Annotated in this window: 103 protein-coding genes and 1 pseudogene (2 of these 104 only partly in view); 21 read left to right on the top strand and 83 right to left on the bottom strand. The window is 42.6% G+C overall.

Going from position 1 to position 115,343, the window contains the following annotated elements:
* Together AC0YOD_RS10270 and AC0YOD_RS10265 are read right to left on the bottom strand one after the other, a co-directional pair.
* On the bottom strand, positions 1-950 hold the 5' portion of the coding sequence (locus AC0YOD_RS10270; protein ID WP_475799167.1) for a ribonuclease H-like domain-containing protein. The gene continues 391 nt to the left of window position 1, outside the view; the window shows 950 of its 1,341 coding nt (coding positions 1-950); it begins with the start codon at positions 948-950; its stop codon lies off the left edge, out of view.
* A gap of 57 nt (positions 951-1,007) precedes the next feature.
* A complete protein-coding gene (locus tag AC0YOD_RS10265; RefSeq protein WP_475799166.1) occupies positions 1,008-3,257 on the bottom strand; it encodes a DEAD/DEAH box helicase in 2,250 nt (749 codons plus the stop codon).
* Positions 3,258-3,488: 231 nt separating this feature from the next.
* Here AC0YOD_RS10265 and AC0YOD_RS10260 point away from each other — a divergent pair, with 231 nt between their 5' ends.
* Complete coding sequence (locus AC0YOD_RS10260; RefSeq protein WP_475799165.1) at positions 3,489-4,100, top strand: SdpI family protein; 612 nt, start codon at positions 3,489-3,491, stop codon at positions 4,098-4,100.
* A gap of 42 nt (positions 4,101-4,142) precedes the next feature.
* Here the strand turns inward: AC0YOD_RS10260 and rnz are convergent, their stop codons facing one another.
* Together rnz and metH are read right to left on the bottom strand one after the other, a co-directional pair.
* The gene (rnz, locus tag AC0YOD_RS10255) at positions 4,143-5,072 is read right to left on the bottom strand and encodes a ribonuclease Z (RefSeq protein WP_475799164.1); all 930 of its coding nucleotides are present in this window, start codon (positions 5,070-5,072) and stop codon (positions 4,143-4,145) included.
* 121 nt (positions 5,073-5,193) lie between these two features.
* Positions 5,194-8,574, bottom strand: coding sequence for a methionine synthase (gene metH / locus AC0YOD_RS10250; protein ID WP_475799344.1), 3,381 nt, complete (start codon positions 8,572-8,574; stop codon positions 5,194-5,196).
* Between the two features lie 206 nt (positions 8,575-8,780).
* Here metH and AC0YOD_RS10245 point away from each other — a divergent pair, with 206 nt between their 5' ends.
* The gene (locus tag AC0YOD_RS10245; protein WP_475799163.1) at positions 8,781-9,329 is read left to right on the top strand and encodes a 1,2-dihydroxy-3-keto-5-methylthiopentene dioxygenase; all 549 of its coding nucleotides are present in this window, start codon (positions 8,781-8,783) and stop codon (positions 9,327-9,329) included.
* Positions 9,330-9,436: 107 nt separating this feature from the next.
* On the opposite strand, the gene AC0YOD_RS10240 is transcribed toward AC0YOD_RS10245, so the two are convergent.
* From AC0YOD_RS10240 to yneA, 8 genes are all read right to left on the bottom strand, one after another.
* Positions 9,437-10,225: an HAD family hydrolase gene (locus AC0YOD_RS10240; RefSeq protein WP_475799162.1), complete on the bottom strand. Its 789-nt coding sequence runs from the start codon at positions 10,223-10,225 to the stop codon at positions 9,437-9,439.
* Between the two features lie 23 nt (positions 10,226-10,248).
* Positions 10,249-10,755, bottom strand: coding sequence for a hypothetical protein (locus tag AC0YOD_RS10235; RefSeq protein ID WP_475799161.1), 507 nt, complete (start codon positions 10,753-10,755; stop codon positions 10,249-10,251).
* A gap of 27 nt (positions 10,756-10,782) precedes the next feature.
* The gene (locus AC0YOD_RS10230; RefSeq protein ID WP_475799160.1) at positions 10,783-11,772 is read right to left on the bottom strand and encodes an aldo/keto reductase; all 990 of its coding nucleotides are present in this window, start codon (positions 11,770-11,772) and stop codon (positions 10,783-10,785) included.
* A gap of 46 nt (positions 11,773-11,818) precedes the next feature.
* Positions 11,819-12,010: a DUF896 domain-containing protein gene (locus AC0YOD_RS10225; RefSeq protein WP_475799159.1), complete on the bottom strand. Its 192-nt coding sequence runs from the start codon at positions 12,008-12,010 to the stop codon at positions 11,819-11,821.
* 118 nt (positions 12,011-12,128) lie between these two features.
* Positions 12,129-13,211 (bottom strand): efflux RND transporter periplasmic adaptor subunit, encoded by a 1,083-nt coding sequence (locus AC0YOD_RS10220; RefSeq protein ID WP_475799158.1) that lies wholly within the window; start codon positions 13,209-13,211, stop codon positions 12,129-12,131.
* A gap of 26 nt (positions 13,212-13,237) precedes the next feature.
* Positions 13,238-14,593, bottom strand: coding sequence for an ABC transporter permease (locus AC0YOD_RS10215; protein ID WP_475799157.1), 1,356 nt, complete (start codon positions 14,591-14,593; stop codon positions 13,238-13,240).
* Positions 14,583-15,302, bottom strand: a complete 720-nt coding sequence (locus AC0YOD_RS10210; protein WP_475799156.1) for an ABC transporter ATP-binding protein — start codon at positions 15,300-15,302, stop codon at positions 14,583-14,585. The genes AC0YOD_RS10215 and AC0YOD_RS10210 overlap by 11 nt, the downstream gene beginning before the upstream one ends.
* 166 nt (positions 15,303-15,468) lie before the next feature.
* Positions 15,469-15,846: a cell division suppressor protein YneA gene (gene yneA, locus AC0YOD_RS10205; protein ID WP_475799155.1), complete on the bottom strand. Its 378-nt coding sequence runs from the start codon at positions 15,844-15,846 to the stop codon at positions 15,469-15,471.
* 157 nt (positions 15,847-16,003) lie between these two features.
* On the opposite strand from yneA, the gene lexA reads away from it, so the two are divergent.
* Positions 16,004-16,615, top strand: a complete 612-nt coding sequence (gene lexA, locus AC0YOD_RS10200) for a transcriptional repressor LexA (protein WP_475799154.1) — start codon at positions 16,004-16,006, stop codon at positions 16,613-16,615.
* 760 nt (positions 16,616-17,375) lie between these two features.
* Here the strand turns inward: lexA and AC0YOD_RS10195 are convergent.
* Positions 17,376-22,286 carry an endo-1,4-beta-xylanase gene (locus tag AC0YOD_RS10195; protein ID WP_475799153.1) on the bottom strand — a complete coding sequence of 1,637 codons (4,911 nt, stop codon included), beginning with the start codon at positions 22,284-22,286 and terminating at the stop codon, positions 17,376-17,378.
* A 612-nt stretch (positions 22,287-22,898) separates the two neighbouring features.
* On the opposite strand from AC0YOD_RS10195, the gene AC0YOD_RS10190 reads away from it, so the two are divergent.
* Positions 22,899-23,006, top strand: a complete 108-nt coding sequence (locus tag AC0YOD_RS10190; protein ID WP_475799152.1) for a YjcZ family sporulation protein — start codon at positions 22,899-22,901, stop codon at positions 23,004-23,006.
* 161 nt (positions 23,007-23,167) lie between these two features.
* The gene (locus AC0YOD_RS10185) at positions 23,168-23,422 is read left to right on the top strand and encodes a hypothetical protein (RefSeq protein WP_475799151.1); all 255 of its coding nucleotides are present in this window, start codon (positions 23,168-23,170) and stop codon (positions 23,420-23,422) included.
* 72 nt (positions 23,423-23,494) lie between these two features.
* On the opposite strand, the gene AC0YOD_RS10180 is transcribed toward AC0YOD_RS10185, so the two are convergent.
* From AC0YOD_RS10180 to AC0YOD_RS10170, 3 genes are all read right to left on the bottom strand, one after another.
* Entirely contained in the window at positions 23,495-23,902 is a 408-nt protein-coding gene (locus AC0YOD_RS10180) for a hypothetical protein (RefSeq protein ID WP_475799150.1), read from the bottom strand.
* A gap of 13 nt (positions 23,903-23,915) precedes the next feature.
* Positions 23,916-24,146: a hypothetical protein gene (locus AC0YOD_RS10175; protein ID WP_475799149.1), complete on the bottom strand. Its 231-nt coding sequence runs from the start codon at positions 24,144-24,146 to the stop codon at positions 23,916-23,918.
* 166 nt (positions 24,147-24,312) lie between these two features.
* A complete protein-coding gene (locus AC0YOD_RS10170; RefSeq protein WP_475799148.1) occupies positions 24,313-25,497 on the bottom strand; it encodes an MFS transporter in 1,185 nt (394 codons plus the stop codon).
* 129 nt (positions 25,498-25,626) lie between these two features.
* On the opposite strand from AC0YOD_RS10170, the gene AC0YOD_RS10165 reads away from it, so the two are divergent.
* Positions 25,627-26,502, top strand: coding sequence for a LysR family transcriptional regulator (locus AC0YOD_RS10165; protein WP_475799147.1), 876 nt, complete (start codon positions 25,627-25,629; stop codon positions 26,500-26,502).
* A gap of 1,538 nt (positions 26,503-28,040) precedes the next feature.
* On the opposite strand, the gene AC0YOD_RS10160 is transcribed toward AC0YOD_RS10165, so the two are convergent.
* From AC0YOD_RS10160 to AC0YOD_RS10050, 23 genes are all read right to left on the bottom strand, one after another.
* Complete coding sequence (locus AC0YOD_RS10160; RefSeq protein ID WP_475799146.1) at positions 28,041-28,238, bottom strand: YjcZ family sporulation protein; 198 nt, start codon at positions 28,236-28,238, stop codon at positions 28,041-28,043.
* A 139-nt stretch (positions 28,239-28,377) separates the two neighbouring features.
* On the bottom strand, positions 28,378-29,706 hold the full coding sequence (glnA, locus tag AC0YOD_RS10155) for a type I glutamate--ammonia ligase (RefSeq protein WP_475799145.1): 1,329 nt from the start codon (positions 29,704-29,706) through the stop codon (positions 28,378-28,380).
* Positions 29,707-29,751: 45 nt separating this feature from the next.
* Entirely contained in the window at positions 29,752-30,162 is a 411-nt protein-coding gene (locus AC0YOD_RS10150; protein WP_076334621.1) for a MerR family transcriptional regulator, read from the bottom strand.
* Positions 30,163-30,230: 68 nt separating this feature from the next.
* Positions 30,231-31,523, bottom strand: a complete 1,293-nt coding sequence (locus AC0YOD_RS10145; RefSeq protein WP_475799144.1) for a methionine gamma-lyase family protein — start codon at positions 31,521-31,523, stop codon at positions 30,231-30,233.
* Positions 31,524-31,641: 118 nt separating this feature from the next.
* Complete coding sequence (gene hflX / locus AC0YOD_RS10140; RefSeq protein ID WP_475799143.1) at positions 31,642-32,934, bottom strand: GTPase HflX; 1,293 nt, start codon at positions 32,932-32,934, stop codon at positions 31,642-31,644.
* Between the two features lie 28 nt (positions 32,935-32,962).
* On the bottom strand, positions 32,963-33,955 hold the full coding sequence (locus tag AC0YOD_RS10135) for an AAA family ATPase (protein ID WP_475799142.1): 993 nt from the start codon (positions 33,953-33,955) through the stop codon (positions 32,963-32,965).
* Positions 33,956-34,053: 98 nt separating this feature from the next.
* Complete coding sequence (locus AC0YOD_RS10130; protein ID WP_475799141.1) at positions 34,054-34,722, bottom strand: YdcF family protein; 669 nt, start codon at positions 34,720-34,722, stop codon at positions 34,054-34,056.
* On the bottom strand, positions 34,719-35,276 hold the full coding sequence (locus tag AC0YOD_RS10125) for a ribonuclease FAU-1 family protein (protein ID WP_475799140.1): 558 nt from the start codon (positions 35,274-35,276) through the stop codon (positions 34,719-34,721). The genes AC0YOD_RS10130 and AC0YOD_RS10125 overlap by 4 nt, the downstream gene beginning before the upstream one ends.
* 225 nt (positions 35,277-35,501) lie before the next feature.
* Positions 35,502-36,149 (bottom strand): peptidylprolyl isomerase, encoded by a 648-nt coding sequence (locus AC0YOD_RS10120; RefSeq protein ID WP_475799139.1) that lies wholly within the window; start codon positions 36,147-36,149, stop codon positions 35,502-35,504.
* 17 nt (positions 36,150-36,166) lie between these two features.
* Complete coding sequence (locus tag AC0YOD_RS10115; protein WP_475799138.1) at positions 36,167-38,650, bottom strand: transglycosylase domain-containing protein; 2,484 nt, start codon at positions 38,648-38,650, stop codon at positions 36,167-36,169.
* A 148-nt stretch (positions 38,651-38,798) separates the two neighbouring features.
* A complete protein-coding gene (hfq, locus tag AC0YOD_RS10110; RefSeq protein ID WP_475799137.1) occupies positions 38,799-39,044 on the bottom strand; it encodes an RNA chaperone Hfq in 246 nt (81 codons plus the stop codon).
* 17 nt (positions 39,045-39,061) lie between these two features.
* Positions 39,062-40,075: a tRNA (adenosine(37)-N6)-dimethylallyltransferase MiaA gene (gene miaA / locus AC0YOD_RS10105; RefSeq protein WP_475799136.1), complete on the bottom strand. Its 1,014-nt coding sequence runs from the start codon at positions 40,073-40,075 to the stop codon at positions 39,062-39,064.
* A complete protein-coding gene (locus AC0YOD_RS10100; protein ID WP_475799135.1) occupies positions 40,072-40,848 on the bottom strand; it encodes a class I SAM-dependent methyltransferase in 777 nt (258 codons plus the stop codon). Before AC0YOD_RS10100 ends, miaA begins: the two co-directional genes overlap by 4 nt.
* Complete coding sequence (gene mutL / locus AC0YOD_RS10095) at positions 40,845-42,971, bottom strand: DNA mismatch repair endonuclease MutL (RefSeq protein ID WP_475799134.1); 2,127 nt, start codon at positions 42,969-42,971, stop codon at positions 40,845-40,847. The genes AC0YOD_RS10100 and mutL overlap by 4 nt, the downstream gene beginning before the upstream one ends.
* 26 nt (positions 42,972-42,997) lie before the next feature.
* Complete coding sequence (gene mutS / locus AC0YOD_RS10090; RefSeq protein WP_475799133.1) at positions 42,998-45,619, bottom strand: DNA mismatch repair protein MutS; 2,622 nt, start codon at positions 45,617-45,619, stop codon at positions 42,998-43,000.
* A gap of 217 nt (positions 45,620-45,836) precedes the next feature.
* The gene (locus AC0YOD_RS10085; RefSeq protein WP_475799132.1) at positions 45,837-47,279 is read right to left on the bottom strand and encodes a putative amidoligase domain-containing protein; all 1,443 of its coding nucleotides are present in this window, start codon (positions 47,277-47,279) and stop codon (positions 45,837-45,839) included.
* A 124-nt stretch (positions 47,280-47,403) separates the two neighbouring features.
* Entirely contained in the window at positions 47,404-47,967 is a 564-nt protein-coding gene (locus AC0YOD_RS10080; protein ID WP_475799131.1) for an outer spore coat protein CotE, read from the bottom strand.
* A 493-nt stretch (positions 47,968-48,460) separates the two neighbouring features.
* Complete coding sequence (locus AC0YOD_RS10075; protein WP_475799130.1) at positions 48,461-49,258, bottom strand: manganese efflux pump; 798 nt, start codon at positions 49,256-49,258, stop codon at positions 48,461-48,463.
* 258 nt (positions 49,259-49,516) lie between these two features.
* Positions 49,517-50,479, bottom strand: a complete 963-nt coding sequence (locus AC0YOD_RS10070) for an aromatic acid exporter family protein (protein WP_475799129.1) — start codon at positions 50,477-50,479, stop codon at positions 49,517-49,519.
* A 38-nt stretch (positions 50,480-50,517) separates the two neighbouring features.
* A complete protein-coding gene (locus AC0YOD_RS10065) occupies positions 50,518-51,315 on the bottom strand; it encodes an ABC transporter permease (protein WP_475799343.1) in 798 nt (265 codons plus the stop codon).
* 106 nt (positions 51,316-51,421) lie between these two features.
* Positions 51,422-52,219: an ABC transporter ATP-binding protein gene (locus tag AC0YOD_RS10060; RefSeq protein ID WP_475799128.1), complete on the bottom strand. Its 798-nt coding sequence runs from the start codon at positions 52,217-52,219 to the stop codon at positions 51,422-51,424.
* A gap of 28 nt (positions 52,220-52,247) precedes the next feature.
* Complete coding sequence (locus AC0YOD_RS10055; protein ID WP_475799127.1) at positions 52,248-53,258, bottom strand: ABC transporter substrate-binding protein; 1,011 nt, start codon at positions 53,256-53,258, stop codon at positions 52,248-52,250.
* A gap of 173 nt (positions 53,259-53,431) precedes the next feature.
* Positions 53,432-54,946, bottom strand: a complete 1,515-nt coding sequence (locus AC0YOD_RS10050) for a carboxypeptidase M32 (RefSeq protein WP_475799126.1) — start codon at positions 54,944-54,946, stop codon at positions 53,432-53,434.
* A 135-nt stretch (positions 54,947-55,081) separates the two neighbouring features.
* Between AC0YOD_RS10050 and AC0YOD_RS10045 the strand changes: the two genes are divergently transcribed.
* Together AC0YOD_RS10045 and AC0YOD_RS10040 are read left to right on the top strand one after the other, a co-directional pair.
* Positions 55,082-55,399, top strand: coding sequence for an iron-sulfur cluster biosynthesis family protein (locus tag AC0YOD_RS10045; RefSeq protein ID WP_475799125.1), 318 nt, complete (start codon positions 55,082-55,084; stop codon positions 55,397-55,399).
* 160 nt (positions 55,400-55,559) lie between these two features.
* Positions 55,560-56,120 carry a beta-class carbonic anhydrase gene (locus tag AC0YOD_RS10040; protein WP_475799124.1) on the top strand — a complete coding sequence of 187 codons (561 nt, stop codon included), beginning with the start codon at positions 55,560-55,562 and terminating at the stop codon, positions 56,118-56,120.
* 37 nt (positions 56,121-56,157) lie between these two features.
* Here the strand turns inward: AC0YOD_RS10040 and AC0YOD_RS10035 are convergent, their stop codons facing one another.
* The gene (locus tag AC0YOD_RS10035; protein ID WP_475799123.1) at positions 56,158-56,661 is read right to left on the bottom strand and encodes a DUF309 domain-containing protein; all 504 of its coding nucleotides are present in this window, start codon (positions 56,659-56,661) and stop codon (positions 56,158-56,160) included.
* A gap of 250 nt (positions 56,662-56,911) precedes the next feature.
* On the opposite strand from AC0YOD_RS10035, the gene AC0YOD_RS10030 reads away from it, so the two are divergent.
* The 6 genes from AC0YOD_RS10030 (at position 56,912) to AC0YOD_RS10005 (ending at position 62,664) form a co-directional block, all read left to right on the top strand.
* Positions 56,912-57,328 carry a hypothetical protein gene (locus AC0YOD_RS10030; RefSeq protein ID WP_475799122.1) on the top strand — a complete coding sequence of 139 codons (417 nt, stop codon included), beginning with the start codon at positions 56,912-56,914 and terminating at the stop codon, positions 57,326-57,328.
* Between the two features lie 2 nt (positions 57,329-57,330).
* Complete coding sequence (locus tag AC0YOD_RS10025; protein WP_475799121.1) at positions 57,331-57,609, top strand: YxcD family protein; 279 nt, start codon at positions 57,331-57,333, stop codon at positions 57,607-57,609.
* A gap of 198 nt (positions 57,610-57,807) precedes the next feature.
* Positions 57,808-59,730 (top strand): glycosyl hydrolase family 18 protein, encoded by a 1,923-nt coding sequence (locus AC0YOD_RS10020; RefSeq protein WP_475799120.1) that lies wholly within the window; start codon positions 57,808-57,810, stop codon positions 59,728-59,730.
* A 335-nt stretch (positions 59,731-60,065) separates the two neighbouring features.
* A complete protein-coding gene (locus AC0YOD_RS10015; RefSeq protein WP_475799342.1) occupies positions 60,066-60,884 on the top strand; it encodes a DeoR/GlpR family DNA-binding transcription regulator in 819 nt (272 codons plus the stop codon).
* Position 60,885: 1 nt separating this feature from the next.
* The gene (gene nagA, locus AC0YOD_RS10010; protein WP_475799119.1) at positions 60,886-62,034 is read left to right on the top strand and encodes an N-acetylglucosamine-6-phosphate deacetylase; all 1,149 of its coding nucleotides are present in this window, start codon (positions 60,886-60,888) and stop codon (positions 62,032-62,034) included.
* 201 nt (positions 62,035-62,235) lie between these two features.
* Positions 62,236-62,664 carry an organic hydroperoxide resistance protein gene (locus AC0YOD_RS10005; protein ID WP_475799118.1) on the top strand — a complete coding sequence of 143 codons (429 nt, stop codon included), beginning with the start codon at positions 62,236-62,238 and terminating at the stop codon, positions 62,662-62,664.
* Between the two features lie 119 nt (positions 62,665-62,783).
* Here the strand turns inward: AC0YOD_RS10005 and AC0YOD_RS10000 are convergent, their stop codons facing one another.
* From AC0YOD_RS10000 to AC0YOD_RS09880, 25 genes are all read right to left on the bottom strand, one after another.
* On the bottom strand, positions 62,784-63,746 hold the full coding sequence (locus AC0YOD_RS10000) for an NAD(P)H-dependent flavin oxidoreductase (protein WP_475799117.1): 963 nt from the start codon (positions 63,744-63,746) through the stop codon (positions 62,784-62,786).
* 5 nt (positions 63,747-63,751) lie between these two features.
* On the bottom strand, positions 63,752-64,087 hold the full coding sequence (locus AC0YOD_RS09995; RefSeq protein ID WP_475799116.1) for a CHY zinc finger protein: 336 nt from the start codon (positions 64,085-64,087) through the stop codon (positions 63,752-63,754).
* A complete protein-coding gene (locus AC0YOD_RS09990; RefSeq protein ID WP_475799115.1) occupies positions 64,088-64,891 on the bottom strand; it encodes an energy-coupling factor transporter transmembrane component T family protein in 804 nt (267 codons plus the stop codon).
* The gene (locus AC0YOD_RS09985) at positions 64,892-65,740 is read right to left on the bottom strand and encodes an ATP-binding cassette domain-containing protein (RefSeq protein WP_475799114.1); all 849 of its coding nucleotides are present in this window, start codon (positions 65,738-65,740) and stop codon (positions 64,892-64,894) included.
* Positions 65,725-66,525 (bottom strand): energy-coupling factor transporter ATPase, encoded by an 801-nt coding sequence (locus tag AC0YOD_RS09980; protein WP_475799113.1) that lies wholly within the window; start codon positions 66,523-66,525, stop codon positions 65,725-65,727. The genes AC0YOD_RS09985 and AC0YOD_RS09980 overlap by 16 nt, the downstream gene beginning before the upstream one ends.
* Entirely contained in the window at positions 66,522-67,346 is an 825-nt protein-coding gene (locus AC0YOD_RS09975) for an SDR family NAD(P)-dependent oxidoreductase (protein WP_475799112.1), read from the bottom strand. The genes AC0YOD_RS09980 and AC0YOD_RS09975 overlap by 4 nt, the downstream gene beginning before the upstream one ends.
* Positions 67,343-67,687: a MaoC family dehydratase gene (locus AC0YOD_RS09970; protein WP_475799111.1), complete on the bottom strand. Its 345-nt coding sequence runs from the start codon at positions 67,685-67,687 to the stop codon at positions 67,343-67,345. The genes AC0YOD_RS09975 and AC0YOD_RS09970 overlap by 4 nt, the downstream gene beginning before the upstream one ends.
* Positions 67,684-68,064, bottom strand: coding sequence for an FAS1-like dehydratase domain-containing protein (locus tag AC0YOD_RS09965; protein ID WP_475799110.1), 381 nt, complete (start codon positions 68,062-68,064; stop codon positions 67,684-67,686). Before AC0YOD_RS09965 ends, AC0YOD_RS09970 begins: the two co-directional genes overlap by 4 nt.
* Positions 68,061-69,212 (bottom strand): thiolase family protein, encoded by a 1,152-nt coding sequence (locus AC0YOD_RS09960; protein ID WP_475799109.1) that lies wholly within the window; start codon positions 69,210-69,212, stop codon positions 68,061-68,063. Before AC0YOD_RS09960 ends, AC0YOD_RS09965 begins: the two co-directional genes overlap by 4 nt.
* Positions 69,209-70,690: an AMP-binding protein gene (locus AC0YOD_RS09955; protein ID WP_475799108.1), complete on the bottom strand. Its 1,482-nt coding sequence runs from the start codon at positions 70,688-70,690 to the stop codon at positions 69,209-69,211. The genes AC0YOD_RS09960 and AC0YOD_RS09955 overlap by 4 nt, the downstream gene beginning before the upstream one ends.
* A 32-nt stretch (positions 70,691-70,722) precedes the next feature.
* Positions 70,723-71,277: a biotin transporter BioY gene (locus AC0YOD_RS09950; RefSeq protein WP_475799107.1), complete on the bottom strand. Its 555-nt coding sequence runs from the start codon at positions 71,275-71,277 to the stop codon at positions 70,723-70,725.
* 282 nt (positions 71,278-71,559) lie between these two features.
* A complete protein-coding gene (locus tag AC0YOD_RS09945; RefSeq protein WP_475799106.1) occupies positions 71,560-72,096 on the bottom strand; it encodes an MgtC/SapB family protein in 537 nt (178 codons plus the stop codon).
* A 216-nt stretch (positions 72,097-72,312) separates the two neighbouring features.
* A complete protein-coding gene (locus tag AC0YOD_RS09940; protein ID WP_475799105.1) occupies positions 72,313-75,972 on the bottom strand; it encodes a phosphodiester glycosidase family protein in 3,660 nt (1,219 codons plus the stop codon).
* Between the two features lie 191 nt (positions 75,973-76,163).
* A complete protein-coding gene (locus AC0YOD_RS09935) occupies positions 76,164-78,098 on the bottom strand; it encodes a CehA/McbA family metallohydrolase (protein WP_475799104.1) in 1,935 nt (644 codons plus the stop codon).
* Positions 78,099-78,126: 28 nt separating this feature from the next.
* Positions 78,127-79,023, bottom strand: coding sequence for a carbohydrate ABC transporter permease (locus tag AC0YOD_RS09930; protein WP_475799103.1), 897 nt, complete (start codon positions 79,021-79,023; stop codon positions 78,127-78,129).
* Between the two features lie 16 nt (positions 79,024-79,039).
* Positions 79,040-79,975 carry an ABC transporter permease gene (locus tag AC0YOD_RS09925; RefSeq protein WP_475799102.1) on the bottom strand — a complete coding sequence of 312 codons (936 nt, stop codon included), beginning with the start codon at positions 79,973-79,975 and terminating at the stop codon, positions 79,040-79,042.
* Positions 79,976-80,122: 147 nt separating this feature from the next.
* Positions 80,123-81,775, bottom strand: a complete 1,653-nt coding sequence (locus AC0YOD_RS09920; protein WP_475799101.1) for an extracellular solute-binding protein — start codon at positions 81,773-81,775, stop codon at positions 80,123-80,125.
* A gap of 236 nt (positions 81,776-82,011) precedes the next feature.
* Positions 82,012-82,785, bottom strand: a complete 774-nt coding sequence (locus AC0YOD_RS09915) for a GntR family transcriptional regulator (protein WP_475799100.1) — start codon at positions 82,783-82,785, stop codon at positions 82,012-82,014.
* A 272-nt stretch (positions 82,786-83,057) separates the two neighbouring features.
* The gene (rbsB, locus tag AC0YOD_RS09910) at positions 83,058-83,975 is read right to left on the bottom strand and encodes a ribose ABC transporter substrate-binding protein RbsB (RefSeq protein ID WP_475799099.1); all 918 of its coding nucleotides are present in this window, start codon (positions 83,973-83,975) and stop codon (positions 83,058-83,060) included.
* 15 nt (positions 83,976-83,990) lie between these two features.
* Positions 83,991-84,959 carry an ABC transporter permease subunit gene (locus tag AC0YOD_RS09905; protein WP_475799098.1) on the bottom strand — a complete coding sequence of 323 codons (969 nt, stop codon included), beginning with the start codon at positions 84,957-84,959 and terminating at the stop codon, positions 83,991-83,993.
* A 2-nt stretch (positions 84,960-84,961) separates the two neighbouring features.
* Positions 84,962-86,443, bottom strand: coding sequence for a sugar ABC transporter ATP-binding protein (locus tag AC0YOD_RS09900; RefSeq protein WP_475799097.1), 1,482 nt, complete (start codon positions 86,441-86,443; stop codon positions 84,962-84,964).
* A 14-nt stretch (positions 86,444-86,457) separates the two neighbouring features.
* Positions 86,458-86,859, bottom strand: a complete 402-nt coding sequence (gene rbsD / locus AC0YOD_RS09895; RefSeq protein WP_475799096.1) for a D-ribose pyranase — start codon at positions 86,857-86,859, stop codon at positions 86,458-86,460.
* Positions 86,860-86,861: 2 nt separating this feature from the next.
* Complete coding sequence (gene rbsK / locus AC0YOD_RS09890; RefSeq protein ID WP_475799341.1) at positions 86,862-87,746, bottom strand: ribokinase; 885 nt, start codon at positions 87,744-87,746, stop codon at positions 86,862-86,864.
* A 27-nt stretch (positions 87,747-87,773) separates the two neighbouring features.
* Positions 87,774-88,754: a LacI family DNA-binding transcriptional regulator gene (locus AC0YOD_RS09885; protein WP_475799095.1), complete on the bottom strand. Its 981-nt coding sequence runs from the start codon at positions 88,752-88,754 to the stop codon at positions 87,774-87,776.
* Between the two features lie 302 nt (positions 88,755-89,056).
* Positions 89,057-90,469, bottom strand: coding sequence for an aminotransferase-like domain-containing protein (locus AC0YOD_RS09880; protein ID WP_475799094.1), 1,413 nt, complete (start codon positions 90,467-90,469; stop codon positions 89,057-89,059).
* 137 nt (positions 90,470-90,606) lie between these two features.
* Between AC0YOD_RS09880 and AC0YOD_RS09875 the strand changes: the two genes are divergently transcribed.
* On the top strand, positions 90,607-91,530 hold the full coding sequence (locus tag AC0YOD_RS09875; protein ID WP_475799093.1) for a DMT family transporter: 924 nt from the start codon (positions 90,607-90,609) through the stop codon (positions 91,528-91,530).
* A 77-nt stretch (positions 91,531-91,607) separates the two neighbouring features.
* Here AC0YOD_RS09875 and AC0YOD_RS09870 read toward each other — a convergent pair whose 3' ends face one another.
* Both AC0YOD_RS09870 and AC0YOD_RS09865 read right to left on the bottom strand, forming a co-directional pair.
* Positions 91,608-91,949 carry a hypothetical protein gene (locus AC0YOD_RS09870; protein WP_475799092.1) on the bottom strand — a complete coding sequence of 114 codons (342 nt, stop codon included), beginning with the start codon at positions 91,947-91,949 and terminating at the stop codon, positions 91,608-91,610.
* 316 nt (positions 91,950-92,265) lie between these two features.
* The gene (locus AC0YOD_RS09865) at positions 92,266-92,808 is read right to left on the bottom strand and encodes an isochorismatase family protein (RefSeq protein ID WP_475799340.1); all 543 of its coding nucleotides are present in this window, start codon (positions 92,806-92,808) and stop codon (positions 92,266-92,268) included.
* Positions 92,809-92,986: 178 nt separating this feature from the next.
* Here AC0YOD_RS09865 and AC0YOD_RS09860 point away from each other — a divergent pair, with 178 nt between their 5' ends.
* A complete protein-coding gene (locus AC0YOD_RS09860; RefSeq protein ID WP_475799091.1) occupies positions 92,987-94,420 on the top strand; it encodes an ATP-binding protein in 1,434 nt (477 codons plus the stop codon).
* Positions 94,421-94,534: 114 nt separating this feature from the next.
* Here the strand turns inward: AC0YOD_RS09860 and AC0YOD_RS09855 are convergent, their stop codons facing one another.
* Positions 94,535-94,849, bottom strand: a complete 315-nt coding sequence (locus AC0YOD_RS09855; RefSeq protein ID WP_475799090.1) for a MazG nucleotide pyrophosphohydrolase domain-containing protein — start codon at positions 94,847-94,849, stop codon at positions 94,535-94,537.
* A gap of 88 nt (positions 94,850-94,937) precedes the next feature.
* Here AC0YOD_RS09855 and AC0YOD_RS09850 point away from each other — a divergent pair, with 88 nt between their 5' ends.
* Both AC0YOD_RS09850 and AC0YOD_RS09845 read left to right on the top strand, forming a co-directional pair.
* Positions 94,938-95,507 (top strand): LOG family protein, encoded by a 570-nt coding sequence (locus AC0YOD_RS09850; RefSeq protein WP_475799089.1) that lies wholly within the window; start codon positions 94,938-94,940, stop codon positions 95,505-95,507.
* A gap of 151 nt (positions 95,508-95,658) precedes the next feature.
* The gene (locus tag AC0YOD_RS09845; RefSeq protein ID WP_475799088.1) at positions 95,659-96,933 is read left to right on the top strand and encodes an alkaline phosphatase; all 1,275 of its coding nucleotides are present in this window, start codon (positions 95,659-95,661) and stop codon (positions 96,931-96,933) included.
* A gap of 102 nt (positions 96,934-97,035) precedes the next feature.
* Here the strand turns inward: AC0YOD_RS09845 and AC0YOD_RS09840 are convergent, their stop codons facing one another.
* The 3 genes and pseudogenes from AC0YOD_RS09840 to AC0YOD_RS09830 form a co-directional block, all read right to left on the bottom strand.
* Entirely contained in the window at positions 97,036-97,458 is a 423-nt protein-coding gene (locus tag AC0YOD_RS09840; RefSeq protein WP_475799087.1) for a hypothetical protein, read from the bottom strand.
* 179 nt (positions 97,459-97,637) lie between these two features.
* A pseudogene (locus AC0YOD_RS09835) lies at positions 97,638-98,036 on the bottom strand (HAD hydrolase-like protein); the annotation flags it as partial.
* Positions 98,037-98,245: 209 nt separating this feature from the next.
* Positions 98,246-99,682, bottom strand: a complete 1,437-nt coding sequence (locus AC0YOD_RS09830; protein WP_475799339.1) for a DHA2 family efflux MFS transporter permease subunit — start codon at positions 99,680-99,682, stop codon at positions 98,246-98,248.
* Positions 99,683-99,960: 278 nt separating this feature from the next.
* Between AC0YOD_RS09830 and AC0YOD_RS09825 the strand changes: the two genes are divergently transcribed.
* Together AC0YOD_RS09825 and AC0YOD_RS09820 are read left to right on the top strand one after the other, a co-directional pair.
* On the top strand, positions 99,961-100,533 hold the full coding sequence (locus tag AC0YOD_RS09825; RefSeq protein WP_475799086.1) for a TetR/AcrR family transcriptional regulator: 573 nt from the start codon (positions 99,961-99,963) through the stop codon (positions 100,531-100,533).
* 220 nt (positions 100,534-100,753) lie between these two features.
* Positions 100,754-101,083: a hypothetical protein gene (locus AC0YOD_RS09820; protein WP_475799085.1), complete on the top strand. Its 330-nt coding sequence runs from the start codon at positions 100,754-100,756 to the stop codon at positions 101,081-101,083.
* 218 nt (positions 101,084-101,301) lie between these two features.
* Here AC0YOD_RS09820 and AC0YOD_RS09815 read toward each other — a convergent pair whose 3' ends face one another.
* Positions 101,302-101,961, bottom strand: a complete 660-nt coding sequence (locus AC0YOD_RS09815) for a FusB/FusC family EF-G-binding protein (RefSeq protein ID WP_475799084.1) — start codon at positions 101,959-101,961, stop codon at positions 101,302-101,304.
* A 974-nt stretch (positions 101,962-102,935) separates the two neighbouring features.
* On the opposite strand from AC0YOD_RS09815, the gene AC0YOD_RS09810 reads away from it, so the two are divergent.
* Positions 102,936-106,073 carry an amidase family protein gene (locus AC0YOD_RS09810; RefSeq protein ID WP_475799083.1) on the top strand — a complete coding sequence of 1,046 codons (3,138 nt, stop codon included), beginning with the start codon at positions 102,936-102,938 and terminating at the stop codon, positions 106,071-106,073.
* 117 nt (positions 106,074-106,190) lie between these two features.
* Here AC0YOD_RS09810 and AC0YOD_RS09805 read toward each other — a convergent pair whose 3' ends face one another.
* The 11 genes from AC0YOD_RS09805 to AC0YOD_RS09755 form a co-directional block, all read right to left on the bottom strand.
* Complete coding sequence (locus AC0YOD_RS09805; protein ID WP_475799082.1) at positions 106,191-106,400, bottom strand: hypothetical protein; 210 nt, start codon at positions 106,398-106,400, stop codon at positions 106,191-106,193.
* Between the two features lie 342 nt (positions 106,401-106,742).
* Entirely contained in the window at positions 106,743-107,657 is a 915-nt protein-coding gene (locus tag AC0YOD_RS09800; RefSeq protein ID WP_475799081.1) for a phosphotransferase, read from the bottom strand.
* A 312-nt stretch (positions 107,658-107,969) separates the two neighbouring features.
* Positions 107,970-108,455: a P-loop nucleotide/nucleoside kinase family protein gene (locus AC0YOD_RS09795; protein ID WP_475799080.1), complete on the bottom strand. Its 486-nt coding sequence runs from the start codon at positions 108,453-108,455 to the stop codon at positions 107,970-107,972.
* 341 nt (positions 108,456-108,796) lie between these two features.
* Positions 108,797-109,471 (bottom strand): stalk domain-containing protein, encoded by a 675-nt coding sequence (locus AC0YOD_RS09790; protein ID WP_475799079.1) that lies wholly within the window; start codon positions 109,469-109,471, stop codon positions 108,797-108,799.
* A 1,076-nt stretch (positions 109,472-110,547) separates the two neighbouring features.
* Positions 110,548-110,952, bottom strand: a complete 405-nt coding sequence (locus AC0YOD_RS09785; protein ID WP_475799078.1) for a VOC family protein — start codon at positions 110,950-110,952, stop codon at positions 110,548-110,550.
* Positions 110,953-111,156: 204 nt separating this feature from the next.
* Positions 111,157-112,104, bottom strand: a complete 948-nt coding sequence (locus AC0YOD_RS09780; RefSeq protein WP_475799077.1) for a helix-turn-helix transcriptional regulator — start codon at positions 112,102-112,104, stop codon at positions 111,157-111,159.
* A 228-nt stretch (positions 112,105-112,332) separates the two neighbouring features.
* Positions 112,333-113,268 (bottom strand): VanZ family protein, encoded by a 936-nt coding sequence (locus tag AC0YOD_RS09775; protein ID WP_475799076.1) that lies wholly within the window; start codon positions 113,266-113,268, stop codon positions 112,333-112,335.
* Positions 113,269-113,583: 315 nt separating this feature from the next.
* Positions 113,584-113,853 (bottom strand): inositol monophosphatase family protein, encoded by a 270-nt coding sequence (locus AC0YOD_RS09770; RefSeq protein WP_475799075.1) that lies wholly within the window; start codon positions 113,851-113,853, stop codon positions 113,584-113,586.
* Positions 113,840-114,064 carry an inositol monophosphatase family protein gene (locus AC0YOD_RS09765; RefSeq protein WP_475799074.1) on the bottom strand — a complete coding sequence of 75 codons (225 nt, stop codon included), beginning with the start codon at positions 114,062-114,064 and terminating at the stop codon, positions 113,840-113,842. Before AC0YOD_RS09765 ends, AC0YOD_RS09770 begins: the two co-directional genes overlap by 14 nt.
* A 229-nt stretch (positions 114,065-114,293) precedes the next feature.
* Positions 114,294-114,485: a hypothetical protein gene (locus AC0YOD_RS09760; protein ID WP_475799073.1), complete on the bottom strand. Its 192-nt coding sequence runs from the start codon at positions 114,483-114,485 to the stop codon at positions 114,294-114,296.
* Positions 114,486-114,759: 274 nt separating this feature from the next.
* On the bottom strand, positions 114,760-115,343 hold the 3' portion of the coding sequence (locus AC0YOD_RS09755; protein ID WP_475799072.1) for an RNA polymerase sigma-70 factor. It continues 280 nt past the right edge of the window; only the last 584 of its 864 coding nucleotides appear in the window; the start codon falls outside the window, past its right edge — the gene reads right to left on this strand; the stop codon is at positions 114,760-114,762.

The following is a 115,343-nucleotide window of genomic DNA, read 5'->3' as shown; positions in this document are numbered from 1 at the left end:
TCAAGCCATAGTCCAGTACGCACCATTTCTTCCGGCTCATCCGGCAGTGGAATGTAATCACGTATGTTCCCATTTAGTAAATGACCAAACCGAATGGATAAGCAAGCAAGCGACAGCATATCCGTCTCATTATGCTGAAATACACCTTCAAGCGGAGCTGGATCACCATTCGCCAAATATTGAAAATAGAGCTGTGGAGCTAATGATCCTGGAACATCCTCATGTCGTTGGATACCAAGCCTCTCCTCTTCAACATGGCTAAGCTTGCATGAGACCAATGTGTTTTTCCATATTGATCGGGAAGGGTGTAGAAAATCGAGGTGCTTCGGCTCCCAAATTTCACGTCCAAACCCATTCATAATGAATCGACTCTTTACGAGAGGCCAATCGAAAGTCTTTCCATTGTAAGTGGCAAGATAAGTAAAATGCTGAAGCTTTTCAGATAAATAGGTCAGCATTGCCCTCTCTTCGGCAGGATGCCTAATCAAGGTTTGCTCGATTACAAATTGTTGATTTGACATATAGCCTATGCCGACCATGAACGGAATGTTCCCTGCTCCTACACCTAAACCTGTTGTTTCCAAATCCAAAAAGAGTACCTCTTCCGCTGCAGAAGTCTGATCAGGGTGAAACGAAGTTAAGCCTGGTGCTGCAGGATAAAGCTCTTCAAGCGAATGGTGTCCATGTTGGAAGTTGCTTGGATAAATGATTTTACGAAGTAAAAAGCTTCCAATCTCGTTCGTATGAAGCTTAACGCCAAATGTATCCCAGACAGGTGACAACTCTTCCTTATCTTCTAGATCATCACTTGCATTATTGGAATCTTTCTCGTCCGTTTCAACTGTTAGTACTTCTTCAATATCGCTTGCGGGATTTATAGGAAGCACCGTCTGATCCTTTTCATTGCTTATCCCACGCAAACGATTCATTCGATCTCGTAATCCGCTCATCCTATACTCCTTCCCCTGCTTTCAGAAGCACAAGAGCTTGTCCCTTGCCGCCGTGTATCATAAATCCTCCAATAACTGAACGCTTTTTTGCTTCGCATTGATTCCTTCAATTTCCGTACCTATACAGGAAGGACAACCATCTTCACATGGGCACTTTCGTATGAGGTTTTTGGCTGCAGCTATGACTTCATCAAACCTTTTGAAAACATCTTCAGCTAATCCAATCCCGCCGGGATAATGATCATACATAAAAATAGTCGGCAATTGCGTATGAGCTGCTCTAATTTGAGATACGACATGAATATCATTTCTATCACACATCACATGAATAGGGACGATATGTCTCAGTACATTAGCAATGCCTAATAACAATTGTTCTAACGTCTTTGTCTCTATGTCTGAATGAACATCCCTCAACTCAATCCAAGTTGCACTCGTGTGCAGTTCTTCTTCGGGCAAAAAGATCTGACCATAGCCTACATTTTCAAATGTAGTAAGCTTTATTTTCTTAAAAATCGTAGGCAGCATATTTACGGCAACGTCACCGAAATTTACAGCTGTTGTTCTTCTGTTAATTGTCTTGTCTATTACCATGACCTTAAGTTGAACGGCAAGGTTAGCGTCAGTATAATATTCTACATCCACTTGTCTAACATAAGCTTTCTTATGTTCCCAATCTAGTTTTTCGACTTGAAATTGTACCCCTTCATGCAAATATATCGCTTCATCATGCAGGAGAGTCATAGCACTGAACCGATCCATCTCACCTATAATCCTAACGTTTGCAACATCTGATTGGTCAACAATTACAACGTTTTCTTGTGAAGCCGAACGAAGGCTTATATTGCTAGCCGGAAATGATTGATGTGCCCAATAGAACGTATTCTCATGTTGATGCAAAACTTTTTCTTCCACTAAGTATTCCATTATATCCATGACATCCAGCGGACCAAATTCCTCACCCCTTTGAAAAGGAATTTCATAAGCTGCACATCTTAGATGATCGACTAGTATTAACAGGTTTTCTGGATTAATACGGGCGGATTCGGGTGAACGATCGAAAAAGTACTCTGGATTTTGAACGATATATTGGTCAATTGGTGTTGAACTGGCAACCATTAGCACAAGCGCCTCGCCATGACGTCTTCCAGCACGACCGGCTTGCTGCCATGTACTTGCAACACTGCCGGGATACCCTGTCATCACACAGACTTGTAATTGTCCAATGTCTACACCTAGCTCTAGAGCATTTGTGCTGACTACACCCATGATCTCGCCATCTCGAAGCCCCTTCTCGATTTCTCTGCGTTGTTTTGGAAGATAGCCTCCACGATAGCCTCTTATGGAATTCGACCCAATTTCTTTCTTCACGAGACCCTGCAGATGGCTCAATATGATCTCCACTCTAACCCGGCTTCGAGCAAATACAATGGTTTGAATTTTGTTTTTCAAAAACTCCATCGCTAAGTTATTTACTTCGACAGTTGCGCTTTTCCGAATATTTAGCGGTTTATTTACAATAGGAGGGTTGTAAAATACAAAATGCTTTCTTCCTCGCGGCGCCCCATTATCGTTAATTAATCGCATAGGATTGCCTGTTAGCTGCTCTGCCAATTCTTTCGGGTTCGCAATAGTAGCAGAAGTGCAAATAAATATCGGATTGCTGCCATAAAATTTACATATCCTCTTCAACCGCCTGATCACATTTGCTACATGACTGCCAAAAACACCCCGATAGGTATGTAATTCATCGATTACAATATATTTGAGATTACCAAAAAGGCTAACCCACTTTGTATGATGCGGAAGTATGGCGGAATGAAGCATATCTGGATTCGTGATGACGATATGTCCTGCTTTCTGAACAACTTGTCTAATCGCAGGGGCTGTATCCCCGTCATAGGTAAAACTTTTAATATCAATTCCCATTTCATTAATAATTTCGTTCAGTTCACTTTTTTGGTCTTGAGCCAAAGCCTTTGTAGGAAAGAGATAAAGAGCGCGGCAAGAATCATCTGCAGCTATCGCTTGTAAGACGGGCAAATTGTAGCATAGCGTTTTTCCAGAAGCTGTTGGGGTTACGGCTACTATGTTCTCACCTTTTTGCAACGTTTCATAAGCTGAATATTGGTGTGTATATAACTCAGTTATTCCTCTTTTATTTAAAGCCGATGTGATTCTAGAATCTACACTATCAGGGATCGGCTTCGTTTTGGCATCTTGCGGTTCGATTTCATGCCAATTGATTATATTTTCATTGACTCTTAATTGGTCTATTAATTCGGAAAGTGATTTCTTTTTAAACATAACCTTTCACCTCTCTGTAGGCTATATTTTAGCGAATATTTGTTCGCTTTACTAGTCTTTCCTTCTGGTCTTATTTTACATAAATAAAACGTCATTTCATAGCAGGATCATCGTTTGATATGAGTTGTGTTCTATGCAGCATTTTCTCCCTTTGACAGCATGATGGGTATGCGTTAAAGTGAATTGGATGATTTCCTTTCAGCAAGTCAAATCCGAAGGGTATGGAGCGGAATGAAACGAAGTATTTTATCCTGGCTCATCATCGTTGGCTCTATCACAGCAAGCATAGTCGTCTATCCTGATATGCCTGAAATGATGCCGATTCACTGGGATATTAACCATGAGGCTAATGATCAAGCGAGCAAAGCATTCGCCTTATTCCTTCTCCCAGGTATAATGACGCTCTTAACGATGATTCTTCCTCGAAAACAAAACTATCAAAATTTCAAATCAAGCATTCTAATCGTTCAAAATGTACTCATGCTCGGCCTGCTCGTTCTGCACGGTGTCATTATCGCCTCTGGCTATGGATTAGACGTTGATATGTCAAAAATTGTCCTCCCCATGGTTGGGATCCTTTTTATAACAATTGCTAATTATATGTCACGTATTCCACCTAACAGTGATATCGGAATTAAGACCGTGCACACACTAGCAAATGAATCCGTATGGATTAAGACGCATAGAGCTGCAGCAAGAATAGCTGGCATATGCGGTCTCTTGATGATTGGTACCGCATTTATACCATCTCCTTTTCAAATGATTCTATTTCTTACCATCGTTGTCGTACCTGTTCTCAGCTCTGTATATCTCTCTTACTACTTCTCAAAGCAAGAGAATTAAAACGAACAAAAAAACGCGGGACAATGCTCCCGCGTTTTTTTGTCATGCTCTCTTTATCGGAATCATTAGCAAATCACGTGCAGCAGTAACGTTTTCAAAGTCCTGCTTTGCCTCTATCTCCAAATCACTCAAATCATCATTGCTGTACCGTCCGCTAAAATGCGTCATAACCAGCTGCTTCACTTTTGCTAACCGTGCCGTTTCGGCAGCTTCCGCTGTTGTGCTGTGCCCGAACTCATGTGCCTTCTCTTCCATTCCCTTGGCAAAGGTTGCCTCGTGTACAAGCAAATCAGCTCCTTCAGCAAGCTTTAATGCATTGCTGCAGGGCTTTGTATCTCCAAGCACGGTAATCACTCTTCCCTTTTGGACTGGATCGGTTACATCCTCCGTATGAATGACATTGCCGTCTGGCGCAGTAACGGGTTGTCCTTGCTTTAGCTTACCGTATAAGGGACCTTCTACAATACCTAGTTCCTTCAGCTTATGAACGAGCAGCTTGCCCGGTTGATCCAATTCTACGACACGATAACCGAAGCAGAGCACACGATGCTCCAGCTTGCCTACCTCTACCTTAAAACGAGGATCTTCATAAATAATCCCTTCGTCGCCAGTTACCTCATGAATGACTAGCTCATAATCAAGCTGCGTACCGCTTAAAGCAAATACCGTGTCAATATATTGCTTCAGACCAGGCGGACCAATAAGCTGAACCGGTGTTATACCGCCATCAAAGGAACGGCTGCTTAACAAACCAGGTAAACCGTAAATATGGTCACCATGCAAATGTGTAATAAAAACGGCTTCCAGCTTATTTAGCTTTAGCGGTGTATGCATAAGCTGATGCTGCGTTGCTTCACCAGCATCAAACAACCACCAGCCATTTCTCGGCTCCGGCAGTTGAAGCACAATACTTGTCACATTACGATGCTTGTTCGGTCTTCCCGCACCTGTTCCCAAAAACCATATTTTCATATTTCAGTCACCTCGCTCTCTTGCAGTTTGCCCGACGTTGACCAGAATGAAACGAAGAGCCCTCTCTAGCTCGGCAAACCGAAGGCTGGAGGGCTCATCTTCTTCGTACTTCCTTATAATGCTAAAGCTTTTCTACGTTAAAATATTGTGCTTCCGGATGAGCAAATACCATCGCAGAAACAGATGCTTCCGGCTCCATCATACAGCCTTCTGTCAATTCAACGCCGATATCTTGCGGACGCATGAGGTGGAATAACGGCTCTTGATCCTCTAGATTAGGGCATGCAGGGTATCCGAAGGATACTCGAATACCTTGGTAGCGCGCGCCATGACGCTGCTTCATTGTCATTTCTGCTGGATCCGGATAACCGCAAATATCCCTCATCATATGGTGGACACGTTCTGCCATTCCTTCAGCAACTTCAAGCGCAACAGATTGCAGCGCATGTGAGCGAAGATAATCACCATTATCCTTCCATTCATTAGCCAATTCACGTATGCCATGGCCTGCTGTTACAACAAGGAAACCTACATAATCCATTACACCGCTCTCGACCGACTTCAAGAAATCAGCTAAGCATAGATAAGGCTCAACCTGCTGACGCGGGAATGTGAATCGCTTGATTTCCTGTTTCGGATCAACAGGATTATAGATAATAACATCATTGCCTGAAGATTGAGCCGGGAAGAACCGGTACATTCCGTGTGCTTTAACAATGCCTTCGGTAGCGCCTTTGTGAAGGATCTCATCAACCGTTGCCTTAAGCTGAACAGCCTTCTCATTTCCTTCTTTTAGAAGCGAATCTACGTTGCCTTTCAATCCGAGATGATGACCAAGCAGCATCTGCATGTTCACATAAGGAATGATATGAGGAATAGGAACATCACGAAGCACATGACGATCCAAATCCGGCGGTGCAAACACTGGCGCATCAGGCGATATTTTGGAACGAACAGCACGGGTTAGTGTAGGTAAAGGTTTTTTCTCTTCTACATCCATCCCGCCCGATGCTTTGAAAGCAGCCATTTCGTCTTCCATTATTGTGCGCTGAGTAGGGTCCATAAGCTTGTTCGCGATATCAAGACCGTCCATAGCATCCTTCGCATACAGAACGAGTCCGTCATATTCAGGACCGATTCTTGTTTTCGTGAACTTACGTGTGAGCGCTGCTCCGCCTACTAGGATTGGTGCGTCAATTCCAGCTGTCCGTAAATCCTGCGCGGTAATAACCATCTGTTGCGCCGATTTAACGAGTAGACCTGACAATCCAATAGCATCAACCTTCTCATTACGGTAGGCCTCAATGAGCTTTTCAGGCGGTACTTTAATGCCTAAGTTAATTATTTTGTAACCGTTGTTTGATAAAATAATTTCAACTAGGTTTTTACCGATGTCATGCACATCGCCTTTTACAGTAGCTAAAATAATTTTACCTTTAACGGAGGATTCGTTCTTCTCCATAAACTGTTCCAAATAAGTAACAGATGCTTTCATAACCTCTGCACTTTGCAGAACCTCCGCAACGATAAGCTCATTACCGTTGAATAAACGGCCAACCTCTTCCATCCCGCGCATAAGCGGTCCGTTGATAACATCCATAGCCGAATATTTCTTAAGCGCCTCATCCAAATCTGGAATAAGCCCTTCCTTCGTGCCTTCAACCACATAGGAGCCAAGTCGTTCCTCAAGCGTTAGATTTGAAATCTTTTCTTTCTTCTCTACTTTCTTGTCGCGGAATGCAGCAACAAAAGCAGCAAGAGTCTCATCCGTTGTCGTATAAATAAGCGCTTCAGCCAGCTTACGCTCATGATCAGGAATTGAAGCATAACGCTCCAGCTTCTCTGTGTTCACAATCGCATAATCGAGACCAGCCTTCGTCGCATGATACAAATAGACGGAGTTCAACACTTCACGTCCTGCATCAGGCAAACCGAATGAGATGTTGCTGAGTCCAAGGATTGTTTTGGCAAGCGGGAATTTTTCTTTAATCATCCGAATACCCTCTAGTGTCTCCACTGCTGAGCCAATGTATTGCGGATCACCTGAACCAACTGGGAACATATTGGGATCAAAAATAATATCCTCAGGGTTCATCTTGTACTTCTCAGTAAGAAGCTTATAAGAACGCTCCGCCACTTCCATCTTCGCTTCACGCGTTACTGCTTGGCCGCGCTCATCGATCAGAATCATAACAACTGCAGCGCCGTAACGGTGTATAAGCGGCAATATTTGCTCAAACTTAGACTCGCCATCCTCCAAGTTAATGGAGTTAATAATCGCTTTACCTTGCGAGTATTTAAGGCCAAGCTCAATAATATGATCATATGTGGAATCCAGCATTAAAGGTGCTTTGATCTTCTTCACAACCTGCGGTAGGAACTGATGAACGGCATAAGCCTCATCAATATCCGTATCTTGAAGGTTGATATCGATGACATGAGCTCCGCCTTTAACCTGTGCTCTTGCGATTTCAGATGCTTCATCGAATTTTTCTTCTTTTAGAAGCCGTTTGAACTTACGTGAACCTGAAATATTCGTACGTTCACCGATCATAATGGGACGATTTTCCGGCTCAATAAACACTGTATCTATACCCGATACGGCATTGGGATGTTCACCCATCTTCGTACGCGGTGCATAAGTTGCCATTGTCTCCGCTAAAGCTCGTATATGGTCAGGAGTCGTTCCACAGCAGCCGCCAGCAATGTTCAGCCAGCCTTGCTCAGCGAATGCTGAAATTTTCTTCGCCAGCGATTCTGGGGATTCATGATAATGACCATTCTCATCCGGCAGTCCAGCATTCGGATAACAGCTTATTGCAGCATTAGCAATTTCACTCAGTGTCCGAAGGTGATCACGCATAAATTCAGGTCCCGTCGCACAGTTCAGACCGATAGAAATCGGCTTCAAATGCTCCAGAGAGATGTAGAAGGATTCGATCGTTTGACCAGCTAGCGTTGTGCCCATTGGCTCAATCGTGCCGGAAATCATTAATGGCAGTTCCTTGCCTAACTCGTCAAAAGCGTTGCGAATACCAATGCTTCCCGCTTTAACGTTGAGCGTGTCTTGGGATGTCTCGAGCAGCAAAGCATCTACACCTGCTTCAATAAGTGCAAGCGCTTGCTCATAGTAGCTCTCTACAAGCTCGTCGAAAGTGACGCCGCCGGTAACGGATAATGTTTTCGTAGTGGGTCCTAGTGCTCCAGCAACATAACGCGGTTTTTCTGGTGTGCTGTATTTCGCACAAGCGTTAATTGCTAGTTTGGCTGCAGCTAGGTTAAGCTCTCTCGCTTTTTCAGGAATATCATAATCGGCTAATACGACACTCGTTGCGCCAAACGTATTCGTTTCCAAAATGTCTGCGCCAGCTTCAAGGTATTGCTCATGAATCGATTGTATAACATCAGGACGAGTAAGAACGAGCATTTCATTACAGCCGTCCAGCTCTGGTCCTCCAAAATCATCTTCATTTAAGTTAGCTTGCTGAATCATCGTACCCATTGCACCGTCCAAAATGAGTATACGTTCCTTCAGCACTTGTTGTATGGTTGGTTTCGACAAGTTTCCTACACCCTTCCCCGAAAAATCATTAACATATAGTTTATCAGAATGCCTGATGTGTGAAAAGGGATATCCATCGACAATCCATTTTATTTGATTTATAATAATTATATCATTTAATTTCTATAGGAAAAGAGGGAATGTTCATGGCAGAGATAAGAATTCGCAATACAGAAGAACGAATTACAGGTGAAGAGAATGTCCGTGCATTTCTAGATAAGCAAGAAGTCCTTTATGAGCACTGGAATCCAAGCAAGCTATCCGAAGGTCTTCAACAAAAGTTTACCCTCACCGATGAAGAGAAACAAGAAATTCTAGCAACTTTTGACGAAGAAATTCAAGATCTTGCAGCACGTCGCGGCTATAAAACATGGGATATCATTGCATTGTCCGATGCTACGCCTAACCTAGATGAGCTTCTCAAAAAATTTGAGAACGTTCATACCCATACAGAAGATGAAGTACGCGCCATTACTGCAGGCCGCGGTATTTTCATCATCAAGGGAACGGATGATGTTGGTTATTTCGATGTTGAGCTTGAAGCTGGCGATGTTATTTCTGTTCCAGAATACAAGCCGCATTTCTTCACTCTAATGGACAATCGTGAAATCGTAGCTGTGCGTCTCTTCATTGAGACTGAAGGCTGGATTGCACATCCATTTGCAGATGAGAAGTTCGCTTCCAAACAGTCTTAATATCATTTTTAAAATAATGCAAGCCCCTCGTCTGGCAGCTTATGCTGCCTATGAGGGGCTTATTTATGTGCAAGGACGGCGTTATCCGTCTTTGCATCTGCATTTTTTTACGCTTCAAGCAGCTGTAACAGCTCTTCTAAATGTTTAATTTCATGGGTCGGAATAATCTCATCGTTACGGACGGCACCATGGCGGTTAATCCATACCGATGTCATTCCGATCGTATTCGCTCCAAGGATATCCGTCGTTAGCTTATCCCCTACCATGATCCCATGATCACATTCTACGCCAAGACGTTCAAGCGCGTGCTTGAATATGGAAGCAGCCGGTTTTCCTTCACCAAACTCACCAGAAATAATAATATGATCGAAATATGGCGTTAACTGAGGTACTCCTGCAAGCTTCTCTCTTTGCAAATCAGGTGATCCGTTTGTTAGAAGCAGCAATTTGTATTTGCCCTTTAGCGCATCTAGAACACGGAATGTTTCTTCGTAAACGATTGGACGAGCACGTCTCTCGGCAGGAAACTGTTCAGCAAGCTTCGCTCCCAGCTCCTCGTTGTCAATGCCAAGCGCTTTGAGTCCTTGTGTCCAAGCCGCTTTTCGATAGCCTGGCGCTAGTTTCTCCAGCTTGCGGAATTCCTCTTGCTCCCCTTCAAGGAAAGGAGCCCAGAGGCCTTCAAAAGGATTGATACCGATCATTTTTGTGAATGGAAATGTCTCATACGATTCATATAAAGCTCTCGCTTCACGGCGAACCGATTCCTCAAGCTCCAATGGATCAATGCCTGTTACGGCTGCTGCCGCTTGACAGGTTGCATCGAAAGCTTCCTTTACACTGCGGTCATCCCACAGTAATGTATCATCTAAATCAAATAATACCGCTTTTTTCACCATTGTCGTCGTAACTCTCCTGCCTATTATTTTTCCTGATATGTGATTCCGTTTGTTTGTGCAAAATGTTTAAGCTTAACAGCAATTTCATCAGTTGGGAAACGATTAGTCAACTTAGAGAAAACCCAATTTCCACCTTTATGCTGTTCGACTACCACATGACCCTTATGAACACTAATTCCTTTGATTGCATCAACTGTAATTCTTTTATCACCTGTCATACGACGTGTTTGAAGAAAGTCTTTGCCGATTGTAATGTAAGGTTTCCGTAGAAAGAATACAGATGCCAGCAAAATATAACAGCCTACTGTAATCCAAAACATAGTATCCGTCTTAAAGCCTGGCGAACCTTGCATAAGTAGTACATACAAGCCGATAAATAAAATCAATAGAATTGGAGCAATAAAATTACGTCCAACGATTTTATCCGACTTCTCAGCATTTAAAACAATTTGACCATTGCCTTGCTTCTTGCGTTTTTTATTGACCGTTTCCATATTTTTGCGCACTTTGCGCTCCCAAGAACGTGACAATCTAATCTCTCCTCCTAATTGAAAACCCTATTGGAACGGTCTGCGAAATTTATCGATGAACCGATTCGGATAATCATCTGGCAAAGCACTAATCTTATCCAGCGTATTCCAAACCTCGATTGGCATTTCCCAGCCCAGTGCACCCATGTTGTCCTCGAACTGATCTAATTTACTTGCTCCAAATATAGGGGAGGTAATACCCTCACGCTGCAATAGCCATCTAAGAGCGATCTGAGCAGGTGATTTCCCAAGCGCTTTCGCAGCTTCCAGCAACGCATCTAAAATATCAAAATTTTGATCAAGTGCGCGATTGACCCATGCACTCTCTCCAACTTTAGAGGTTAGTCGACCCTCTTGCGGTATACTTCGGTCATAGCGCCCCGTTAAGAAGCCTCCACCAAGCGGAGCCCAAGGAATAATCCCAACTTTCTCTTCCAAACAAAGAGAAAGCATTTCTCTATCCATTTGTCTGCTTACAAGACTATACTGGGGTTGAATGGATACAAACCGGACATATCTTGCTGCATCGCTGTAAGCAAGAGACTTCATCAACTGCCATGCATAAAAATTAGAACAACCTATGTAACGCACTTTTCCTGATGTAACGAGATCATCCAGCGTACGGAGCGTTTCCTCAATAGGCGTGGCATGATCCCATACATGCACTTGGTACAAATCAATATAATCCGTCTGAAGCCTTCTTAAGCTAGCCTCAACGCCATCCATGATATGCTTTCGGGACAGCCCGACTCCATTAATGTCATCGGAGGTTTTCATACGAACCTTCGTAGCCAAAACGATATCAGAACGATTCTTCTTGATTGCTTTTCCGACAATTTCCTCTGAACGGCCATTTACATATACATTTGCTGTGTCCAGAAAATTTCCTCCGCGATCAACAAAACGATGAATCATTTCAATAGAATCCTCTTCGCTTGTCGTATTGCCAAAGGTCATCGTTCCCAAACACAGCTCAGATACAGCCAGTCCACTTTTACCCAGAAGCTTGTATTTCATCTAATCACCCTTTCATTCTATATGAAATGAGGACCTTTAACGAAAGTTAGTGCTTCGTCTTTTCTTCACCTTCAACAATTGTAATATTATCTAGCTGTTGGCGAAAGTTGCCTTTGAAAATTTTCAAGTATTGGCTTCTTAACTCGGCTCTTTCCGTGATTTCTTCATCCGATAAGCCCGTTGCTTTATTTTTACGAGAAAGCTCGTTAATTCGCGCTATGATTTTATCCATCTCCATGACTTCAGTCCACCCCTCTCATGCTGAAAAATACTCTACTCACTACTTTGACATTTCAACCAATAGGTTGTCAAGGCAAAGACTGGCGGAGAAAGAATGCAATAATGAACTTTATTTATTAGTCCAAGACTACTTGATCCCCTTCCTTTAATCCATCCAGTACTTCTGTAAGCTCCGGTGTTTCTAAACCAATCTTAATTTCTCTTCGCTCAAATTGTCCGTTTCCTTGATCGAAATTGACAAAATATTTGTCCTTCTCACGCATAATCGCGAGGGTAGGCACTACCGTTGTCATTTCTCTTCTTTCCGTTTCAATAGCTCCGTTCAAGCTAAGTCCCGCAATCAGATATTGGTTCGGTTCCAATGATATGACAACCTCGAATTGCGCTGCCTGGTCTATACTATTTTGATCCGTGCCTGTTTTGGCAAATTTCGATACCTTCATGACTTTACCTTTTAACTTCTCCTGCTTCATTGCGTTCATCTTCACATCAACAGGCATGCCTTCTTTAATTCGGAATACATCCTGCTCCCCAACAAGCGCAATGAATTGAAGCTTATTTAGATCGACTACCTTTCCTACATACTCATTGTCTCCGAGCGCCATTGGCTTTTTATTAGGATTATCGAACAGAAAAATCCCAGTCGCAGGTGCTAGAAAAGTAGCTTCATTAAGCATCTTCTTCTTCTGTTGAAGGTCCTTTGATTGAATCGAACCTGTTACTTCATTAAGTTCATTTGTAATCCGAGCCATTTCTTTCTCAGCAAATGCTTTTTTTCGATCATCCTCTGTTGTTTCAAGGGGTTTCACATCAGTGGATATTTGGTTCAAATAATCGTTAAGCTCCGACTCTAGTTTAGCTTTCTTCATAGTTGCTTCCATTTGAACAATTTCATTCTTCACTGACGTTTGGTCCAGCTTAAATAAGATGTCACCCTTCTTGACCTGCTGACCATCTGCTACCAGCCACTGTGTTACTTCCGAGCCGTACGGCGAGTATACTAACGTTTCTTGTTCGTATAATGATTTTCCTTTTACTTCAATTGTATTCATTAGCGTTTCTTTCGTAACCTGAAAGGTAATCGGCTGCACGTCTGTCATCATATCCGATGGACGAGAGGGATTTCCAAACTTGTATAAACCAAAGCTTATGCCTATAAGTATAAGACCGATAATGCCCCACTTTATTTTCTTCTTCATTGTTATGCTCCCTTTTGTTTACTTATTTAGTCTCGACGAATTGCGGTCAAAGCATCTGTACGTGAAGCGCTAATAGCCGGATAGATACCGGATAACACGCCCGTAGCCAGTGCGAACAGCATGCCAACTGGAATGGTCATGAACGGAATGAAAATAATAACCGCATCCCTCTCATCGGAAAAAGCACCTATTAACCCATTAATGCCCCATACAATCCAATAGGAGAACAATACACCGAGCAAACCGCCAAGAAAGCCAAGCAGCGCAGCTTCAACAATAAACATATTTCGAATCTGAGCAAGGTTTGCGCCCAACACCTTCATAATTCCGATTTGGCGTCTTCTTTGGTAGGTAGACATCGTCATCGCTACGACAATAGAAATAGAAGCAATGATAAGTATAAATACGCCAATGCCAAGTGCCGCAGCTTTTATGACCTTAAATTCATTACTGAGCCGTTCCTTCTGATAGAGATTCGTTTGAGTTGTTACGACTAGCTTTTGAAGCTGTTTTTCAACACCTTCAATATTTTTCTGGTTATCTACTTTTACAACTATGGAGTTGTAATTTTGATCCTCGCTATTGACCATTTTCAGCTCTTTTTTGAGCATCTCAGCTGTTTCAATCGAAACGTAAGCTTTCTTGTTGTACATCAAGCTGTCTTCGTTGGCGCCTTCCGGCTTCTTCAGTACACCGATCACTCGCAATGGACTGGTTAATTTTTCACCATTTTGTGTATAGAAACGTAATTGTATTTGCTTTTGATATAATGCTGCTGGCTGCTTATTCAGATTGTTATACTTGTCCATCAACACTTCATCATAAGGATTTGCATCTATTTGTTTAATCAAGCTCGTCCTTGTTTCCTCGTCAATCATTCCTAATGTCGCTCCATAATCTAGAATGATCGTTCCAGTCAAATCAGAAGGCGCTCCTTGTGAGAATTTGTTTCCAAAAGCAGTCAGCATTTCTAAATCTGTACCTATAATCTGCGTTTGATACTGTGAGCTCATATTATCAATCGTCGACATATTCATGTAATCTAACGTTTGATACGGTGCGGCAGCCGCAACATGCTGGATTTGACGCATTAAATTTAACTTCTGTTCCGTTAATTTCCCTTGATTGCGAGATTCTGAAGCTTCTGCTCCTACTGATCCACCACCTTGCGAGGGGCCGCTATTTTCAGTCACCGTTATTTCATCCATATTTAAGTAGCTGTTCATTTGATTCTCTATGTAAAGCTGAGCAGATTCACCAATACTCATCGCAACAATAATTGCAGCACATCCTATAGAAATGCCCGCTGCGCATAATGCCGTTACGACCTTCCTTCTTTTCACCTGATCCCATGACAGCCTTGTAATATCACTAATTCTCACGCTTTGTTCCCCCTGTGAGCATAGGTTCTGCTTTTGATTCCTGATCCGTCACAAGAAAACCGTCGCGAAGCGATATAATTTTCTTTGTTTGCGCGGCAACTTCACGTTCATGTGTAACGATAATAAAAGTAGTATCCATCGTCTGATTCAATCGTTTCAAAATCATAATAATCTCTTCTTCTGTCTTCGTATCCAGGTTCCCTGTCGGCTCATCTGCGAATATGACTGATGGCTCAGTGATCAGAGATCTTGCAATACTGACACGCTGCTGCTGTCCACCTGACAACTGAGACGGATATAATTCCGCTTTGTCTGGTATGCCCACTTGTTCTAGCAAAGCAAGTGCTTTCTTTTTCCGCAGCGTTGGTTGCATCGACTGGAATACTAGTGGCAGCTCAACATTTTCACGTACAGTCAAATTCGCGATGAGTTCATAAGCTTGAAAAATAAAACCAATATGCTTACGCCTAAACTCGGCTAATTGATTCTCATTCATCGTCACGATATTATGATCCGCTATAAAAATATTGCCTTCTGTTGGCTTCATCAAGCCTGCCATCAGATTAAGAAGCGTTGACTTACCAGAGCCAGAGCTCCCTAGCAAGGCAATCATCTCCCCTTTATGTACGTGAAAACCAATCTTCTGCAATACAACTGTCGTTTCGTTCCCATTTTTAAAGGAATGGGACAAATCTTCTACACGTAACAATATAGTCTCTCCTCTCAGTTCCCTATTAATAGACGTCAAAACTATTGCTTCCCCCTGCAGTTCAAACAAAAAAACTTTCTGAATGAGATAGATTCTATTGATCTATCACTCAGAAAGCTCTATTTGTTGTTATAACTTGTCTATTATATTGTATTATTGGATAAATTTAAATGACAGGTATAATAATCTTTTGTCCTGGTTTCAAATCAACGGTTTGCAAACCGTTTCTATCTTTAATCATATGTATGATAAATCTAATGTCATCGGAACCATCAGAATAGCTCTTAGCAATTCCCCAAAGCGTGTCGCCTGAAGATACCGTTACAACTTGCTCATCCGCTGTTGCTTCCATAGGATGACTAACTGATGCAACAGAATCCATAATTAGAAAACTAGTGAATAATAGAATAAACACCGCAAAGCTCACTACAATCTTAACCATATTTCTCTTAACAAATCTCAGACTATTGCGCTTTAAGAGCATTAATGAATTGCGCTCTTCTGCCTTATGAATGGATTTATAAAAACTTGGACTCGTTATCATCTCTCAGCACCCCAAACGTTTGTTCTGTTTTAAGATTACACGAACAGACGTTTGGTGTCAACAAAAAATACGAACTTCTGTACCTAAGAACTTATGTTTGTACGAACTCCGGTTCTATGTTATAATTTTCTACAAATCTACTAATGGAGTGATTGCAGTGTCGAAGATTTCTAACCGACAACATTCAATTCTTGAATTCATTAAGAATGAAGTCCGGGAGAAAGGCTATCCACCCTCCGTTCGAGAAATCGGCGAGGCTGTAGGATTATTATCCAGCTCAACCGTTCATGGTCATTTAGACCGATTGGAAAAGAAGGGCCTTATTCGCCGGGATCCAACCAAACCACGTGCAATCGAAATTTTAGACGGCGACGGAATCGCAACTCCGTCTGTAGCCAATGTGCCAATTGTTGGTAAGGTAACTGCCGGTGTACCAATCACTGCAACAGAAAATATTGAAGAATATTTCCCGCTTCCCGCCCATATGGTCGGTGACAGCAGCGTCTTCATTCTAAATGTTATGGGCGAAAGTATGATTGATGCAGGCATCCACGATGGCGACTACGTGATCGTACGTCAGCAACAAACCGCTAATAATGGAGAAATCGTTGTTGCTATGACCGAGGATGATGAAGCGACGGTAAAAACCTTCTACAAGGAAAAAAACCATATTCGCTTGCAACCGGAGAACACCTCCATGCAACCGATCTTGCTCCAAAACGTTACGATTCTAGGCAAAGTCATCGGACTTTTCCGCGATATTCACTAATGAATTATACACGTATACATAAAGAACAGGCTGAATCCGCGATGCTCACGCATGGATTCAGCCTGTTCTTTGTTTTGGACAAGTATTCTTTTCCCATGAACGAATACTAGCGGCAGGTTAGTATTCATTGATTGAGTCAACATTAAGTAAGTTTCAGATATTATTGAGCGGATTTTAGTTAATTTGGCGGGAATAGAGCTAGTTTTCAGCATTATTCACTTGGGGTATGGTCAATGAGACTAGTTTACGTTAAAAGAGGCTAATTAGAGCTAATTTCTAGCTCTAATTAACCGTTTTTGGTTAGTTTTTGGAGAATAGAGCTAATTTCTAGCTCTATTTCTTTGCGATTTGCCCATTCATGACTGGATTGTGGTAAATGTGGCTCAATAGAGCTAATTTCTAGCTCTAATTAACCGTTTTTGGTTAGTTTTTGGAGAATAGAGCTAGTTTCTAGCTCTATTTCTTTGCGATTTGCCCATACATGACTGGTTTGTGGTAAATGTGGCTCAATAGAGCTAATTTCTAGCTCTAATTAACCGTTTTTGGTTAGTTTTTGAAGAATAGAGCTAATTTCTAGCTCTATTTCTTAGCGATTTGCCCATTCATGACTGGATTGTGGTGAATGTGGCTCAATAGAGCTAGTTTCTAGCTCAATTCATTCGCAAACGTAAATACCCAGCCAGATATTAATTTTAATGAGTTAAGTTACATTGTAATAATCGTGCTTCGCGTCCCCCAACCACTATTCTTCACTCCTTCCTTAAAGTGAATCAATAAAATGAATCTCAGTAAGCAAATTCTTCAATACCGTTACGGCTTGCGCGCGGGTTGCTGAAGCTTGAGGAGCAAATTGAACTTCACTTAACCCTTTCATCAATCCGGCTCCGATTACATCTTGAATAGGTGTAACCGCCCATCCGCTGATAGCCGATGCATCTTCAAAATGATTCAGCGTTGCTGAGGGCCCATCCTTCCATTCACCAACAAAGTGAACAGCTCTCATGATCATAACCGCCATCTGTTCTCGTGTTATCGATTCATTTGGCTGGAAGGTTCCGTCACTGAAGCCTTCAATTAATTTAGCAGAAGCAGCAGTCTGAACGGCGCTGGCATACCATTCTGACCCTTTTAGATCTTTAAAGGGACTGCTTACATTTGTACTAACTGATGTTAAGCCTAAGCCTCTTACAAGTATAGCGGCAAATTCAGCTCTAGTAATAATTCCGTCAGGGTTAAAGCTTGTATCGGTTACACCCCTTACAATCAACTTAGAAGCCATAAGTTCGACATCTTTTTTCCCCCAGTGTGATTCGATATCACTGAATGATTTACTAAATCTCGCAATTGTGTAAATGCTGTTTCCATTTCGTTTGATTTGTGCGATCGTTTCACCGTTCATCTTGGTGAATTGAGCTGGTACGAATGTAAATTCGTCAAGGCTTGGATCATATAGAACTGCTGTCAACTCCGCAGTATCATTGGTTTGACCAAGCGTAATAGAACGATTCACATAGGACGAACCAAGCGGCACGTCAATCGATTTACCGTCAGCTTGCACAGACAAGACATAATCATAGGCGTCACCGATCAGCTCAAATCCTCTTACCTCTGCAGCTTTACTCAATTTTGCTCCAAGTTCTTTACCGATCTCTGAAATCGATACCTTGACCGTAATATCTTTCATCTCTGCGCCGATAGCAGCAGCTAGTGCGTTTTTAATTATAGACACTGGCAGTTGATAAGACGCATTCCCTGATACGATCATAAACTCCAACTCACTTGCCGTGTTCGCAGCTTTGCTTAAGGATATAGCTGGTATTGTAACACTTAAACGAGAAGCGGCTTCATCAGCGCGTATAATAATTTGTCTAGGCGATGGCTGATTGATAACCAATTGCAGCGCTTTTTCAACATATTCATTACTAACCGTTATATCCATTATTGGCTCTTCACCTGCAACAGAGGTTTTTACAATGGTTAGTGGTGGAAGTGATGGTGCGACGGTCACTGGTGGCTGAACGGGATTCTGGGGGTCCACTGGATCTATCGATAAATCCTCCACTAACTGCAATAAACCAAATCTTGACGTATTTTGATATGAATTACCGCTCGTGTCATTCCAAATTGCTACGGAGCTTCTGCTTCCACTGCCCAACTCATCATTGTTGACCTGAATGTCGAAGCCTATGAGAGCATTCTTTGCTGGTTGAATTTTATTAAGTGCAATGCGCGTCTCTACAATGTACCCGCCTTCTACAAGTTTTGTTTTCGTAGTGAAATTGCTTGCGGTAGCTGCACCGCCATAGCTTTGTTCGTTGTCAAAGTTTACACGATACTGCCCGTCATCCCCTCCGTAATCGGATGATTTTTCATTTTTTTGATCAAGGAATATTTCAACAGAGTCCTGTTCATAAGCATTTGATGACTTTTTGCTTAATAGGCTGTCACTTACTTCTGCATAAACGTAAAGGTATTCTAAATCCCAAAGTGTTCTTACTTTTGCAGTTGAACCACTTGTACCTTGCACCCAACGGTCCGTTGTGATTTCTGGAGCTGAATTCCATATTTCATCCTTGTCACCGTCAATAACAGCAGTTCCATAAAGCGCTTTAGCTACTTTTAACTCCTCAATAAGCGTTAATACGCCATAATGATCTGCTGATAGATGCTGGCTGTTCGTTCTGTCGCTCCATGATGTAATCATGTTAGTATCGGCATCTTTTACACGAGAATCAAATCTGAGCTCACCCTTTAAGGAAATTGTATGCTCTAATTCAATTATCGCCTCAACCATGTACCCTCCTGCAATTTCCTTAACTTTATAGACGAATCCTGTGGTCGGCTTACCGTCACGTGTTAAAATATAATGCTTATTCGTACCATCTTGGACGAACAACTCTAGGGTATCCAGGTTATTAAAACTTGTATCTTTGACAATTGTCTGTACATAGAGATGCTGAGAGTCCCAAAGTGCTTTAAATAATCCACTAAGCTCTTCGCTGGTCCTCAAGCTTAACGGTTTGATCACATCCCAAGCTTGCTGCGAATCTTCAAGGAGCTTAGGAGTACCTTCCGTAATCTCTGCTTTGCTATTCAAAATAGGCAGTTTGGATGGATCGACAATCGCCCAATAAGCAAGCTTTGCTTGGAATTCCTTATCAAATACAAAAGGCGCGTTCTGGCGGCCGCTCCCGCTCGGTCGATCATTCAGCCAAGTATGATCATCGGCAATACCCCAGAAGGTTACATTGCTAATATATTGGCTAATGCTTTTCAGTCCATCAAACAGATCCTTATAACGATAAGCAAGCTCTGTCAAAACAGAATCTGGAATGACATCGTATTTCTCGGTGTCATTGGTATAAATATTGATATCGAGCTCCGTAATTTGGTTATCAAACCCGCTTTCGCCAAACTTAACAATGGAATCAAGAATCGAGCTCATCGATGGTGTACTTATATTAATGTGCGTTTGATGCCCTACACCGTCGATTGGAATACCCTTCTTATCACGAAGATCAGTAACCAATTTATAGAGCGCATCACGTTTTGCCGGATTATCTGTATTGTAATCATTAATATAAAGCTTCGCATCCGGATCGATCTCACGTACCTTCAAGAAAGCGCGTTCGATATATTCCGTACCTGTCACTTGATACCATACACTGTTGCGCATGCCATCTGGCTGACTGGCATCAATGACTTCGTTCACCACATCCCATGCAGATACACGGTCTTTGTAACGATTCACGATTTGCTCAATATGATTTTCCATTCGACTGAGAAGCAGCCCTTTATTAGCCTCTCGTTTGACTGGATCGGTCTCGTTGATCATTTGATTACCATTCAGATCGAGAAACATCCACTCAGCAGCTTGAGAATGCCATACAAGGGTATGGAATCGCATCTCCATATCATGATCCTCGGCATATTTAAATAGGGCGTCAGCAGCTGACCAGTTAAATTGTCCCTCTGACGGCTGAATTAAGCCGGGCTTCATGACATTTTCAGCAACGATTACATTATAGTGTTTATTTAATAATTCATGGTGCGTGCCAATCGTTTGCTGCGGCTCGATGGCTGCTCCAATTGTAAAGTCATTTTGGAAAACATCCTTTAGAGACGGAATGTCTTTTTGAATGGAAAGTGGAGGCTTTAGCAGCATGCTAAAATCATCGATATAGAAATTCGCAGGACTATTTGCTGTTTCCACATAAATGGCTAGACTATCAGCAACAGTTGTCAGGGCATATTGACCGCTAAATTGTACCCACTCGCTGTCGTTTACCGTCTTATTTCCCACTAGCGTAATATAGTTATTGACGCCTTGATAAGTAGTCTGCAAGCTCAAACGAAGCTCTGTTGCCGTTTGTCCAGATTGAAGCTTAGCCCAAACCGAAAAGTCATAACTGCTGTCCTTATGCATTTTTCCAGTTACATCTAGCTTAGGTCCTTGATTTTGAGCTGATGCTTCTGTTAGCAGACTGTATTGCCCGCTCTTGGCATCGGTAGTAACTGCCCTTACCGAATCATTGCCATTGCGCGCAAGCCATCCCTGCGATGAACCATCCTCAAAGCCCGCAGTAATGCCAGACTGATCGAGCGGCGGTGCCTCAGTCATTTTGATAACAAAATCATCAATGACAAGGATATCCTCTACAAGAGAGCTTTCAACATAGAGTGTTAGATCATCCATCTCCTCTGTATATTTAAAAGATCCCCTCAGCTCTGTCCAATCTCTAGTGGTTATTTGCTGTGATGCTATTGTTTTCCACGCTGTTACACCACCAGACGGTTTCTGCTGCATAGATAGTTTAACTATGCTTTCTGAGGCTGCCTTTTCCGGCAATTTAACTTGACCTGAAATTTCATAGGTCGCATTTTTTTTCAATATGCCCTTAACATCTAGGCTTGGACCATTCCATGATGATGTTCTGCCGCTGGATTTCAATGCATTTGGAGCTGATTTAACTGGATCAGTAATCAGCTCGACCTTACCCGCGCCTCGCTGTGTCCAACCCTGCACTGTTCCATCGTCAAAAGGATAGACATATATGCCGGCTACAGGTTCTGGCGGTGTTGGAGCAACCATTGTGAGCTTGAAATCATCCACATAATAGGACGATGTTGCATCATTGTTTAGTTGAACATAGACGATAATTTCTCGATGACCCGGATTGACTGTGTATTGTCCAGATAGCTTGACCCATTTCGTATCCGTAATATCATCAGTCATTAATTGAACCTCTTCTACCCCGACATTATCGGATACTCTGCCCAATACGAACATTGTCGCCGTCGTTGGAGCTGTTCCAGCAGCAAGTTTCATATATACTTCGATCTCGTATTTTGCACCAGATTCCCATAAGCTATTGTTGTATAACCGTGCCATATGACCAATCGAAGACCTTCCTGACATTTCCAGACTTTGTGTGCCGCTATTCGCTTCTTTCGATGACAGCGTTGTTGATCCATTACCGCCCCTAGCTGCCCAACCTACAGGTATGACATTTTGTTCAAAATCGTGATAGGCAATGACTTGAGGTGTATTCTGATCTACATCACTCTCTTCCGCAGCAGCCGGATTTGCAAACAAACCTGTAGGCAATAGTAAACTAATTGTCAAAATGACAGCCGAAAGCATACGAAGTTGTTTCTTAGATTTCATCATACTCGAGAATTTCCTCCTCTAATTGGGTTGCCAATCCTTTTTCCCGCTTCAAACAGAATGAAACCGTTTACAATTTGGGTCGGAATTAATAATCCCTGCAAGTCCTCCCTTCCAAGTTATATCTTACAGGACAAGAAGAAGAGTCTACACCCAAGGAAATATACAACTTACTGTACAAACTATAGTTAAATATTTCGTACTGCTTCAAATGAGACTTAACTCGATAGCAAACGTATTTTATGTATATAATTTTTTAAGGAGCTGTTACAGATGAAATTTAGAGCAGGAAACTCGCCAATCATTTGTCCGTGTTGTCAGAACAATACCTTTACCAAAGATTTTCGGCAGTTGAATTCAAGAGGAGCTACCTTTTTCGGCATGGATTGGGCAAACAGAAATGCAACTATTCTTGTTTGTCAAAATTGCACTTATATCTCATGGTTCATGAACGAGCCTCAAATGGACAATTAATTCGTATACATAGCAAAAACAGCTTATCTCACACATTCCTATCGCGCCTAACTATTTGAAAACAAGACAAACACCCAATCAGGATGGATGAATGGCGCATAATCTACACAGTATTCAAATCGTAAGGAGGTGCATTGAAAAATGTCCGGTTACGGTGGAGCTTTTAACAACACAGGTACGATCCTGGTGCTCTTTATTCTGTTGGTCATTATCGCTTGTAGTTGCGGTATCTTTGGCGGCGGCTACTAATCCAATCTAAAAAATGTATATTCGTATACACGCAAGTGTTAAGCAAGTAAATAAATCACACAGAAAAAGACCCTTAAAATGGGTCTTTTTCTTGTTTCTCAATAACTCATCTTCCCTATCTCATACTAGAGAATAAATTCGAAGCATATGAATGTATGAGAATGGATTGGCCGAAAGGAGATGATTGGATGACCATAAGAAAAATCATTCGCAGCCTTTCCTTTGGATTTATAATGGGCATTTTGGCAATTGGACTGCTGCCGTTTATTATTATTTTTAATTGGGCCGAAATGCTATCCCTTACTGAACTTGAAGCCACTCCGTTATTTTTAGTTGCCAATAAATTTATTAACGGTTCTTGGGTGAGAAAAAGAAGCCGACACCCTAAAGAGGGTTTAGAAAAAGATGAGGAATAACGCATAAATGCGTCCAAAAAAATTATATAGAACCATTTAAAAATCGGGAACCGTCAAGGTCCCCGATTTTTGTTATGGCTCCATTTCAAATAGCTCCTTCAATCGGCTTATCAAATCTTCATTATTCAAATAATAACGCCCATCGCTCGCGCTGTTTGATGTGAACCCAAAAATTATTTTATTGTTTTCGTACAGAGATACGCTATAAAGGTAACCATCCCGCATCTCCTGATTTGGGTCGAGATCAAAGCTCAGATTACGAACTTTCTTAATCCAATCCTGTATATACGCCGCATTTTCAAAAGATTTGCGTTCACCTGTAGACCCATTCACAATCTCGATAAAATCAACTTTCTCTATTTCGCCTGGATACAGCTCATAGAGTTTTTTGGACTGAGCTGCTATTTCCGTTTTACTGCAACCTGTAATCATAAGCAAAGCAATAAATAGCAGAAAAATAGATGTGTAAGCTGTCTTCATGGATTCATCTCGCTCATTCGATCGACGTGAAGCTTTTAAATACCATTACATAAGTTGCCATAATGACAAGAAAAACGATAACGTTAAGCAACAATGCAAAAACCGCTTTTTTGCTCTTTAACGTAATCACTCCAATTAAACCAGTTATGATGCCAACTATAGAGCATGTAGCACCCAGTATGCCAGAAATGATGAAAGTTAATAAGGATACAATTGCTAATATATATGAAACTCGTACGATCAAATTCTATTCCCCCTTTGTATCTTCCTCCCTTAATAACGTACCAGAGCCGATTAAAGTTACAATATAAGCCATTTTTAACAAAGAACGATAAAGGTCATTTAAAAGTTCAAAAAGCCGATATCGATTTAATATCGACACCAGCTTTCATTCGCTTGTACAAGCATTATTAATTGGTTTTTGTAACTTCCTGAATAGTTGCTTCCTTCTTGTTTCCGATAATAAATTGAATCACAATTTGCAGGATGATGATGATTGCAAGGGCGTAAAAGGCTTTAATGAAGCTGTCTGAGAAATCATGAATCATACCAATTAAGATCGGACCTATTGCACCTAAAATATAACCTCCAGACTGAACCATAGCAGACCAAGTGTTAGCCTCCATCCCATTACGTGTTTCATCGATTGGAAGCATCAACGCAATAGGGAATAATCCCCCCGTTCCAATGCCAAGCGCTATCGCTGCAAGCCAAGGACTAACAGACATATTAAGCATAAACACACCTGCGAGCTCCATTATCGAACAGCCAATCAGCCACCATAACCGCTTCTTGAAACGTTGAACCCCAATCGGTATTAAAAGTGTAGCTGGCAATGAAATCAAAGTTAACATGGTTTGCATCGTTCCTGCTGTTTCCTTCGAATAGCCCATGCTTTGTACTGCAGGTGCGAACCACGTGGTTACAGAGTAAAAAATGGCAGACATTAATCCAAAAGACAATGTCAATACCCACGCTCTTCTGTTTTTCAAAGGAATACGAACGACGTTTTCAGATATTTGGAGCTTTGTATCTTCCTTCTTTATTTTTGAAGCCAATCTCAGCCAGACAGGCAAGGCGATGACTGCAAAGAGCGCCCATACGCTCAATGACACATTCCACTCGCCATTAAAAGCCTTCTGTAGGGGTACGGATAACCAGACGCTGAGTACGGCACCTACCACCATAGCCGTTGAATAAATTCCTACCATAGTAGACGCACGTTTTGGGAAATAACGTTTAATAAAACCGGACAACAGCGGTCCAATGATAGCAATACCTACTCCTGTAAGGAAAGAAGTAATCAATAGAGAATACGTTGATACTGCAAAATAGCGGAGAGCTGTTGCTGCACCTATGATCAGTAAGGCGATCGATATTGCTCGTTCCGTACCATAACGTCTGTTAAGCCTAACAGCAAGTGGCGCGAATAATCCCATACATAGAACAGGAAGTGAAGTCAATAAACTTACAACCGAACCGCTTATGCCAAGATCTTCCTGTATTGTTCCCAGTATTGGAGGGATCGAAGTGATGGAAGGCCTTAAATTCAAAGATGCAAGAATGAGCGCAATTACTAAATAAACATTTTTCATTTTGGTTCTCCTCTAAGTTGAATTACTTTTCGAATGTTACTTTAGTAGTATATATGCGCTCGAATGATTGAACAATATAATAATATCTATTATAATCATTGATAATTTGAATGAATCGGGAGTGATAGCTTGGAAATTCGACAATTAGAAAATTTCATAGTCGTATGTAAGGAACTGCATTTCACAAGAGCAGCTGAGAAAATAGGAATTGCTCAGCCAACATTAAGCCAACAAATTCGTGCATTGGAGGATGAGCTCGGAGTCCCTCTATTTGATCGGGTAGGCAAAAAAATTATGATGACACAGGCAGGGACCTTGCTTTTGGATTACAGCCTTCAGATGGTTAATCATTTAGAAAATACACAGGCTGCCATTGCAGAATTTCGCAGCGGACAACAAGGAACTTTGGTAATCGGTGTCTTGCCATCTGATCTAGATTATAGAATTACAAAGCTCTTGATTGATTTTCACACCGAATTTCCTTTGGTGAAGTTGAAGGTCGTATCCTCTATTACGGGTGTTAAACAAGTATTGGAGAATGAAGTGGACATCGGCATAGCACTCACATCCCCACCTGATGAGAGGCTCATACAAATCCCTTTAGCCCAAGAGGAATACGTACTGGTCGTATCAAAAAGTCATGCATGGGCGGATCGCCAATCTATTTCGATTAACGATTTACGACAAATTCAAACCGTTATGTATCCAGAAGGCTTCACCGGAAGAGAACTGATTGACAACTGGTGCCGTAAATATGGTTTCGCACTAAATACCATTATGGAAACGGCTTCAGCTACATCCATCATCAGCCTAGTCAAAGCAAATATCGGTGGTACCGTTCAGCCATATGCACTCATTGAAGCAATGAATGAGCCGTCACTGCATTGTATCCGAATTCTGGATGACGCTCCCATCCGAAGCTTTGAAATTGTATATCGAGCCGACCGATTTATTGGACATTCTGCAAAAGCATTCATCCGTCAAACCATTGATTATTTCAAATAATGAAGGCATCAATTAAATTATAGTTTTAGACATATGGTGAAGGATTTATTCGTTAATTTCCAAAGGGAATTTGATCGTTTTTATGGGCGCTTTAACTAAAGCAAAAAACCTTGAATGGAACAGTACCAATCAAGGTTTTGGTTTTCTACTTCTTCAATATAACTTTCTCGAACTCAAAATAAAACATCGCACACGTTGCAAACAGTAACTCATGCGATAAGGTATTGTTGTCTACCATCAGTAATTCTGAATATATACAACAAACCTAGCATCATGAAGTTTATGTTTATAAGCCAATCTCCATACGCTTCTTGAAACCTTATTTTTTAATAGCTCTAAACTAATACGGTATTCTAAATGAGCGTTCTCCCAACGCCTTTCGGATTCTTCATTTTCATCAAATAAGGATGTATATATAATCTCATCTATAAAGTATTTCAAATCATTCACCCCATGGATATGGATTTTTAAATGTATAAGGCCCTAGAAACGTAACAACTTCCTACGAGTATTAATGGAGATTCAATTTGTGATTGGAATTACTTTATCAAAAAATACGATTGATTCGATTTCCTTATCGCTAGTGAGATTACTGTCGCCGATAACTTACTTAATAGTGATTGAACCATTATGAATATAGGTATATTTGGAAAATAATAATTTATCTTAATATGTATATTATATTGTTATTGAGCTATTGTCCTAAAGATTATTTACGGAATCTCGAATACGTAACTCATAGCTGGAATAAAGAAACTATTGTATTTTCACTGGGTTCTTCAAGAATAAACAACAAGATTGAAATCATCTCTTTACGCAGTTAGTCACCTATTTTCTCAGAATTATTGCAGCCTAATTAAAGTAATTGAAGCAACATTGATAACAAGTTTACAATTTATACGCTCTCGATCGAGCAAATCTTTTTTATATTGTTTTTTTTCTATTATGGTTATTTTAATAACTAATGATATTAAAACACTTATTTAATATAAAAATACAATTACCAGAATTCGACTATACTGATCTCTATTTAATTAGGGTATTAGAAAATATTTAATCTTTTAAAGTTTTTTTTTGTTTCATATGTTATTGTTTTTGAGATTCATTCAATTAGTAATCGATCTTATATTTTTTTGATAATTTTCATAATTTAATTTTAATGCACCTAGAAATAATAATGTTTCATCTTTATGTTCTTTCAACCATTTTATGTTAATTCATTGAAAATTAATTTGAAATAGAAGAGGAACCATTGATTTTCAACAATATGCAGTGTTTTGTGATCAAAACGCCGAAAATCTTGATACATTAAAAAAATAGGTGCGTCTGCATGTACCTCATCTCCTAACAACAATATCATCCATTGAATGGTTAGTGTAATGCTATTTGAATTCAGTTACCTTTCAAGCTGATCGCTAAATAAAAATGAAAAATGCTCTTATCCTAAAATAAGGATAAGAGCATCTGCTGCATACATATATCTTGTTGCTGTTTTGCTTAGTGGATACTCAACGTATTGTCGAGCACGAGAGGTTTAATTAAAACAGGATAGAACGTGAGATTATTACAAGAAGGATAAACAGAACTAGAATGATTCCGAAGGTACTTCCGAAACCTCCGCCGCCGCAACCAACATTGCAGCCGCCGTAGCCTTGATTTACGCCTGCTACGTTATTTCCATATCCAACAGGTCCTTGACCTACGCCGCCCACATTTCCTACTCCATAACCGCCCATGTGTTCATCTCCTTTTGTTTAGGTACAGAGTAGCATATGTCTATATTGTTGAAAGGTTTGGGCAGTACAAAAAAATGGACTCTTTAATCCGGTATCCAAAAAAACCCCTCGGTGCTTAAAGCGCCGAGGGGTTTTGGTATTAGTATAGAGTTAGGTATTGATCGCGTTCCCATTGGTGAACTTGCGTTCTGTACATATCCCATTCGATTTCTTTCAACTCGTAGAAGTGAGCAAGTGCGTGATCGCCAAGTGCTTCACAAACGATGTCGCTTCTCAGCATCTCATCAAGTGCTTCTTTCAGATCCAGCGGCAAGCTAGGAATGCCTGAATCCTGACGCTCTTCTTCTGTCATGATGTAGATATTCCGATCTGTTGGTGCCGGCAGCGGCATTCTGTTCTTAATACCGTCAAGGCCCGCTTTCAGCATCACGGCAAGTGCTAAGTAAGGATTCGCTGCAGGATCCGGGTTACGAACCTCTACGCGCGTGCTGAGACCGCGTGAAGCCGGAATACGAATCATTGGCGAACGGTTACTTGCAGACCATGCAACGTAACATGGAGCTTCGTAGCCAGGAACGAGACGCTTATAGGAATTGATCGTTGGGTTTGTAATTGCAGCCATTGCACGGGCATGTACAAGAATGCCTGCCATGTATTGACGAGCAGTTGCGCTAAGACCCAGCTTGTCCTTCTCATCATAAAAAACGTTAGAGTCGCCTTGGAATAAGGATTGGTGACAGTGCATACCTGATCCATTCACGCCAAACAGCGGTTTAGGCATAAATGATGCATGCAAGCCATGCTCACGAGCAACGGTTTTTACAACGAGCTTGAACGTTTGAATTTGATCGGCAGCTTTAATGGCATCTGCATATTTGAAATCAATTTCATGCTGGCCAGGAGCTACTTCATGATGTGAAGCTTCAATTTCGAAGCCCATTTCTTCCAGTGTAAGAACGATCTCACGACGACAGTTCTCACCCATATCCATAGGGGCTAAGTCGAAGTATCCGCCTTGGTCATTTAGCTCAGTAGTTGGCTCGCCGCGCTCATCCGTTTTGAACAAGAAAAATTCCGGCTCTGGACCAACATTCATTGCAGTGTATCCCATCTCTTCTGCTTCCTTCAAGGCACGCTTCAAAATACCGCGCGGATCTCCAGCGAATGGCGTCCCATCCGGCATGTAGATGTCGCAAATCAAACGTGCTACGCGATCTTGCGTTACCCAAGGGAATACAACCCAAGTATCTAAGTCAGGATATAAGTACATGTCCGATTCTTCAATACGAACATAGCCTTCGATGGAAGAACCATCAAACATCATTTTATTGTCTAGTGCTTTATCAAGTTGGCTCACAGGAATTTCTACGTTTTTAATCGTTCCTAGCAAATCCGTAAATTGCAAACGAATAAAACGAACATTTTGTTCCTGTGTAATACGTTTAATATCCTCTTTAGTATAACTCACAGAATCATCTCCTCAGTTAGCTAACGTTAGTTGTTGAAAATCAAATTAACGTTTATTTAAGAAACGGGTCAATTGACCTTGAATAAGTGAAGCTTGGCCTGGTCTTTTTTCTAGAAGCTGCTGCTTAAGCAGTCTGTGAAGCTGTTGATCGGATAGCTCCCGACGCTTCACTTCGGATTGTTCACTTACAATCGTAGCATCATCGGATTCCTTGGAAACCGGATTCATCACTTGCTTAATACCCGCAATGTTGACGCCTTTTTCAATCAATGATTTTATTTCCAAAAGCCGCTCTACGTCATTAAACGAAAATAATCGTTGATTCCCTGCTGTTCTAGCAGGCACAATTAATTCATGCTGCTCATAATATCGAATTTGGCGGGCCGTTAAGTCCGTCAGTTTCATTACGATACCGATGGGAAATAAGGCCATATTTCTACGAATCTCATCAGCCATGTCGCATCAACCTTCCAGTCGCTCATTTACTTTACTATGTCCATTCTAAACGTTATACCGCAAATGTGTCAAGTTGTGTAAGGTTTGGTCACAATTAATCCGCTATTCACGAGTCGATATAACGCCGTCAAAACACCATATTTGGCATGAGCATATGTAAGCCCGCCTTGCATGTAAGCGATGTAAGGTTCACGAATAGGCGCATCCGCAGAAAGCTCTAGGCTCCCACCTTGTATGAATGTTCCCGCCGCCATAATGACAGCATTCTCATAACCCGGCATATCCCATGGTTCAGGCACAACATGTGAATCTACCGCTGCCGCCTGCTGAATGCCTTGAACGAAAGCGATAAGCTGTTCCGCTTGTCCAAATCGCACAGCTTGGATGAGATCCGTACGCGGTTCATTCCATCGGGGCTTCGTTTCAAAACCCAACTCTTCGAACATCGCCGCTGCCAGTACGCTGCCTTTAATGGCTTGTCCCACTAGGTGAGGAGCTAAAAATAGTCCTTGGTATATGTTACGAAGAGTACCAAGCATAGCTCCAACTTCTCCGCCAATCCCAGGAGCTGTCAATCGATAGGCAGCAGCCTCAACAGCAGAGGCCTTCCCTGCGATGTATCCGCCCGTCTCCGCCAAGCCCCCGCCTGGGTTCTTGATAAGAGACCCTGCCATCAAATCTACGCCAACCTCAGTTGGCTCGAGAAGCTCCGTAAACTCACCATAGCAATTATCTACAAAAACAAGGAGATCCGGCTTTACAGCTTTCACACGCTTCACCATTGCTTCAATTTCAGCTATGGTGAATGACGCTCGCCAATCATAGCCGCGCGAGCGCTGTATGCCGATTACTTTCGTTGTTGAACGAATGGATTTTTCAATTTCTTCCCAATTCAAGCTTCCATCCTCTTGGAGCGGAACCTCTGAGTATCTGATGCCAAAATCCTGCAAGGACCCTGTACCGTCGCCAGGTTTACCAATAACCTTATGTAGTGTATCGTAAGGTCTTCCGGTTATATACAAAAGCTCATCGCCTGGCCGCAGCACCCCAAATAAAGCACAGCTAATGGTATGTGTTCCAGACACGAAATGAGGTCTGACAATAGCAGCTTCCGCTCCCATTACATCGGCATAGACAAGATCCAAAACTTCACGGCCGCGATCGTTATAGCCATAACCTGTTGAACCCGTAAAATGAAAATCACTTACTTTATGTTTTTGAAACGCCTGAATGACTTTCCACTGATTGCGCTCTGCAATTCGGTCAACTGATCGAAAGGCTTCGGTTGCCAACAACTCGGCTTCCTCTGCCAGCCCTTCTAGCTGCTCCCAGAGCGCCTGATTCTCATGTTGCATACTCATTACAATATCTTCTCCTTAAAAGTTTTGCGCAGCAAAACTTAACTTCGTAAGCATTCGCTTCGTTTTGCGCAGCAAAACTTAGCTTTGTAAGCATCTGCATAGTCTTGCACTGCAAAACTTACTTCTCTACATATTCCTTCAGTCGATGACCATGCTGCTCATATTGCTGTCTGCTCACTTGAACGGTCAGACGCAGCGATTCCTCGTTAACCTCTTGATTGATTACCTCACCGCTGCGGTAGGCAAGTGCAATTAGGTCGCCGCGCTCAGCTGGCACGTTAAAGGTGAGCGTATCACCGCTTAGCTTATCTTGAATTGTCAGACGAAGGAGCTCAAGATCGTCTGCCTCATAGGCGCTAATAACGAGTGTATCGCCGCCTGTCAATGGCAAATCGGCTAATGTACCGTTTTCGCTGACCATATCCTTTTTGTTATAGACCATTACCGTAGGCTTGTCGGATGCGCCAAGGTCACCCATGATTTTATTTACCACTTTTATTTGCTCATCACGCATCACGGAGCTGCTGTCAATGACATGCAAAACCAGATCAGCCTCACACACTTCCTCTAGCGTCGCACGGAAAGCAGCAACAAGGTCATGGGGCAGATTCTGAATAAAGCCTACCGTATCCGTCAGGACTACTTCACGGCCGTTAGGAAGCTCTAGCGCACGCGATGTTGGATCCAGTGTAGCGAAAAGTTGATTCTCTACATAAACATCAGCTTGCGTTAATTCCCGCAGCAAAGTGGATTTACCTGCATTCGTATAGCCTACCAGAGCAACTTGAATGGCCCCAGATTTCTTCCGCCGCTCTCTATGCAGCTTCCGATGACGAACAAGCTCATCGAGGACTGTCTTCAGATCGAAGATTCGATCACGAATGTGACGGCGATCGGTTTCCAGCTTTGTCTCACCGGGACCGCGCGTCCCGATTCCACCGCCAAGACGAGAGAGGTTTTTGCTTTGACCAGATAAACGCGGCAGCAAGTAGCTGAGCTGTGCAAGCTCGACCTGAATAATACCTTCTCTTGTTTTCGCACGTCCCGCAAAAATATCTAAAATCAGCTGTGTACGGTCTACTATTTTCAAATCAAGCGCCTCTTCAAGGTTTCTTACCTGTGCCCCAGAGAGCTCTTGATCAAATATGGCTGTCGTTGCGCCAAATTCTTCTGCCAAAGCTTTGACCTCTTGTACCTTGCCTTTTCCAATAAACCATTTGGAATCCACAGATTCTTTATTTTGCGTTATGGTAGTAAGAACCTCTACACCTGCGGTTTCGGTCAGTTGGACTAACTCCTGCAAGGAATGCTCAGGATCTCCGCCCTTTCGCTTGTCATTTGAAGTAACCAAGCTAATCAATATCGCTTTCTCAATCATATCGGGATTCGTATCGAATGTCTTCTCGCTCATCTCATACTCCTTCTAACCTTCTGCGTGTTTAAAGCTTAGTATCCCATTTCAAATCATCCGGCCTGATTGTCATTAGATCCTGCTTTGCCGGAACGGAACTCGCATATTGTGTAAGCAAGCGAACCGCTTGATATCTAATAGCCTTCTCAATAGCGTTTCTAACATACCTTGCATTGCTGAACGAAAACTCTGCATTTAACTTTTCTTGCATCAAATGCTGCCTCAGCTTAAAAATCGTTTGCGGCATCAAAATATAATCGCGATCTTTGACCATTAGCTCGCTAATTTGAATCAATTGATCGACGGTATAATCAGGGAATTCAATTTGAATTGGAAATCTTGATGGCAAACCAGGGTTAGTAAGCAGAAAGTCATCGATTTCCGAAGGATAGCCTGCCAAAATAAGCACAAACTGATTCCGATTATCCTCCATTGCTTTTACCAACGTATCGATAGCCTCTTTGCCGAAATCTTTTTCTCCCCCGCGTGCCAAACTATAGGCCTCATCAATAAATAGTACCCCACCGATAGCTTTTCGAACCAAATCACGTGTTTTTTGAGCCGTATGTCCAATATATTCGCCTACTAGATCGGCTCGCTCTACTTCAATCATATGACCCTTCGTCAAGACACCCATCTTCTGAAACAGCTTAGCAACAATTCTTGCAATCGTCGTTTTCCCAGTGCCCGGATTTCCCTTGAAAATCATATGATACACATGAGAACCGCCAAATAAGCCTGCTTCGGAGCGCATTCGATTAATATAAAGCAAAGCGTATATTTCATAGACCAATGATTTCACATTTTCCATGCCGATCATCGGCTCTAGTTCCTTCTGTATATCTGCATAATGATCAACACTCGGCAGCGGTTTGAGAGCTGGAATCGGCTCCACATCCAGCGCATGCGCAGATGCTCCGCTCTGAAAGGTTTCTTGGCTTCTTAGGACCACATTGATTTGGCGGGAAGGTCTTGCGGAGCCATTTCCATTGCCAGGTCCAGATATGACGTTACCACTCATCTGTCGCATCACCTATCCTTTGCATCAAGAGCTATAGCGGCTAACCGCACTACAAGTTTATTCTATCTTGCAGTTGCATATTAGCAGATTTACAACCCTTAAACAGAAGAGCGAATTCCGAGAGTAAGAAGCAACCAGTCCAGCTTCCATTTCGTAAAGGCAAGTACTTCTCGCGATTCATTATAAACAGGATTTAAAACAAGTGAGCTTGTTGCTGCCACTTGAAATCCCTTATATTTAAGCTGTTTGGCTATTTCCTTCGCTCTTGCTGCGTGATAGTCATGAGTAATGACAACGAGCTTAGACAACTTATTTTGAGCTGCAATTTCTTTGCTGTACAATAAATTTTCATAGGTACTCGTCGATTTATCTTCTAGCAACAGCTTGTCAGCTGAAATACCTTTTGCAATTAAATAGTCGCGCATGCCCTCAGCTTCCGTTTTGGTAGCCCCGTTTGCATCCAATCCCCCAGATAAAATAAGCTTGCCTACCGCACCCTCCTCATACAACCGGAAAGCAAGGTTTAGTCTTTCCTTCAAGGCTGGACTAGGAGCATTATTCCAAAGCGCTGCACCAAGCACAATGCCAGCATCCGCTTTTGCAATTGGCTTGTCCGCTTCAAACCCATTAATTAACCATAATAAATATCCGCACCAAAACACGCCTGCGCATACTAGCCAAGCAGCAACACGAAACAGGAGCAGCCACGTATGATTCTTTTTGGAACGTTTACGCGGTCTGCTCCTTCTGCTCGTTGCAGCCCTCATGATTCGCTTAGCTCTCCTGTACGTTCTAGCAAGCTTTTGCGATGCTTCAGGCTAAGTGTGAAATATCGAAATCGTCCATTACGAATACTGGAAAGCAATCTGCCAGCCGTTTTCTTTGCAAGCGCAACATCTTTGCCGTTCACGTCACCTTGCTTAAGAGCGTCCTCAAGTTCATCTTCATCCATAAGAAATACTTCTCCGCTTGGAAGCACAACAACATCTAGATATAGATCATCAAACCAAGGCACCTGCTGATCCGTCAAACCCTGAGTCTTACATACATCAATATACCACTGTACAACGCGACCCTTATCATCAAACATCGTCGTGACCACAAAATGCTCGCCCTTAGGAAAATGCTGCATCCATAAATAACCTCGGTCAGCCAAGCAAAGCTTTCGTCCGTTATATTCCTTCCACAACGGCTCACGCAACTCATGTATGCGATAGAATGTAACGAGACCTCTGAACTCCTCGCCGTCAAGCGCCAGGCACGAATAGCTTTTGCGCAAGATACGCCTCCAGTTGGCCCGGTCTGAAAATTTTCTCTTCATACGGAACGTACCTTTCCGGTCATTCGGGTATTACCCGTTACTACATGCGAATGCACCTCTTAGTTTTGGTGGAGCAATAACCAACATGCGACTAACGACTGTTGAAATCTTCCTATAAAAAAAGATTACCATAACTTAACGTCCATCTCCAGCAGACAACGAAAATAAACCAAGCTTCATTGTCCAAAATAAAAAATCGCTGCCCCTTTGGGACAGCGATTCTCATTAGTTTTCTTCAATATCAATGGATTCAATGATAATACTTTCGGTTGGCAAATTATTTTTTATCGGAGTTTGGGAAATAGTCTTTACAACATCCATACCCTTCTCCACTTTGCCAAAAATTGTATAGTTAGGCTGACGGTTCAAATTAGCTGCGTCGGGTCCTGTACAAATGAAAAATTGACTCCCGCCCGTATTCGGCTCGCTAAAGTTCGCCATGGCTACAATTCCTTCTTCAAACTTTATGTCTGAGCCAAGCTCATCCGGAATGGAATAGCCAGGATTTCCTTTCCCGTTCCTTTTAGGATCGCCTGCTTGAATCATAAATGATTCAATAATACGATAAAAATCGAGTCCTTCATAGAAACCTTCACGTACTAAAAATATGAAGTTGTTCACCGTTACCGGCGCTTCATCGGCGAATAATTTGATTGTAAAATCGCCCTTCGTAGTGTGAAACTTCGCTGAATACGATTTATCGAGGTCAATTTGCATCTCAGGCATTTTCGCCCAACTCATCGTCTTCGGGGATGCCTCCGCGTTTCCGACTGCTTGTCCTGCATCTCGCTTACCGCCACAGCCTGCAACAAGTGCGACTATGGCGATCAGCATGATAAAGGAAAGGAATCGCGTTTTCTTTCTATCCGCCATTACTAACCACCCTATCCTTACGTATTACCGCCGGTTCCAGTGTTTCCTAATGCGTTGTTTGTGTTGCCGCCACCTGTACCATTATCGGTAATAGGCGTTGGAGTTGGATTTTCTGTTCCATTGCCATCACTTGGTTTAGGTGTTGCCTCTGGAGGCAGTGTGGTTCCAGGCTCCGTTGGTTCTCCGCCTTCTCCGTCAATTGGCGGTGTAGGTTCTTCGCCAGTAGGTTCGGTTGGAACAGGCTCCATCGGAATATCCGGATTGATATCCGTTTCTGGAATAACTACTTTAACTTTTGATGAAGGCGCACTTTGCTCATCCGTTTCAGCATTGTATGCAACCACGTAATACTCGTATGTCAGACCAGGGAAAGCACTCATATCATCTACCCCGGTTGATTTAAGCGAGTCTACGAATCGAGTGAATTCCGATTCCGAAGCTTCCTTACGGAATACCTCATAGGTTACATTTCCGTCTTGGATCGGATCCCATGAAAGCTGTACCTTCATCTCCTCAGGAATGAATACAGCGTTAAAATTTTTAATGCTTGCCGGCGGTGTATCTTCTTTCGTTCCTTGAGGCTTAATGAAACTAGATTGTGGAACATTTTTCATTGCAGCCTTCATAACCTTCGAGAATAGAATAGCCGATTGTCTACTGCCAGTCTTTAGGATATGATCCTTATCTGTCTTATCGTATCCCATCCATACAGCACCTGTCCACTCTGGTGTATATCCAACGAACCATGCATCACGGATACCATCACCTCTGTAACCAGGAATACCATGCTGTGTTGTTCCGGTTTTACCCGCTAATGGTCTATTGATGGCAGCTCTTGCACCCGTACCGCCTTTTTCAACAACCGTCTGCATCATGGAGGTTAAATACCATGCTGTTTGAGGTGACATAAGCTGTTTCGATGCCGGTGCCTTGTATTCTTTTTTATAATTATTTTTACCTTCGATCTTCAAAATAGAATGAGGATCTACCGATTTCCCGCCATTTGCAAATACGCTGAATGCTGTAGCCATTTGCATGGTTGTCACACCTTTTGACAGACCGCCGAGAGCAGCCGTCAAGTTTCTGTCTTCCTTCTCCAATTCGATGCCCAGTCTGCTAGCAAACTCGAAACCGCTCTTCAGACCAACTTGATTCAGCATCCATACGGAAGCCAAGTTTCGTGAGTCTTTGATTGCTTGCTGCATCGTAACTGGTGTTGCCCCCCAACGATCTGTAGGACAGTAATTGCTATAACATTTTTTATCATTGGCAAGTACGGTCCATGGGAAGTATTTTCCCGTTTCAAGAGCAGGACCATAGGAGATGATCGGTTTTAAAGCAGAGCCCGGCTGACGTTGAAGTCCAACACGATTAAGACCCTTCTTCTGATAGTCTCGTCCGCCAGATAAAGCTTGAATCGATCCGTCACGGTGATCAATGATAACCATTGCGGTCTGAACTTGTCTGTCATCGACGCTTTTCTCAAAGTTATCATCATCGTCAATTTCTTTATCCATTGCGGTCTGCGCATCTACATTAAGTGTTGTATAAATACGATATCCGCCAATACGCAGCTGTTCCTCAGTAAGCTCAGTCATTTCCATCGCTTCTTGAACAACATAATCAATAAACGCTGGATATTTTTCTACCTTTTTATCCTCATGATTCTCTGGAACCTCATAGACAACTGCCTTAGCTTCCTCCATCTCGGCTGTCGTAATATAGCCCTGATCGTTCATGAGCTTCAATACAACGGCACGACGGGCCATCGAATCATCCGGGTTGGAGATTGGATTATAACGGCTTGGCGCCTTAGGCATTCCCGCTAGTGTTGCGATTTGCCATAGCTCCAGCTTGTCTACGTCCGTGTCAAAATAGAATTTCGAAGCTGCTTTAACACCATAAGCACCTTTACCGAAATAAATCCGATTCAAGTACATGGTCAAAATTTGCTGCTTGGACATTTTGTGTTCAAGCGCAACTGCAATTGAAGCCTCAGTAGCTTTACGGAAAAATGTTTTGTCCGCTGTCAAAAATACGTTTTTGGCAAGCTGTTGCGTAATCGTACTTCCGCCCTCTACCGCGCTTCGCGCAATAACGTCTTTCACAACTGCACGGCCGATTGAGAAGAAGTCGATGCCTGAGTGCGTATAGAAGCGTTGATCCTCAGTGGCCACTATGGCTTCTGTCAGCAATTCAGGAAGTTCTGAGAACTCCGCCGTTTCACGGTTATTTCCTTCCGCACTTAATCGTGCAATTTCGTTTTGATTAACATCATAAATAATCGATGTTTCTCCAAAATCAAGCTTATCTCCTTTTTCGGTCAGAATCCGCTCTCCATTTAGGATAATAAACAGATAACCGATAATACCGCAAATAATTGCGATAACTGCCGTAAAGAAGAACCCATAAAACCATTTCTTGCCCGATATTCTTTTTCGTCCTTTTTTCTTAGTTGCCGTTTTCTTCGGAACTGTTTTGTTGCTTGGTCGCTCAGCCATCGCCGAATCCCCTCCTGGTGTGCCTTATTTCTTCTCTCTATCTTTTCCACGAAACGTAAAGAGCAACCCGCTTGGGAGCGGGTTGCTCTTGCATGCCGCTATCTAGTTAAACGAGACCTGATATTAGAAAGTTTCAAAAAAACTATTCCTATGAATCAGAATGGTTGTTATCCGGCTGCATAAGTGAGACATTTCGCTGCGGGGTAAACGTAGAAATCGCATGTTTATACACCATTTGTTGACGGCCTTCACTGTCAATAATGATCGTGAAGTTGTCAAACGCTTTAATAACGCCCCGAATTTGAAATCCATTCATTAAAAAAACAGTAACAGGTATGTTATCTTTCCGCAGCTGATTAAGAAACGTATCTTGAATATTGATCGACTTGTTCATTGGACGTTACCCCCGTCTTAAAAAGATTGATTAGAAGTATATTCAAGATTAACTTGAAACTTTCCTGCTATTATATCATGAATGGTTAGTAAATTGTTGTGAAAATTTAGTTCCATGTCGATCCAATGAATATCCTTCATATGGCGAAACCATGACAATTGACGTTTGGCAAACCTGCGCGTATCCCTTTTGAGTGTCTCTACTGCTTCTTCCAGCGTGTGATGTCCATTCAAATAATGAGCAATCTCTTTGTAGCCTAGTCCTTGCATAGCTACAGCCTGCGGTGGCAATTCGCGCTCTAGCAGCCCTCGAACCTCTTCTACAAGACCTTGCTCCATCATTACATCTATCCGCTCTTCTATTCTACGATACAATTCAGCACGGTCCATTGTCAAACCGATGATACAAAGCTCGTATGGCGACTCCTTCGTTTGGCCTGCTTGCTGCTCTGAGAAGGTCTGACCCGTCAGATGATAAACCTCCAACGCTCTTATTACGCGGCGGAGATCATTGGGATGCAGTCTTTCGCCTGCTTCTGGATCTATTTCTGCCAAACGTGCATGAAGGGCTTCCGCACCATTTTCAGCTGCATAACGCTCCTGCTCCTGCCGAAAGACCTCATCGGAGCCATTATTCGCAAATTGAAAACCATAGCAGACAGATTCTACATAAAGACCTGTTCCTCCCACGATGAAAGGAAGCTTGCCTCTACTTGCAATATCATTGATTGCCTCAGTAGCTCCTGCCTGAAAATCAGCTACAGAATAAGCAGTTGCAGGATCGCAAATGTCAATAAGATGATGAGGAACGCCCTCGCGCTCTTCAAATGGCAGCTTGGCTGTGCCTATATCCATTCCTTGATAAACCTGCATAGAGTCACCAGAGATGATCTCTGCATTCCATGCTTTGGCAATATCAAGGCTCATGCGCGTTTTCCCTACCGCTGTAGGTCCGATGAGGACAAGCAATGGCTGTTTGCGCGGAGCTGCTTGATCAACTGTCAATGGCTCCTTAATTGTTTGTTCATTCAAAGCTCGATCACTCCATATGCTATTTTCGAGGTATTCACATGCCTCCGCTCGAATCCGAGGCGTGCAAATTCCGTACTAATGCCATTTTCTTTAAGTAATACACTTTTTCTAGCAACTCGCTTTGCCTCATTGATTACTTCACTAGTTAAAGCATCCATATTCGCAATGCCTCGAAGAGGCTCCATTGAACTTGATTCCTTAAGGGGCTGCCTGAACATAGGATCAAAATAAACGATGTCTGCGCTTTTATCCGGCATAGATTTTAAATAATCCAAATGATTCACACAGCGCATCTCGATTCGTCTCATTGCGGCATTCACATCGCTCAGACCTGTTTCGTATCTCGCGAGACCCTCACGTACGAGTGCGCATAATACCGCCTGGCTTTCAATTGCGGTTACCCGACCGTTTTCTCCTGCTGCAAATGAGAAAACCAAGGAGTCAGATGCCAAGCCAGCGGTGCAATCAATAATATGATCACCCGATTCACAGCCTGAGAGCTGGATCAAAGGATCTGTCTCCCCGCGGCGAAGTCGTTTCACACGGACAAATGCCATACTGGGATGAAAATAAAGAGGTGTCTCTGATTGTCCATCATAATAACGCACCTCTTGCTCGGTAACGACAATAAGTCGCTGGTCATCTGTGAGTGTAAGCAGCTTGTTAACAGTAAGGTTTTTGCGATCTAACAGCTTTGCATTCAGCTCGACAGCAAGCCTTGATGCTTGCGCTGCTGAACGTTCGGAAGGCTTAGCCGTTGTTGTAACGATCACGACATCACCCGCTTAAACATTTTTTCCAGCTGATACGTCGATAGATGCACGATAATCGGGCGCCCATGCGGACAAGTATAGGGCTGTTGACAATTACCCAGTCTTGCAAGCAATGAATCACCTTCCTCACGGTTCATGCGATCATTTGCTTTAATTGAAGCTTTGCAAGAACACATAATAGCTGCCTTCTCACGAAGCTTGGCAATATTAATTGATTTCCGTTCAGAGAGAATCAGCTCTGCCATTTCTTCCAGTATTTCTTTTTCTTCTCCTTGAGGCATCCATTCCGGATAGGATCTAACCAGAAACGTTTGGGAACCAAAGGCTTCAAGCTCCACACCGGCCCCCTCAAACAAATGAAGAAGATCCCTAAGCTGTGATGCTTCACCTGCTGTGAATTCAAGGGTTAGCGGTACCAGTAACTGTTGGCTGGCAGCTGCTGGATTTCCAAATTTCTGAAAATAATACTCATAATTTATCCGTTCATGCGCCGCATGCTGATCAATTAAATACAATCCATCCTCCGCTTGTGCCACGATGTATGTACCATGATGCTGTCCAATCCAGTGAAGCTCGGGAAAAATCGGCTTCTCGGATGAATCGGAATGGGTATTTACGGAATCCGCTTGAGATGAATAAGGTACTTCTAACAATTCTGAAGCAGCTGGAGACGAATTCTCCCTTCCTTCACTGGTCTTCAGATAACCTGCGTTCTGCTCATTGTTATTAGGCGTATATGGGATGTTCTCATCTGCTTTAGAGTACAATTGTGCTTCTTCTAAACTGCTGCTTTGCGCTGTGGTGGAAGCTGATTGCTCCCAAGGCGCTTGAACTTCACGAACAGCAAGCTCTTCCGGCTTTAATGTGGAAGGCGGAGCATACAGCTTCTCTGCTGCATTGCGCGGATCATACTCACGCTCTTGCTGGAAGGTATTATAGGAAGCTGACTGTCCTCCGCCAGTACCTTGTGAGGAACGAGTTTGCTGATTTGTACGAGCCTCCTGTGCATTTTGCGCAGAGAAGGGCTTAAACCCATCACTCATAGGCTCAGGTCGATGAAAGGAAATGACGTCCTGTACAAACAGAGCCTTAGAACGCTCGGGCTTCGTGCTCGACTCCGGACCAGGAATGTGACGCTGACGGCTAAGCACAGCTTTAACCGCATCCTCTATTAATGATCTTAGTTCAGGCTCTTTACTGAATCTCACTTCCAGCTTAGAAGGATGAACGTTGACATCGAGCAAGCTTGGATGCATGCCAAGCTCGATAACCGCAAGCGGAAATCGATGAATGGGAAGCAAGGTATGATAAGCCTGCAACAAGGACTGATTAATTGTATGGCTGCGAATATACCGACCATTCACAATAGCCGTAATGCCATTTCGATTCGCGCGTGTCAGCTCAGGCTTGGAAATATAACCGCGAAGCTCGTAATCAGCTGTCTCCGCTTCTATCGGAAGCATGACCTTAGCTGTGTTTGAACCGTAAACAGCAGCAATAACCTGCAATCTATCACCTGTACCGAGCGTTCGCAATAGTACATTGCCATTATGGGTGAAGGTAAATGCAATGCCCGGATGAGCAAGTGCAATTCGGTTAATAAAATCTGAAATATGACCTAGCTCTGTTTGGATGGCTTTCATGTATTTCAACCGAGCCGGAGTGTTATAAAATAAATCTCGCACCGTAATATCCGTACCCTGTGGCGCATTCGCCGGTTCGTCAACGGTAACCGTACCGCCTTCTATAACGATGCGGCGCGCAAGACCTGTAGAAGTCTCAGAAGAGACGCACTGTAAGCGCGATACAGCGGCAATACTGGGGAGCGCTTCTCCCCGAAAGCCTAGGCTCGCTATCCGAAACAGATCGCTGCTCGTCGCAATTTTACTCGTTGCATGACGTTGAAAGGCAGTAACAATATCCCCCGCCTCAATTCCAAATCCATTATCCAGAACACGGATTAGTGTCAAGCCGCCCTCTTCAATGGTTACATCGACAGTCGTGCTGCCTGCATCGACCGCATTCTCAACCAGCTCCTTTACAACAGAAGCTGGTCGCTCAACGACCTCACCGGCAGCAATCTGGTTGGCAAGCTGCTCGTCCAGCACTTTTATTTTGGCCATGACCTCACCATTCCCTTCCTGCTTAACTAGTCGTTTAATTTACTCTTTCTATCATTCAACCACTGCATCGCTTGCATAGGTGTCATATTAAATAAATCAAGCTTGCGAAGCTGATCTGCCAGCTCTTCCGCTTTCGGATTTACTTTGCGCTTTGGCGGTTCAACTTCTAGACTCGCAGCTGGTTCATCAAAAATCGAAAGCTGAACGATTCCGCGAGGCTCCGCTACCCTGTCAGCAGCAGCGGCAGTCTTTGATCCTGCTCCCTCGATGGAATCATCATCCAGCAGCTCGTAAGCTCGGCCAATTATAGACTGAGGCAGTCCTGCCAGCTGAGCACAGTAGATACCATAACTCGTGCTGGCTGCTCCTGGAATCAACTTTCTAAGAAACGTTACATTATCGCCGCTTTCCTCAACTGCCATACGTGCGTTTGTAAGAGAAGGCAATGATTCCTCAAGATGCGCAAGCTCATGGAAATGTGTGGATACGAGTGCTTTGCAGCCAATATGATGATGAACATATTCAATTACCGCTTGTGCGATAGCCATGCCCTCACCTGTCGAGGTGCCGCGTCCAAGCTCATCAATAATGACGAGACTGTTAGATGTTGCTTTCTCCGTCATCACTTGAATATCTTTCATTTCAACCATGAACGTGCTTTGTCCGCCAATTAGGTCATCAGCAGCCCCAATTCTTGTGAAAATACGATCGATTAACGGAACGACTGCCCCTTTCGCTGGAACGAAGCAGCCAATTTGCGCCATGATGCAAATCAGGGCGACTTGACGCATATAGGTGCTTTTCCCTGCCATGTTGGGTCCTGTAATAAGGAGCATCCACTGCTCGTCCTTTTGAAGCTCCGTATTATTGGCTATAAATGGAGTGCCGTCCATCATGGCCTCAACGACAGGATGCTTGCCATCCTCGATTCGAAGATCATAATCTTCTGTAACTCTAGGTCTTGCAAAACGACGCTCCGCACTGACAGTAGCGAGTGATTGATACACATCAAGCTCTGCAATAACAGCGGCAGCCTTCTGCAGCCTATGAAGGTGTAAAGCCAAATGGTCTCGAAGCTCTATGAAGCGTTCATACTCCAAATCGACCATTTTATCCTCAGCTTCAAGAATAAGCCTTTCCTTCTCCTTCAGCTCAGGCGTCACAAATCTTTCTGCATTCGCTAGCGTCTGCTTGCGCTCATATCTTCCCTCAGGGAGCATTGAAAGGTTCGCTTTGGAAACCTCTAAGTAATAGCCGAAAATTCGGTTATAGCCGATTTTTAAATTTTTGATGCCGGTCGCCGCTCGCTCTTGAACCTCTAGCTCCGCAAGCCATTTCTTCCCGTTCGTGCTCGCTTCTCGCAGCTGATCCAAATACGCATCATATCCAGCGCGAATAAGTCCCCCTTCACGAATGGTAATAGGCGGCTCGTCTACGAGAACCGTTTCGATTAAATCAGCCAAATCTGAACAATTATCCGCACCTTCTACAAGAGCTTGGAGAACTTTTGATCCAGATTGCTCACATAATGCTGTCAGTTGCGGTATACGACGGATGGAGCTGCGAAGAGCGTTAAGATCACGACCGTTTGCATTTCCGAAAGCAACCCTGCCGACTAACCTCTCCAAATCATAAATGGGAGAGAGCTCTGCACGAATGTCATCGCGCAAGATTAAGTTGCGATACAAAATCTCTACCGCATCCAAGCGAGCTTCGACAGCGGTACTGCTTAACAGCGGTTTATCAATCCAGCGGCGCAGCATCCGTCCACCCATGGAGGTTTGTGTACGATCAAGCAGCCATAGAAGCGAGCCTTTCTTATTGCGGTCACGCACCGTTTCTGTAAGCTCCAAATTTCTTCTCGTATAGTGATCCAAAATCATATATTGATTCGGTTCATAGGTAGAGATAGTACGAACATGTCCGAGAGAGCGCTTCTGCGTCTCATCCAGGTAGCCGGTTAAGACACTTACAGCTTGCAAGCGTGCGCCTGATAATTTGCTCAATTCGGCATCACCATATTGTTCCGCAAGCTTCTCTGGGCTCATTGCCTCACGCGGAGTAAGCAGCATTTGTCTGTTCCAAGCTGCTGCTGTCTCAATCCGGCTCAGAAGCTCACCATCGCCAACGATCTCAGACGGTTGATACACATTTATCTCGTCAACAAGCCCTTCCAAATGCGATGGGAAAGACGTGACATAAAGTTCGCCTGTTGATAAATCACAAGCCGAAATTCCCATCATGCCGCCCACGCTAACCGCAGACGCAATAAAGTTATTGGCCTTGCCTTCAAGTGATTTGGATTCCATAACCGTACCCGGTGTAATAATTCGAACAATTTCTCGACGAACCATTCCTTTTGCCGCCGAAGCTTCTTCGACTTGTTCACAAATAGCTACCTTGTAGCCTTTTTCAACCAATCGGCTTATATAATTCTCGGCGGAGTGATAAGGTACGCCGCACATCGGTATTTTTTGCTCGGCGCCGCCCTCTCTGCCGGTCAATGTTATTTCCAGCTCACGTGAAGCCGCAATGGCATCATCAAAAAACATCTCATAAAAATCGCCTAACCGAAAAAATAGGAAAGCATCCTTCGCTTGTTCTTTTATTGCAAGATATTGCAAAATCATCGGAGTATATCCAGCCATTCCGATCCCCCTCAACGTTATTAATAAAGCGAAGTCTTCTCCGCGAATTAATATTTAATATGATTAATTATGATTCGGAAATCTACTGAACTCTTGCTCGACATGCAGTAAACATCAGATATCTATTATACCAAGCGGAATGCTAGTACGCCATAACGAAGAAGCAGGTACGTATTTCCGTACCTGCCTCTTCGTTATGGCATGATTAGTATTTGATCTATTTGTTCATTGGAATTCGCCATTTGATGCGAATATCCGTGCTCTCATCCCAAGCGGAACCGCGCCGCACCGCTTCAAGCAGCGGCTCGATGTATGCCGCTAACGCTTCGTAACTTGCCGTGCCGGCGATGGATGTCGCCAAACTATCGAAGCAGCCTGCGAGCTCTGTGCGATCGCCGGCGTAATATGCTGCAACATACCGTTCATCAAGAGCAGGTATGTTAGTCAAGGTTTCAGATTCGCGTGCGCAAAGAAGCGACAGCGCGAATGCGGCTTTTGCCGCTGCTGGCGAGATAAGCCAGCTTGGCAGCGTTCGGTATTCGAACCCGCCATGCGGCTGCAGGCGGAAATCGCCGAGCGTTCCGTAGCGAGGACGGCGGGCCCGCCCGGCGGGGTCCTCTACGAGAGCTAGCGGAAAAGCCGCGCAGCTGTCGAGAAGGCGGAGCAAGCGTGTCGTAAGCGGCACTCCGCTGAGGTGAATGTGCCCGCCGAGCGCCAGCCCGGGTACGGGCATTGCTCCAGCGGCCCAGCGCAAAGCGGGGTCGCTGATGCGGCTGGCGGCGCGGAGCAATAGCCGCCGTACATTCGCGGCGAGCCCGGCGGGGTCCTCCGCCGGCTCTGGCCGCAGCTCGGCGACGGGATAGAGCAGCCGTCGCCCAATGAGCACAGCATCGGCTCCAGCAGCCCCGCCGACGCCAGCTCCAAAAAAACGTGACGCCGCCGCGACCTTCCCTCCCGGCGTCACCAGCACAAACTCCGGATCAGCGCCGATTAGCAGCGGCGGACGATCCGCAGACTCCGCTCTCACCGCCGCATGCCACGCGGCGAATCGCTTCAGCATCGCAGCCTCCAGCATCGTATCCCTCAGCGTCGGCCAAGCTGCTCGGACGGCTGTACGCCCGTCCCCGCCCAGCGCGACCTCAGCCTCGCCGATATCGAGGCCTAGCGCGTAAAGAGCCCCCACGGCGGTGCGTACCACCCGCCTCATAGCTGGGTCCTCCGGCCATTGCCCGATACTTACCGCTTCACCTGCTTCTGCGCGAATGAGGGGCTTGCCCTTATAAGGTCTGCCAGCAGCATCAATACGCAGCATCTCCACAGGCTCCAAATGAACAATGCTAATCCGATATAGTCGTTCATTTACAATCGGCGATCCCCCGCATAAGCCGGCTCTTTTCCATATACGATACTTCTCCTCGGATGTCATACATGCTGTAAGGTGACCATTAACATTCAGTACCCATGCACCTTTAAATCGATGACTTTCAATGGAACGGGCAGTTGACCATGCAATTACCGCATCGCCTGAGGACACAGCTGTCCAAGACTGTGCATGAAGCGGCGTACCGCTTTGCTCTCCAGACATAAGGACATCTCGATCTCCAAAAGTAACTCTCTCCAACCGATCATAGCTGCCACGCCAAATCCATGTTGAAGCCATCGCGTTTCCCGCCTTCTTCATAATGAGCCCTTTTTTATTAATCAAAAAAAAGAGAGGGCTTTCGCCCTCGAATTTGCCGCTCGCGCAGCATATGATACCTTAACAGCAAAGCTTCCCGGCTTGCTTACAGCTCATCGTCCAGCAAATCTGGATCCAAATCCTCATAATCGTCATCGCCGAGGCTGAATTCCAAATCCTTGCCGTCCAGGTCGCCGCAACCGCCTGGAAGAACGGCTACACAAACCTTAGTCTCGGCGACTAACTCTACAGAAAACTCACGTTCTACACGAACGACAACACCTGAGCCGTTCGATGAAATGTTAGCTTCAATACAGTTAGGCTCTTGAATCACATCGGCAGACACTTCTACAGTAGCTGGCCGATGCTTCGGATCTACATAAGATAGGTTGACATGCTCAACGTAACTCACTGATTCCTTCGCCACGTCCGTTTGCGAGTTTTTGCTGTACGAATACCAAATATTGATATCGTAAGTACCAATAACCTCAATACCGTCTCCCGAACGAACCGCTTCATATTGATGATTAATAATCCATGCACCCAAAATACTAGTCGGATGATGAGGCGGTGTTACGGTATGGGTTGCAGTGGAAAACTTACGACCTTTGCCGCAGACAGCCTTAGTAATTATTTCTCTGTACTGGAGCTGTTTATCTGCAATAGTCATTGATTTAACCTCCTCCATACAATCATTCATTTAAAGTGTATGCTGGACGTAGGCGTTTGTTGATTAAACAAGTCTGATCCAACAAATTTATTTTGCAAACGCCTTAAAACATTGTCTTTTCTCTCCAATTCAGCTCGCTCCATATGTATGAGAGTAAAAGAAAAGCAGCCAAAATATGACTAGAAGCCAACTGCGAAGCCTTTTATCGGTAGATCTTTTTTATGTTATTCCGCATCTTCGCGGTTTATGAATACGTATAGCAAATAGCTTGTAAAGAAAACTCCGAATATCCCCCATACCATTTTGCATCGTAAAAGGTTCACCACAGCTCTTTAAGCACTTCAAACGCTTCAGGAGGTTCTCTTTTCAGAAACTAATCCAAGTGAGAACAACCTGCGCCTTTTTCTTCTTATCCATACTTTCATGAAATTCGATAACCGCTAACTTTAAAATCAATAGATCACTCCATGCGGTTCACATTTGCATAAAACAATCAAATAAAAATCTCATATAGTCCAATTCCTACCAGTAATAATCCTCCCAATATGCTGGAATATCTTCCTAGCCAAGTTTTGGCAATCTGTTGACCGATCCCGACACCGAAAGCAACGGTTACCATCGAAAATGTGCCTACAGAAAGGGTCATCAAAAGTGGATGAACTCCGCTGACTCCTGCTCCAAAACCTGTTGCCATGCAATTTAGTGATAATGCCAAACCGAGTGGTACTGTTTCTTTCCATGTTATGATATGATCTGTTCTACTCTTTACAACTGTATGAACATCGGAAAAGGATGGCACAGGTGCATTGAAATCAGCAGTTGATTCATTATTTCCTTGTACTTCTTTCACTGTATTCTCTGCTTGTTCTCCAACTTGTTTCCCAGCATGTTCTATACTTCCCTCTTCGCCTTTCCGATCGCTTTCCCCTGACCCTGATCCATCGGCAGCTCCTGCTCCTATTCCTGCTTCTACGCTTACTCCAACTCCAATACTTGACCCGACAGCCCCTTTTTTGATCCAAAACTTGATTGCTGCATATGGCTTCATACTCCAAACGCCCAACCCTACAATCAGTATGCCGCCAAGCAGTTCTGCGCTTTGTTTTGGAAGGAAGTTGGATAATAAATGTCCCATTGCAATGGATGCATACGTGGCTGCCATTGCAATAAGTGCAATAAAGAGATTAGACAGAAACGGAATGCGCTTGGATCGTGCCCCAAATGAAACGCCGATGCCTAAGTTGTCAATATTCGATGCCATTCCAATAAAAATAATTGAGAGCCAATGCATAGCAGATCCACCTACCTGTCCTAATTCTAAAAACATAATATGCAAGAGTTGATAGATTTGCTTGTGTCAGCATGCTTTTATTTTCAAAGGATATTTTAATGGAAAGCTAAAGCTGCAACGCTCTACATACGCAAAAAAGGGAATCCATTTACCAATGGACTCCCTTTTGTTTACGTAAAGAAATATGTAACTTTCTAGTTAATTCCACTTAGCTACAATCCATTCAACTCACCCATTTATCAGCCTAAAACCATCTCACTATCCAACGGACGAGCTAACTTTTCTCTTTTTCAACCGTTTCGCTACACTCATATAGCGCTCTAATTCATGCAATAGCATAAGCAGGGCTGCTCTCACCTCGAATTCTTCACGAGTCTGGGGCAGCGGCATCGTACGGAAAAGCTTCGACATCTCCAGTAGGCGTTCGTCTACAATCCCGCGATACACATCGGATTTCACATCACTGGACAACTGATCAAGAAGATCAGCGATCAGAGCAGCTTGAGGAAATCTTGCATAAACAAGTGATATCTCAACTAGCATCATTTGGACCGAATCCAGCTGAACCCTCCTCATTTCAAAGTAGGATGACCAGTAGGTTTCTTGTCCCCAAATACGATTCTCCAAATTGACAACTGAGTCCCTTGCACCTTTCTCGATCGCGTCATTCGCTTCAAGAATTTCTCCGCCGTTCCATACATGAGAAGGATTCCGCAAGGTTAGAGCCATCTCTTGAAAAATAACACCAAAGCTCTGTTCGATCACATTGCGCTGAAAGCTGAGTCGATGCTCGTCCTTCGGCATATAAACCATGTTAAGAATAGTAGCCCATCCAAGACCTGCAATTAGCAGCAAAATCTCATTACTAATAATATCCGTTGATACTTCTCCGTAGTTAAAGAGATGAAATACAATGACCGAGCTGGTTACAATTCCGGTTTTTAATTGAAACCTAGACAGAATCGGAAAGGTAATCATAATAAATATGGCAACTGCCCAGATGTGAAAACCAAACAACGTAAACACAAGTGAAGCAAAAAAAAGCCCAAGCACAGAAGCGATAAAGCGAACTCCTGCGCCCTTAAGCCCTTTTATTCGTGTGACATCAACACCCAATATAGCGAGAATCCCCGCACTAAGCGGCGGCTCAAGACCAAAATACACAGCAGTATATATGGCGGCTATGGTAGCTAAAGCTGTTTTGATAATACGAATACCCATGTCATAACCTCGCAAGCAGTAGGATTTATGTCTACATCCTACCGTTCACGCCAGCCTGCCGTCAACTTCTTCTCAAGTATTGCAACGAGCTGATACATAATCGTAGCCACAACAGCAATTACAATTAGACTCGATAGTACAAGTGTGAAATTAAACACTTGGAAGCCGTAAATAATCAGATAACCAAGTCCCAGATTCGCAACTAGGAACTCCCCGACCATGACGCCGACCCAAGCAAGCCCGACATTTACTTTCAATGTCGATATAATGACCGGAAATGATCCTGGCAAAATAACAAGTCGAAAAAGCTGCGATCGCGACGCTCCGAGCAATCTAACCACTTTAACATAGCCGCTATCAATTTCAACGAATCGATTATATATATTCAATGTCGTAATGATGACGGTCACCGATAGCGTTACCGCTACGATGGACATAAAGCCTGGACCGAGACCAACGATAAAGATCGGACCAAGAGCAACCTTCGGCATGCTGTTCAGAACGACCAAGTAAGGATCGAATACGCGGGATAGAAACGGAAACCACCACAATACAGCAGCAATAGCCGTTCCCAGAAGCGTACCAAGCGCAAAGCCTACAACCGTCTCTGCAACCGTCATCCCCACATGAGGCCAAATGGTCCCGTCTGCCATCGTCTTCCAAAGCTGATTAAACAGCTTAGATGGATAGCTGAAGAGCAAGGGATCAATCCATTTATTTTTTCCTGCTGCTTCCCAAAGGCCGACAAATACGAGGAGGATAACAGCTTGTGTTAGCAGGACAGCTGTCGTCAAACGTCTCTTGCGAAGCTTGAAGGAATCATGCAAGACGCCCATCCAGTCCCTTCGGTCCTCCTGAATGCCGGATATTTGCGAGACTCCGAGCTCATTCAAATCCTTATGTTCTTGCTTACTCTCTTGCTCTCGCTTTACTAAATCACTATCATCCACCCTGTATCCTCCCCTCTTCATCCTCCTGATCGAGCTCCTTCCACAGCTGCTCGAAAATCTCTTGAAATCCTGGCAGCTTGCGGGCATCCATGGGAGCAGCGAGTCTAATCTCTTCTGGTATCTCAACTTCGCATCTGATGTGGCCCGGATTACGTCCTAGCACAATAACCCGATCACTCATGGCAACAGCTTCCGCCAGATCATGTGTAACTAGCACAGCTGTTTTGCCAAGTCGCGACAAGGTTTGCTGTACCAAATCCTCTAACTGCAGCTTAATATGCAGATCAAGCGCAGAGAAAGGCTCATCGAGCAGCAGCACTTCTGGCTCTGTAGCCAGTGTTCTTGCCAGCGCAACGCGCTGACGCATGCCGCCAGACAGCTCATGAGGGTATCGATCCCCTGCTCCCGGCAAACCCAGCTCAGCCAGCAAGTCATCGACCGCTAGGAGTGACTTCGGTGTTTTCGAACCATTAATCTCTAGTCCTACGGCGGCATTGTCTCTAATCGTGCGCCATGGAAATAAATAATCCTGCTGCAGCATATAGCCTACCTTAGGTGAGGGTCCAATAACCTTCTCACCGTTCAGCAGCACGCGTCCTTTTGTCGGAGCAAATAAACCGGCGAGTAGGCTAAGCACCGTCGTTTTACCGCAGCCGCTAGGACCAACTAAGCTAATAAATTCCCCTCGCAAGACGCTAAGCTCAATCCCTTCAACCGCTAGCGAGGCTCCTTTTTCATTCACATAAACATGTGACAATTGCTGAAGCTCTAGCACCGGTTCTCGCTTCATGCTTATGCCCTCACTTCCTTGCAAGCGTTTATTTCACCGCTTCAATTGCTTTCTCTGCAAAACTTGTGTCAACGAGCTCCTTATGCTCCGTACGTTTCGTCAATTCGCCGGCAGTCGTGATAACATCAAGCAAATTATTCCATTCTGCTTCGTCAATAATCGGATCAGTAGCAAATGAGCCTTGTTGCTTGTAGCGGTCTATTGAGCTAACGAGAATATCGCTATCTACATTTTCAAAATACGGCTTCACGACTTCCGCAATGGTCTTTGCGTCATTTTTCTCTACCCAAAGCTGGGCTTTGTGAACAGCATTTGTGAAGGCTTGAACTGTTTTTTTGTTCTTTTTGATATAGCTTTCCTTCGTCATAAATACGGTATATGGCAAATGGCCGCTTTCGGTACCAAATGAAGCTACCACTTTCCCTTTGCCTTCCTTCTCAAAAATAGATGCAGTAGGCTCAAACAGCTGTACATAGTCGCCTGTTCCAGAAGCAAAAGCTGCTGAAATGTTGGCAAAATCTACATTTTGAATCAATTCCAAATCAGCTTTTGGATCAATGCCATGCTTCTTCAGCGTGAATTCGCCTGCCATTTGCGGCATTCCGCCTTTGCGCTGTCCAAGGAAGACACTGCCTTTCAACTTATCCCAGTCAAAGCTATCGTCTGCATTCCTTGCTACAAGGAAGGTGCCATCCGTTTGGGTTACCTGCGCAAAGTTAATGATGGGGTCATCTGTTCCCTGTTGATTGACATAAATTGACGTTTCAGAACCGACTAAGGCAACGTCAATAACATTAGAGAGCAAAGCCGTCATCGTCTTGTCTCCGCCCGGCGTTGTCGTCAATTCAATGTCTAGTCCTTCCTCTTCAAAAAATCCTTTTGCGACGGCTACATACTCAGGCGCATAGAACACTGAGCGCGTTACTTCGCCGATCCGCACCTTCACCTTATCCGAATCCCCTTTGCCGCAGCCTGCCAACGCAGTTGTTGCAATAAGCGTCACCGAAAGCAGCAGCGCATAGAAAATACGTTTTTTCATGATGGGTCCCTCCCGTGATCTTGCTTTTAATAGATGTACTCCAGCCTATGCACAACAGTCATTGACGGTGAATAAGCAAACAAAAAGAAGGCTGTCCCATCGTCACATGACGAATAGCGGACAGCCTTCTCTATTATCTCAGTGCTGCGAACGGTAAAGTTTCCTTACTCCGCTTACAGCTTGTAAATATCAGTATATTTCTTCGTTAAATAGGCAACCAAGTGCTGAGGATCAAGCGGCTTGCCTGAGACGCTCTGGATCAACTCGGATGGTGTTCTAAGCTTGCCGTATTTATAGATGCGCTCAGAGAGCCATTGCTTGATAGGCAGCAGATTACCTTCGCCAACCATAGACCAGAAGCCTTCAAGCTCCCGCTCCATCGTATCGGCAATTTGTGCTGCATACATGTTGCCTAGCGAGTAGGATGGGAAGTATCCGAAAGATCCGCCTGACCAGTGAACATCCTGCAGAATACCTTCGGCATCATTAGGAGGCGTTATGCCCAAATATTCTTTGTATTTATCATTCCAAATGGCTGGCAAGTCCGAAGCCTTAGCACCGCCATTGAAAATCAGCTTCTCCATCTCATAACGAATAATAATATGCAGATTATAGGTGAGCTCATCTGCTTCAATTCTTATGAGTGAAGGCTGAACGATATTGCTGCCGCGATAGAATTGATCTGCCGATACATTAAGCTGACCTGGAAAATGCTTTTGGAGCTCGCCGTAATATCGATCCCAGAACGGTCTGCTTCTTCCAATCACATTTTCCCAAAAACGGGATTGCGACTCATGTATGCCCATAGAAGTACCTGTACATAATGTAGTACCGATAAGTTCAGGCATAATATTTTGCTCATATAGTGCATGTCCGCCTTCGTGGATCGTTCCAAACAATGCGCTTGTTACATCATCTTCTAAGTAATGAGTGGTAATTCGAACATCGCCGGGATTTAATCCAGTTGCAAAGGGATGAGCACTCTCGTCGAGACGACCCGCGTCAAAGTTGTAGCCCATTTGCTCTAGTATGTACAAACTAAATGCTTTTTGAGCTGATTTATCATAGTTTTGCTTTAGAAAGGAAGTATCAGGCTGATGCGGTGAATTTGCAATGGCTGCCGCTAGCGGCACAAGCTGCGAACGGAGACCGCCAAATACACGATCAAGCTCAGCTACTGTCATACCCGGCTCATACTGATCAAGAAGCGTATCATAGCGAGTCGCTTTTGGACCCCAGAGATCGATAAACTGATTATTATATGAAATCACTTTCTCCAAATAGGGTTGGAAGCCGGCATAATCGTTATTTTCCTTAGCTTCCTCCCATTTCGATTCTGTTTGTGAGGCAATGACGACATATTCCTGATAAAGCTTAGGCGGAATTTTGATGCTGCGGTCATACTCTTTACGCGTTTCCGTTACAAGCCGCTGATCAATTTCATTTAGCTCGGAGTAGACGGAGCCATCCTCAAGCGTAGACAACCATTCACCAAGCTCTGGTGAGGTAGAAAGCTTGAACATGTCGCTTGATAAACTGCCGATAACCTCTGATCGGTTATCCATTCCTTTGCGCGGAGCACCTGTTCGTAAATCCCAATAAAGAACGCCTAACGCTTCCTCGTAGCCGCTTATTTTGCGAATCGTGTCCTTAAAGCCTTGCAGTGCTTCATTATGTTGTTTTGGCATCGTTGAACCGCCTTTCGGTTTCTTGTAAATTTACGTCCCATACATTGGAACTTAACTTGATCTTACTTATTCCTAAACTTATAATCAACATAAACCTTTTTTACAACAAGAGAAATAGAAAGAGAGGAACTGTTCATGCGAATAACTTTTTCCAAAACAGCCATTGCGCGTATTTCCCCCCATTTAGAGGATGGAAAAAAGCAGTTGAAGCTGCTTCATGATACAGAAGGCTGCGGCTGTGTTGTCAGCGGCGTCCCTGCTCTTCAGCTCATTGACGGACCTTCTGTCGACGACGAGCTGTCACAAGGCGATCCATTCCCCTTTTGGTTCGAGACGCGTCACCAAATTTACTATGAGCCGCAATTAAAAGTGGATTATAATGTAGATAGCAATAGCTTTAGCTTGAAGAGCGACAATCAAATTTATACCACACATCTTCGCTTCTTAACGTAAGCATTTGACCTTTTTTATTCAATATTTTATATTTTAGTCGTCTCATTAGAAACTCACTCGATAATCTTTGCAAATTTCAAACTGTGGAACGTCTGATTCCAGCTGTACCACTCGTACCTGAAACAGCGTTACTGCCATTTCATAGAAAGAAGCGTGCACCATGAACAAGTTAGAAGATATTTTAAACTATAATAAGCATTTCGTTGAAAATCATGAATATGAGATTTACTCCACAAGCAAATATCCGGATAAACGTATGGTCATCGTCACCTGTATGGATACGAGACTAATCGAGCTGCTGCCAAAAGCAATGAATCTCAAAAACGGCGATGCAAAGATCATCAAAAACGCCGGTGCTATTGTGACTCAGCCCTTCGGAAATATTATGCGGAGTATCCTAGTAGCTATTTATGAGCTGCATGCAGACGAAGTGTTTGTTGTCGGACATCATAATTGCGGAATGACGGGTCTCAATCCTGAGCTAGTCGTGCAACATATGATAGAACGCGGGGTTTCAGAGGATACGATTACGACACTCAAGCATTCTGGACTCAATCTAATGAGATGGCTAACAGGCTTTGATAACGTGAGAGACAGCGTCGAAAATAGTGTCAGCATCATTCGCAATCACCCTTTGCTTCCGGCAAACATACTTGTTCATGGTTTGATTATTGATCCCGATACAGGTGAATTGGAGCATTTAGAACTCCCTAAGTCCTAAACGAATAAATAGATAAAAAAAAAGGAACGCGACAGCATCAATCCATGCTGTTACGCTCCTTTTTTTTGGCTAAATGAGCCTCTCGCCTAGCGGCAATGACACCCGAACGATCTCTAAGGGAGTGCCGATGAATGAGCGCATCATTGTCCATCGGACTTGGCGAACCCCACGTCAAACCGCGCTCTTCGCATTCCTCTCTACAAAGCCTTAGCAATTCTTCATCCATAACTGTCAGATTAATATCTATAAAAGGTGATTTTTCATTTGTTTGAATGGAAGCTAGCCGTTTCGAAATTTGAGAATACATACTTTCGCTTTCTATACCGAGTTGATCTATTGGCGCAGTTAAGAGTCTTCGCTCAGCCTGTTGAAACATTTTGAAAGCACCTCTCTGGTTTCCACGCCTTTCATGGTATGAGGCGACTGCCAGCTGTATGAAGCCAACCCAAGTATCCGCAAGCGGATCTCCCGGATGCTCCTTCCAATATTCTTCAAGCAGCTCATGACATTCGAAATAATCTCTTGAGGCATGAAATTCCACTAAATATGAAACATACGCTTTAGGAAATGCAGTCATTTCATTCTCCCTACTATGCTTATAGGACTCAATCCGCTAGCTTATCGAGTTGTGTTCCCGCCGCATTTTTAAAATAAAAAAAAGCATATATCACTTATACTTTCATACATTTAAACCGATCCTATATAAATAATTTGAAACCTTTTTCTATATTAGCCGTATTTCAAGTAGTTAGCAATTGTTTCAACATACACATCAGGAGGAGAAACAACAGATGAAAAAGGGATTTATGGTCTTTATGGCAGTTGCTCTATTTTTCACTATAGGGTTCAGCCAGTATGCAGATGCAAAACCGAGGGGCGGCGGCATCAAGTCTCCAAAACAAAGCTATACACAAACTCCAAAAAAAGATAACGCTAGCCAAACAAACTCCGGTACAAAAGCAGGCACTACTGCTGGTACAAAGAAAGCTGGAGGATTCAGCGGCGGCGGGCTTATGAAAGGTCTAATGATCGGCGGCTTGGCTGGATTGATGTTTGGCAGCTTGTTCTCAGGACTAGGCGCATTCGGTAATTTTCTAGGGCTAATGGTTAACCTGCTCGCTATCTTCGCGGTCATTATGCTCATTCGTGTTGCGTTTGTTTATCTACGCAGCAAGCGTAACCCGCCAGACCAAAGGAGACCGTACTAATCGTGCGTATCTACACAGATGAGATCATTAACGCGATCTGTCTTAACATGGCCACTCGCAGAGGTGTAAATCCTACAGATGTAGAAGTACAGCTTTCTTGGGAAGAAGAGTATGGCTATACAGCCGAGGTTTGGGTGAGCGGTCGCAGCCAATATATTATAGAATCCAATATTCTAGAAGCCATCGAGCAGTATATATTCAAACAATATAACCGCCGTGTATTCCGCTCTAATATCACATTAGATGCGGATGAGGAATTTTGGGCAGATATAACGGATTAATAGTTAGTGTTAAGGGAGCATTCGGAGCTATTCTTTATCTTAATGATAAGGATGCTCATGAATGCTTTCTTTTTTTGTGCATATTCTCCCCTCCATTCTATTCTTTCAATTAATAGACTAGCATTAATTACCAAGCAACCTCTCCTCACTTTATGCGTCTAATAGTATGACTATTAGAGGAGAGTGATAGAAAAGAATATGAGAAGAAAAATAAGTACGTTGTTACTGATGGTTTTATTTTTCCAAATGCTGCTGACGGGAGCTGTTACGATAGCGGATGCGGCAACAACGCAACAGATGACCAAGTACCGTGTTTATCAAAATGACAAGGCATTACGCGAGTTTGCAACTGAAGCTCAAGCAATTGCCTATGCCGGAAAATATGGTTACAGTCATGTTGAGAAAATTGCTGATCACAGCTGGGTGTGGGACAACTTCCCTCGCTATAAAGTCTATCAAAGCGGACAGTCTAACGCAAAATGGGAATTCCGAACCTATGAGCAAGCATTGAACGTTGCTAAGACATTAACAAATGTACATATTCGAGATCTTGAAAACATTGGCTGGAAATATGAATCATTTGCGAAGTTCCAGCTCTACCAGGGTGATAAAACCCAATCAAGCTGGGCATTCTCGACGCTTGCTGCTGCCAAACAGGAAGCTAAGAAATGGGGTAACGCCCATATTATCGATTTGTCCACGAACAAATGGGTATGGGGAAACTTAACTGACGCACAAAAAAAAGCGCAACGTGCAGCCTCTCCCGTGTATCAAATCGTTGTAGACGGCATGCCTGTTGAGAATAAATCGCTATTCTCCTTCCTATTTGACGCTATTAATAGTTCAGCAACTATTGCTGGCAGCGAGGTACTAAACACAACAACTGGTAAAATCATTCATTCAAATGTACCTGCTTATACAGTTGTTAGAAGCAAAGAATTCATTGGTTCTTATATCAGTCTAGATGCTGCCGTAAAAGCTGCCAAAAGCACTGCAAACGCAGAAGTGTTATACAAAGGTGCTGTTTTATGGTCTGGTATCCCCTATTTGACGGTCTACCAAGGTGAGAAAAAGCTGAGATCATTCAATACGAAAACCAGTGCTATTGCTTATGCCAAAGGCTTTGCAAACAGCAAGGTTATGAACACGGATGGACGCGCGATTTGGAATAATACGAAAAGCCTTGTCTACATGGGATGGAACGGCAGCTCGAACAGCTCCACTATTTTGGCCCAAGCAGCCAATACGCAAGGTCTTTCCATCGATTCACCTACTTGGTTTGAGCTTGCGGCTGCCGACGGCACCTTAACCGACACGTCAGATGCCTCTGTTGTATCGACACTGAAGGCGAAAAGCATTGCTGTCATGCCGCTTGTTCATAACCAGTTTAATCGCAAGATGACTACTGAATTTTTGAAAAATGGCACTGCACAGCAAGCGTTTATTACAAAGCTGGTTAGCAAGCTTAAGACACTTGGCGTTACTGGCGTTAATCTCGACTTTGAAGAGGTTGCAGCAAGTGACCGCAGTGCTTATACCTCCTTTGTTAAGGCTTTAACCAATGCTGTACATGCGAAAGGAATGGTTCTCTCCATCGACCTTCCTCGAGGCAGTCTTAGCTGGAATCATTTAACTGCTTATGATCATGCTGCTTTAGCAGATATTGTTGATACGGTTGTCATCATGGCCTACGATGAGCATTGGAGCGGTAGCGATACACCTGGCTCCGTATCTGGACTGCAATGGGCTGAGGAAGGCGTTAAGCAATTTTTAGACTATGGTATTCCGCGTAACAAGCTCATGCTGGGAATCCCTTTCTACGTGAGAGAATGGAAGCTGGACAGCTCAGGTAAATTAGTCGGGAATCGCGCTGTCTTCATGAGTGAAGTACCAAAGCTCATTTCGGATAACAAAGCGCAAGGCGTCTATGATCCTGGATCTGGTCAAATCAAATATAAATTTTATAAAGACGGCTTCACCTATCTGTTCTGGGCTGAAACCGAAGACACCGTCAAAGCTCGTATCAACATTGCGAAGAAGTTTGACTTAGCAGGTGTTGCCGCATGGCGACTCGGCTATGAAAGCTTTGATTTATGGACGACGATGCTTCGTATGAAGTAATGCAGAAAAAGGCTGTCCTAAAAGTAGATAGATCTACTTTTGGGGCAGCCTCTTTTTTGAAAAAACAGCCACAGCAAAACTGGTAATAATTATTTTTTTACAAAACTTGATCATCCTTCTTTAAGTTGCTTACAAGTAAGGTGTATGCAACGTTTTCCGCGATAACAAACGACTTGCCAAATACGATTATTTTAGGGTCTCTTCCATTCACTTTAATATAAATCGATGTAGTACTCCGAGTTCCTTCTCTCCACCCTAACTGAATAAAACCTGATTTCGTGCCCGCTATTCTGAATTACTTATATATACTTAAAAAGTACTTTTAATTACTTAAAATTACTGCTAAACTTACTTATAGGGAGGCGATCATCATATATCAGGAGCAACGATTACTGAAAATACTTGATTACTTAAATGAACACCATACGATGAGTGTCATGGATATTTGCAATTTACTGGAAGTGTCTAGGGATACGGCTCGAAGAGACATTGTTAGATTAGTTCAAGAAGGAGTCGTCATTCGAACGCATGGAGGTGTAGCTTCACCTAAATTGCATAAGAGATTAGCTTCCTATCAGGATCGCTTAATTGATGAAACAGAAAGCAAAAGGAAAATTGGAACATTAGCAGCAAAGCTGATTCATGATCAGGAGACGATCATTTTAGACGTATCCACTACGGTACAGGCAGTAGCTGAACAAATTTCATCGAAAAATATTACAGCTGTCACTCACTCCATAGATATTGTAGGAATTCTCTCAGGACGGGAAGATCTTCAAGTGTATGTGCTCGGAGGCTACTTACATGTGAAGAACCGGTTGCTGTATGGTCCCTCCGTCATTGAAAAGCTAAGAGAAATAAGAGCTGATAAAGCGTTTATTGGTGCCACGGCGATTCAAACAGACGGACTTTACTACCCTTTTGAAGAGGATGCTCATGTCAAAAAAGAGATAGCCCGCAGATCTGATCAGGTCATCGTCGTTGCTGATTTCACCAAGTTTGCAACTAAGTCCGTTTACCGTTTAGATTTTGACTTTGTAGATATTTTAATCACTGATCAAGATGTACCTAGCGAAATAGAAGAAGTTCTTGATCGGAAAAATATAACGATTATCCAATATGAGGAGAACAATAAATCGGAGGTGGAAAACTAGGATGGCTCTTAAGATTTTGCATAATGTTCAAGTCGTTCAACCTGACAAAATACTTCAATCTGCCACGGTTTGGATTAGAAATGGCAGCATTGAACGGATAGATCAAGATCCCGCTTCTCTACCAGAGGGCGATTATGAATTTCTAATCGATGGGAAAGGTCAATTATTAATACCAGGCATGATCGATGTACATATTCATGGCGCTAACGGTTTTGATATGATGGATGGCAGTGAGTCGAGTATCCAAGAGGTTTCACGGGCTTGTGCTGCTACGGGCTGCACCTCCTTTCTAGCTACATCTGTAAGCTCTACAATGGAAGAATTACTAGCCATGATCCGAAGTGTAAAACGTGTAGTTGGGCATGAAGCTGGAGCCCAAATTGCTGGGCTTCATTTAGAGGGTCCCTATCTCAATCCGAAGCGTAAAGGGATGCAAAATGAACGTTTTTTACGGCATCCGAATCTTGAAGAAATGAAGGAGATTTTCGAAGAAGCTGACGGGCTGATTAAGATGGTTACGATTGCTCCCGAATTACCAGGTGGAATGGAGCTTATCTCTTTTTTGAAAGATTTGGGCGTGATCATTGCCATCGCTCATTCTGATGCCACTTATGAAGAAGCAAAGCAAGCCTTTAAAGCTGGAGCAAGCCATGTAACACATTGTTTTAATGGTATGCGCCCCATTCATCATCGGGATCCCGGCCTCGTTGTAGCTGCTTTTGAAGAAGAGCATGTGAGCCTCCAGGCGATAGTCGATGGCATTCATCTGCATCCTGCGATTATTCGAATGATGCATCGTTTGAAGGGACCCGAGGGTATGGTGCTTATCACTGATGCTTTGCAAGCAATGGGACTTGGAGATGGAAACTATGTATTTGGCGGTCACCATGTTACGGTATCCGAAGGCGTTGCGAGACTACAAGATGGGACATTAGCATCTAGTACGGTTACGATGAATGAAGCACTACGTTTAACGACTGAAACCGGAATTTCCTTAAATGCAGCGGTTCAAATGGCTTCAACTACCCCTGCACGAATTTTAGGTCTTGATACGAAAGGCAGAATCTCAACAGGTTTTGATGCCGATCTTGTCTTGTTGAATGAACAATTCCAAGTGCAATGGACAATGATTAAGGGTCATGTGATCTGAAAAAAAACGTTGAATGAACTTTAATGCCTAAAAACCCTAAACGGTTATCAAAGCCCCAAAAGTAGAGCAATTTACTTTTTGGGGCTTTTTTTCGAGCGCAAATTTTATCGATACTTCTTAATAATAAAACATCTTTGACTTTGATATTAAATTGTGTTAAATTTAATTTTATCAAATATATATGAAATAGGAGAGATTATTATGATGAACATTCAACAAAAAATGTATGAAACCACAGTTAAAGCCGTTGGGGGTAGAAACGGTTATATAGAATCAGAAAGTCCAAAACTTAACCTTGCTATCAGCACCCCGCGCGAGATGGGCGGCGCAGGCGGCGATGGTACGAACCCCGAGCAATTGTTTGCAGCCGGTTACTCTGCATGCTTCGACAGTGCCCTGAACATGGTTGCACGTCTTGGCAAAGTTAAAATCGAAGGCAGTGAAGTGACGGCTACTGTAAGTTTCGGTAAAGTTGAAGACGGCGGCTTTGGTATTGCCGTTAAGCTTGATGTACTTGTTAAAGGTGTTGACCGAGAAACGGCAGCTTCACTAGTTGAAGCTGCCCATGGTGCTTGCCCATACTCCCGTGCAACACGAGGCAATATTGCCGTGGAATTAAATGTACTGTAAGTGAATTTTAGTGGCATAAAATAAATGAACTTTATTTTTTCAAAGGTTGATTCTAAAAAAAGAGCAGGCTTCCGGTTCCGGAAACTTGCTCTTTTACATTTTTCAACACTATACACTAATTACATAGCGCCCCATTTCCCCCGTATCCCCTCTGCTTCCTTAATCATTCTGTCGATCAATTCTGCAACCGTTGGAATATCTTTGATCATACCGGTCACTTGACCTGCCCAGCCTATACCTTCCTCTTTGATGCCATCATAAATCCATCGCTTATTGGCTTCACCGCTAATATAATCTTTTAATGCTTCATAGGTTGGTGTCACCCGTTCTATAGCAAGTATATGGTCGATATATTCGCTTTTTAATACCCTTGCAGGGGAACCAATGGAACGTTTGATTACAGTAGTGTCTGACTCTGAACTCTCTATTAAGGCCTCTTTATAGGAAGCAGAAGCATGAACACATTCTTGGGTAGCGACGAAGCGTGTGCCCATTTCGATGCCCTCAGCTCCAAGTGCATGAGCAGCCATCCATCCGCGCCCATCTCCGATGCCCCCAGAAGCTATGACTGGAATATTCACAGCATCCACCACTTGCGGGACTAACACCATAGTTCCAATATCATCACGTCCTAGGTGTCCGCCCCCCTCTTGCCCAACGACAATAACAGCAGATGCACCGAGCTGTTCCGCTTTTTGGGCTTGTCTTCGTGAGGATACGAGCACCAATGATTTAATGTCAGTGGGATGCAGCATCTCTAATATCGTTGCAGGGTTCCCACCCGTAATGGTCACAGTGGATACTTGCTCATCAATTGCGGTCTGCACCCGATCCTCATAGCCAACACCATGCTGTCCAATAGCAAAGTTCACTCCAAAGGGCTTGGCTGTCAGGCTGCGAGTAATCTGAATTTCTTGGCGCAAAGCCTCAGCATTAGGCAAACTCATCGCCGTAATTTGACCAAGGCCGCCCCCATTCGAAACGGCAGCAGCAAGCTCTGAATAGGCTAAATAAGCAAGACCGCCTTGGATAATTGGATATTCTATTTGCAATAGCTCAGTTATTCTTGTGTTCCATTTCATTTTCATCACTCCTGGTTTTCGTTATCTGCAGATTGTTCAAAATAAATAGGATAATGCAAGATACATCTCTCATTAAAGTTTGCGCTGCAAAACGGACAACTTTCACTGTGCATGTATTGCTGAATTCTCATTTCTGTGTGACAATTCCCGCATAAGATAGCGATTTTGTTGAACTCTTCTTTTGGCCAAGGCAACATACTATGATCTGCGTGCTCCTCATGGCATTTGTAACAAGGATAATAGCGATTGCAGCATTTAAACTTGATAGCGATAATATCTTTTTCTGTATGATAATGAACACATCGTGTTTGCTTGTCAACGACTGCTCCATAAATGTCCATCTAAATGCCTCCAATCTTTAAAAGCAGGAGAATGATTGCGAGGAAAATCACGATACTCCCAACCTGATAATCGATCTGCTTAAATTTTAATTGTTTGTATGCCGTTCTTCCCTTGCCATTACCATAAGCACGAGCATCAATGGCATAGCTGAGCTGCTCGGCACGTTGAATGACCCTGAAGAGCAGAGGTATGATTATCGGAATATAAGCAAAAAGACGTTTGAGCAGCGGTAATTCCGTTATATCAAACCCTCTTGCTCTTTGTGCCAATATGATATGATCTAGCTCCTGCAGGATGGTTGGGATAAATCGAATCGCAATCACAATCATTAACGAAAATTTCTCTACAGGCACATTTAATTTGGCTAGAGGCAGCAATAGCTTTTCCAAACCTTGAGCTATCGTAAGCGGTTTTGAGGTCAACGTTAATAGAGAAGAAAGCAATACGAGTAAAACGATCCGCCAGACAAAACGCAGCCCGTTTTCCAGCCCCTCCACTGTCACTTCAATGAATGACCATGACCAAATCAAACTGCCTTTCGTGAAAAAGACATTGTATACAAAAGTAAACACCAAAATAAATAATAGAGGTTTCAATCCCTTTCCAAAGATATGAAATGGGACTTTCGATATCCATAATACCCCGAAAACAATGATCGATGCCACTGTGTAGCTCATTAACGTTTCCAGAGTGAGAAAGCTCATCATGATGATGACGATGCTTAAAATCTTGGTGCGTGGATCCAAGCGGTGAAGCACAGAATTAGTCTCCAAATATTGCCCTATTAAAATATTTCTCTCCATTTAAAAACTCCTTGTATGCCATATAGGCCATACTGCTTCCAAAATATGCTGCTCCCTGCAGCTTGCAGCTCCAACGGTCTGACCCGATAATTCTTCCACCAGCTTTAATAGCTGCACAGGCTCAGGCAAGGATAATCCGATCTGCTCTAGCAGCTCCCTCTGATCTAGAAATAATTGATTTACATTATATTGTCCGACAAGGCGACCTTCGTGTAATACGATAACTTCATCCGAGTATTCAGCAACATCTTCCATGCTGTGCGATATGAAGAGAATAGTGCGATCCTCTTGCTGCTGCCATTTTTTAAGCAACTGGAGGATAGCATCGCGGCTTAATGGATCGAGACCCGCTGTGGGTTCATCCAAAATAAGAAGCTTCGGACTCATCATCAACACGGAAGCAATGGCTACACGACGCTTTTGACCGCCGCTTAACTGGAATGGAATACTCGTTAGTATCTCTTCGGATAGCCCTACTTGCGGCAAAATGGTTTCAATAGTATCCGTGATCTGCTGATTGCTGTACCCTTTTAGCTTTGGAGCAAAAGCGAGTTCCTTCTGAACCGTCGTTTGAAACAGCTGATGCTCTGGATATTGAAAGACAAAACCAATGTCAGGAATGACCTTTGCCTGTTCCTTGGCATTTCTAGGAATAGGCTGCCCATCAATCCGATAATCTCCATCAAAATCAGGAATTAACCCTTTTAGCAACTGGACAAACGTAGATTTGCCAGCACCCGTTTGACCAATAATAGATATCCATTTGCCTTCTTGGATCGTGCAGCTAACCTTTTGCAGGGCTGCTCGATTGCCATAATTCACACTTACTTGGTTTAGCTCCCATACCATTGGTTACGGGTCATCTCCTTCCAATTTGCCATCAACGGCGAATTTAGTCGGAGCGCTTTATGTAGTTTTACTGCAAATGGGACAACTAATTGATATTCCTCTACAGGTACCTGTTCAAAAAAGGTCAGCGGATCGCCATCAAATTCCAGCCTGCCTTGATGAATCAGCAGCACTCGCTTTGCCGCCAGCACTTCCTCCATATGATGTGTGAAATGAATGATAGTCATGCCCTGTCGATGCAATTCATGCATTATGGCAAGCACATGCTTTCTTCCTTCCGGATCAAGCATTGATGTTGCCTCATCAAATATCATGATTTGGGGACGCATGGCGAGCACAGCCGCTATCGCTACACGCTGCTTTTGACCGCCAGATAGCTGGTGAGGCATGGCGTCAATAAAGTCCTCCATCTGAACAGCTCTTAAAGCATAGTCTATCCGACTTTGTATGTCTTCCTGTGAGACTCGAATATTTTCCAATCCAAATATGACCTCGTCCATTACCGTTGTGGTGATGAATTGGTCCTCTGGATTTTGAAAGACAAAGCCGATTTGCTCATGGATTCTGATAAGATCTGCTTGCGTTGAGGTGCTCAGACCATTGATTTCTACGCTGCCTTTCGTCGGAAGTAACAGTCCATCCATCAGCTTTGCAATCGTTGATTTTCCACAGCCATTAGCGCCGACTACAGCTACGAATTCACCTGCATCAATAGTAAAGTTCATATCTTCTAAGACTACCTGTCCTCTTTGATAAAAAAAATGAACATGGTCGATAGTGATCATTTCTCCTCCTCCTGGTGACGCTGCCATGTTGCGAAAAATGACTCGATGCTGTACTCCGAAAAGAGGGGCTTAGGCTTTTGCCACTTTGTCACTTTCGATCCGTTTATACCAAATATTTCGCCTGTTATATTCTTATTCGGCTGCTCTAACAATGCGACCACGAAGCGGGCAATATCATCTGCTTCACCTACTTGCCAGAATTCTGGAAATGGTTCATTGCGACTCGCATATTTATCTTTTATGTGCTCGATAACTGGTCTAGTCATATCCGTTAAAGCAGCAGGTGAAACGGCATTTACCCTGATCCCATTCCGCTGAAGCTCGTCTGCGAGAGTCCATACCATACCGAGCATACCGGCTTTGGCTGCACTGTAATTTATCTGTCCAATCGAACCCATTAATCCGGCAGTAGATGTCATTAAGAGAATGTCACCACCACTCTCTTGCATATGAGGCAGTACCCGCCGAATGCAGTAAAAGGCGCCATTCAAATGCACATCCATGACAGATTGCCATTCTTCATCTGACATGCGAACACATTTTTGGTCATGCAAATTACCCGCATTATGAATCAATACGTTTATACGCCCATACTTCTCAATTATAGTATCTACCATGATTGTAACCTCATCCGGATTTGCAATATTGGCACAGTATCCAGTTGCATCACCACCGCTTTGATGTATTTCCTGTACAACTTCATCGATTAACGCTTGCTTTGTGCCATTGACAATCACTTTATAATGAGAAAGACCAAGATGAATAGCCATGCTCCGCCCTATGCCCCTAGTCGCACCCGTAATGAAAACCACTTTATTCATCGGAGCACCTCTTTAACTGAAAAAGTGCCCGCTGCAACCCCTTCACCCGTTTCTAAAGTGATGGACACACAGATTCTGTCTTCATATACCTTATAGTCAAAGCAGACAATCGAATCTATAAAAACAGGCTTTTGAAATTTCATTCGGTATGTCGTAATCCATTGCGTAGGATGTTCAGCCAAATACAAAGATTGAGCCAGTCCCATCATATACATGCCATGTGCAACAGGACGTTCATATCCAGCCCTTTCTGCTGCTTCGGCATTCAGGTGAATAGCTGCGGTATCTTGGGAAATTAAAGCATAATGCTGAATAGCATGAGCTGAAATGTATTTTTTCAATGTCCATCACCTACTTTGATTAATACGGTCTCCGCTCTAACTACAGGTTCGCCACCACAAGTACAAACAAGGTTATGAGTATAAAATGTAAGCTCTCCCTGTTCGCCTATTTTTTTCTCCACTTTCGTTAACGATAACTTGCACTCCAAAGTCATGCCAGCCGTAATCGGTGACTCGTATGAAAAATACTGTGTTCCATGAATCAGAGGTATCTCCCTATCCAGCCAAGGAATATCAAAAGCTTGCCAAAAAATAATAGGCATAGTCACAGGTGCGATGAGTTTGCCATTTATCATATGCAAAGGAGCTTCAATACTTTGCGCATAAAGGGAAATCCAATCTGTCGTTACATGAACCTTCTGCTGAAGACTGTTCATTCGACTGCCTCTGCGATGGTTGCAATACCTATTCCTCCACCAATGCCCATTGTAGCCAGACCTCTTTTATAAGGTTTATATAGCATTTCTGAGCACAATCGCGTCATTAATATAGCACCTGATGCTCCATAAGGATGACCAAGGGCTAGCGCTCCGCCTCCGCGATTGACCGATTCCACCGAAATCTGAAGCTCATGCAATGACGCTAATACTTGAGAGGAAAAAGCTTCATTAAACTCTACAACATCCAAATCTTTAACGGTTAGATTCTGACGCTTTAGCACCTTTTGTACGGCTGGTACTGGACCCATTCCTAAGTAATGGGGATCTACTCCAACTGCTTGAGCATCCACTATACGCAGCACAGGCACAAGGTTATATTTCTTGCACGCTTCCAGAGACATGATGAGAACAAGCGCAGCACCATCATTGACCGGGCATGCATTGCCAGCCGTTACGGTACCTTGATCCAGAAAGATCGGCGGCAGTTTCTTCAATTTTTCTATACTGGTATCGTCTCTTGGACATTCATCGGCATTAACCCAAGCTCCATCGGCGTAAAGAGGTACAATTTCCTGCTGAAAACGACCCGCTTGCTGAGAACGGATAGCCTTCTCATGGCTGCTCAAGGCATATCGATCCTGATTTTCTCGACTAATCCCGTATTTACGGGCGACATTCTCCGCGGCAATCCCCATATCGGGGTCACCATAAGAGCTTGGTGTGAAAGGAGCGCGTGAATATAACTGTGGCACACCCATTAATGTTTGCGGCTTGGTCATCTTCCATGGGGCGCGGCTCGTGCTTTCGACACCACCAGCTAGATAGACATCACCCGCACCACTCCCAATGAGTCGCGCTGCTAAATTAATGGCTTCAAGTCCGGAACCGCACTGCCGATCGACCGTTACACCTGGGACAGTGTGAGGGAGTCCCGCAGCCAAAGCAGCAACTCTAGCTATATTGCCTCCAGGTCCTACTACATTGCCAATAATGACATCATCAATAATATCCTTCGGTAGTCTCGTTTCTGCTACAATATGCTGGATAAGAGGCGCTAACAATTGTTCAGGCTCAAGCCTGCTTAATTTGCCGCCTACCTTTCCAATTGGCGTACGTCTAGCCATCACAATCACTGCCTCTGTCATAACCTCACTCCCTTCACGTAATCTTTCATCGCTTTGCGAGCCAATTTCCCGCTGCTTGTATAGATGAACTCGTCCACTGTGATGAGCTCCTTTGGAGCTTTGTAACTCGCTAAATGCTGTCGGCAATAATGCTTTATTTCCTCAATAGATAAGTGCTGCGCTCCCCTCCACTTTACAAGAGCCACAACCTTTTCTCCCCAATAAGCATCCTGAACGCCAAGCACCATCACTTCTTTAATCTCCGGAAGCAACTGCAGCACATTCTCTACTTCCTCCGGGAAAACATTCAAACCACCGGTTACAATCATATTTTTGGAGCGGCCAGCCAAATATAAATAACCATCCTTATCCAAAGACATATAATCTCCTAGCATAAGCCAACCATCTTGAAAGACTGCTTCCGTTTCTTCCGGCCTATTATAGTATCCAATGAACATCATATTACTGCGTATATAAAGCTGCCCAATTGTATCAGGAGGCACCTCTTTAAAATGTTCATCACGAATAGAAATCTCTACGCCATTGAAGGGCTTGCCTACTGAATTAGGTTTATATTCAGAATAAATATCCATATAGCTGATATAGCTCGCTTCGGAGGAGCCATAAAATTCATACAGCTTCGCTTCACCGAATATGGCCTTGCATCTCTTCTTGGAAGCTTCCGACCATTTACCGCCAGAACTGATTAATGCTTGAATTTGTGTCTGGTAGGATGAAGCCTCTTGCATAAGTGATTCAATCATCGTAGGCACGACAAATAAAATCAAATCCGAAATCTCCTCGCAAAGCTTAAGAACATTAGTCACGTTAAAATGCTGAACGTTATGAAAGGTCGCACCACTATAAAGACTCTGCATCAAAGCAAATAACGACAAGGAGTGAACCAGTGGACCTGGTGCCAGAATATGCTCGATATTTTGGAGCTGGAATGCCTCACTCGTCGCCTCAAAGCTGCTAATCCATGACGAGTGAGTGCGCATAAATCCCTTTGGCATTCCTGTTGTTCCAGAAGTAAAACCGATAAATAATAATTCGTTCGTATCATCCATTCTAGCTTCCGGCGTGAAATGATCTAACCAGGAGTCATAGGAGCCAGCTTCTTCCGTTGAAAAGGTGAGACAAGTAATCTCTTCGTTTGGTAAAATGATATTTTCAACAAATTCAAGCTCGGTAAATATGATTTTCGGATGGCATTGCTGTAAAACAGCATTCAATTCCGACGTACTCCACTTGGGGTCCAAAGGAATGGGAACACATCCCCCATAGATGGCTCCCAAAAAAACTTCTATAAATTCTAAACGATTAGTAGATAAAATGGCGATTTTATCATGGAAGAGCCCATTTTGCATGAAGCCCTGAGCGATTCTTTTCATTCTCTGTACTAGTTCTGAATATGTACATTCCACTTGCCCATCGTAAATGGCTGGCTTATCAGGCTGTTCTTCAGCATAACGCAATAATGGCATGACCAGATTCATTTCTCAACACACCTATTCCAAATGACTGTTTCTTAAGAATGATTCACTATCTCTTCTATTGGACTAATGGCTTTTAACTGGATTGCGATGATGGATGCGATAATGGCTTTGATACAATCCCCCGGAATGAATGCAAGTGCACCGACTAATCCGGCCCAGATAGATGTATGAGTGATGAAAGCCATGATAGGAGCACCAATTAAGCTGACCAGTACAACACCAAACACAAAATTAATGACGAATAGCTTCCAGGTCTTCACCTTCGTCCATACCTTCTCAGTCATAAATCCGATACAAAAAGCGGCTACCGGCCAACTTAATAAATATCCAGCGGATGGGCTTACAAATATAGAAAGACCTCCACGGCCACCTGATAATAAAGGTAAACCTAAAGCAACTAATACCATAAATATGATCAGACTTAGCGACCCCGCCTTCTTCCCTAAAAAGCTTCCTGCCAGCATGACACCAAGCGTCTGTACGGTGATGGGTACAGGGATAAAACCTAGTGAAATGGGGGGAATCAAGCCTAATGCTCCAATGAATGCAGCGAATATTGCCGCAAAAACCATTTCTTTTGTCTTCATGTTACTTACCTCCAAGAATATGTTTACAAACGTAGTACCATCCGAGTCGACTCTATGTACCTATTGGATCATATCGTAATCTTTTATGATTGTAAACCAAAAATTTAGTTTATAGGTTAACAATCGAATTCTTACTATTTCACACAATATATCTTTTTGACCATACCAATGAGAATTGCAAATAAACATAAATGGGATTTAATAAATACTTTGTTTGGTGTTGGTATATTCAAAAAAACTGCTATCCCCTAAAGGGATAGCAGTTTTTAATAATAAAAATAATTATTCGGTAAGCTCTTGGACATCCGTATTTCTATTTTTAGTAATAAATTCCACTTTTTGATACTTTTGCTTTTCAATTAGATTAGCAACTCTTGCTAAGCCCATGCAGAGTACTACTCCGAATATAACAAAGCTATAAAAACCTGCACCAATACCTATTCCCACTCCACCAACAAAAAGAATCATGGCTGCGGATGTTAGTCCTTTAACTTTCAAACCATCTTTAAGAATAACACCTGCACCCAAAAAACCAAGTCCAGTTACGATTTGAGCAGCTAGACGCATCGGATCCATCATTGTATTCTTATTCACTGCACTAAATTTCTCGACACTATAAATTGAAATTAAAGTTATTAATGCGCTTGCCACACACACATACATGTAAGTTTTTAAACCAGCAGGTTTATTTTTGGATTCCCGATCCCAACCGATAATAAATCCCAGAAAAGCACTAAGCGTTATCCGAATATAAATTTCATAATACTGTGAAAAATGATTAATAATATTCACTTCAAACCAAATATTTAAAGTATTCATCAAAACCATCTCCTTAATTATTCCCCTTATTGCTTGTATGCCGCTTATCGCATGAACCTTAATCATAGAAAAATCCTTCATTCAGTTTGGCTATACAGCTTAAAAGCATCTGTATAGCCGCTTAAACGAATGACGGATTTAGCTCCGATCTATTAAGTTTTAAGTTAATTTAATAATTTGTGCTAAATTAAATCGCTATAAATATGAAGCTGCACACTATGGCTGATCTACCACTACTAAAAGGGAAGAAAACACGTCTCTCGGAGCCCCTGGCGTATTAACCCCGTTCACTTTATTGATCGGTGTGTTTTTGATCTCGTATTGATCAAGCACATTATTTAACGTGACTGCCGTGGAGGATCCTCCACCATCCATGTTCAATGCTTGATATGCGCCTAATTCCTTCATATAGAGCCCCAGTTCCTCAATGTAAAAACCTGTAGAATTGTTAGCACCGCGGCCATCTATTACAACAAAAAATACTGTACCGTCACTTCGGATACCCACTGCTGTTCTTGGGTGTCGGTCATTATGCCGGTAATACGTTTGCTCATCATAATCCGGATGATTAGTCGCAGAGATCACTTGACCGTGAAAATCTTGAACCACACCATCCTTCACCATCCAAAACTGTCCGCCGGATGCTTGGAATAAATTTCCCTTTTCTTGTTGCCAATCTGCTCCATAGTCTCCAATAATCGCAGTCCCATCTGTTTTAATTCCGAAGAATCCGTGGAAAGGATAATTTTTCCCATCGACGCCAGGTACACGAACACCGTTTATTATGGAAGAGCCATCTTTTATCATATTGCCTTCTGGTCCCTGTTCCGTATAGAACTCTCCATTAACGCCAGCAATAACTGTTTTTCCTAACATATCTGTGGTTGCTGCTTGTTCTGCGACATTTGCTTTCATGCTATCATGACCTTCACTGTCCACTATGCGAAAATAATTGCCATTAGCATCTGTCGGAGGAATCTGGTTGTTTTTCGTGCCTACAATTATTGAATTCTGAGGTAAATTAATATTTACATCGATAATATTTGCCTTCTGAATGTTGCCGTTAATATCTACAAAGTCCATCTGTCTGTGCAAAACACCACTTGAGAGTTCAACCGTTTCATCCCTTAGAACTCTTAATATGATTGGGTTTTGTTCGGTTACAGGAAGGTCTTTGAAATATTGTAAAACAGGACGGCCCAGCCTAAAGTCAATATTCCAAACCTTATCGAAATTCCATCCTAAACTATCTTCATAGGTTGTCTGTAAGCTCAATTCATTGTCAGTAACAGAAAATCCCTGATTATTGTTAGACGTTCCACCAGTCACAACCAAACCTTGCACAAGCGCATTGGTTGATGCAATATTGTTTTGGAATATTGGTGAACCATTTAACCGCCCTGTGATTCTTGCTATATTGCTGTTGCTCCCATTAGTAATTGTTCCCGCCATCAATGCATTGTTCTTAATGACTGCATTCGTATAGGCATATGCAGATATACCGCCTGTATTATTCAGTTCTGAATACACGTTTGGAACAGCATAGGATGTTTCAAGCACCGATCCGCTTTCCGATACCGCAACCAATGCTCCACTTTCTACTTTTGCTTTTACGCTAGTGTCAGAGTATACATTTCTGATAACATTGTAATTTTGTACGGCAATACCTGCGCTTCGGTAGCCGCCGACTACTGAGCCGCTAACAAAACTTCCTTGAATCATTCCTCTATTCGTAGCTACAATTCCGCTTGCCCAGTAATTAGAATTTGTACTGATGCCAATAATGTCTACATCAAAAAAACCAATTCTTTCAATAATCCCATGATTTTCAATGATAAAAGCTGCCTTAGGCTGATTCGCATTCGCTGTAATCGTCAGCCCGGAAATGATATATCCATTCCCATCTAATGTTCCGCTAAAAGAACTGATGGGAATGAATTCACCTGTTACCTCTATATCTGCTGTCAGCTTAAAATCTCCGGATGGGTTGCTTCTAATAAGTTCTAAGTCGGCTGCTGTCGCAATCGCGATATCCTTGCTCTCCTGCACGTTTCTAAGAATCGGCCGGTCCAAAACGGAGCTCATTTCCCATACCGTATAAAAATCCCAACCTAATATATCTTCGTAGGTTGATTGCAAGGTCAATGCATGATCTGTAACGGACAATCCCTGATTATTACCAGAGGTTCCGCCAGTAACAACCAATCCCTGCACAAGAGCATTTATTGAGGCAATATTGTTTTGAAAGGTTGGAGTGCCGTTTGATCGTCCTGTTATTCTAGCTATGTTGCTGTTGCTTCCATTTGTAATCGTTCCGGACAATACTGCATTGTTCTTAATAACCGCATTCGTATAGGCATATGCTGAAATACCGCCCGTATTATTCTGTTCGGAATGAACATTCGGCAGTGCGTAGGAAGATTCAAGTATAGAACCGCTTTCCGATACCGCAACCAAGGCTCCGCTTTCTACTTTGCCGCTCACTGTACTAAGCGAATATGAGTTTTTGATTATGCTATAATTGTTTACGGCAATACCTGCACTTCGATAGCCTCCGATTACTGATCCGGTAACAAAGCTCTCCTGTATCGTCCCTCTATTGGTTCCGACAATTCCGCTTGCCCAGAAGCTGGAGTTCGTACCAATACCCGTAATGTCTACATCAATAAATCCAACTCTTTCAATGATCCCCTGATTTTCGACTATAAAGGCTGCCTTGGGTTGACTCGAATTCGCAGTGATTGTCAGACCAGAAATGATATGACCATTCCCATCCAATGTCCCGCTAAAAGTACTGATTGGCACAATCTCTCCGAGAAGTTCAATATCAGCGGTCAGTTTAAAATCACCAGACGGGTTGCTGCGAATGAGCTCCAAATCCGCTGCTGTCGCAATCTCGATATCCTTGCTTTCTTGCACATTTCTAAGAATTGGCCGATCTAATACAGAACTCATTTCCCATACAGCGTTAAAATCCCAACCTAAAACATCTTCGTAGGTCGTTTGCAAGGTCAAAGCATGATCTGTCACGGACAATCCTTGTTTATTGCTAGATGTTCCACCGCTTGCAACAAGACCCTGTACAAGCGCATTAGTGGAGGAAATATTGTTAAGCAGAGTTGGGGTTCCGTTTAATCGACCTGTTATCCTGCCTATATTGCTATTGCTGCCATTCGTTATCGTACCTGCCAACAACGCATTGTCTTTAATGATCGCATTCGTAAATGCATAAGCAGAAATACCGCCTGTATTATTCAGTTCTGAATTTATGCTGGGAACCGCATAGGATGCTTCAAGCACCGAACCGCTCTCCGATACCGCAACCAAGGCTCCGCTTTCCACTTTGGCACTAACTGTACTAACCGAATAAGAATTTTTAATCACATTATAATTGCTAACTGCAATACCTGCGCTTCGATAACCGCCGACAATAGATCCGGTAACAAAGCTTTCCTGTATCGTCCCTTTATTCGTAGCAACCATCCCGCTTGCCCAGAACCCGGAATTTGTACTGATGCCTCTAATGTCCACATCCACAAGTCCTAAGCTTTGAATGGTTCCTCGATTTTCGACAATAAAGGCTGCTTTAGGCTGATTCGCATTTGCAGTGATAGCCAGCCCGGATATGATATGCCCGTTTCCATCTAAAGATCCAGTAAAAGAACTGATTGGCACAAATTCTCCCGATAGCTCAATATCAGCTGTCAGCTTAAATTTCCCGGTTGGATTGCTGCGAATTTGTTCCAAATCTCCCGAACTGCTAATTGGTATAACAGCATCTGCAAACACTTCATTTGGAACATAGAAAGTTAAGCTCATAGACATGATTAAGATAAAAGATAGGAATAAATGAGCCATTCTTTTTGATAGATTCATATTTTTCCCTCCTGATTAATAGTTCATTTTTAATGAGATTAAACAGAAAAGCGCACCTCTACAAAGTCTCATATCCCTGTGCATCCGATAATTTGTATAGCGAATGTCCATCCAACCGTCTCTTGGTCAGCATGAGGAAGCCTTTGCGAAGTGCGCTTTTTGTGACAACTGATTATTAGTAAGAACCTAACTTATTCCATATCAATCCAAACTGGGGAAGTTGCCGCAAACTCGCCATCCTCCTGATATATCTTTACAAAATAATAGCGATTTTGGCATGGCAATGAAACTTTATAATCCAACTCCTTGCCGTCATGCTCAATCGAATGAAGCACATGTCCATGCTCACCTATGATCTCCGCTTTGATGATTCGGCTACCCGTATCCACACCGTACAAAGCTTTAATATCGAAATGGAGAGTATCGGATCGTTTAATCCTCGAACCCATAATTGCACCATTCAACTTGAACCAAACCTTCAAATGAAGAGCAGACGTAAAGTAGACACGTTGATGTCTGACTGCATCGAAGAAGTGCTCTCTTGTCAGTTTGTCCACTAATATTCCTGTCCGAAGTGTGTTTTCCGTTCCCCATTGTCCATGATGATTATCCTGGCTGCCTACCGGAGATACATGCCATCCCTTATCTAGTGCCATAACATAGTAATAGAGCCCGCCTAGTTCCTTCGATTCTATTGTATTGATTTCTATCATATGCATCACTTCATCCAGCTCTGCATCATAAGGATCAAATCCATCCAAATGACGATTGCCGCAAGACCACGGATGATTCCATTGTTGGATGGAATCGGGATACTTCTTGAGCGTTTCATAGTATTTTGGGATATCGTTATATTGGGTTTCATACGCATTTATAAAAAAGTCCATGTTATACGTATTCATATGACCGAATTGATTGTACCAAGTCGTTTCGGCACCAAATAAGGCAAGGAAAGCACCGTCCTCGGTTTTCTTATCGGCCATCTGCTGGATGTCCACCCATTTGCGGCTTTTATCCCAGTCTAGATAATGGTCATAGAGATTGCTGTGCTCCGTTATAGCTAGAAAATCAAGACCAGCCGTATATCTTGCGTAATCAAACGCATATTCAGGAACCCCTATACCATCTGAAAATCCGGTATGGCTATGCAAATTCCCGAAATAGATTTGATAGTCATTGTCGATTGGAGCCGGTAAAGCACCTGAACGAGGATTTGGCACTGGCAATGGTGATTTTTTGACAAACGCCAGCCAATGTATCATCAAGCGCTGAGGCATTGCAGCATCTGAAATCACAAGATAAACGTCATGAACACCTGTTAACAGGGAAGGATTCTCATGCTCCAAATTGCAAGCTAAGATCGACCATCGTTTCCATTGTTTAAATAAAATGATCTCCCCTATTTTTTCTCCGTGAAGATCATTTAGTCTAACTTCCAAGGTGATTCGTTTGCCTTTATCCGGATCCGTGAATCCGAATTGCCCACGCAGTTGGTCCACTCCTGCTTCTGTGAAATCTACATCTCTGTAAACAAGATAACTGCCGATATCTCCACTTACTAATACTTGATCTAGCTCGCCTGTCTCAATATCATCAACTTCCATCTCCTTAAATCCATATGCATGGTCATACGATCTCACATGAAATTTAAGCGGCGATACCTTGTTAGCCCCGCTTCTTTCTAGTGAAGTCCGTTCATGACCAAATACTTTAAAATCACGAATTTTTGCGGTCTCTCCTGATGAGCAATAAGTAACTGTCACTCTTATATAACGAGCTATAAATGACACATCATATTGCTCCCCATCGACCTTCAACGGAGTATTATCTTTTTTATCTACAGTCGTTTCCCAGTTAAGATTGTCTTTACTGTATTCAATGAAATAGTGCGAATACTCCTCTAAATTGGAATCCAAGCAAATTCTAATTTGCTCAATCTGACAAATACTTTTCAAATCTAGCTTCCACCAAATATAGTAAGGTGCACCTGCCCAGCATGTATCAACCTGTCCATCGATCGCTTTTTCCGCTTCGAAACCAACAATTTGATTCTCTGCGGTAGCCACTTTACCTTTGCTCAATAACACGACTTGATTTATATTTTCTTTCTGATTGTTTTCAATCATCTTTCTTCACCCTTTCAGAAGTACAGTCTTAGCCCTTAACCGCTCCCATCATAACGCCTTTAACAAAATGCTTTTGGACCAAAGGATACAACAGCAGCATAGGAATGCTCGAAACTACAATAACTGCATATTTCATCCCCTCAGCCAATAACAGTTGTTCCACTATACTCTCACCTTCTCCACCAGCCATAGCATTCATGTCCTCTTGAATCAAAATGCTTCGTATGACCATTTGAAGCGGCAAACGCCAGTCATCATGCAGGTAAATCAACGCATTAAAATATGAGTTCCAATGTGCGACACCATAATACATAGTCATAACAGCAACAATCGGCATAGACAGTGGTAGAACCACTCTAGTTAATGTTTTGATATTGCTGCAACCGTCAATGAAAGCTGCCTCTTGCAATTCATATGGAATGGAGGTCTGAAAATAGGTCCGCATGATGATCAAATTCCATACACTAATTGCGCTCGGAATCACCATAACCCATAAATTGTTATACAGACCAAGCATATTTTTGTACACCAGATAGGTAGGAATGAGACCGCCATTAAAGAGCAAAGTGAACGTGAATAATAATACTAATACATGGCGACCTACAAAATCCTTCCGAGATAACGCATAAGCACCCATCGTCGTCATGACAATGTTAATCGTCGTTCCAATAACCAAGTAGATTATTGAATTTCGATAGCCTATCAAAATATCAGGGTTTTGAAAAACCTTTCGATACGCGTTCAAAGTAATATTTTTCGGCAGCAACCAAAGCTCTCCCTTTACGATGGAAAGAGGATCACTAAGGGATGCGCTAACAATATACAGCAGAGGATAAAGCGTCACGATCATAATAATTGTGAGAATCATATAAATCGTGATATCAAATATCCGATCTCCCAAACTAGTTGTTTTTGCATGTTCCATTTTTATGATTCCTCCATCACCACAAACTGGTGCCGCTGACCCTTTTGGCAATTCTGTTCACAATAATAATTAAGAAGAAGTTAATTGCCGAGTTGAATAGTCCTACTGCAGCAGAAAAGCTAAACTGCGATCCAAGAAGACCTACCTCATACACATAGGTTGAAATGACGGTTGATGAGGTACGATTTAGCTCATTCTGCATAAGGTATATCTTTTCGAAACCGACGTCCATTATGGAGCCAAATTGAAAAATTAGCATGATGATGGCAGTCGGAATCAAACTTGGGATTGTAATATGAATCAGGCGTTTTAGTTTGTTTGCACCATCAATCATTGCCGCCTCATAAAGTGACTTATCAATGCCAGCAAGGACTGCGATGTAAAGCACAGAACTAAAGCCCATGTTTTGCCATATATCAGAGAAAACAAAAATGGACTTGAACATCCCTGGTTCTGTCATGAAATAGATGGGATCTCCGCCAAACAGACGGATCACATTGTTAACCAAGCCTGTCGAAGGTGAGAGAAAAGCCATCACCATACCGACCAATACGACCGTTGAAAGGAAATGCGGCATAAAGGTAATCGACTGTATGCTTTTCTTGAACCATTTGCTGCGTACCTCATTAACAAGCAAAGCAAACAAAATTGGTGTAGGAAATGCAATAAGAATTTGAAAAATGCTAATTCCTAAAGTATTCTTGATTAATGTCCAAAATTGATAGTTATTAAAAAAGCGAATGAAATGCTTCAGCCCAACCCAATCACTGCCCCAAATCCCTTTCGAAGCTGAAAAATCCTTGAATGCAATCTGGATGCCATACATGGGCAAATACTTAATGAGCAGAAAATATAGGACTACCGGCAAAACAAGCAGATACAAATCCCAATTTTTACGTATAGAGCGAGGCAACACAGCTTTGAAAACTCCTCTCTCCGATCCTGATGTCATAACAACACCCCTTCGTCAAATAAACGGATACAAATCAAGCACTGAGATCGCATCGAAAGTGTATAGAGATGTGAAGCCCCAGAGAAGAACCTTCCTCTTCTGGCAGCTTCACACCCTATTAAAGCTATTACTCACGGAAACACGAAGCTATTCGTTCTTTGTGTATCGAGCATATGCAGTATCATAAATACTCTGCAATCTGCTAAGACCCATTTTCTCCAGTTGCGCTACATATTTGTCAAACTCATCGAGAGGTACTTTACCTTGCACGAATTCTGCGGTGCGTTGGTTAACCAAACCGTAAATGTCCGCTTCCAGCGACTGCTTCTCCTCTGATTCGTCAGTCGTAAAGCTGAAGGGTGCCCAAAGCTCCTCAGGTAGAGATGGTCTCAAGTTTTCTGCTGCGGTTTTGGCTGACGGTTGCGTTTCGCCGCCTTTGAAATAATCTTCAAGAATTAGCGTAGGCAAGGAGCCGCCCGCGTAAGGCACATACTTTGAAACGACCTGATCAAAGGATGAACCCTCAGGTATATTATTGATAATCTCAGGAATAAAATCATAGTTTCCTTTGTCATCCTTTTGATAGGTTACACCTTCCATTCCTAAGTACAGCATCCTGATTCCTTCTTCACTGTATAAGTGATCGATCCAACGCATCGTTGCTTCAGGATATTTATTTGTTTTGCTAATCATGAACGCGCCTCTTGAACCGATATGACCTCGAGCACTCGTATAAAGTTGATCACCATTCGGGCCCGAAAGTGCCGTATCTAACCCAACATAACTATCTGCATTTGAATTTGCTCTTGCAACAATATTCCCAAAGGAGAAGCTGCCAATTAGATTTTGCTCATTCTTCGCAAGGACCTCAGTTCCCTTGTTCGTAAAGATTTCCTGATCAATTAATTTTTCTGCATATAGCTTATTTAAATAAACCAACAGCTCTTTGTAACCTTCACTCGTAGGGAAGAAGCGCATCTTTCCTGATTCAGTATCACTATCCCAGTTGCCATTTCCTGTTCCTTTATTACCTAGTCCATAGGCACCTCTGAGCACCAACATGATCTCTTCGAGCGAATCAGCAGCCAACGGGATTTCATCCTGAATTCCATTGCCATTTGGATCATCATTTCGGAATGCCTTTAATACGTCATACAACTCATCTGTCGTTTTTGGCATTTGCTTTCCTGTATGCTTCAACCATTCTTGATTGAGAAACAACTTCTTAGTAATTTCAATGCTCGGTGAATCGGTAAGATTCGGCAATGCATAGATGCTGCCATCCGCTGTCGCTACACCCTTTTTGACATCGGGATACTTTTCCATGATTGCTTTGAAATTCGGCGCGTATTTATCGATAAGATCATTCAATTTGATGAACGAGCCTTCTGCTCCGTATTTATCAACATCGCTATCCGGCATTTTTGTTCGGAAGAAGATGTCTGGAAGTTGATCACTGGCAAGAGCTAAATTTCTCTTTTCTGTTATATCTGCCGAGGTATATTCATCCCATTCGATGTGAATACCGGTCTTCTTCTCGTATTCCTTCCATATCAAAATATCATTCCATTCCGTTGGCTGGACTGGGCTTAGCAAGACCATAGCAGATAGCTTTATCGGCTCATTTACAATGGGAAATGCGGTTTCATTTAAGTAGCTTGGAACAACATTTTCAGTTTCGGGCTTAGAAGTCGATTTATTCGTTTCATTGGATGGTGAATTATTGCCACTACAAGCAGAAAGCATAGCAACCGTCAGCATCGATGCAATGAGTGCAGTACCTGATAATATTTTTTTCAAAAAAATTCCTCCTCATAAAATAGTAGTTCGCCCCTAATTGAATTGATCTTTTCCGAATAGACTGAATTTTCTGATATTAAATCATTTAAGCCGGCATACTTATAGGCTTTATAAGTCCCCCTTAACCTCGGTTTTGTCCGAGTTACTATTTATTAATAAATCCGATCGATCGACATTTTTTGAAAGATCGGATTTTATCATCATTGGTATTGAAATAGGGTCATGCTTAACTATTTCTATTGTTGGTCTGTATTCTCTGTGTACGTTCCGTCATAAAATGCTTTTTTCCTTAAAACCTGCTTATACTTGTATTTGTACTTCTCACTCCGGATATAACTTTCGCAATATTCGATACAACGATTTTGCCCAGTCGTCATTCGAGTCAGATGCAATACAGCAGTGTTTTTCTTAATCTGAAGCAATTCTGCGATTTCAGCTGGACAATTCACAGCCACGGCTTCTACCTCGGCTTCTTCAGCCATTAACCCCGAGCAACTAAAGATAGTGAAGTACAAACCTTCCTTTTGCAATTGTTCTTCATCTGCTCCTTCCATTAGAGAACAAGGGGTGTAGGCTCTCTCCCATGCAAACAGCTCATCACCAATGAATCGAAGACGTGTTATTTCATACAGACTCTCATTCGCGGACAAGCCGAATAATTGCTGTAGAAAGCTTGTTGCATCGCATTTTTTGAATCCAAGAATTTTGAAATCAGAATATAACCCTTCTTTTTCGATCTCTTGAGATAGACTGTAAGAGCTTGTAAGCTCATGTTCGAACTTAGGCAAGGATACAAACGTTCCTTTTCCTTGCTTCCGAACCAAGTAGCCCTCTTGGACCAATTCCTTAAGTACTTCCCTTACTGTGATTCGACTGACCCCATATTCATCACATAGTTCTCGTTCGCTAGGAATCTGAGAACCAGGGGACCAAAATCTTTTCTCAATTTTTTCACTCAATTTACTTCGTAATTGATATTGTAATGTCACTGGCAATGTATCATCCAACATAACGATTCCTCCATGAAATTATGATTTCTGGTATTTTATTATCCTTTCATATTTGAGTAAAGTTAACCTGCTCCTAACTGGTTATAACATTATAATATAATAATGATGTTGTCAATCATTTCCACGATTATTGATTCATAACATTTTGTAAAACTAATGGATGTTCCATGACCCCACTTTATTGATATCTCCAAAAACGAAAAACACTGCTATTCCCTCTAGGGTGATAGCAGTGCATTGATGATCCCATATTCTTTTCAGATCAATTTCCTTTACTCTTTCACAACCAGTTTAAGCGGGGCAGCAATCAGTTTCTCTACCGTTTTCCCATCTAAAACATCCTTGGCAGCTCCCACAGCGAGCTGTCCAATCAAATCAGGCTGCTGGGCAATTGTGCCTGTTAGTTTACCCGCTTGAATGGATTTAAGAGCATCTTCATTTCCGTCAAATCCGATAATCGGTATATTTTTACCAGAGCTTTGAATCGCTTCAATTGCACCTAAAGCCATTTCATCATTATGAGCGAAGACAGCTTGTACACCGGGATTTCCTTGCAGAAGATTCTCCATCACGGTCAATCCTTTTGTACGGTCAAAATCTGCCGTTTGCTTCGCAACGACTTTAAGCTGCGTATCGGCGATTTCATGGAATCCCTTACCGCGTTCGCGAGTTGCCGATGCTCCAGGTGATCCTTCTAGCTCAATGACCTTTGCACCTTTTCCGAGCTTCTCTACGATATACTCCGCTGCCATAGATCCACCTTTGACATTGTCCGAGGCTACAAGTGCTTGGATTTCCCCTTTGTCAGCGGAACGGTCCAACGTAATGACTGGAATAGCTAAGCTATTGGCCGTCTGAACGACGGTAGAGATCGCAGATGAATCAACTGGATTGATTAACAGCGCATTAACCCCTTTTTGCATTAAATCTTCTACGTCATTGCTTTGCTTAGCTGAGTCATTCTGCGCATCGATAACAAGCACTTCCATCCCTTGCTTCTTCGCCTCTGCCAGAACACCATCTTTGACAGATACAAAGAAAGGATTGTTCAAAGTAGATATAGATAATCCAATTTTTATATTCCCAGCTTTACCTCCGCTATTCGGTTTCGCCCAATCTGGAGGCTCTAATGAACAGCCTGTCATGAATACGAATAGTAAGGAAGTAAGAATTAATGTTATTTTTTTCATGTGAGAATCCCCCTCTTATGCAGCTTTCTTGCGGTCTATGAGTACAGCAATTGCAATTACAATCCCTTTTACAACCATCTGGTAAAAAGAAGATACGCCGAGCAAGTTCAAGCCATTGTTCAAAATCCCAATAATAAGAGCACCAATTAAAGTTCCTACAATACGTCCGCGACCGCCTGTTAAGCTAGTACCGCCTAATACAACTGCCGCAATGGCATCTAACTCGTAAGAGGTACCCGCCGTTGGTTGCGCTGAGTTCAATCTTGACGTCAAGATTGCACCCGCTAATGCGGATAGCATACCAATTAACGAATAAATCAAAATTTTAATACGATCTACTTTGATACCTGAAATAATCGATGCTTTCTCATTACCACCTATTGCATACGTTTTACGACCGAACGGTGTTTTGTGAAGTACAGTCCACAAGACAGCGAAGACGATAATCATCGTAATAGCAGGAACAGGAATACCTAGGAAATAACCTCTACCGAACAGTTGGAACATCATGCTGTCTCCAAGACCTGTAATCGGATTACCATTCGTGTATACAAGCGTTAATCCTCGGAAAATAGTCATGGTCGCTAATGTAGCGATAAATGGAGCCATTCGACCCTTTGTAATCATAAGTCCGTTGATCATACCCATTACACCACCTAGTAGACAGCCCACAATAATGGCTAAAATGGGGTCCAATCCTGAAATCATCAGGTTTGCGGTGATGGCACTCGATAGAGCAAGTATAGAACCAACCGATAAATCGATCCCGCCTGTCAGAATGACAAAGGTCATACCAAAAGCGATAAGCGCATTAATGGCCACTTGTCTAAGCAAGTTTAGAATATTTAGCGGCTCCAAAAAGCTTGGATTTAGCACGGTTACGATAATAATAAGGATGATTAGCCCTAGTAATGGACCTAGCTTCTGAGTGAATTGCCCAACCTGCAAGCCCTTTTTTACATTTTCGTCTTTTATCGTTGTCATTACTATTGCCCCCCTGTAGCTAACGTCATGATGTTTTCTTGCGTCGCTTCCTGTTGTGATAGTTCTCCACTGATTTTCCCTTCATGAACAACAATAATTCGGTCACTCATGCCTAATACTTCAGGAAGCTCTGAGGATACCATAATGATTGCGACTCCCCGCTCTGTTAATTCATTCATCAGCTGATATATTTCACGCTTAGCTCCTACATCGACTCCACGTGTTGGCTCATCTAAGATAAGTACACTTAGGCCAATCCCAATCCATTTCGCGATAACCACTTTTTGTTGATTACCGCCAGATAAATTACGGACTAATGTGGATGAAGACAGTGTCTTGATCTGCAGCCGTTTAATCAGAATATCCACGAATTCTTGTTCTTTCTTCTCATTGATTACGCCTTTAGGTGCAAAGCTATATAAGTTCGTAAGTACCATATTGTCTCGAATAGAGAAATCAAGAACCAATCCTTCATCTTTACGATCCTCCGTAACGAATCCTATACCCGCCTTCATAGCATCATTGGGATTACGAATGGCAACCTTTTTGCCTTTTACCCAGATCTCACCTTGATCCAATGAGTCAAGTCCAAATAATGTTCTCATCATTTCTGTACGTCCAGATCCCATTAAGCCTGAGAATCCAATGATTTCACCCGATCGTACAGAGAAATTAACCTCTTTAAATTGACCCTTTTTAGAAGCATTCTTCACTTCAAGCACAACATCACCTGGTGTCGATTTACGCTCTGGAAACCGGTCTGTTAATTCTCGCCCAACCATTTTTCTAACGACATCGTCGAAGTTAGTATCCGGAATTGCCTTCGTATCTACTGTCTTGCCATCACGCATGACGGTTATTCGATCACATATCGCAAAAATCTCTTCCATCCGATGCGATATATAGACAATAGAGACTCCTTCTTTCTTCAAGGATGCGATAACTTCGAATAGCTTCTGTATTTCTCGCTCTGTTAATGCAGCTGTAGGCTCGTCCATGACGATAACTTTAGCATGTGTCATGAGTGCTTTTGCAATCTCAATCATCTGCTTCTCACCTACTGAACATTCTCCCGCCTCTTGGTTCAGTGGGATCGTGACAGATAGCTTTCGGAACTGTTCATTTGCTAACGCTTTCATCTCGTTTCTATTCAGCAAGCCAAACTTAGAGGTTCGTTCTTTCCCTATGAAGAGGTTGTCAAGAACAGTCATATCCGGCCACACATTCAACTCTTGATGGATAAAAGCTATTCCAAACTTTTCTGCCTCTTTGGGATTTGCAAAGTATGTTTCCTGACCATCTATCGTAATGGTTCCTTTATCACGCTGGTGTAGACCAATCAAAATATTCATCATAGTAGACTTACCTGCGCCATTCTCACCCATAAGAGCATGGACTTCACCTTCCAGAAGATCGAAATCCACACCCGTTAATACACGGTTAGCACCAAATGATTTATAAATATCTCTCATTGTTATGTTCATATTCTTAGAACCCCCTATTCTCCAAAATTGACACCGGCTTGTAAAATGCAATTCGCATAAGGTTTAGCCTCGCCAGTACGAATAATGACCTTGGCATTCTGGGTTAGTAGCTTAAACTGCTCATGTGAACACGATTCTATAGGTATTTCCTTAAACTTATCATTTAAGTATTGTGAGGTTACTTTATTATTCGAAGCTAATTCCTCTGCCACAATCAGTTTTTCAATGACCATATCCTCTGAAATGATATCTACGACATCTTGGAAGCTTGGGATGCCAAGCTTCAGAGCTAGATCAATCTTTGGAATTCCTGATGGGATAGGAAGCCCCACATCTGCAATAACAATCGTGTCCGTGTGTCCTAAGTCGGCAAGAATTTTTGAAATATGACTATTTAATATCCCGTGTTTCTTCATAATTAAAGGTTCTCCTCAACCTCTGCTCTTGTAGGCATTCCGCCTTGAGCACCGAATTTTGTAACAGATAATGAAGCCGCTCGATTAGCAAACTTCACACTAGCTTGTAAGGAATGACCTTCAGCTAGAGCAACGGCAAAGGCTGCATTGAAAGTATCTCCCGCTCCCGTTGTATCTATAGCATTCACTTTATAAGTCGGTACCAGCACTTCTTGATCTCCATCGAAATATCGCACGCCATTACTGCCTTCAGTAATAAATAGCTTATTGGGATATTTCCGTAACGCTTCAGAAGTACTCATCCCAGGGAATAAAATCGTACATTCATGTTCATTCGGCGTTAAGTAGGTGGCATTTTCAATAATCGATTCACTAATAGAACGAGCAGGCGCCGGATTAAGCAAAAGGGGGACATTGTATTTATGGCAAATTTCACTTACATAAGCGACTGTTTCTTCTGGTATTTCTTGTTGAACAAGTATCATATCAGCACTGCGAATGGCATCCAGCGCCTTTTCAACAAAAGCAGGAGTAACATGATCATTGGCACCTTTAACAACGATAATACTATTATCACCTTCAGCCAAAATAATATGAGCTGTCCCGCTTTCAATACCTGTAACCGGTTCCACATTAGTTACAAGAACCTGATTTCTTTTAAAATTATCCATGATAGCTTGTCCATAGAAATCATCTCCTATGCAACCAACCATCGTAACTTCAGCTCCTAGACGCGCAGCTGCAACGGCTTGATTCGCGCCTTTTCCTCCTGGGACAGTTGTGAAGCGATCTCCAAGAACGGTCTCACCAGCGTGAGGCCGCTTGGATGAGGTCACCACCAAATCCATTGAACTACTTCCAATTACACCAATCTTAGCACTCTTCATATTCATCAACCTTTCGCATGCATTTGTCTATTGCTTTCTTCTAGTTGTTTCCCGCTCTACGAAGCTAACAGGTAATTGAATAATCTTATCTTCTACCTTATCTTGTTCAATAAGCTTAATAAGTAAACCAGCTGCTTCTCTACCCATTTCACCCGCAGGTTGGCGGATCGTGGATAATGAAGGTGATAATAAACCACTAAACGGGATATCATCAAATCCAATGATTTGAACATCCTGCGGCACTATTTTACCTAAACGATGTGCTTCATGCAGTACAGCCGTCGCAACGATATCATTACTGGCTATGACACCATCCGTATCCATATATTTATCAAATAACTCCTTGGCCCATTGTCCCGCTTCCGTATAGGAGAAGGAAGAAGTCTGGATAACATTATAAGTTATTCCTAACTCATCAAGAGCCTCAATTGCACCTTGAAAACGATCTTGTGCTGGTTTGATATGTGCTGGACCTTGTATGATTGTAATCCGTTTGCTTCCTCGTGCAATGATTTCTTGAGCAGCAAGGCGACCGCCTTTTCTGCCATCTGCATATACGGAAGGATTATCATTAGATGTACGGTCCAAAAATACAATTGGAATTTTCAAATTCTGATACGTATCACTGTCAGGAAAATTGGTGGATGATATGACTCCAATGACATTGTTTTGGACAAAGGTTTGAATATAATCCAATTCCTTCTCTTCATTCTCATCACTATTGCCAAATATGATTCGATAACCATTCTCCTGCATCCGATCCTCAATCCCTCTCGCTAGCTGAGGAAAAAATGGATTTGTAATGTCAGGTAATAGCAACCCGATTAATTTAGATTTTCGTTTGTATAGCGACCGAGCTACTTCATTAGGGGTATAATTCATTTCTTTAACCGCTGCTTCGACTTTTTTTCGGGTATCTACATTAACATAGCCAGATTCATTTATAACGCGTGAAACAGTGGCCACCGAAACCCCAGCCAATTTTGCAACATCTTTAATCGTCATCATCGAATTATTATCCCCCCATGTGTAACCGGTTCCATGTTTGCGTTTACAGATTATCATATAATTATTTGAATTACAACTGTTTGTGAACGTTTATGTTCAAAAGAACCTTGATCCATATCGAATGTTTAACCCTTTATTCAACAAAACAGCGCTTTTTTATAAGTCAAAATGCTCAAATTAAAAAATTCTAATTACGCCTTTATGACCATTAAGTTTATATCCTGATTATTAATTCTAACAAAGAGCCCTTGCGTCATGCTTAGGCTCTCTGAGTAAATTCCAATTGACTTCCTTCATTCGGATTACAAAGTCCGCGACAATGCCGTCAAACGCTGCATTCCTTCACGAAGTAAGGCTTCATTTGAAAAAGAGAAACTGAGACGGATCCATGACTTCAACTCGCCAAGTGGATCAAAGATCTCTCCTGGAACAAATGTGATGGATTCCTCTATACTTTTACTAATGAGTGCATTTACTGAGATATCCTCCGGCACCTTAACCCATAGGCTTAGTCCACCCTGTGGAGAGGTCCACTCCCAACCTGCCTTTGCAAGTTCTTCCTCCATAATCTCTTTATGAAACTGAAGAGCACTGCGCAGCTTCTCAATATGCCTCTGTAGTCGTGGTGAGGAATAGTAGTGCAGAAATATCTTCTGATTGAGTTGCGGCGTTCCATTATCAGCCAATGATTTTGCCTTGATTAACTGCTCCATGAATGGATAACGACAAGCTACTGCACAAATTCGCAGACCTGGCGCAATATATTTACTGAAACTGCTAATATAGATCACCCAGCCCTCCGTGTCATAAGCGAATAATGGTAGGGGCGGCTTTTCGTTGTAATATATGTCCCTGGACGGATCATCTTCTACTAACAGACAGCGGTACCGTTCCGCCAATTCTACTAATAATTTACGTTGCCATGCTGGAACCGTATATCCCGTTGGATTTTGGTGAGTCGGATTCATATAGAACATACGAGGCTTATACATGCGCATTAGATTTTCGACTTCATCCAAGTCATAACCATCCGGCGAGATTTGAACGGGAATAAGCCGAGCGCCTTGCCTCCGAAAAATATCCATCGCAGGACTATATGTCGGTCGTTCTATTAAAATCGTGTCCATAGGCCCAAGCATGATATTAGCGATCAGATTAATCGCCTGTTGAGCACCTGAAGTGATCAGCAATTCCTTTGATGATAGCTGCAACCGATGACGCTCTTTGAAATGTTGACTCAATGACTCCCGAAGCTCATCGTCGCCCTGTACCGTGGCATATGTACCCATGACTTTAGGGTACATATCAAACACTTTTTTGACATAATCCGATAGATATACATTTGGCAGTAGATTGGGATCAATCAATGCCTGTGAGAACTGGAATTTTGCTGGGACTCGTTGAATATCGGAAAGCTGATTGGATTGTAAATAAGAGGAAACAACCGTACCGATTTCAACCTTATCAGATAACACGCTATTAGCTGACACATAATAACCAGATTTGTCTTTTACATACACTTTACCATTCTCAGTCAGCGTTCTATATGCCTTAAATACCGTCAGCCGGTGAACGTTAATTTCTTCTGCAAGCAGCCGAATCGAGGGCAATTTGTCATGAGCTATCCATTCACCCCGCTCCATACGATTCAAGACATACTCATACACTTGCCGGAACAATGGTTGACTTTGTTCAACTCCAGACTTTTTTTTCATATGACCTCAACACCTCTCCGAGATAAACGATTTACATTATTGTACACGATTCCCCCTACAATCTGTTCTGTTATATATAATCTGTTCTGTTCCTTCCCCTATATGATAAGCGAACAACTTCTAAAGGGGATATGAACATGATTTTTTTGGCTTATGCACTTGTATGTCTTATATTTGGTACGACCTTTCTCGCAATAAAAATTGGCGTAGATGCCGGAGCGCCTCCCTTCTTTTCTGCGGGACTGCGATTCTTTCTAGCTGGTGCAATTCTTTTTCTATGGATGGTGTGGAAGCGCAAGGCAAGCTTTTCCTTGCTGCTGCGTAAAGAACTGTTATTTACTGGAGCAACATTGACGTTTGGAACCTTCTCTACTCTTTACTGGGCTGAGCAATATGTATCTTCTGGACTAGCTGCCGTACTTTCAGCTACTGGTCCGATCATGATTTTACTATTACAAACGACTATTCTTCGTCAAAAGGCTCCACTGCATGCGCTATACGGTTGCATCATCGGTTTCATTGGTGTATTACTGCTCGTTCTGCCTCATTTATCAATGAAAGTCTCTTCATTGTGGCTTATCGCTTGCATCGCTATATTAATAGGGGAATGTGCTTATGCAACAGGAACACTCTACTCTAAAAAAGTAATCAACAGTATGTCCCATGAATCACCGATCGCAATGAATGCTGCGCAAATGATGTATGGCGGAGCATTGTTGTTCATTCTATCTCTAGCCACCGAAAGTGTGCATCCCGAAACATTTCTAACATTCAAGGCGGCAGGTTCTCTGCTGTATCTGATCGTGATCGGTTCTATGGTAGGACATTCCTTGTTCTACTGGCTCGTAGCCAAGACAAACCCGGTTTTCCCATCCACCTGGCTCTATATATCACCTCCGATTGCTGTCGGGGTGGGCGTACTCTTTTATCAGGAGACCATCTCTTGGATCTCATTACTTGGTGTAATCACGATCATTGCTGGAACAGTAATTGTGAACGCGGGCGCATTGAAGCAATTGATATTAAAACGAAGATTAAGTGCTGTTGTGAAAAACGAGTAAGACTAAAGCCAAAAATAACTCGATGGCCAGCTCCCTCAGGGGCTGGCTAATGTTCCAAATATACATAAAAAAAGACACTAGGCTAATAGCCTAGCATCTAACCAAGGACGTAAAATTGAGAGTACATTAGCAGCTTGCATAGCTTTTGTATGATCGAGACCATCAAGCACATGAACATCCCAACTGAGTGCTTCCATTTCTTTTTGTTGGTTTAGAAGTGGTCCAACTATGTCCACTACCGCATTACCCCAACGTTCACCGTATTCGATTTTATCCGCAGCTCCTGCAAAGCAAAGCCGATGACAAGATATCTTTCCTTGGGATTCTCTATCGTTGAAACTTTGCAACTCTTCGTATAAGGTGACAAATTGTTTTGTCTGGGCATCACTCTTCGTCACCTTTAGGTGATTGTAGGACATGCCCTTCATAGTCAAAGGCAATTACACGGTATTTATCGCTAAGTCCATTTATAAGTGAACGTCCTAAAGCCTGATCTACTCCCCACTTTCGCATTTCATCAGCCTTTGAGCCTTCAATTGGTTGGGGATTTACAGGAAGAAATAAGCTTGGTCCAGATCCATGAATTTCTATATCAAGCGTACTTCAATCATGCATTTTCACTTTACTCATTGTTAAGTTCCCCCATCATTTATTCGTCCTTAAAAGAATAATTTCCAGATCTAAATGTCACGGACTTTGGGTAATAGAATCATCGTCCCCCAACTAGGCTTCATCTTAAATTGTATTTTCGACTTTGTATTTATTAACATATTCCCCGCAGTTTAATACTTCAATAACACTAGACCATTTGAGAACCTTTCCAACAAATTCACTTACGTCCAATCCCTTCATGTCATACGTTTCATCCGTATTATTTGTACCCATTGCATCCTTAATAAAGGTCACTTTATATCCCCTATCAAATGCAGCTATTGCTGTAAACATACAACAAAATTCAGTCTCAAAACCAGTAATAAAGAGATGATCGACACCTAACTCATCTAATGTGTGTGAGAGTTCCGTATTGAAGAATGAACTTGGTGTTTGTTTCTCAATTATATAATCAGCATAGTCTTTTAATGAAGGAAGCACCTCAGAGCCAACAGAACCCTTATAAAGCGGACTCTCCTCCGAATCATCTAGATGCCTTATAAAAATCACAGGACTACTACTATTTTTGAAATTCTTAATCATGCTTTTCATTAATGAAAGTTCTTCTTTGAAATCACCAAAATTAACAATACCGTTTTGCACATCAATCACTAAGAGTGCTTTCATCTTTATCACCGTCCTATTCATTAAATAGGAAAACAATTCTAAATCGATGCTCATTTTCTTTGTAAAGCTTCTATCTTTACAGATACACAAAAAAGAAAAAAAAGAAACTACTTCAATTCAATTCGATTATACTATAATCTAAACCCATACTTGGAAAATATAAGTGAGGAGGCTTTCCGTGCTAATAAATGAATATCAAAGTTATGACTTTGCCTTTTCAAAAGCCGCGATTGGTATGGCTCTTATTTCATGCGATGGAACGCTTCTAAAATCGAATTCTGCATTACATGATCTTCTTGGGTTTGATCAAGATAAGCTGCAGGAGGAAATCCTTGAATTTATCTCGCTAAACAAAAATAATCAAACCCAAGACATAGATTATCAACGAATCGAGTGTAATTATAACCATCCTTCAGGATGCCGTTTATCTCTGGAAATAAGCTCTTCTCTTATTCGAGATAATAATAGAACACCTCTTTATTACTTTACTCAATTTGAGAATAAGACCATGATGAGGCATATGGAGATCCAGCTGCAGTCTGCGGAATCCAATCTTCATGAGAAAGAGGACTCTTTCCAGCAGCTTCTAGAGGGTTTGCCCTTGTCCGTTCTTATTACCAAGCTCGGAGTGATCATATATGCAAATCCAGCGGGTTTGGAATTAATTCATGCCTCCAGTCTAGATGATTTATCAGGCATACATACGAATAATATTGTAGATAAATCCAATTATCCCATACTTACAGAACGTAGAAGAAAATATAGCACAGATAAAACGATCGGCTCTGACTGCTATCTCATCCGCTGCTTAAATGGCCAGCTGAAATATGTGGACGGGTTTTCATTACCAATTACATACAACGGTGAAGAAGCTGTACTAGGCATATTCAAAGACATTTCGGAGCAGAAGCTTGAAGAAGAACGATTTATGCAATCTGAGAAGCTTTCAACTGCTGGGCAATTAGCAGCTGGAATCGCACATGAAATTCGAAATCCGCTTACGGCCATAAATGGCTTTATGAAGCTGCTTCGCTCTTCCGAACAAAAAAAAGATCAATATTTCACCATTATTGAATCAGAATTGAAACGGATTGAATTTATTGTCAACGAGCTATTAGTTTTATCTAAGCCTCAAACCGCACATATCAGTAAACCCCTCAATTTCATACCATTATTGGAACAAGTCATTACATTAATGAATGGACAAGCTGTACTGAAAAACATTGAGATTCTTCCACTCTATTCTGAACAATCCGTGTGGATCAATGGTGAAGCTAATCAATTGAAGCAAGTGTTCATAAATTTGCTAAAAAATGCGATGGAGGCTATGAATAGCGGAGGAAACATATATATTCATGCTATAGTTTCTGAAAACGAAGCTCGGATTAGCATCCAAGATGAGGGCTGCGGTATGACTGAAGATCAAATCAAAGCGCTTGGCAAGCCCTTTTATACGACTAAGGATACAGGAACAGGTCTTGGTTTTATCATTACACATAATATCATTCATAATCATGGCGGAACGATTGCCATAGAGAGTATACCTCAGCAAGGTACAACTTTCAGCGTAATTCTCCCCAAGATTACTGAGCCTGACGAAGATAATATTTAAATTTCAACTAATTCCAAAAGAAATATATAAGACCCTGAGAATTTCATCGGATAACCTAACTGTTTTCCGAAATCATTCTAAGGGTCTTCTAATATGATGGTTATTTTTCAAGCTTTATTTATAACGGTTGGTTAATTTCTTTTTATGAGATTCAAAAATATCTTCAAGGCTAACGTCATACTTATTAGCAATCACTATTAGGTTTCCTAATACATCACCAAGTTCTTCTATTAGCTCTTGTTTGTTTTCAGCATAAGTGCCGGTGGTTTCATCTGGACGATCTCGTCCAATTTCTAACGCCCTAATTGCTCGTGCTACCTCACCTGTTTCCTCTGCTAAAAAACCTATTCGGATGAAGATATCGAGCTCTGACCAACCTCGCTCTTCATAATATGTTTTCACCCATTGTTGAAATGCATTTACGTCCATTTTCAAATCCCCCTATTTTAAAAATACCAAAATATCATTATACTTAATAAATTATAAATGATAATTCTTTTGGAATGGGGTTAATTTTATGAACAAAATAGCCGTTTTTTGTGGTTCTAGTTTCGGATCTTCAGATGCATACCGACAAGGGGCTATTCAATTAGGTGAAGAATTAGCAAGACGCGGTATTACTTTAGTGTACGGTGGTGCTAGTGTTGGTATTATGGGCATACTCGCTGATACTGTGCTGCAAAGGGGCGGTAAAGTTATAGGTGTAATTCCAAAGCTGCTTGAAGAACGTGAAATTTCGCACAAAAACTTAACCGAATTAATCACAGTGGATTCCATGCACGAGCGAAAGAGCAAAATGGTGGAGCTTGCAGATGGCTTTATTGCGCTTCCAGGTGGACCTGGTACACTAGAAGAGTTTTTCGAGGTATTTACTTGGAGCCAAATTGGTTTGCATCAAAAACCATGTGGCATATTGAATGTTAACCATTATTATGATCTGCTGATTTCATTTTTTGACCATATGAATGGGCAACAATTTTTACAGGATCAGTATCGTCAAATGGCCTTAGTTGATCAGGAACCATCAGCATTACTAGAAAAATTCGCAGCATATGTCCCACCTAAAATAAAAACATACGCAAAGTAATCTCTAAGTGGCTATTCCTAACTTGATCAACACCCGACAAATCCCCTGTCGGGTTTTTCTTGTTATTTACAATATCTAGAAATGACGAAGATACTCTCTTAATGAAATTGTTCTACTCTAATAAAGTAAAACTCACATTAGGAGGGAATTTATGAAACGTTTTAAAAGGAATAGGTTAAAGCCTGTAATAGTAGGAGCTGCTGCTACTGCCCTATTAATGACGAGCATAATAAGCTCACAATCGCCTAATCAAGCCGATGCAGCATCCTCGCAAGCAAAAACGAAAAATGTAATCCTGTTCATCGGTGATGGTATGGGAACAGCTCAACGTGATGCGATTCGACTTGCCACTGTAGGTTTAAAAGGTAACTCAGCAATGGATTCGATGCCATATGTTGGATTGCTACATACGAGCTCCACTGTCCCGATAACCGATTCAGCTGCTTCAGCTACAGCATATGCCAGTGGTGTAAAAACGTATAACGGAGCAATTGGCGTTGATGCAAACAAATCAAAAGTAAAAACGATCATGGAATACGCCAAAGAAGCTGGAAAATCAACAGGAATCGTAACGACAAGTCAGGTTACCGATGCAACAGGTGCTGCGTTCGGTGCGCATGTTGACGACCGTTCAAAACAAAGTGACATCGCTTTGCAATTGATAACACAAAGCAAAGTTGACGTCATTCTTGGTGGTGGCGAAGATTTTTGGTATCCAGCTGGAGAGCCGGGGATATTCCAAGACGAACCTTCTGAAGATCCTACTGAGAAAAGCAAAGGTACGCAAGGGAATCTGGTAAACAAAGCCAAACAATTAGGATATAGTTATGTATCAACAAAAGTGGATATGCAAAAGGTAAAGAAAGGTAAGCTTCTGGGTCTCTTTGCAAATGAAGAAATGTTCCAACAAAGACCAGAAGGCGAAGGTGATATTTATAATCCTATTGTTTCTCTTGCAGAGATGACTAAAACAGCCATAGATACGCTCTCTACCAATAACAAGGGCTTTTTCCTGATGGTCGAGGAAGAAGGAACAGATGAATTTGCTCATCAAAACAACGCTAAAATGACAATCAAATCAGGCCAAGAGCTAGATAAATCCGTTCAAGTAGCCAAAGACTATGCTAAGAAAAATCCAAATACACTTGTCCTCGTCCTAGCGGATCATGAAACGGGCGGCTTCTCTATCGAGGAAGTTAATGAGGACGATGAATCTGGTGACGGAATTTCCAAAGAAGATGGTCCATTCGCCATTGCAAACAGTAAATTTAACTTTGTTGTGGATTGGACTACTTCAGGTCATACTGGTGTTGATATTCCGATTACTGCAATGGGTCAAAATGCTGAATTATTTACTGGCATCTACGAAAATACGGATGTATTTCACAAGCTCATACAGGCAATGGGGTTAAAAGTAAAAAAATAATACCGTTCAAGTGAAATATAGTGTTAGACTGACCTCAATAATCGAAACAGCGGCAGTCAAGGTCGTGAGATTAAAGTCCTAGACTGCCCCTTATTTTCTTCATTAATTCCCAAGTCTAAATTCACCAATCACCGTTTTGCCATCAGTTTCATACAAAGGAATGGATATGTAGTCAACATTTTCTATGGATTTCATATAAGCTATTGCTTCTTCAGGTGAAGACACCGGAGCATCTAAATCGGAGGATTTTACGTATCCAATTACACCATTTTCCCCCTCAGCTTTAATTAAATCAGGTCCTAAATCACGTCCAGCAGGGAATGGTCCTTGAGCATAGGTTTCTCCTTGTTCGTTAACAGGGTAGTTAGATATACCTTCTGAAGCTTTAGTCAGGTAGTCATTCTTAGAAATTGTCGTTCCGTAATTATTAGGATAATCCAAACCTAGTTCAGAATATAGAGCTAATCCTGTTAGAACAACCAGCACAGTGAAAACGATAATATAAGATATTTTTCTTATTTTCATAATTCCACTCACCTTTCTTTTGGAATCAGTTCAAGACTAATGAATTACCAGCCACTCCCATATTTATACGTATAAAACCCCGTTTTTGTTGCGATATACTGAGATATCTCATTTAGGCATATCGAACAAACGGAAAGTTGAGCTGCGATTGTTTTTAGTTCTATTAAGTCATCGATTACCTAATCAGACTGAGAAAGCTCCTCATCCTGTGCAAAATCAAAATTACTATCAATTGCAACTAAACCATTTTCTTTTGCCGCATGGATATCAGATAGACGGTCTCCGACTCCTTCGCTATTTTTGATATGATATTTTTTCATAATAACCTTTACTAAAACTGCTTTATCTAGCAATTCTATTTGTTCAATACTAAATGTTTCAGCAACCCATTTATTCAAGTTATAATAAATCACAATAGCCTTTAAATATTCCTTCACACCATTACTCGCTATAAATATTGAACATTTTTGCTCTTTTAAATAACTGAAAACCTCCTCTACATGCGGATATAAAGCTCCTCTTCCATTTCTTATATTCTCCACTAACTTTTCTAAAAAATATCTATTAGTTAGTTCTCTATTTCTAAGGTTTTGTACGTTTGAAACAAGGTTCCATCCATATCCAAAATGAATGATAGTTTAAATTATCCAAAAAGAGAAGTATGTATATATTTTAATTCATGTTTTTCCTCTTGGTTTTTTTAAGTTTTCTAAAAACCTTGCCTACCAGCGCAACAAAAAAAACAAGACTACCATCCTCAAACCAGGAAGTAGTCTTGTTTTTTTAATTATGCTTGCTGTGTAACAACTCGTTTCATTTCTACAGGGGATGGTTCGTCGACCTCTTGTTTAACACGTTTGATAAAGAACGAGAGCAACAATCCGATAACACCGATGCCAACTATAACAAGATAGGCATCGTTTATCCCAAGTATGCTTGCTTCCGAGATCATCTGAGCTTGCGTTGCGCCCTCTGTTCCACCGGAAGCCATCATATCAGTCATATGGGTCTTTGTCCGGTTGGTCATAACGGTTATGAGTAGTGAGGTACCCACCGCGCCGGCAACCTGTCGAATGGTATTCGAAATTGCAGTACCATGTGCATTCAAACGATTTGGCAGTTGATTCAAGCCCAAAGTTTGGATCGGCATCATCAGCAAAGCCATACCAATACGGCGCGCAGTAGACATCAGTAACAGGTATGTGTAACTAGTCGAGTCTGTTAGATCAATAAAACCAAGCGTTGTAACGATCGTAATGACCATGCCAATAATTGCCAACCATTTGGCACCAAAACGATCGAACAGTTTACCAGCAACCGGCATCATAAAGCCCATTACAAGAGCTCCAGGAAGCATAAGCAAACCGGATTCCAAGGCTGTATAACCTCGTGAATTTTGTAAATATAGCGGCAGCAGCATCATATCCGCATACATGACCATGGTTACTGCGATATTAATAATTGTCGTCAAAGAAAACATATTATACTTGAATACTCGCAGATCAAGCAAAGGATTGCTTGATACTAGCTGACGCCATGAGAATAGAACAAGGGATACGATACCGGCAGCTATCGTGATAAGAACTTCTGCGCTGGACCAGCCTGCACTCCCTGCCCGGCTAAAGCCGTACAGTAAAGCTCCGAAGCCAATAGTGGAAAAAATGACACTTAAAACATCGAATTGAGTTTTAACACGTTCGGAAACATTCTTCAATATAAAGAATCCGCAAGCAATAACAATTAGGGCAAAAGGGATCATGCAATAGAACATTGTTTGCCAAGAATAGTTTTCCATAATGTAACCCGCAAGCGCTGGTCCAATAGCTGGGGCAAAAATAATAGCAAGCCCCATCATACCCATTGCAGCTCCTCTTTTTTCAGGCGGGAACAGTGTTAAGATGACCATTGAAAGCAATGGCATAATGATCCCGGCACCAGCTGCTTGAATCATACGACCGGTAAGCAGAACCGGGAAGTCTGTTGCAAGCGCTGAGACAATGGTACCGATTAGGAAGATGATCATTGAAGCTTGGAAGAGCTGTCTTGTACTGAAGCGCTGCATAAAGTAGGCAGTAATGGGGATTAGCACACCGTTAACTAACATATAACCTGTGGTTAACCATTGGGCTGTAGATGCAACAATATTAAAGTCCTTCATTAGTTCAGGGGTCGCAACACTCATGATGGTTTGATTCAGAGTCGCTAGAAAGGCACCTAAAATCATTATAAACAAAATAGGCCCTCTTTTTACTGTACTAATTGCTTGTTCCTTACCTTTACTCAACTTACTCCATCCTCTCCATATCTCTCTAGACTTAATTTACAAAGTGTTGGATAATTAACGAGACATAAATTAAATTATAAACAAAATGTTATTTCATACAAGTGACAGTTTAGGGTGAAGTGTAAACTAATTATCAATAACCGTAGTTGTGTAGTTTAAGTGATATTTATTCTACAAAAACGAGTCAAATTGTAAATTAAAGAAAGGAAGAGTTGGATATGGAACAGAAAAAGCCTCGTTTAGACCCAAGAATTCTTCGTACTCGCCAACTGCTGAAAGAAGCCTTTGTCGATTTATTGCAAGAGATGGAGATTGAGAAAATAACCGTTAATCGGATCGCAGAGCGTTCAACCATTAATCGAGTAACTTTTTATATGCATTATCGAGATATTTCAGACATGATGGAAAAAATGGCTGACGAGATGATTGAGGACATTCAAAATGCCTTGAATAGCAAGCAACCGATCCCGACTCCTGAAGACAGGAAGGCTCCTTCGGTTTTGGTTAGTCTACTTGAACTCTTTGCAGATAACGCTCACTTCTACAAAGTCGTTTTAGGGTCTAAACGAACGCCTGTCTTTACGGAACGATTGTTAAAGATGTTATCGGAGACCGTTATATTAGAAGTTGAAAAAAAATCCAAATTAAAAGTTGGTATTGAAAAAGATATTGCCACCTGGTACGGTTCGTCAGCTTTGATTGGCACCATTGTAGCTTGGCTTCGCAATGATCTGCCTTACACGCCACAATATTTAGCCGAGCAATTTTCTTTATTGACTCGTCGCGATTGAAATTGGAGTTATTCTCAAAATTTTACTATAGAGCATTACATAATCTACGCATACTGAAAAGCACCAATAAATTGGCGCTTTTTCAGTATGCGCTTTTGTAACCTCATAAAAATCACATGACTTCATTTGTCCCTAAATTCATTTTCTCAGATATACTGTCATTACATATTCATCCTCTACCCTTTAGCCCATGGTGAATTGGGATAGGAATACCGAAACCGTGCTCATTAAAGAGCATGCTTTCTGGGAAAAGGTACAACAAGCATTCGCGCAAAAAGCTGGCCCAAATGGGTTAATGATCTTCTTCAAAATCGACCAAGCCCTGCTTGTCTCGCTTCATAACGGCATAAAAAAATGCGCTTTATATATCGTCGGCAATGGAGTCGTCGCGGAACCGATCCTCGTCTTTTTTAGCGACATTGAATCAGCCGGCGTTGCACCCGTACGTTTCTTTGCTCGACCATTGAATGAATGGTGTGGTGCAGTGTATTTTAAGAAACAACCCCGTTACTTGAATAGTCATCGTTCCACATTATTAGCAACTTATTAGACAATCCATTTAGTACATCCATTATCTTTTCTTCTAAATCAGGAGTATTTTTAAATAATAAAAAAAAGCCGCAAATGCGCGGCCTTTTATTAATATATTTTCTTGTCACCTGACAACTTAGATAATCTACACTTTTTGCATTTCAATGATAATAAGAGTTGCCCCGAAGTTCTCAATGCCCTCCGGAACAATTATCTGTATGCTAGGCTATACGGCCATTAAGGACCGATTAACACTCCATGAATGAATTTCTCCAATGCCTCAACATCAGTAATATTTTGGTTGCAAATTTCGCTTTGCACGCACATATAATTTCCGATTGCTCTGTAATAATCAGATGATGCGCCTGCCGGCTTCCACTTGGTTATCGCAGTGTATAAAGCAACCTCAGCATGCCGATTACACACAAAACAAATACCCTTCTTATTCGTCGGCGTGTATTTCCCTTCAATGCCGACGAGCTTTCCGTTCAGAGGATAGACGATGAACAATCTATTCGATGCATTATCGGTCCAACCCAAATAGGTCACAGATCGATAATCGATACCGGTAAGATCAGGTATTTTCAGTTTCTTGTTCTTCGGAAAAAGTTTCTTCAACTGATTCTCCGTCACATGTGCAAATTCCGCTAAATAAGGCTCTAAGGAACGCAAATAACTCTGAAAGTCCGTTGTGCTTTGCAGTTGCACTAAGTTCCCAAGCACTTGCTTTTGTTGCTCGTTCGATTCTGGAAACAAGCTGCTCAGCTTAGCTTCTGTTTCGTTTCGCAATGCTTCGACCACTTTCCTGTCGGAAACGGTGTTGCATGCATTTTGCAAGTGACCCACTTGCTTCTTAATCACATTGTGTTGATGGTTTCTAATAAATGTTTCGCTCATTGCTTTTCAGCCCCTTATTTTAATTAAAAACAAATAAGCTGCAAAGCCCTAAGATTAGAACCGATTTACACATTCTCAGGCGATTACTTAAACGTTTCACCCCATGCAAAGATCGCCCTAATATAAGGCTTTGCATGAGTCGCTCTATTTCCGGCAAAATGTTTTGCCATAATTACCGCCTCCCTTATAATAATTATAAGGGAGTTCCGTCCTTAACCGCAAGTGTCACCCACAGCGATCAACCCTCATGAATTTTGACATGAAAAGAATTCAACCACTCTTTCCAGTAGAGTCTTATCACGCAAAATCATAAAATTTGTTGAGTAATCATCATAATCCTGAACAGAATACTCCATCACTTCCAAAGCATTATCTAATGTCATCCATTTGACTATCAAACTAATTGGCATCTCACTTTCACTAAGCATTGTATCACTGGTTCTGTTGTGTACTTTAGCTACATAACAGTAGGACAACTAAGCATACATAAGCAAGTTTTCGGGTTGCGAGATATCCCTCCCCCTTACCTTCCCCTTTGTGAAGATGCTGTTTCAAGATATGCCTTCAGACTTTGATAACCTTCTTCCACTTCCCTATTCATCCAAATAACGGTCTGCTGAACCTAGGTTTAGTCTAAAAGACGAAAGGTGACAGCTCGCTAGTCATCAATCAAATGAAAGTTCAGCTATTAGGGATTTTCGCCAAATTCGTGTGATAGTTTATGACATGTTATTTTCATGAATCTATCAATAAATCAAGGAGCGATCGTTCTACAAGCTAAATACTGAGAAACGGAAGCCCCTTTTCGTCATTTAGCATGGTTTTTTAGTCATAAATCAAAAAAATCCCCTTACCTTTCAATTATATGAAACTTTATATGTTACTTTTAATAACACATTATGATATTTTTCTTGATTAATATATTACATGGTGCTAGAATTCCTACTAGATTTAAATAAAGGAGATGAAACATATTGATTAACTTTAAGAACAAACAGAAAGCAACAAGATACCAAACGCACAGAGACCACATCGAAGCCTCCACTACTGCAAGACACCGTTTTTATAGTAAGAAATCTATATTTGCAGCTTCACTCGCACTATCAATTGCCATTACTAGCCTGCTACCAGTTAATAGCGCTCATGCACTAACGAGACTTACAGCGGATAGCGGCACAAGATGGGATTTCCACGATTCCTTCGCACCAAACCTTGATACAGGCAGTGTTCGCAGTGCGACTGATACACCGATGCAAGGCTTCGGCAATATTTTCGTACAAGTGTCAACCAATCCAAAACCTCGCATGAATGGTCAAATGATGCGTGACTTTGGGCTTGAATACGATGGCACAAATACATTTGTCACGACCCGCTCCGTTAATCTCGGCGATGTACTCATTACGCGTGATATCTACTTTGATAGCACAAATAACAGAACTCGTTTCTTTGATACGTTCACCAACACAACCTCTTCGCCGGTGACGGTAGATGTATCATTAGGTGGATCACTAGGCTATGGAACAGGTCCATATTATGCCGCAGTCCAACAAACATCCAGTGGCGACACCATCATCAACAACGAAGACTCATGGGTTCTGGTAGACAACTCCAGACCTGCAGACCGCCCGATTGGCATCGTGCTTGGTACCCCAGGCCCCTTCGAAGGTGCACTTAAGGGGACTGGCAACCAACAGAAGGATCCTTTCACAACGCCAATGGCTACTTCGGGTAACGATGCGAACTTCTATGGCTTCATACATACCTTATCGATCGAGCCTAACCAAACCAAGTCACTTGCCAGATATGTGATGGTAGGAGGAACTGACGCTAATCGGTTGACTACGGCTGCCGATTCGATGAATCAACTGGTGCTTGAACCCGATCTCACTCACCTAACAACAGCACAGGTGTGTACACTGAGCAACTGGGATGTAACTAATCTGCCAGGCTTTGATGCTGAAGCTTGTGCCACAGTTACCACCTTGCCTATTCCAGCGGCTCCAGCAGTACCGCCAATGGTTACAACCTCCAAATATGATGTAGTGAACAAGTCCATTGCAGAAATGCAAGCCGATATGGAGAATGGTGTTACGACTTCGGAAGCTATCACGCAGGCCTACCTGGATCGTATCAACGTATACGACTTGGGTCAGCTCGGCTTCCACTCTTTCCTACATGTTGCAGAAACAGCAATCGAGCAGGCCAAGGCGGCGGATGCAGCTCGGGCAAATGGTCAAACAGGCCAATTGCTTGGCATTCCAATTGCGATCAAGGATATCTATGACACGAAGGACATGCCAACGACTGGCGGGTCCAAAGCACTTGACGGCTGGCGGCCAGGATCAGACGCTTATCAGGTACAAAAGCTAAGAGAAGCAGGAGCTATCATCATCGGGAAGACAAATACATCGGAATTCGCCAACAGCGGCAGCATGAGTGAAAGTGGATGGATGCAGACATGGAATGCAATCAATCCGTCCAAAACATCATTTGGTTCTAGCGGGGGTTCGGCAGTATCTGTAGCAGCAAACTTCGCCGCAGCAGCTATGGGTACACAAACAGGCGTTTCTCTTTACGCCCCTTCCGTAGGTGCAAGCTTGACTACATTCCGTGGTACAGACGGTATGGCCAGTACGCGCGGCGTTATGCCGCTGACATGGGGACAGGATTATGCTGGCCCAATCGCTCGTACCGTTACCGACCTGGCTTATTTGCTTAATGCTACAACAGGTACAGATCCAGATGATATACTAACCAAGGAAGCAGACCAATTTAAGCCGGAGGATTGGACTAAGGCTCTAAATATCAATGCCCTGCAAGGCAAGCGTATCGGCTATATCCCTTCTTCATTTATTTCTTCGTACGCAGATGATGGTACAGGCGAGGCAGTGAAAGAGCATTTTGCCGATTTGATAGCAGCAGGTGCTACAATGGTTGAAATCGGTACTCCACCTGGCGGCGGATCGAGTCCAGGCGGCAATGCGGGTAGTGAAGGCTGGGCACGTTACATCGAGCTGCACGAGGATTTCCCTTACGAGACCGGTGATAATCTGCTCGCCTCACCACTGGTACTGTTGTACAACCAAAGAAACTTGCAAGTTCGACCACGTATGACTGAAGCTCAAGTACAAGCCTATATCAATTACAGAACCAACTATAAGGAAATAATTGCGAATTGGATGGATCAAAACGATGTTGACAGCGTTGTGTATCCTGGATTCATCAGTGACGTATATAACAATGATAGCGCAGCTAGTCAACTGAGCTCGGATAGAGCTACCGGTGTTTTGACATCCAGCGTTGGTTTACCAACCGTTGTGGTTCCTGTAGGCACTAGCCCAAATGGCTACTCAATGTCTATGCAACTGGTGGGCAAGGCTTGGGATGATGCTAATATTCTCGGCATGGGCTACGCATTGGAGCAACAAACAAAAGCTAGCGTTCTCACAACCTTTGCACCTAAGCTAACTTACTTGTCGAACGAGACGACTAATCCTGGAAACGGAACTACCGAACCTGGAAATGGATCAACTTTACCTGGAGATGGATCCACTGGAGAAGAGGGAGAACAGACTGAAAACCCACCAGTAACCATTTCGTTTACTGATACGAATGGACACTGGGCGAAAGAAAGCATCGACTTTTTGGTTAAAAAAGGACTGATTAACGGTTACCCGGATGGCAGCTTCAGACCGGATCTTGGCATCACGCGCGCAGAAGCCGTGAAGGTTCTAGCTACCGAACTCGGATTAACGTCGCAGGCGAACAGCTTTACAGATGTTTCCGAAAGCCACTGGGCTGCTGGATACATTGGCGCCGCACAACAAGCCGGCCTACTGACTGGATACACGAACGGTACGTTTAAAGCTGATGCTATGATAAGCCGTGAAGAAATGGCCGCTTTGCTGGTAAGAGCATTCAATCTGAGCGGCGGCACCACCGCTTCGTTCTCAGATCTTCAAGCAAGCTCCTGGTCATACAACTATATCGCTGCACTTACAGCTAACCAGATCATCACAGGTTATACGGATGGCACTTTCAAACCGGCCAATGACATTACGAGAGCGGAATTCGCCACGATGGTGACAAAGGTATTGAAGCGTAGCGAATAGGAGTGAGTGATTAACTCCCGACTTCACAATCGAGTAACCCGCAGGTGCTTCATCTACTGGCTCTCACTGAACTGTATGTGATCCTCTTGATTCATACTCCTCTGATCATTCAGCCATTTAAGGAATTATTCCAAGAACCCAATGTGTTTCCACATTGGGTTCTCTTTTTTTTATGCAAATTGCAGGAATTTGATAATCACCAAAAAATAAAGTACTTCTCTTGCTAGTATTTGCTGAAATAGCAAACCAAGAAATTTCAATAGAGCCAATATCCTTTAGATAGACTCTTGTTACTTTGTAGAATATGTTGGAATATCCTTCTTTCATATCCCAAAATCTTCTCTTCTAATTGCCGAAAAGATGTGTACTGCCCAAACTAAATTAGACAAATATTATATTGGGATGTCAATTCCTCCCGACTATCTTTAAGCATCCTTCTCCCGCTCCAAATAAAAAACACCTTCTCTGTAAAGTGAGGGCGATCCCAGATTAACTTCTAATTCGTTTTTTTCGTTGCAAACTAACCGTGAGCAACAAGCCACATGACTTGAGTACGTAATATTGCGATGAATCAAGGCACTATTATCGTTTTAGATAAATAAAGAAAAAGATCACCTATGATAAGGCGATTTCTTCAACTATCGTTCCCCGTTAGCGGAATGACATTTCTTAATCTGAAAGAGCACGTTTTATGTTCACTTTTGCTTCTTCAACCAACCTTTCATCTTTATCATCAATTGCCTGCATCATTATCAAAATGGGAATATATATGGCAATCAATCGAGATAAGATCTTCGTTTCTTCATCTACATCCCCATATTCTTTGAAAAAGTCAGAACGCGCATCCGGAGGTAAAAAGCTATACACAACATTCAAATCACAAGCAGGATGTCCTATATTGATATCTCCCCAGTCGATAATCCCTGAAACTCTTCCATTCTCATCTACCAGTATATTTTTAAAATGAAGGTCACCATGAAGGAATACATACTTTTGATTCACTCTTTCAGTTCTGAGCTGTTCCAAATAATTTGATATTGCATGATACTCTTCTTCACTGAAATGAAGGGCAAGGTCGGAAATGAATTTATGTATCTTCTCCTTACGCATCGCAATATCAGTCAGATTTCTATGGTCATGCTGAACTCCATTTTCTTGGGCAATTTGCACAGGGAATGCATGTAAGCTTTTTAAAAATTGCGCGAGCGTTGTTGCTGATAGCGCACGTTGCTTGTCAGTTAATCCGATTGGAAACTCTCCGGATAAATAGGGGTAGCCTAGGAAGGGTGCAGGATAATTATAATCCCCTTCCCCAAAAAATAGCGGTATCGAATATGCAATGGAAAAATAATCTTTAAGCTTAGGAAGTATCTTTCCTTCCATCCTTAAAGAATTAATTGCAATTTCTCTTCTTGGAAAGCGAAATACATATTCGGCCCCGACAAGAAAAACAGTGTTATCCCAGCCATGTCCTAGTTTTTTTACGCTTTTTGTAGCTAACTGCGGAAACTGACTGCTTATTAATTTATAAGCCAATTCTTCTGATACTTCCCATTCTGCATCCCATTGATTCGAACTTTCCATATCCCTTTATCGCCTCCCTCGCAAAAATAGAAAATCTGCTCACCTAACCTTGACCCATTTCCCACATCATACCATGGATTTAATATTATGTTTGAGAACAATCTAACCGTTTTGTTCCGCTAAACTGCCCGTTCACTTAATACCAGTGCCTAAGCGTACACGATCATATCATTACAATCAATGCCTTTGAGCCGCACCGTCACATCTCAATTATTGTTTCAGAATCATCAATATTAAGCACTCCACATGCGTGGAGTGTATAGTAATGATGTCATAGATATCTAGTTTCCCCTTGGTGAGAAGGTTATATTTCTAATACCCTTTTATAATCGTTATATAACCCTCATCTTTAGTAGGGGGTTGAAAATTATTGTAGTATTGAGCAGCTAACAGTTCTGTCAACCGAATATCATTTGCATGCGCTCCCATCCTGTTCGAAATCCTCTCTAAAATCACTTCTTTTGGTGTAACTATCTGGATGATTTCTGGTTCAATATCGTATGGTCTAAGTATTTCCTTATATTCATCACGCATTTCTCTTGACCAAAATGAATAATCAAGAACCACGTTAATGTTTTGTGTAATCAATTCCACCAGTTTCTGATCAAGGTATTGTTTTATCTCATCATGAACTGCTTCAGGGAGCGGATGCACTGTAATATCTCTTTTGAATGATTCTTCATCGAAAGAAAGTCTAACCATACCCTGAAGCTCCAGTTGTCTCGCGTAAGTTGATTTCCCCGATCCTGCAGGACCACACATAAAAATAACTCTGCCACAACATTCCTCATTTAACAAATTATACTCCCCTTTTTAATTGAAATGAATAACAGGCAGGAGCTATCCCACCAAACGTAATATAGAATCTAAATATACACGATCCTTACACGCCATGTATTTGAGTAATTCTGTCACATCTCATCAATTCCTTGTGAACCATCTATATTAAGAATTCCACATGACTAGTATACAGGAATAGGCTAGTTAGATTGAGTATGATGCAAACGGAAAAAGCTTGACCCATTGGTATTATCCCCTTAAAGTACACACTCACGTGTGACATAAAGCGGCTATCAAATGCTGGAATAGAAACAAAGGGTATCTCCTTCGTGAAGGAGATACCCTTTGTTAGATAAGACTTATTTATAATACGAAGTAGTTAATGGTACAAAGACGGTAGTATCACCTTTTACATTTCCGTGAATATACAATGATTTAACGCCAGCGATATCCGCTTGGACAGTGACCAAGCCTTCCTCAGCTTTGATCACATCTATCTTTTTCAAAATAGTATTGGTATCGCCGTCTTGTATTGTAAGGTCCGTTATATCACCGTTAACAGCTGCTATCTGAAGGTATAGTGTTTGATGCTCTTTATTTGGATAGAGCATAAAGTTGCTGCTGCGGTTGCCAGATCCATCGTTGAAATATGCTTCTTTATAATCCTTGCCTTTATAGGTTGTTTTAGCTGTGTCTTTCGTATAATACATATCTTTGAAGCCATCTACAATTGAAACGCCGTCGACCTTCTCGCCTAAAATAATCGTTTTGGTAGTCTCATCATAATCGACTGCTATATCAAGTGCGTCGGAGATGGAGCGAATAGGAAAATAATTTGCTCCTTGATAGCTGATTGGTGCAATTGCATTGCCCTTAACATCACGTAAATCAACATAAGTTCCATCGACCTGCACTCTTACCTCAGGGTTAAGGTACGCTTTAATTTCCTGCAGCTTAGTTGCTGCTAAAGCGCCAGTTCCCATGCTGGCCAGCATTGATGCGCTAATAATAGCAACAAATGCTTTTTTCTTCATTTTCTTCACTCTCCTTGTGGCAAGTTATTACAAGCAATACTAGATATTATAGAGAAATTATTTACTGTGATCTATAGTTCTTATGGAATATTTTATATAAAAAATAAACGAAATACCATTTACATTCATTTGAACAGCAGATTACTCCTATTCACTTTAATCCGTACCATCGTATGCTGACCACTGAGATTCGAATGAAATCAATAGAAGGTATTACTAGTAAAGTTAGCACCACTACTAGTAGTCACAACAAATCAGAGCTCTGTTCATCCAGACTACAAGGAGGATGATGGCAACTTCGAAACGATTTAACTGAAACGTTTGACCCTAAGGAACCATGGACTGTAGCGACCAATGACGAGTTTAAAGCCACTGGCATGTTGTACAAATCGTCATGAAATAAGCATCATGTATTGGCTAAAACGGTTCGAATGCGCTTTCGAAACACTTGTTTTCTTTTCATTGGTCTATCTTGTTCCATCAAGGACACTTTCTAATGTGTCCATTATTGTGGGTTCATCTAATATACGTTACGATGAGACTCTGACCTTAAATCAGATGGAAATGGACTTGATTCTAAAAATAACGATATTGTTTGATCAGGTTTATCAAGTGTATCGCATAATCAATAACCATCCCTATCATAAAAAAAGTGACCCATTGTAGTCACCATTGGCTTTTATATTACCCGTTTCACTATATTAAATTGCACTCCTTCATAAATAAAACAAACTCAACAAAGTCGCAGAAGTCAACTATATTAGTTTTAGGGTTTGGTATGGTAAGCATCCTATCAGTTGATTTTAAATCTATTTAGCAAACTTCAACAATGAAATTAACAGAGCCTTATAAGAAAAAAAGGCTCAAGCGTTATGTCCGCTTGGATACGAATAGATATCACCCTCAGGTAAATGTGACTCTAATTCACTACTTTCTCATTAGCGACACTCAGCACTCCACATGTATCGAATGCTTATTATTGATGTAATGGAAGGGGGCATTCTAAGCCCCCAGCGACAACGGATTTTTGAAACTATTGTCCCCTAAATTGAGGCCTCACTCACCTTAACTGTCCGTCAACGCCTACCGCTGAACCGTTTGATCGCTTCCTCGGTCACCGGCTCGAAGAGGTTAACGAGGTTGCCGTCGGGATCGCGGAAAAGCACAGCACGGTTCCCCCACGGCATCGTGGTCGGTTCCTTTACCCAATCCTCGACAAATGGCTTCAAGCGCGCGTATTCGGCTTCGACATCGTCGACGCGGAACTCGATGATGACAGTGTGATTGTTGGCCGCCACGACGGAACCAGCGCCGAATAGTTGCGCCGTCTGGGAGTGGCCGATTGCCAGGGTGCATGATGGCACAACGAGTTCGGCAAAAACGGGCGCGAGGCGCTCCGCCGAAATACCCATGACTTTCTCATAGAACACGACGAGACGATCCACGTCGTCGGTAATGATGCGCACAGAAGCGAAATTCACAAGATATCAACCTTCCTATAATAAATGATACAATACCGTATTATCGTGGGCCAGAACCAGCGAAGCTTCCTTAAGGGGCAAAGTAGCTGTAAAAAATAGATTGACTATGTCCCCTACCGATGCAAGACGTACTTCGCATTTAATCTCACCACTCCTTTACGTTTACATACCCAATTATAAAACAACGCTACTGACAACGTTATGTCAGTAGCGTTTTAACATTTTTTGAGTTTCCTCGCGAATACAATTTCGGAATGATTCAGGTTCCAATACTATCACACCCGCTCCCCAGCCAAGCACCCATTGCAGCAATTCATCCAGTTGACGAACGCGTAAGACCACATGCAATCCATCTTGATGCTCTTCCATATCCTCTATGTAATGATAGTTCGATTCCTTCACCTTATCTGCGATGTCATGGTTAAATCGAAGGCGAACTCGCAAGTGGCGATCATCCGGAGGGCTATACTCCCTTAAGTTAAAATGCTCCGGTAGTTCGAATCGTTCTTCCAGATCGATAAGTTCGGTCATTCGGGACAAACGGAAATGGCGAATGTCTTGGCGTAGATCGCAACGGGCCACGAGCATCCAAGATCCCTCAACGAGTACCAGGCCATAGGGAGCAACGGTACGATCACTATGGTGATTCTCCTTGGAATCCCCAATCCCTTTTGAATAATGAAATCTGATCTTTCGTTCATCTAATATCGCTCGACGCATCTTTTCGAAATATTCCCTTTCTTTTGACAGTGCGACCCGTTTACCAGGAGTGAGCAAGCGCAGCGCCTTGCGCACACGTGAGGTCTCATTGCGAACGCTCTCCGATAGAATGGCCTCGATTTTCCTCCGAGCGACTTGAGCCCTGACACGATACTCATCATCAAATCGTTGCTCGATAAAGTCCGTTCCTATAAGCAAGGTTACGGCTTCTTCTACCGTGAAACTGATCGGCGGCAGGAAATAACCCTTCATTAAAGAATATCCTGTGCCTGGGGCACCTATAATCGGCACGCCTGCTTCACTAAGTGCCTGAATGTCACGATAGATGGTCCGCACGCTGGTTTCGAATAGGTCCGCCAAATCTTCGCCCCGTACCACTTCTCTGCTTTGCAGCTCCAGCACGATGGCTAATAAACGGTCTGTTTTGTTCATTGGCTGCCCCCCTTGAAACTTAATTCGGTTCACCAAAAACTTGCCATCACTTGTGGTAAGGTTCCCCGCGCTGTCTGTAACGGCAAGTTCTTCTTCCGCCTGATGTACTGCATTTAGTATTTAAAGGTTACGCTCATGGGCAGGGGGAGCATTTCTTACTGTGGCAGCTTCTCGACCAGTTTGGGACTCAACCCAGCCTCTCTCCCAGCCGCAACTGACCTTGCCCCTTTACTTATTCCAGGTGTACCTCATCTCCCTGAATCCTACATCCCATATTCTCTCATTCCCCTCCAGAGTGATCGTGAGCTCATTGTCCCCTTGAAGATAAATGGAGGACATCCCCGGTTCATGGCTTGAATCTTCTACGGACGTGGACAGATACTCTTGGCCATCGGCAGAGATGCACAGACTGCCATGAGCATCCTCTTGATCGGGAATCCCAAAATTCAAGTAGAGATAAAGCTCCTTTTTGCCTAACGTATATGTGTAAGTCACCGTACTTTTACCTTCGGTGCTGTACGCATTATACTGGGGCTCTATGTTTTGTCCGCCGATTTGGAAGCTTTCTCGCGTTGTTCCCGTCGATGAACTTGCACCGCTGTTTGTCAGCTCGTTTAATGCAACGAAGGGGCCTAGTTCATTAGTGAACGCTTTGTCGACGATCCCGAAGCTCCCCCAAATCCCGATCATCAGGACAATGGCGGAGATGCCCGTAGCGGCTAGGTTTCTCCGGACCTTTTTTGTACGAAATCCGAATCTAAACGCCCCGAATCCGACTGCTGCGCCTAAAGAGTTTTGAATAACGTCGTTCATATCGAATCTGCCGAGCAAAGTGAGCGCCTGAACGGTCTCAAGCACAAGGATACACAGGATGAATAGGATCATGAATCGAATGAAGCCGGTTCGATATAACAACGGGATCAAGATACCGAAAGGGATGAAGGCTGCGATGTTTCCAAATCGCACAGCATCCATCATCGTAGGATGTAGAAGATCCGATAGATCCGGCAGCTTGAAAAATCCATTCGGTAAAAATAGAAAGGTATAACCTGTCTCCCGACCTATGGTATCCGCTCTGCCGAAAGCAATAAACATAAAATAAACAATTAAAATGGTATAGCATAGGGTAATGGCTAAAATAACTTTACGATGCTTGGTGTTCATTATCTGCTCCTTTATTCGAAAGAGCTCTGTAGACCAGAACACCTCATGAGGACACGCTGGTAAACAGTAAAGGCAAACCTGCTATCATGCAAGGAGAAGGAAATTCAATGCTCTTGACAAAGGTCTCAATTTTCCATTATGCCCCGCAAGGAATTCCATAAAAAAACTTGCCGCTACTTGTGATACGGTTCACCGCGCCGTCTGTAACGACAAGTTCTAAGCCATCTCAACAAAGAATGCCTTTTTATTGAAGATCATGCCTTACTAAGCTAACGTTTTTGCATGTGCAACAATGTTGAAATGAGACTGGACCTTTTATTCTGATTCCATACGCAGTAATGTCAAGAGATCATCGAAGATTCCAGGTGTTGTGAATACGACCTCTCCACCATAGAGTTCATTAGGGATGCCATCAGGCACCACTTGTACATGGCAACTCAATGCCCCACCCTCCCGTGCAATCATGCCTGCGGCGGCTACATCCCAAAGTGCAAGACATTCCGTGTGCGCATCTAATTTTCCGGACGCCACATAACAAATGTCTACTGTTGGTGCGGCAAAACGCCTAATGTCACGACAGTTCAAGGGCAAAAGCCAATGAAACGCCGTAATGCGGTAGGTTCCGAGCAAAATTAACTGTTCCATCTAAGGGATCAATCACCCAAACTGGACCGTTAAAATTGAAATTATCCCAGTTATGTACTCCATCTTCCTCCGAAAGAATTCGATGACCTTGAAATTTACCCATTATGGCTTCTTGAATGATTCTTTCCGATAGCAAATCAGCTGATGTCACAAGTTCCTGTCACCCGCTTTTGTTACAGCCTGTTCTGCAAACACCGCTTATTCTCGAAGCTCGAACTTCATTCTGTTCCCATTCCTCCTTAAAGTGCGTAATCGAATTGAGCATTTCTGCCCCTTAACCACTTCAAGCAAACTTTCAGACATATATCATATTCGTAACCCAGTACCACATCCCTTTTTGAGGAGTCATTTTCAATTTCAGGAGGTATGTAGATTGAGAATCATCGAAACGAAGAAAAACATTTGTCAATTTGCTTCGCGCTGAATTGCTCCCTTCGGCGTTCCTCATCCATGTCGAGGACTACTTCAACCAACTTAGAACTGAACTGGAAGACGAAGCTGAACATCAATTCAACTTTAACGAGAACGGCTTCATCGTTTTGCTTGAAATGGGCGACAACTCTCGCAAGCAATCTTGCCCGTCTCCTACCAAAAAAAACTTGCCGCTACTTGTGATACGGTTCACCGCGCTTTACCTTAACTGCTCGTTAGTCTAATAATACACCTAAGTGTACAGAGACATTAAAATCAATGCATTTGAGCGATACTGTCACATCTCATTTTCGAACCATCAATATTAAGCACTCCACATGTGTGGTTACTGTTCACAACTTTCGCTATACCACTATGCACGATACGAATCTCCATAGCGGGTCTAACGGTGTAATCTTTTTCGAATACTCTTTTTCATTTCAATAAAAGCTTCAGCTTATCCGGATTCCTAACAAAGTATAGGTTGCAAATCGCATTTCTCTCAACGTGTATCAGCACAACAACTTCGATGCCCTCGCCTGAACGGACAACAAGCCCTGTTTGACCATTTATATCCGTCATTTCGACATGTACGCCTCCTTCGTAATGAGGCGCCTTACGAATTAGACCGAGAAGGAACCGTGCGACGAGATCGCGCGATTCAATAGGATGGACGGCGGCGAACGCTTTGCCCCCTCCATCAGAGACCAACACGACATCTTCGGCGAGTATGGATACAACCGTGTCCACGTTTCCCAGTTCAAGAGCCTTCAGGAATCGACGGACCCACTCTTCGCTCGCCTCTTCTGAGTGAACCTGCTCATCGAGGGTAATCCCCATCTTTCCTCTCGCACGGCTGAACAGTTTGCGGCAATTTGCTTCACTTTTGTCAACAAGTTTAGCAATATCTGAATATTCAAAGCCGAGCGCTTCACGAAGCACGAACACCGCCCGTTCCGTATGGGATAGCCTTTCAAGCAATACGAGCATAGCGTAAGACAACAGCTCGCCTTGAACAA

This window comes from Paenibacillus sp. J31P13, assembly GCF_056269295.1.
This window is presented reverse-complemented; position numbering and strand designations above follow the sequence as displayed.

Bases quoted from the DNA above. Each gene is read 5' to 3' on its own strand.
- AC0YOD_RS09950 (WP_475799107.1), bottom strand. From the start codon at position 71,277: ATGAAGACAAAAGAAATGGTTTTTGCGGCAATATTCGCTGCATTCATT.
- yneA (WP_475799155.1), bottom strand. From the start codon at position 15,846: ATGATAACGAGTCCAAGTTTTTATAAATCCATTCATAAGGCAGAAGAG.
- AC0YOD_RS09935 (WP_475799104.1), bottom strand. From the start codon at position 78,098: ATGATTGAAAACAATCAGAAAGAAAATATAAATCAAGTCGTGTTATTG.
- rnz (WP_475799164.1), bottom strand. From the start codon at position 5,072: ATGAAAATATGGTTTTTGGGAACAGGTGCGGGAAGACCGAACAAGCAT.
- AC0YOD_RS09850 (WP_475799089.1), top strand. From the start codon at position 94,938: ATGAACAAAATAGCCGTTTTTTGTGGTTCTAGTTTCGGATCTTCAGAT.
- AC0YOD_RS10120 (WP_475799139.1), bottom strand. From the start codon at position 36,149: ATGGCGGATAGAAAGAAAACGCGATTCCTTTCCTTTATCATGCTGATC.
- AC0YOD_RS10245 (WP_475799163.1), top strand. From the start codon at position 8,781: ATGGCAGAGATAAGAATTCGCAATACAGAAGAACGAATTACAGGTGAA.
- AC0YOD_RS09800 (WP_475799081.1), bottom strand. From the start codon at position 107,657: ATGGAAAGTTCGAATCAATGGGATGCAGAATGGGAAGTATCAGAAGAA.
- AC0YOD_RS09815 (WP_475799084.1), bottom strand. From the start codon at position 101,961: ATGAGCGAAACATTTATTAGAAACCATCAACACAATGTGATTAAGAAG.
- AC0YOD_RS10000 (WP_475799117.1), bottom strand. From the start codon at position 63,746: ATGAAATGGAACACAAGAATAACTGAGCTATTGCAAATAGAATATCCA.
- AC0YOD_RS10045 (WP_475799125.1), top strand. From the start codon at position 55,082: ATGCGAATAACTTTTTCCAAAACAGCCATTGCGCGTATTTCCCCCCAT.
- AC0YOD_RS10265 (WP_475799166.1), bottom strand. From the start codon at position 3,257: ATGTTTAAAAAGAAATCACTTTCCGAATTAATAGACCAATTAAGAGTC.
- AC0YOD_RS10075 (WP_475799130.1), bottom strand. From the start codon at position 49,258: ATGCATTGGCTCTCAATTATTTTTATTGGAATGGCATCGAATATTGAC.
- AC0YOD_RS09865 (WP_475799340.1), bottom strand. From the start codon at position 92,808: ATGAAAGCACTCTTAGTGATTGATGTGCAAAACGGTATTGTTAATTTT.
- AC0YOD_RS10070 (WP_475799129.1), bottom strand. From the start codon at position 50,479: ATGGGTATTCGTATTATCAAAACAGCTTTAGCTACCATAGCCGCCATA.
- AC0YOD_RS10060 (WP_475799128.1), bottom strand. From the start codon at position 52,219: ATGAAGCGAGAACCGGTGCTAGAGCTTCAGCAATTGTCACATGTTTAT.
- AC0YOD_RS10020 (WP_475799120.1), top strand. From the start codon at position 57,808: ATGAGAAGAAAAATAAGTACGTTGTTACTGATGGTTTTATTTTTCCAA.
- AC0YOD_RS10145 (WP_475799144.1), bottom strand. From the start codon at position 31,523: ATGAGTATGCAACATGAGAATCAGGCGCTCTGGGAGCAGCTAGAAGGG.
- AC0YOD_RS10030 (WP_475799122.1), top strand. From the start codon at position 56,912: ATGAAAAAGGGATTTATGGTCTTTATGGCAGTTGCTCTATTTTTCACT.
- rbsD (WP_475799096.1), bottom strand. From the start codon at position 86,859: ATGAAGAAACACGGGATATTAAATAGTCATATTTCAAAAATTCTTGCC.
- AC0YOD_RS10190 (WP_475799152.1), top strand. From the start codon at position 22,899: ATGTCCGGTTACGGTGGAGCTTTTAACAACACAGGTACGATCCTGGTG.
- AC0YOD_RS09990 (WP_475799115.1), bottom strand. From the start codon at position 64,891: ATGGAGAGAAATATTTTAATAGGGCAATATTTGGAGACTAATTCTGTG.
- AC0YOD_RS09880 (WP_475799094.1), bottom strand. From the start codon at position 90,469: ATGAAAAAAAAGTCTGGAGTTGAACAAAGTCAACCATTGTTCCGGCAA.
- AC0YOD_RS09905 (WP_475799098.1), bottom strand. From the start codon at position 84,959: ATGACAACGATAAAAGACGAAAATGTAAAAAAGGGCTTGCAGGTTGGG.
- AC0YOD_RS10220 (WP_475799158.1), bottom strand. From the start codon at position 13,211: ATGAAGAAGAAAATAAAGTGGGGCATTATCGGTCTTATACTTATAGGC.
- AC0YOD_RS09965 (WP_475799110.1), bottom strand. From the start codon at position 68,064: ATGAACAGTCTTCAGCAGAAGGTTCATGTAACGACAGATTGGATTTCC.
- AC0YOD_RS09940 (WP_475799105.1), bottom strand. From the start codon at position 75,972: ATGAATCTATCAAAAAGAATGGCTCATTTATTCCTATCTTTTATCTTA.
- AC0YOD_RS09930 (WP_475799103.1), bottom strand. From the start codon at position 79,023: ATGGAACATGCAAAAACAACTAGTTTGGGAGATCGGATATTTGATATC.
- AC0YOD_RS10115 (WP_475799138.1), bottom strand. From the start codon at position 38,650: ATGGCTGAGCGACCAAGCAACAAAACAGTTCCGAAGAAAACGGCAACT.
- AC0YOD_RS10125 (WP_475799140.1), bottom strand. From the start codon at position 35,276: ATGAAGAGAAAATTTTCAGACCGGGCCAACTGGAGGCGTATCTTGCGC.
- AC0YOD_RS09915 (WP_475799100.1), bottom strand. From the start codon at position 82,785: ATGTTGGATGATACATTGCCAGTGACATTACAATATCAATTACGAAGT.
- AC0YOD_RS10230 (WP_475799160.1), bottom strand. From the start codon at position 11,772: ATGAAATACAAGCTTCTGGGTAAAAGTGGACTGGCTGTATCTGAGCTG.
- AC0YOD_RS09805 (WP_475799082.1), bottom strand. From the start codon at position 106,400: ATGAAAGAAGGATATTCCAACATATTCTACAAAGTAACAAGAGTCTAT.
- AC0YOD_RS09960 (WP_475799109.1), bottom strand. From the start codon at position 69,212: ATGACAGAGGCAGTGATTGTGATGGCTAGACGTACGCCAATTGGAAAG.
- AC0YOD_RS10180 (WP_475799150.1), bottom strand. From the start codon at position 23,902: ATGAAGACAGCTTACACATCTATTTTTCTGCTATTTATTGCTTTGCTT.
- AC0YOD_RS10005 (WP_475799118.1), top strand. From the start codon at position 62,236: ATGATGAACATTCAACAAAAAATGTATGAAACCACAGTTAAAGCCGTT.
- AC0YOD_RS09885 (WP_475799095.1), bottom strand. From the start codon at position 88,754: ATGATGACGATTAAAGATGTTGCAAAATTGGCTGGGGTTTCGGTGGCC.
- AC0YOD_RS09995 (WP_475799116.1), bottom strand. From the start codon at position 64,087: ATGGACATTTATGGAGCAGTCGTTGACAAGCAAACACGATGTGTTCAT.
- AC0YOD_RS10240 (WP_475799162.1), bottom strand. From the start codon at position 10,225: ATGGTGAAAAAAGCGGTATTATTTGATTTAGATGATACATTACTGTGG.
- AC0YOD_RS10135 (WP_475799142.1), bottom strand. From the start codon at position 33,955: ATGAGTGGTAACGTCATATCTGGACCTGGCAATGGAAATGGCTCCGCA.
- nagA (WP_475799119.1), top strand. From the start codon at position 60,886: ATGGCTCTTAAGATTTTGCATAATGTTCAAGTCGTTCAACCTGACAAA.
- AC0YOD_RS09875 (WP_475799093.1), top strand. From the start codon at position 90,607: ATGATTTTTTTGGCTTATGCACTTGTATGTCTTATATTTGGTACGACC.
- AC0YOD_RS10150 (WP_076334621.1), bottom strand. From the start codon at position 30,162: ATGGCTGATGAGATTCGTAGAAATATGGCCTTATTTCCCATCGGTATC.
- AC0YOD_RS10260 (WP_475799165.1), top strand. From the start codon at position 3,489: ATGAAACGAAGTATTTTATCCTGGCTCATCATCGTTGGCTCTATCACA.
- hfq (WP_475799137.1), bottom strand. From the start codon at position 39,044: ATGAACAAGTCGATCAATATTCAAGATACGTTTCTTAATCAGCTGCGG.
- rbsB (WP_475799099.1), bottom strand. From the start codon at position 83,975: ATGAAAAAAATAACATTAATTCTTACTTCCTTACTATTCGTATTCATG.
- AC0YOD_RS10225 (WP_475799159.1), bottom strand. From the start codon at position 12,010: ATGGAGATGGATAAAATCATAGCGCGAATTAACGAGCTTTCTCGTAAA.
- AC0YOD_RS09825 (WP_475799086.1), top strand. From the start codon at position 99,961: ATGGAACAGAAAAAGCCTCGTTTAGACCCAAGAATTCTTCGTACTCGC.
- mutS (WP_475799133.1), bottom strand. From the start codon at position 45,619: ATGGCTGGATATACTCCGATGATTTTGCAATATCTTGCAATAAAAGAA.
- AC0YOD_RS09775 (WP_475799076.1), bottom strand. From the start codon at position 113,268: ATGAACACCAAGCATCGTAAAGTTATTTTAGCCATTACCCTATGCTAT.
- AC0YOD_RS10195 (WP_475799153.1), bottom strand. From the start codon at position 22,286: ATGATGAAATCTAAGAAACAACTTCGTATGCTTTCGGCTGTCATTTTG.
- AC0YOD_RS09840 (WP_475799087.1), bottom strand. From the start codon at position 97,458: ATGAAAATAAGAAAAATATCTTATATTATCGTTTTCACTGTGCTGGTT.
- AC0YOD_RS09830 (WP_475799339.1), bottom strand. From the start codon at position 99,682: ATGATTTTAGGTGCCTTTCTAGCGACTCTGAATCAAACCATCATGAGT.
- AC0YOD_RS09925 (WP_475799102.1), bottom strand. From the start codon at position 79,975: ATGACATCAGGATCGGAGAGAGGAGTTTTCAAAGCTGTGTTGCCTCGC.
- AC0YOD_RS09980 (WP_475799113.1), bottom strand. From the start codon at position 66,525: ATGATCACTATCGACCATGTTCATTTTTTTTATCAAAGAGGACAGGTA.
- mutL (WP_475799134.1), bottom strand. From the start codon at position 42,971: ATGGCCAAAATAAAAGTGCTGGACGAGCAGCTTGCCAACCAGATTGCT.
- AC0YOD_RS09985 (WP_475799114.1), bottom strand. From the start codon at position 65,740: ATGGTATGGGAGCTAAACCAAGTAAGTGTGAATTATGGCAATCGAGCA.
- AC0YOD_RS10185 (WP_475799151.1), top strand. From the start codon at position 23,168: ATGGATTGGCCGAAAGGAGATGATTGGATGACCATAAGAAAAATCATT.
- AC0YOD_RS09945 (WP_475799106.1), bottom strand. From the start codon at position 72,096: ATGAATACTTTAAATATTTGGTTTGAAGTGAATATTATTAATCATTTT.
- AC0YOD_RS09975 (WP_475799112.1), bottom strand. From the start codon at position 67,346: ATGAATAAAGTGGTTTTCATTACGGGTGCGACTAGGGGCATAGGGCGG.
- AC0YOD_RS10130 (WP_475799141.1), bottom strand. From the start codon at position 34,722: ATGAGGGCTGCAACGAGCAGAAGGAGCAGACCGCGTAAACGTTCCAAA.
- AC0YOD_RS09870 (WP_475799092.1), bottom strand. From the start codon at position 91,949: ATGTCCTACAATCACCTAAAGGTGACGAAGAGTGATGCCCAGACAAAA.
- AC0YOD_RS10080 (WP_475799131.1), bottom strand. From the start codon at position 47,967: ATGACTATTGCAGATAAACAGCTCCAGTACAGAGAAATAATTACTAAG.
- AC0YOD_RS09900 (WP_475799097.1), bottom strand. From the start codon at position 86,443: ATGAACATAACAATGAGAGATATTTATAAATCATTTGGTGCTAACCGT.
- AC0YOD_RS09845 (WP_475799088.1), top strand. From the start codon at position 95,659: ATGAAACGTTTTAAAAGGAATAGGTTAAAGCCTGTAATAGTAGGAGCT.
- AC0YOD_RS10050 (WP_475799126.1), bottom strand. From the start codon at position 54,946: ATGCCAAAACAACATAATGAAGCACTGCAAGGCTTTAAGGACACGATT.
- hflX (WP_475799143.1), bottom strand. From the start codon at position 32,934: ATGAGCGAGAAGACATTCGATACGAATCCCGATATGATTGAGAAAGCG.
- AC0YOD_RS09790 (WP_475799079.1), bottom strand. From the start codon at position 109,471: ATGAAGAAAAAAGCATTTGTTGCTATTATTAGCGCATCAATGCTGGCC.
- AC0YOD_RS09955 (WP_475799108.1), bottom strand. From the start codon at position 70,690: ATGAATCTGGTCATGCCATTATTGCGTTATGCTGAAGAACAGCCTGAT.
- AC0YOD_RS09855 (WP_475799090.1), bottom strand. From the start codon at position 94,849: ATGGACGTAAATGCATTTCAACAATGGGTGAAAACATATTATGAAGAG.
- metH (WP_475799344.1), bottom strand. From the start codon at position 8,574: ATGGGTACGATGATTCAGCAAGCTAACTTAAATGAAGATGATTTTGGA.
- AC0YOD_RS10160 (WP_475799146.1), bottom strand. From the start codon at position 28,238: ATGGGCGGTTATGGAGTAGGAAATGTGGGCGGCGTAGGTCAAGGACCT.
- AC0YOD_RS10040 (WP_475799124.1), top strand. From the start codon at position 55,560: ATGAACAAGTTAGAAGATATTTTAAACTATAATAAGCATTTCGTTGAA.
- AC0YOD_RS10085 (WP_475799132.1), bottom strand. From the start codon at position 47,279: ATGGCTTCAACATGGATTTGGCGTGGCAGCTATGATCGGTTGGAGAGA.
- AC0YOD_RS10065 (WP_475799343.1), bottom strand. From the start codon at position 51,315: ATGGGCGTCTTGCATGATTCCTTCAAGCTTCGCAAGAGACGTTTGACG.
- AC0YOD_RS10170 (WP_475799148.1), bottom strand. From the start codon at position 25,497: ATGAAAAATGTTTATTTAGTAATTGCGCTCATTCTTGCATCTTTGAAT.
- rbsK (WP_475799341.1), bottom strand. From the start codon at position 87,746: ATGAAGAGTGCTAAGATTGGTGTAATTGGAAGTAGTTCAATGGATTTG.
- AC0YOD_RS09780 (WP_475799077.1), bottom strand. From the start codon at position 112,104: ATGAACAAAACAGACCGTTTATTAGCCATCGTGCTGGAGCTGCAAAGC.
- AC0YOD_RS10055 (WP_475799127.1), bottom strand. From the start codon at position 53,258: ATGAAAAAACGTATTTTCTATGCGCTGCTGCTTTCGGTGACGCTTATT.